The organism is Acidovorax sp. GW458-11-26-14-TSB4, from assembly GCF_059423865.1.
This window is the reverse complement of sequence record NZ_JBWKYR010000004.1, coordinates 169,068-269,352: the sequence shown is the minus strand read 5'-3', so window position 1 is coordinate 269,352 and position 100,285 is coordinate 169,068. Positions and strand designations below refer to the sequence as shown.

At 68.2% G+C, this 100,285-nt stretch carries 91 protein-coding genes and 1 tRNA gene; 25 read left to right on the top strand and 67 right to left on the bottom strand.

Features of this window, described 5'->3' with window-relative positions; genetic code table 11:
• A partial coding sequence (locus AC07X5_RS11780) for an Ig-like domain-containing protein (RefSeq protein ID WP_494770293.1) occupies window positions 1-2,882 on the top strand: 2,882 nt, incomplete at its 5' end.
• 124 nt (window positions 2,883-3,006) lie between these two features.
• A complete protein-coding gene (locus tag AC07X5_RS11775) occupies window positions 3,007-3,438 on the top strand; it encodes a hypothetical protein (RefSeq protein ID WP_409956098.1) in 432 nt (143 codons plus the stop codon).
• 18 nt (window positions 3,439-3,456) lie between these two features.
• Here AC07X5_RS11775 and AC07X5_RS11770 read toward each other — a convergent pair whose 3' ends face one another.
• From AC07X5_RS11770 to AC07X5_RS11660, 23 genes are all read right to left on the bottom strand, one after another.
• Window positions 3,457-3,951 (bottom strand): hypothetical protein, encoded by a 495-nt coding sequence (locus tag AC07X5_RS11770; protein ID WP_494770292.1) that lies wholly within the window; start codon window positions 3,949-3,951, stop codon window positions 3,457-3,459.
• Between the two features lie 117 nt (window positions 3,952-4,068).
• Complete coding sequence (locus AC07X5_RS11765) at window positions 4,069-6,000, bottom strand: YhgE/Pip domain-containing protein (protein ID WP_494770291.1); 1,932 nt, start codon at window positions 5,998-6,000, stop codon at window positions 4,069-4,071.
• Between the two features lie 290 nt (window positions 6,001-6,290).
• Window positions 6,291-6,680 (bottom strand): DUF5329 family protein, encoded by a 390-nt coding sequence (locus AC07X5_RS11760; protein ID WP_494770290.1) that lies wholly within the window; start codon window positions 6,678-6,680, stop codon window positions 6,291-6,293.
• A gap of 130 nt (window positions 6,681-6,810) precedes the next feature.
• Window positions 6,811-7,185 (bottom strand): hypothetical protein, encoded by a 375-nt coding sequence (locus tag AC07X5_RS11755; protein WP_494770289.1) that lies wholly within the window; start codon window positions 7,183-7,185, stop codon window positions 6,811-6,813.
• A 47-nt stretch (window positions 7,186-7,232) separates the two neighbouring features.
• A complete protein-coding gene (locus tag AC07X5_RS11750) occupies window positions 7,233-8,438 on the bottom strand; it encodes an amino acid ABC transporter substrate-binding protein (RefSeq protein WP_494770288.1) in 1,206 nt (401 codons plus the stop codon).
• A 32-nt stretch (window positions 8,439-8,470) separates the two neighbouring features.
• Window positions 8,471-9,277, bottom strand: coding sequence for a nuclear transport factor 2 family protein (locus AC07X5_RS11745; protein ID WP_409956092.1), 807 nt, complete (start codon window positions 9,275-9,277; stop codon window positions 8,471-8,473).
• Window positions 9,274-9,642: a MoaF-related domain-containing protein gene (locus tag AC07X5_RS11740; protein WP_409956091.1), complete on the bottom strand. Its 369-nt coding sequence runs from the start codon at window positions 9,640-9,642 to the stop codon at window positions 9,274-9,276. The genes AC07X5_RS11745 and AC07X5_RS11740 overlap by 4 nt, the downstream gene beginning before the upstream one ends.
• A gap of 109 nt (window positions 9,643-9,751) precedes the next feature.
• Window positions 9,752-10,135, bottom strand: a complete 384-nt coding sequence (locus AC07X5_RS11735) for a hypothetical protein (RefSeq protein WP_409956090.1) — start codon at window positions 10,133-10,135, stop codon at window positions 9,752-9,754.
• A 15-nt stretch (window positions 10,136-10,150) separates the two neighbouring features.
• The gene (locus tag AC07X5_RS11730) at window positions 10,151-10,303 is read right to left on the bottom strand and encodes a phospholipase D-like domain-containing protein (protein WP_409956089.1); all 153 of its coding nucleotides are present in this window, start codon (window positions 10,301-10,303) and stop codon (window positions 10,151-10,153) included.
• Between the two features lie 161 nt (window positions 10,304-10,464).
• Window positions 10,465-11,229 carry a helix-turn-helix domain-containing protein gene (locus AC07X5_RS11725; protein ID WP_494770287.1) on the bottom strand — a complete coding sequence of 255 codons (765 nt, stop codon included), beginning with the start codon at window positions 11,227-11,229 and terminating at the stop codon, window positions 10,465-10,467.
• 461 nt (window positions 11,230-11,690) lie between these two features.
• Entirely contained in the window at window positions 11,691-12,134 is a 444-nt protein-coding gene (locus AC07X5_RS11720; RefSeq protein WP_409956087.1) for a hypothetical protein, read from the bottom strand.
• Between the two features lie 7 nt (window positions 12,135-12,141).
• Window positions 12,142-13,533, bottom strand: coding sequence for a 30S ribosomal protein S12 methylthiotransferase RimO (gene rimO, locus AC07X5_RS11715; RefSeq protein ID WP_494770286.1), 1,392 nt, complete (start codon window positions 13,531-13,533; stop codon window positions 12,142-12,144).
• Between the two features lie 251 nt (window positions 13,534-13,784).
• Window positions 13,785-14,786, bottom strand: a complete 1,002-nt coding sequence (locus AC07X5_RS11710; protein WP_494770285.1) for an AraC family transcriptional regulator — start codon at window positions 14,784-14,786, stop codon at window positions 13,785-13,787.
• A 23-nt stretch (window positions 14,787-14,809) separates the two neighbouring features.
• On the bottom strand, window positions 14,810-15,628 hold the full coding sequence (locus AC07X5_RS11705; protein WP_494770284.1) for an oxidoreductase: 819 nt from the start codon (window positions 15,626-15,628) through the stop codon (window positions 14,810-14,812).
• Window positions 15,629-15,883: 255 nt separating this feature from the next.
• Window positions 15,884-16,300, bottom strand: coding sequence for a hypothetical protein (locus tag AC07X5_RS11700; RefSeq protein WP_494770283.1), 417 nt, complete (start codon window positions 16,298-16,300; stop codon window positions 15,884-15,886).
• 173 nt (window positions 16,301-16,473) lie between these two features.
• Complete coding sequence (locus tag AC07X5_RS11695) at window positions 16,474-18,669, bottom strand: DNA/RNA non-specific endonuclease (RefSeq protein WP_494770282.1); 2,196 nt, start codon at window positions 18,667-18,669, stop codon at window positions 16,474-16,476.
• A gap of 231 nt (window positions 18,670-18,900) precedes the next feature.
• Window positions 18,901-21,003: a site-2 protease family protein gene (locus AC07X5_RS11690; protein ID WP_494770281.1), complete on the bottom strand. Its 2,103-nt coding sequence runs from the start codon at window positions 21,001-21,003 to the stop codon at window positions 18,901-18,903.
• A complete protein-coding gene (locus AC07X5_RS11685) occupies window positions 21,000-22,373 on the bottom strand; it encodes an efflux RND transporter periplasmic adaptor subunit (RefSeq protein ID WP_409956080.1) in 1,374 nt (457 codons plus the stop codon). Before AC07X5_RS11685 ends, AC07X5_RS11690 begins: the two co-directional genes overlap by 4 nt.
• Window positions 22,374-22,386: 13 nt before the next feature.
• Window positions 22,387-23,268, bottom strand: coding sequence for an efflux RND transporter periplasmic adaptor subunit (locus tag AC07X5_RS11680; protein WP_494770280.1), 882 nt, complete (start codon window positions 23,266-23,268; stop codon window positions 22,387-22,389).
• Window positions 23,268-24,851, bottom strand: coding sequence for a TolC family protein (locus AC07X5_RS11675; protein ID WP_494770279.1), 1,584 nt, complete (start codon window positions 24,849-24,851; stop codon window positions 23,268-23,270). The genes AC07X5_RS11680 and AC07X5_RS11675 overlap by 1 nt, the downstream gene beginning before the upstream one ends.
• Before the next feature lie 14 nt (window positions 24,852-24,865).
• Window positions 24,866-32,131, bottom strand: a complete 7,266-nt coding sequence (locus tag AC07X5_RS11670; protein ID WP_494770278.1) for an Ig-like domain-containing protein — start codon at window positions 32,129-32,131, stop codon at window positions 24,866-24,868.
• 271 nt (window positions 32,132-32,402) lie between these two features.
• On the bottom strand, window positions 32,403-32,969 hold the full coding sequence (gene phaR, locus AC07X5_RS11665) for a polyhydroxyalkanoate synthesis repressor PhaR (RefSeq protein ID WP_494770277.1): 567 nt from the start codon (window positions 32,967-32,969) through the stop codon (window positions 32,403-32,405).
• Window positions 32,970-33,195: 226 nt separating this feature from the next.
• Window positions 33,196-33,843, bottom strand: a complete 648-nt coding sequence (locus AC07X5_RS11660) for a hypothetical protein (protein WP_409964235.1) — start codon at window positions 33,841-33,843, stop codon at window positions 33,196-33,198.
• A gap of 438 nt (window positions 33,844-34,281) precedes the next feature.
• Between AC07X5_RS11660 and AC07X5_RS11655 the strand changes: the two genes are divergently transcribed.
• The 3 genes from AC07X5_RS11655 (at window position 34,282) to AC07X5_RS11645 (ending at window position 37,787) form a co-directional block, all read left to right on the top strand.
• Window positions 34,282-34,434 carry a hypothetical protein gene (locus tag AC07X5_RS11655; protein ID WP_409964236.1) on the top strand — a complete coding sequence of 51 codons (153 nt, stop codon included), beginning with the start codon at window positions 34,282-34,284 and terminating at the stop codon, window positions 34,432-34,434.
• A 364-nt stretch (window positions 34,435-34,798) separates the two neighbouring features.
• Window positions 34,799-37,081 (top strand): diguanylate cyclase domain-containing protein, encoded by a 2,283-nt coding sequence (locus tag AC07X5_RS11650; protein WP_494770276.1) that lies wholly within the window; start codon window positions 34,799-34,801, stop codon window positions 37,079-37,081.
• Between the two features lie 151 nt (window positions 37,082-37,232).
• Window positions 37,233-37,787, top strand: a complete 555-nt coding sequence (locus AC07X5_RS11645; RefSeq protein WP_409964238.1) for a type 1 glutamine amidotransferase domain-containing protein — start codon at window positions 37,233-37,235, stop codon at window positions 37,785-37,787.
• A 14-nt stretch (window positions 37,788-37,801) separates the two neighbouring features.
• Here AC07X5_RS11645 and AC07X5_RS11640 read toward each other — a convergent pair whose 3' ends face one another.
• From AC07X5_RS11640 to AC07X5_RS11625, 4 genes are all read right to left on the bottom strand, one after another.
• Window positions 37,802-38,872: an SDR family oxidoreductase gene (locus AC07X5_RS11640; protein WP_494770275.1), complete on the bottom strand. Its 1,071-nt coding sequence runs from the start codon at window positions 38,870-38,872 to the stop codon at window positions 37,802-37,804.
• A gap of 174 nt (window positions 38,873-39,046) precedes the next feature.
• Window positions 39,047-39,958: a glutaminase gene (locus AC07X5_RS11635; protein ID WP_494770274.1), complete on the bottom strand. Its 912-nt coding sequence runs from the start codon at window positions 39,956-39,958 to the stop codon at window positions 39,047-39,049.
• Window positions 39,959-39,990: 32 nt separating this feature from the next.
• A complete protein-coding gene (locus AC07X5_RS11630) occupies window positions 39,991-42,183 on the bottom strand; it encodes a response regulator (RefSeq protein WP_494770273.1) in 2,193 nt (730 codons plus the stop codon).
• Window positions 42,184-42,307: 124 nt separating this feature from the next.
• Window positions 42,308-42,691, bottom strand: coding sequence for a response regulator (locus AC07X5_RS11625; RefSeq protein ID WP_409964242.1), 384 nt, complete (start codon window positions 42,689-42,691; stop codon window positions 42,308-42,310).
• A 141-nt stretch (window positions 42,692-42,832) separates the two neighbouring features.
• Between AC07X5_RS11625 and AC07X5_RS11620 the strand changes: the two genes are divergently transcribed.
• Both AC07X5_RS11620 and AC07X5_RS11615 read left to right on the top strand, forming a co-directional pair.
• Window positions 42,833-43,129, top strand: a complete 297-nt coding sequence (locus AC07X5_RS11620; RefSeq protein ID WP_409964243.1) for a hypothetical protein — start codon at window positions 42,833-42,835, stop codon at window positions 43,127-43,129.
• A 106-nt stretch (window positions 43,130-43,235) separates the two neighbouring features.
• Entirely contained in the window at window positions 43,236-43,448 is a 213-nt protein-coding gene (locus AC07X5_RS11615; protein ID WP_494770272.1) for a hypothetical protein, read from the top strand.
• 39 nt (window positions 43,449-43,487) lie between these two features.
• Here the strand turns inward: AC07X5_RS11615 and AC07X5_RS11610 are convergent, their stop codons facing one another.
• The 7 genes from AC07X5_RS11610 to AC07X5_RS11580 all read right to left on the bottom strand — a co-directional run bounded on the left by AC07X5_RS11610 (window position 43,488) and on the right by AC07X5_RS11580 (window position 47,602).
• Complete coding sequence (locus AC07X5_RS11610; RefSeq protein ID WP_409964245.1) at window positions 43,488-43,634, bottom strand: hypothetical protein; 147 nt, start codon at window positions 43,632-43,634, stop codon at window positions 43,488-43,490.
• A 198-nt stretch (window positions 43,635-43,832) separates the two neighbouring features.
• Window positions 43,833-44,105: a hypothetical protein gene (locus AC07X5_RS11605; protein WP_409964246.1), complete on the bottom strand. Its 273-nt coding sequence runs from the start codon at window positions 44,103-44,105 to the stop codon at window positions 43,833-43,835.
• Window positions 44,106-44,294: 189 nt separating this feature from the next.
• Complete coding sequence (locus tag AC07X5_RS11600; protein ID WP_494770271.1) at window positions 44,295-44,876, bottom strand: hypothetical protein; 582 nt, start codon at window positions 44,874-44,876, stop codon at window positions 44,295-44,297.
• 193 nt (window positions 44,877-45,069) lie between these two features.
• Window positions 45,070-45,231, bottom strand: a complete 162-nt coding sequence (locus tag AC07X5_RS11595) for a hypothetical protein (protein ID WP_409964248.1) — start codon at window positions 45,229-45,231, stop codon at window positions 45,070-45,072.
• A gap of 204 nt (window positions 45,232-45,435) precedes the next feature.
• On the bottom strand, window positions 45,436-45,654 hold the full coding sequence (locus AC07X5_RS11590; protein ID WP_494770270.1) for a hypothetical protein: 219 nt from the start codon (window positions 45,652-45,654) through the stop codon (window positions 45,436-45,438).
• Window positions 45,655-45,705: 51 nt separating this feature from the next.
• The gene (locus AC07X5_RS11585; RefSeq protein ID WP_494770269.1) at window positions 45,706-46,182 is read right to left on the bottom strand and encodes an MFS transporter; all 477 of its coding nucleotides are present in this window, start codon (window positions 46,180-46,182) and stop codon (window positions 45,706-45,708) included.
• Window positions 46,183-46,405: 223 nt separating this feature from the next.
• Window positions 46,406-47,602 carry an MFS transporter gene (locus AC07X5_RS11580; RefSeq protein ID WP_494770268.1) on the bottom strand — a complete coding sequence of 399 codons (1,197 nt, stop codon included), beginning with the start codon at window positions 47,600-47,602 and terminating at the stop codon, window positions 46,406-46,408.
• A 139-nt stretch (window positions 47,603-47,741) separates the two neighbouring features.
• On the opposite strand from AC07X5_RS11580, the gene AC07X5_RS11575 reads away from it, so the two are divergent.
• Window positions 47,742-48,200 carry a winged helix-turn-helix transcriptional regulator gene (locus AC07X5_RS11575; protein WP_494770267.1) on the top strand — a complete coding sequence of 153 codons (459 nt, stop codon included), beginning with the start codon at window positions 47,742-47,744 and terminating at the stop codon, window positions 48,198-48,200.
• A 136-nt stretch (window positions 48,201-48,336) separates the two neighbouring features.
• Here AC07X5_RS11575 and AC07X5_RS11570 read toward each other — a convergent pair whose 3' ends face one another.
• Window positions 48,337-49,212, bottom strand: coding sequence for a LysR family transcriptional regulator (locus AC07X5_RS11570; protein WP_494770266.1), 876 nt, complete (start codon window positions 49,210-49,212; stop codon window positions 48,337-48,339).
• A gap of 102 nt (window positions 49,213-49,314) precedes the next feature.
• Here AC07X5_RS11570 and AC07X5_RS11565 point away from each other — a divergent pair, with 102 nt between their 5' ends.
• Window positions 49,315-50,313 carry an NAD(P)H-quinone oxidoreductase gene (locus tag AC07X5_RS11565; RefSeq protein ID WP_494770265.1) on the top strand — a complete coding sequence of 333 codons (999 nt, stop codon included), beginning with the start codon at window positions 49,315-49,317 and terminating at the stop codon, window positions 50,311-50,313.
• 22 nt (window positions 50,314-50,335) lie between these two features.
• On the opposite strand, the gene AC07X5_RS11560 is transcribed toward AC07X5_RS11565, so the two are convergent.
• The 6 genes from AC07X5_RS11560 to AC07X5_RS11535 are packed head-to-tail and all read right to left on the bottom strand — an operon-like array spanning window position 50,336 to window position 56,224.
• Complete coding sequence (locus AC07X5_RS11560; RefSeq protein WP_494770264.1) at window positions 50,336-51,103, bottom strand: SDR family oxidoreductase; 768 nt, start codon at window positions 51,101-51,103, stop codon at window positions 50,336-50,338.
• Window positions 51,104-51,124: 21 nt separating this feature from the next.
• Entirely contained in the window at window positions 51,125-52,129 is a 1,005-nt protein-coding gene (locus AC07X5_RS11555) for an ABC transporter substrate-binding protein (protein WP_494770263.1), read from the bottom strand.
• 5 nt (window positions 52,130-52,134) lie between these two features.
• The gene (locus tag AC07X5_RS11550) at window positions 52,135-52,905 is read right to left on the bottom strand and encodes an ABC transporter permease (RefSeq protein ID WP_494770262.1); all 771 of its coding nucleotides are present in this window, start codon (window positions 52,903-52,905) and stop codon (window positions 52,135-52,137) included.
• Window positions 52,902-53,648 (bottom strand): ABC transporter ATP-binding protein, encoded by a 747-nt coding sequence (locus AC07X5_RS11545; protein ID WP_494770261.1) that lies wholly within the window; start codon window positions 53,646-53,648, stop codon window positions 52,902-52,904. Before AC07X5_RS11545 ends, AC07X5_RS11550 begins: the two co-directional genes overlap by 4 nt.
• Window positions 53,649-53,657: 9 nt before the next feature.
• Complete coding sequence (locus AC07X5_RS11540; RefSeq protein WP_494770260.1) at window positions 53,658-55,139, bottom strand: acyl-CoA reductase; 1,482 nt, start codon at window positions 55,137-55,139, stop codon at window positions 53,658-53,660.
• Window positions 55,136-56,224 carry a LuxE/PaaK family acyltransferase gene (locus tag AC07X5_RS11535; RefSeq protein ID WP_494770259.1) on the bottom strand — a complete coding sequence of 363 codons (1,089 nt, stop codon included), beginning with the start codon at window positions 56,222-56,224 and terminating at the stop codon, window positions 55,136-55,138. Before AC07X5_RS11535 ends, AC07X5_RS11540 begins: the two co-directional genes overlap by 4 nt.
• A 353-nt stretch (window positions 56,225-56,577) precedes the next feature.
• On the opposite strand from AC07X5_RS11535, the gene AC07X5_RS11530 reads away from it, so the two are divergent.
• The gene (locus AC07X5_RS11530; RefSeq protein WP_409964259.1) at window positions 56,578-56,946 is read left to right on the top strand and encodes a YciI family protein; all 369 of its coding nucleotides are present in this window, start codon (window positions 56,578-56,580) and stop codon (window positions 56,944-56,946) included.
• Between the two features lie 52 nt (window positions 56,947-56,998).
• On the opposite strand, the gene AC07X5_RS11525 is transcribed toward AC07X5_RS11530, so the two are convergent.
• On the bottom strand, window positions 56,999-58,144 hold the full coding sequence (locus AC07X5_RS11525; RefSeq protein WP_494770258.1) for a metallophosphoesterase: 1,146 nt from the start codon (window positions 58,142-58,144) through the stop codon (window positions 56,999-57,001).
• On the opposite strand from AC07X5_RS11525, the gene AC07X5_RS11520 reads away from it, so the two are divergent.
• Window positions 58,095-58,916, top strand: coding sequence for a DUF4124 domain-containing protein (locus AC07X5_RS11520; RefSeq protein ID WP_494770257.1), 822 nt, complete (start codon window positions 58,095-58,097; stop codon window positions 58,914-58,916). The genes AC07X5_RS11525 and AC07X5_RS11520 overlap by 50 nt on opposite strands.
• 163 nt (window positions 58,917-59,079) lie before the next feature.
• On the opposite strand, the gene AC07X5_RS11515 is transcribed toward AC07X5_RS11520, so the two are convergent.
• Window positions 59,080-59,547, bottom strand: a complete 468-nt coding sequence (locus AC07X5_RS11515) for an Lrp/AsnC family transcriptional regulator (RefSeq protein ID WP_494770256.1) — start codon at window positions 59,545-59,547, stop codon at window positions 59,080-59,082.
• Window positions 59,548-59,717: 170 nt separating this feature from the next.
• Here AC07X5_RS11515 and AC07X5_RS11510 point away from each other — a divergent pair, with 170 nt between their 5' ends.
• The gene (locus AC07X5_RS11510; protein WP_494770255.1) at window positions 59,718-60,812 is read left to right on the top strand and encodes a saccharopine dehydrogenase family protein; all 1,095 of its coding nucleotides are present in this window, start codon (window positions 59,718-59,720) and stop codon (window positions 60,810-60,812) included.
• Between the two features lie 94 nt (window positions 60,813-60,906).
• Here AC07X5_RS11510 and AC07X5_RS11505 read toward each other — a convergent pair whose 3' ends face one another.
• Entirely contained in the window at window positions 60,907-61,557 is a 651-nt protein-coding gene (locus tag AC07X5_RS11505; protein WP_494770254.1) for a GntR family transcriptional regulator, read from the bottom strand.
• Between the two features lie 45 nt (window positions 61,558-61,602).
• Here AC07X5_RS11505 and AC07X5_RS11500 point away from each other — a divergent pair, with 45 nt between their 5' ends.
• Both AC07X5_RS11500 and AC07X5_RS11495 read left to right on the top strand, forming a co-directional pair.
• Window positions 61,603-63,195: a gamma-glutamyltransferase family protein gene (locus AC07X5_RS11500; protein ID WP_494770253.1), complete on the top strand. Its 1,593-nt coding sequence runs from the start codon at window positions 61,603-61,605 to the stop codon at window positions 63,193-63,195.
• A gap of 80 nt (window positions 63,196-63,275) precedes the next feature.
• Window positions 63,276-64,235 carry a Bug family tripartite tricarboxylate transporter substrate binding protein gene (locus tag AC07X5_RS11495; RefSeq protein ID WP_494770252.1) on the top strand — a complete coding sequence of 320 codons (960 nt, stop codon included), beginning with the start codon at window positions 63,276-63,278 and terminating at the stop codon, window positions 64,233-64,235.
• Between the two features lie 146 nt (window positions 64,236-64,381).
• Here AC07X5_RS11495 and AC07X5_RS11490 read toward each other — a convergent pair.
• The 4 genes from AC07X5_RS11490 to AC07X5_RS11475 all read right to left on the bottom strand — a co-directional run bounded on the left by AC07X5_RS11490 (window position 64,382) and on the right by AC07X5_RS11475 (window position 67,188).
• A tRNA-Val gene (locus AC07X5_RS11490) sits at window positions 64,382-64,458 on the bottom strand.
• Between the two features lie 103 nt (window positions 64,459-64,561).
• Complete coding sequence (locus AC07X5_RS11485) at window positions 64,562-65,236, bottom strand: RraA family protein (RefSeq protein WP_494770251.1); 675 nt, start codon at window positions 65,234-65,236, stop codon at window positions 64,562-64,564.
• A 37-nt stretch (window positions 65,237-65,273) separates the two neighbouring features.
• Window positions 65,274-66,260, bottom strand: coding sequence for a Bug family tripartite tricarboxylate transporter substrate binding protein (locus AC07X5_RS11480; RefSeq protein WP_494770250.1), 987 nt, complete (start codon window positions 66,258-66,260; stop codon window positions 65,274-65,276).
• 49 nt (window positions 66,261-66,309) lie between these two features.
• Window positions 66,310-67,188 carry an NAD(P)-dependent oxidoreductase gene (locus tag AC07X5_RS11475; RefSeq protein ID WP_494770249.1) on the bottom strand — a complete coding sequence of 293 codons (879 nt, stop codon included), beginning with the start codon at window positions 67,186-67,188 and terminating at the stop codon, window positions 66,310-66,312.
• A gap of 193 nt (window positions 67,189-67,381) precedes the next feature.
• Between AC07X5_RS11475 and AC07X5_RS11470 the strand changes: the two genes are divergently transcribed.
• The gene (locus AC07X5_RS11470; protein ID WP_409959403.1) at window positions 67,382-68,044 is read left to right on the top strand and encodes a GntR family transcriptional regulator; all 663 of its coding nucleotides are present in this window, start codon (window positions 67,382-67,384) and stop codon (window positions 68,042-68,044) included.
• Between the two features lie 10 nt (window positions 68,045-68,054).
• Here AC07X5_RS11470 and AC07X5_RS11465 read toward each other — a convergent pair whose 3' ends face one another.
• The gene (locus AC07X5_RS11465) at window positions 68,055-70,283 is read right to left on the bottom strand and encodes a RelA/SpoT family protein (protein ID WP_409959401.1); all 2,229 of its coding nucleotides are present in this window, start codon (window positions 70,281-70,283) and stop codon (window positions 68,055-68,057) included.
• Window positions 70,280-71,254, bottom strand: a complete 975-nt coding sequence (locus AC07X5_RS11460; protein WP_494770248.1) for an alpha/beta fold hydrolase — start codon at window positions 71,252-71,254, stop codon at window positions 70,280-70,282. Before AC07X5_RS11460 ends, AC07X5_RS11465 begins: the two co-directional genes overlap by 4 nt.
• 117 nt (window positions 71,255-71,371) lie before the next feature.
• Here AC07X5_RS11460 and AC07X5_RS11455 point away from each other — a divergent pair, with 117 nt between their 5' ends.
• Window positions 71,372-72,154, top strand: coding sequence for a 3-hydroxybutyrate dehydrogenase (locus AC07X5_RS11455; RefSeq protein ID WP_494770247.1), 783 nt, complete (start codon window positions 71,372-71,374; stop codon window positions 72,152-72,154).
• 47 nt (window positions 72,155-72,201) lie between these two features.
• Here AC07X5_RS11455 and AC07X5_RS11450 read toward each other — a convergent pair whose 3' ends face one another.
• Window positions 72,202-72,714 carry a hypothetical protein gene (locus tag AC07X5_RS11450; RefSeq protein WP_494770246.1) on the bottom strand — a complete coding sequence of 171 codons (513 nt, stop codon included), beginning with the start codon at window positions 72,712-72,714 and terminating at the stop codon, window positions 72,202-72,204.
• A 253-nt stretch (window positions 72,715-72,967) separates the two neighbouring features.
• On the opposite strand from AC07X5_RS11450, the gene AC07X5_RS11445 reads away from it, so the two are divergent.
• Complete coding sequence (locus AC07X5_RS11445) at window positions 72,968-76,162, top strand: WD40 repeat domain-containing protein (RefSeq protein WP_494770245.1); 3,195 nt, start codon at window positions 72,968-72,970, stop codon at window positions 76,160-76,162.
• 49 nt (window positions 76,163-76,211) lie between these two features.
• Here the strand turns inward: AC07X5_RS11445 and AC07X5_RS11440 are convergent, their stop codons facing one another.
• The 6 genes from AC07X5_RS11440 to modA all read right to left on the bottom strand — a co-directional run bounded on the left by AC07X5_RS11440 (window position 76,212) and on the right by modA (window position 81,833).
• Window positions 76,212-76,592: a response regulator gene (locus tag AC07X5_RS11440; RefSeq protein WP_494770244.1), complete on the bottom strand. Its 381-nt coding sequence runs from the start codon at window positions 76,590-76,592 to the stop codon at window positions 76,212-76,214.
• 155 nt (window positions 76,593-76,747) lie between these two features.
• Window positions 76,748-77,578 (bottom strand): transglutaminase-like domain-containing protein, encoded by an 831-nt coding sequence (locus AC07X5_RS11435; RefSeq protein WP_494770243.1) that lies wholly within the window; start codon window positions 77,576-77,578, stop codon window positions 76,748-76,750.
• Between the two features lie 90 nt (window positions 77,579-77,668).
• On the bottom strand, window positions 77,669-79,387 hold the full coding sequence (locus tag AC07X5_RS11430; RefSeq protein ID WP_494770242.1) for a RecQ family ATP-dependent DNA helicase: 1,719 nt from the start codon (window positions 79,385-79,387) through the stop codon (window positions 77,669-77,671).
• A 286-nt stretch (window positions 79,388-79,673) separates the two neighbouring features.
• Entirely contained in the window at window positions 79,674-80,372 is a 699-nt protein-coding gene (locus AC07X5_RS11425) for a sulfate/molybdate ABC transporter ATP-binding protein (RefSeq protein WP_494770241.1), read from the bottom strand.
• 9 nt (window positions 80,373-80,381) lie between these two features.
• Window positions 80,382-81,035, bottom strand: a complete 654-nt coding sequence (gene modB, locus AC07X5_RS11420; protein WP_409959381.1) for a molybdate ABC transporter permease subunit — start codon at window positions 81,033-81,035, stop codon at window positions 80,382-80,384.
• An 18-nt stretch (window positions 81,036-81,053) separates the two neighbouring features.
• The gene (gene modA, locus AC07X5_RS11415) at window positions 81,054-81,833 is read right to left on the bottom strand and encodes a molybdate ABC transporter substrate-binding protein (RefSeq protein WP_494770240.1); all 780 of its coding nucleotides are present in this window, start codon (window positions 81,831-81,833) and stop codon (window positions 81,054-81,056) included.
• A 1,064-nt stretch (window positions 81,834-82,897) separates the two neighbouring features.
• Here modA and AC07X5_RS11410 point away from each other — a divergent pair.
• The gene (locus AC07X5_RS11410; RefSeq protein ID WP_494770239.1) at window positions 82,898-83,536 is read left to right on the top strand and encodes a LysE family translocator; all 639 of its coding nucleotides are present in this window, start codon (window positions 82,898-82,900) and stop codon (window positions 83,534-83,536) included.
• A 300-nt stretch (window positions 83,537-83,836) separates the two neighbouring features.
• Here AC07X5_RS11410 and AC07X5_RS11405 read toward each other — a convergent pair whose 3' ends face one another.
• Window positions 83,837-84,592, bottom strand: coding sequence for an SDR family oxidoreductase (locus tag AC07X5_RS11405; RefSeq protein WP_494770238.1), 756 nt, complete (start codon window positions 84,590-84,592; stop codon window positions 83,837-83,839).
• Window positions 84,593-84,715: 123 nt separating this feature from the next.
• Here AC07X5_RS11405 and AC07X5_RS11400 point away from each other — a divergent pair, with 123 nt between their 5' ends.
• Together AC07X5_RS11400 and AC07X5_RS11395 are read left to right on the top strand one after the other, a co-directional pair.
• Window positions 84,716-85,645, top strand: coding sequence for an AraC family transcriptional regulator (locus AC07X5_RS11400; protein ID WP_494770237.1), 930 nt, complete (start codon window positions 84,716-84,718; stop codon window positions 85,643-85,645).
• 112 nt (window positions 85,646-85,757) lie between these two features.
• Window positions 85,758-86,186, top strand: coding sequence for a hypothetical protein (locus tag AC07X5_RS11395; RefSeq protein WP_409955144.1), 429 nt, complete (start codon window positions 85,758-85,760; stop codon window positions 86,184-86,186).
• A 132-nt stretch (window positions 86,187-86,318) separates the two neighbouring features.
• Here AC07X5_RS11395 and AC07X5_RS11390 read toward each other — a convergent pair whose 3' ends face one another.
• The 3 genes from AC07X5_RS11390 to AC07X5_RS11380 form a co-directional block, all read right to left on the bottom strand.
• Window positions 86,319-87,557, bottom strand: a complete 1,239-nt coding sequence (locus AC07X5_RS11390) for a type II toxin-antitoxin system HipA family toxin (RefSeq protein ID WP_494770236.1) — start codon at window positions 87,555-87,557, stop codon at window positions 86,319-86,321.
• The gene (locus AC07X5_RS11385) at window positions 87,541-87,813 is read right to left on the bottom strand and encodes a helix-turn-helix domain-containing protein (protein ID WP_409955141.1); all 273 of its coding nucleotides are present in this window, start codon (window positions 87,811-87,813) and stop codon (window positions 87,541-87,543) included. The genes AC07X5_RS11390 and AC07X5_RS11385 overlap by 17 nt, the downstream gene beginning before the upstream one ends.
• 202 nt (window positions 87,814-88,015) lie before the next feature.
• Window positions 88,016-88,915, bottom strand: a complete 900-nt coding sequence (locus tag AC07X5_RS11380; RefSeq protein WP_409955139.1) for an AraC family transcriptional regulator — start codon at window positions 88,913-88,915, stop codon at window positions 88,016-88,018.
• A gap of 132 nt (window positions 88,916-89,047) precedes the next feature.
• Between AC07X5_RS11380 and AC07X5_RS11375 the strand changes: the two genes are divergently transcribed.
• On the top strand, window positions 89,048-89,824 hold the full coding sequence (locus AC07X5_RS11375; RefSeq protein WP_494770235.1) for an SDR family NAD(P)-dependent oxidoreductase: 777 nt from the start codon (window positions 89,048-89,050) through the stop codon (window positions 89,822-89,824).
• Window positions 89,825-89,857: 33 nt separating this feature from the next.
• Here the strand turns inward: AC07X5_RS11375 and AC07X5_RS11370 are convergent, their stop codons facing one another.
• Entirely contained in the window at window positions 89,858-90,574 is a 717-nt protein-coding gene (locus AC07X5_RS11370) for an SIMPL domain-containing protein (RefSeq protein WP_494770234.1), read from the bottom strand.
• Between the two features lie 194 nt (window positions 90,575-90,768).
• Between AC07X5_RS11370 and ompR the strand changes: the two genes are divergently transcribed.
• Together ompR and AC07X5_RS11360 are read left to right on the top strand one after the other, a co-directional pair.
• Complete coding sequence (gene ompR / locus AC07X5_RS11365; protein WP_409955135.1) at window positions 90,769-91,500, top strand: osmolarity response regulator transcription factor OmpR; 732 nt, start codon at window positions 90,769-90,771, stop codon at window positions 91,498-91,500.
• Window positions 91,501-91,512: 12 nt separating this feature from the next.
• Window positions 91,513-93,045: a sensor histidine kinase family protein gene (locus AC07X5_RS11360; RefSeq protein WP_494770233.1), complete on the top strand. Its 1,533-nt coding sequence runs from the start codon at window positions 91,513-91,515 to the stop codon at window positions 93,043-93,045.
• 88 nt (window positions 93,046-93,133) lie between these two features.
• Here the strand turns inward: AC07X5_RS11360 and AC07X5_RS11355 are convergent, their stop codons facing one another.
• Genes AC07X5_RS11355 through AC07X5_RS11345 form a run of 3 tightly spaced genes read right to left on the bottom strand, consistent with a single transcriptional unit; the run spans window position 93,134 to window position 97,389 of the window.
• On the bottom strand, window positions 93,134-94,816 hold the full coding sequence (locus tag AC07X5_RS11355) for an AMP-binding protein (protein ID WP_494770232.1): 1,683 nt from the start codon (window positions 94,814-94,816) through the stop codon (window positions 93,134-93,136).
• Between the two features lie 31 nt (window positions 94,817-94,847).
• Entirely contained in the window at window positions 94,848-95,288 is a 441-nt protein-coding gene (locus AC07X5_RS11350) for a nuclear transport factor 2 family protein (protein WP_494770231.1), read from the bottom strand.
• Window positions 95,289-95,319: 31 nt separating this feature from the next.
• Window positions 95,320-97,389 (bottom strand): oxidoreductase, encoded by a 2,070-nt coding sequence (locus tag AC07X5_RS11345; RefSeq protein ID WP_494770230.1) that lies wholly within the window; start codon window positions 97,387-97,389, stop codon window positions 95,320-95,322.
• 145 nt (window positions 97,390-97,534) lie between these two features.
• Between AC07X5_RS11345 and AC07X5_RS11340 the strand changes: the two genes are divergently transcribed.
• On the top strand, window positions 97,535-98,089 hold the full coding sequence (locus AC07X5_RS11340; RefSeq protein WP_409958545.1) for a PadR family transcriptional regulator: 555 nt from the start codon (window positions 97,535-97,537) through the stop codon (window positions 98,087-98,089).
• Window positions 98,090-98,105: 16 nt separating this feature from the next.
• Complete coding sequence (locus tag AC07X5_RS11335; RefSeq protein ID WP_494770229.1) at window positions 98,106-98,747, top strand: hypothetical protein; 642 nt, start codon at window positions 98,106-98,108, stop codon at window positions 98,745-98,747.
• Window positions 98,748-98,762: 15 nt separating this feature from the next.
• On the opposite strand, the gene AC07X5_RS11330 is transcribed toward AC07X5_RS11335, so the two are convergent.
• Together AC07X5_RS11330 and gcvA are read right to left on the bottom strand one after the other, a co-directional pair.
• Window positions 98,763-99,227: a hypothetical protein gene (locus AC07X5_RS11330; RefSeq protein ID WP_494770228.1), complete on the bottom strand. Its 465-nt coding sequence runs from the start codon at window positions 99,225-99,227 to the stop codon at window positions 98,763-98,765.
• Window positions 99,228-99,275: 48 nt separating this feature from the next.
• Window positions 99,276-100,187: a transcriptional regulator GcvA gene (gene gcvA / locus AC07X5_RS11325; RefSeq protein WP_494770227.1), complete on the bottom strand. Its 912-nt coding sequence runs from the start codon at window positions 100,185-100,187 to the stop codon at window positions 99,276-99,278.
• Window positions 100,188-100,285: the final 98 nt, after the last annotated feature.

The following is a 100,285-nucleotide window of genomic DNA, read 5'->3' as shown; positions in this document are numbered from 1 at the left end:
ACGGCACCTACAAGGCGGGCGACACCGTCAGCCTGCAGGTCAATTTCAGCGAAGCCGTCACCGTCACGGGCACGCCCCAGCTCACGCTGGAAACCGGTGCCATCGACCAGGTGGTGAACTACGCCAGCGGCAGCGGCACCAGTGCCCTGACCTTCACGTACACCGTGCAGGCCGGTGACACCACGGCCGACCTGGACTACCTGGGCACGATGGCATTGGCATTGAACGGCGGCACCATCAAGGACGCGGCGGGCAACGCCAGCACGCTTACGCTGGCGGCGCCCGGCGCGACCAGCTCGCTGGGCAACAACAAGGCCATCGTGATCGACGGCGTGTCCCCCCAGATCACCAGCGTCAACTCCAGCACAGCCAACGGCACCTACAAGGCGGGCGACACCGTCAGCCTGCAGGTCAATTTCAGCGAAGCCGTCACCGTCACGGGCACGCCCCAACTCACGCTGGAAACCGGTGCCATCGACCAGGTGGTGAACTATGCCAGCGGCAGCGGCACCAGTGCCCTGACCTTCACATACACCGTGCAGGCCGGGGACACCACGGCAGACCTGGACTACCTGGGCACGGCGGCGCTGGCGCTGAATGGTGGCACCATCAAGGATGCGGCGGGTAACGCCAGCACGCTTACGCTGGCAGCGCCCGGCGCGGCCAACTCGCTGGGTAACAACCAGGCCCTGGCCATAGACGGAGTGGTACCGGTGCTGTCCTCCAGCACGCCGCTGGACAATGCCGCCGGCTTCAGTACCACCGCCAACCTCATGCTGAACTTCTCCGAAAACGTGGTGGCAGGGGAAGGCCTGGTGCTGCTCAAGAACAGCGCCGGCACGCTGATCGAGCAGTTCGATGTCACATCCGGCGAGGGCAGCCTGAACGGCAGCCTGAGCATCACCGGCGCTGCGGTCACCATCGACCCCCATGCCGACCTGGCCTACGGTACCAGCTACTACCTGCAGGTCGGGAGCCTGGCCTTCCAGGACGGCGCTGGCAACGCCTTTGCCGGCATCTCCGATGCCGAAGGCCTGAACTTCACCACGGTGGCCGCCCCAGCCCCCGCGCCCGCCCCGGACCCAGCGCCACCTGCGCCGTCACCGGCACCGACCGTGGTGGACGGAACCCCCGTACAGACCAGCACCGTGCAAAACGCGGATGGCTCCACCACGACCACGCAGAGCATTGCACCGGTCACCAGCGGCCGGCCCGAGAATGCAGGCACGCCCAACCCGCAGTTGGCCGACATACCGCTGGCCACCAGCAATGGTGAGACCCTGCTGCAGATAGGCCTGCCCACCGGGGCGGGCGCCACATCGCAAGGCTCCGAGCAGGCCACCAGCCCTGCGGCGCTGCGCCTGCAGCTTGTCACCGCCGCAGGGGCCGCTGGAGCGGGCGGGCTGGTGGACGCCATCGACTACTACCTGGCCACCGTGCCCAATGCGGGCCAGGTCGTCGTGCGCACTATCACCCTGGCGACCACCCCGGGCATCGCACCGGGCCAGCCCATCGCCATCACCGGTGCCGACGGCACCGGCGAAGGCAGCACCGCGCACCCTGACCGCCAGGAAGCCGTGGTGATCGACGCGCGCGGACTGCCTCTGGGCTCCGTGATCCAGCTGGACAAGGTGGAGTTCGCTCTCATCATCGGAGCCGTCAGGGTCATCGGCGGAGCAGGCCAGAACATCGCCAGCGGCGATGGATCGGCCCAGTGGATCGTGCTGGGCCCCGATGACGATGTGATCCATGGCGGCGCCGGCAACGACGTGGTGGGCAGCGAGGCCGGCGACGACCAGGTATACGGCGATGCAGGCGACGACATCGTGTTTGGCAGCGCCGGCAATGACCTGCTCTCCGGCGGCACGGGCAGCGACAAGCTCAACGGCGGCACCGGCTTCGACGTGGCGATCCAGGAGGGGGCGCGCACCGACTACACCGTGACCCTGGAGGGCGCAGGCATCAAGCTGACCCATACCGCCTCGGGTGTCTCGGAATGGCTGGTGGATGTGGAGCAGGTGCGCTTTGCCACCGGGCCCAGCCTCACGGTGGCGCACAGCGCGGCCGAGGAAGCCGGGGCCTACCTGTTCCAGAAGTGGCTGGGCCGCGATCTCACGCAGAGCGAAGGGGCCATCATCCAGACGCTTGCGGGCCAGAGCGCCGAGCAGGTGGCCACCCTCTTTGCCCAGGTGTTCCCGACCCAGGCTGCAGGCAAGACGGCTGCGCAACTTCTGGAGGGCATGGCCAGCGCAGGGGCCATCCGCGTGGATGCCGTGCGCGATGTCATCGTGAACGGCGATGCCGGCAACAACACCGTCAGCCCCGCATTGGGCCTGGCGCGGTTTGTGGATGGCGGTGCAGGCATCGACACCGTGGTCATCCCGGCCACGCTGGCCCAGACCTTCGTGCAGGCCAACGGCGCGGGCAATTTCACGTTGCAGCGCCTGACCGATGGGGCGATGCTGGGCGTCACAAATGTGGAGCGGTTCAGCTTCAGCGACACCAAGCTGGCGCTGGACCTCTCCGGCAATGCCGGCCAGGCAGCCAAGCTGCTGGGCGCGCTGGCCGGACCGGGGGCCCTTTCCAACAAGGGCCTGGTGGGTGAGGTGATCCGCCTGCTGGACGCTGGCGCCACCAGCCAAACCGTTGCGGGCCTGGGCCTGCAGCTGTTGGGGGCGAGCACCCCCACGCAGATTGCGCAGACGCTGTGGACCAGTGTGGTGGGCCGCGCGGGCACGGACGGTGAGCTCAAGCTGCTTACCGACCTGATGGCCGGGGGCACCGGTGCTGCCGAACTGGTGGTGATGGCGGCCAATCTGGACCTCAATGCAGCCCGCATCGATCTGGTGGGGTTGGCGGCCAAGGGGATTGAGTTCGCCTGAGCGGCGGGTTCCCGTCGGGGCCCTGCGGCCGGGTGTACGCCTTGGCGCCATCTGCCCTGGGCGCACGGGGGCCCGGGGCCCGTTGAATTCTTGCGGGCGTCACAATACCAGCGGACAATCCAGCATGGACTTGTCTGCCGATCTCCGAGCACTCCTTCCCCGCTGGCGGATCGACGGCGCTGACATGCTGCCGCCCAGCGATCCCGCGCACATCGAGGCCGTGTTTTCACGGCTGGGCCAACCCGCCACCGCCGAAGTGCTCACCCTGTACACCACCCTGGGCGGCATGGCGACCATGGACGGCGAGTTCTGGCGCTTGTGGTCGCTCGGCGAGGTCGAACGTGCCAACCAGGGCCCGCCCTCCGAATGGGGTGTGCAGTTTGCCGACTTCCTGACCCACAGCCACGTTTTTCGGCTCCGCACCACAGACAGCGGCCAGTCGGAAGTATTTGCCGACTCCCTGCAGCTTGGTAGCCCGCCCGTGCGCGTGGCGGCTTCGCTCAGCGAGTTTTTTGCCCTTTACCTGCAGCGCCCGGAACAGGTGCTGCAGCGCTGACCTGGTGGGGCCGCCCAGTCACACCGTGCCGGCCATGGTCAGCAACTGGCGCACCTGGCCCGGCAACGGTGCGCATTCGCCGCGCCCGAACCAGGGCCCCCAGCCCCCCAGTATCTTGCGCGAGAACCAGCCGCCCTCAGTGCGGTAGGCCTTGACCGATGCAGCCACGGTGCCGGTTCTGCGGTCCAGGTAGTCCGTCTGCTCCACGCGGATGGGGATCATCAGCCGGCCGGCCACCGTGCCATGGCCCTTGTGGACCTGGCGCAGGTCGCGCGCATGGGCCACCCGGAAGTGGATCTGCCAGGCGTTCTCGGGCCGGCACAGCGCCTCGAACTGCCGGGCGCCGGCAATCTCGTCGGCCATGGGCGCCAAGAACAGCAGGGGTGCGGCCACCAGCCACGCCGCCACCCTCGCTCCGATGGGCACCGGGATCCGCTTCACCAGCTTGAACGCCAACGTCGACACGACGCCCGCCCAGAACAGGACGACCAGCAGGAACAGAAGGGCAGACATGGGTTCGTGCAGCGAGCGAGAGAGCGGATGAGGGCCGGACGAATCTAACACCAGCCCCCATCACCTGCCTGCCCTCCCGTCGCCCCAGCGGCCCCGGCCAGCGCGCGCCAGCGTGGCTCAGATATCCATGGCCGGTTTGTGCTCTTCCGGCGGCACGAAGCGCCATTGCCCCACCAGCAGCGAGAACACGAAGGCCCCGGCCGCGAACAAGGCCAGCACGGCCAGGGCCGTGCCCCACTCGCCGCCCAGGGCGCCGAAGGCGCTGGCGCGCACGGCCTTGATGGACCAGGTGAAGGGCAGCCAGGGGCTGATGTCGCGGTAGAAGGCGCTGGTCAGCTCCACCGGCAGCACGCCGCCGGCGGACGACAGTTGCAGCACCATGAGGATCAGCGCAATGGCCTTGCCCACGTCACCAAAGGCACGCACCAGCGCCAGGATGACGAGCATGAAGGTCAGCGAGGTGACCGCCATGGACAGCGCCAGCCCGCCCATGTCCACGGCCTTGAGCCCCAGCATCAGCCACACCATGAGCAGCACGCAGGCCGCCTGCAGCAGGTTCACGCTCCACAGCACCCAGAGCTTGCCCAGCAGCAGCGACACGCGCGAATAGCCCGCCGCCTCCTCGGGCAGGCGGCGCAGGTGGAAGATGAAGGCCGTCATCACCGCGCCCAGCCACAGCGCGATGGGGATGAAGTTGGGTGCCAGGCCCGTGCCATTGTTCTTCACCGGTGCATCGATCTCGATCTGCGGCTTGACCGAGATCGCCAGGCCGCTGGCCGTGCCCTCGAGACCAGGGCCGCCCGAGGGCAGCGAGGCTTCGAGCGTATCCAGTCCCAGCACCAGTTGCGAAGACCCGTCCTTCACCTTCAGCAGGCCCGTGCGCAGCTCGCTGGCAGCACCCGCCAGCGCCTTGCTGCCGTCCACCAACTGGTCCACTTTCGCATCGGGCGGCACCTTGGCGGCCAGGGTCGAAGCGCCGGCCGCGTAGGCGCCAAAGCCGTCGGCCATCTGGGCCACGCCCTGGGACAAGGCCCCTGCCCCTTCGGCCAGCTTCGCCTGGCCCTGGCTGGCCTGCTGCAGGCCGCCGTGCAGCTGGGTGGCACCATCGGCCAGTTGCCCCGCGGCGCCAGACACCTTGTCGCCGCCGAAGAGCAGGGATTTGGATTCGTCGCGCAACTGCCCCGCCCCATCGGCCAGGCGCTGGGCGCCGTCTTCAAGCTGCGGCAGGGCCCGGCGCAGTTCCTCCTGGCCGCTGGCCAACTGCGTGGCGCCGGCCTTCAAGGCCTGCAGGTCCGCCGCCTCGGGCTTTTTCGCATCGAGCGTGCGCGCGCCCGTGCCCAATTGCTTCATGCCGTCGCCCAACTGCGCCACGCCGCTCGACAGGTCTGCCGCGCCCTTGGCCAATTGGGCCGAGCCGCCCTCGGCCTTGCCCATGCCGCTGTGCAGCGCCACCGCCCCGGCGCGCAGGCGGGCCACGCCATCGTGCAGGCGCTGCAGGCTGTCGGCCGCCGAGGAGCTGGCACCCAGCACCACCTCCCAGCGCTTTTCGTTGAGCGATTCGTTGACCTGGTGGCCCAGCTCCTCGGCAAAGCGCTTGGCAAAGCCCGCACCCGCGTAGTTGTTACCCTCCGAGGCGAACACCACCAGCTTGCCCGCGCCCGGCGATCCCGCAGCCATGGCCCCGGCGCTGAAGTCGGCGGGAATGACCAGCGCAAACAGGCTCTTGCCCTGGCGCACGGCACGCCGGGCCGCGTCCGGGTCGCCCTCTTCGTAGAAGCCGAACTGCTGCTTGTCCTTGAGCGTCTGCGCCAGGTCCATGCCCAGGTTCACCGCCTGGCCATTGGCCATGGCGCCACGGTCCAGGTTGACGATGGCGGCCGGCAGGTTGCCGGTGTGGCTGGTGGGGTCCCACACCGATTCGAGGTAGATGAAGGCGTAGAACGCCGGGATCACCACCACGCCCAGCAGGGACCAGCGCAGCTTGGGAAAGCTGCGCAGCAGCCGCGCCTCGAGCATCGAGACGCGCAATGCGTTGCTGAACAGGCGCATGGGCGGCGGGTCGGCTTGTGTCGTGTTGTTGTGTTTTTCGGGACAAGGCGAACAGGCCCTTGCGGCGGTGCGCCACAGGCCCGGCGGATGCCCTGCCGCCATGCCCGGAGTGTGCCCTGAACCGCGCGTATCCGCAGGGATTGCCGGCCCGGCGGCACCGCGCAAATGTGTAAAGATTTATGTAGCCTGCGGCCACGCAATGGTCCTGGGGCCCGTGGCCCGCCGCACCATGACAGGGCGCCGCCTTATGGACTGCGGTGCGGCTGGCCGGGCGCGTGGGCCCGGTGCACTTACCTGGCGGCAGAGGGGGCGGCCGGGCCGCCCGCGGCGCGGATCTTCTCCAGTTGCTTGCCGAACCACTGGGCACTGGGCTGGACCGTGCCGCTGCAGCGCACCTGGTAGGCCTGGCCCGAGGCACTGCTCGACGAGGCAGCCAGCTCGATGAACTTTTCTGCGCTGGGCAGGGTGGACCGTTTTTCGATGTACTCCAGCTTGCGCAGCAAGTGCGTCCTGGCCTGCGCGGCCCCATGCCAGGAGCCATTGCGCTGGAATTCGCAGCCCGAGGTCTGGAGCGCGGCCAGCAAGGCGTCGATCTCTCCGCGCACCGGCGCGGCTGCGGGTGCCGCGGCAGAGATGCCGGCCACCAGGCCGAACCAAAGACCGATCAGAGTGCGCAGCATGTATCTCGCCGTTCCGGGAAAAGAAAGAGGGTGGCGCCCGCCCGGCGCCAGGATGGGTGGGTGGACTCGCGCCGCCTGCAGCAGCAGGCAGCCCGTGGTGGGCCCATTGTGCCCGGACTGCGCGCCCCGCTCAGTTCTTCTCGCCGGAGGTGATCTGCCCGGCCTTGACTGCGCCCTTCGTCTCGGCCTTCACCTCGGCGCGGTTGCGGCCATCGGTGCTGGGCTTGACCTTGCCATCGACCGGGTGCGCCTCGCCCCCACGCGCGATGTCGCCACGCTCCCTGGCTGCCGCGGTTTCGGCCTTGCGGTCGGCACGTGTCTTGGCGGAGTCGAGCTTGGGTTGCTGGTTGGTGCTTTCGCCGCGCGGGATGGCACCGGCGGCATTGGCGGCATTGGCTTCGGATTTCACCTGCTCGCGCGACTCGGTCTGGGCCTGGGCTGTGCTGAAGGCAAGCGCCAGGGCGGCAGCGCCCAGGAGGGTGGTGGTGGTGGGGTTGATCTTCATGGGTTTCTTCTGTGGTGGTGCCAAAAAGTTGCAGCGAAAAGTGCTGGCTAGGGCGTGCGCGCGGCGGCATACGGGTAGACCAGCGGGCCCGAGGCCAGCTCGGGTGGCCAGACCACGGCCTGCCCTGCCCCGCCCTGGAATTCGCCCAGCGCATGGCCCGCAATGCCCTGGAACTGGACCTGCAGCACGCGCGGCACGGCCCACTCCCCGCCGGGGCCGAAGCGCACCGGTCCCATGACCGTGTCGAAGGTCGCGGCACGCGCATGGGCGCCCAGTCGCGCATCGTCCAGGCCCTGGGTGGCCTGCACGGCCTGCTCCAGCACCTGCATCTGCGCGTAGGCCAGCGGCGCGGTGTAGTGGCCGAGCAGGTCGACCCCGGCATCGGCCGCGCGGCCCTGGTAGCTGGCGAGAAAGTCCTGCACGCCCGGGAACATCAGCGCCGGGCTGGGCGCCCAGTACTCGTAGTTGACGAAGCCGTTGAGCAGGGGGCCCAGCGCGGTCTTCACCGCCGTGGCCTGCGGCCCGATCATCGAGGCGCCGACCATCTTCGGCCGGTAGGCGTGGGCATGCACGGCCCGCACCAGCGCGATGGAATCCTGCAGGTACGAGCAGATGAACAGCAGGTCGCACCCGCTCGCGGCCACCGCGTCCATCACCGGGGTGAAGTCCTCCGTGGCCAGCGGGTAGACCGCCTCGTGCACTACCTCGAAGCCGAAGCGCGCGGCGTTCTGCCGGGCGCCCACGATGGGGTTCCTCGCAAACACGGCGTCGGCGGACAGCAGGGCCACCGTGCGTGGCCGCGGCACCTGCTGCGCAGCCAGGGCGAAGAAGCCCTCGGTCAGCGCCGCATTGGGGTCCGGCCCCGTGGGGATCATCGCGAAGTAGTTCGCATAGCCGAGGGCGCTGTTCACCCCCAGGCCCTGCAGCCCGATGAAGAAGCGCTGGCGCTCCATCACCAGCGGCATGGCCGGGGCGATGCTGTTGGTGCCGTAGCCGCCGATCACCAGGTCCACCCGGTCTTCGTCGAGCAGGCGCTGGTACAAGGCGGGCACGGCAGCGGCGTCGGCATGGTCGTCATGGCAGACCAGCTCCACCGGACGGCCCAGCAGGCCGCCGCGGCGGTTCACATCCTCCAGCCAGATCGCGTGCGCCAACTGCGCCGAGCGCGCGTTCGCCGCCACCGGGCCGGTCAGCGACAGGCAGTACCCGATGCGAATGGGGCCGGTCTTGGCGACTTTGGGGCTTGCGGGCATCAGAAAGACTCCTCGGGTCGGGTTGGGGGCAATCAGTGCGAGGGGTCGAGAAAGACGAACAGCGTCTTTATCCTTCCGCCCTGGAAATGGGCCACGTCCGTACCGGTGACGGCGATGCCGCCGCCTGGCAGGCTGCCCTGCCAGCGCAGGCGTCCGGTACCGTGGTGGCCCACGGCCGGCCCGACGCCGGTGAAGCGGAAATCCGGTGGCAGGTTGGCGAGCAATGCCGACACGGCCTGGCCGATGGCTGCGTGCCCCGTGACCGAGCCATGGGGTTCATGGAGCACGGCATCGGCAGCGTAAAGTGCCTGGATTGCCACCATGCGCCGCGCGGCATCGCGCTCGCTGAACACGCGCGCCAGGTTGCCCTGCATGAGCGCGTCGTAGTCCACCGCGGCGTCTTCGGGTGCTTCAAGCGTCTGGTTGGTGGCCGCCTGCACCGCGGACTCGTCGGCCGAGAACATGGCCACGCCCGCCGTGCCGGCGCCGGGCGGGATTTCGTCCTGCAGCACGTCCCAGTGCTCGGCCAGCCGTCCGTCCTCGATGCGGAAGATGTCCACCACGACCTGCGGCTTGGGCGCCCAGCCGCGGATGCGCCCGTGGATGGCGACGTACGCCCCTTCGGCGATCACCATGCCGGGTTCGTAGTACACCTCTGGCGGCAACTGCGCCACCAGCGCGGCCAGTGCCTCGCGCCCCTGCGGTATGCCGGGGTTGTGCTGCACGTAGCCCGGCGCATACAGCCGCTCGACCACCGAGGCATCCCGGCGCTGGAACAGGGCCGTCATGGCTTCGAGCACCAGGGCCCGGTTCGGGTTGCTGTCTGCGCGCCCCGTCATTGCGCGGCCCCCGTGCCCTGGCCCACCATGCGGATGGGCGCCTGCATCTTCAGGAAGCGGCCATCGGGCAGCGTGGCGTAGGAGTGAAGCACCATTTGCACAAAATCCTCCAGGTGCACCACGGTGGCGCGGCTCGCCTCCTGCCAGCTGACCAGGAATACCCCGGGGCGCACCGTGGTCACGTCGAAACGGACCGTTTCGGTTCGCGCAAACGGCCCGTCGGCAATATCGAAGCGCATTTCGCGGCCGGGCAGCGTTTTCAATCGAACCGAGAATTCATCGAACGCTGCATCGAATACCAGTCCTGCTGGATATTCGGTGGCAGTCGATATGTCCCCGGCCCCTTCAATAATCGAATTCGTCAATGGCAACCTTTCAACAATCGTTGCCGCAACTATCCCCGAGGGGGCATGGGCCGGCAATGGCCAAATTTGCGCTTCGCTGTCTGAAATTGCGGTGCTTGCATCGGGGTATTCACCCGCAAGAATGCACGGGGATGCAACAGCAGGCCCCACCGTCGCCACAGCGTGGCCTGCATGGCCTTTCGATGCTGCGGCGTGCCTTCTGGAACTCCGCGCGCAGCAGGTGGCGGCTGTTGTCCAGCAGCGCGCCACCCGGCAGCTGCGCCGCCTCCACATCGCCCCAGGCCTTGGCGGGCGAATCGGCCAAGGCCTGGGCCTGGCCGTACACCATGCCCACCCGGCCTGCGGCCAGCTCCGCGGTGGGCGGCAGGCGCCCCTGCCGGTCGGCCCCGGTGGCGGGATCTGGGGCAGCCACCCCGTCCACCCGCTGGTCGAACGCCTGGCGCAGTTGCTCTGCGGGGGCCGGCGGGCGCTGCACCGAGCCGAGCGTGCGCACCTGCGCCGCGCTCCACTACCCGTCGAACAGGCTGGCCATCTGCGGGACCACCGGGCCGGCGATGAGCACGTCGCAGTCGAAGAAGTTGTACTGCGCACTGCGCAAAAAGTACTCGTCACCCACGTTGCGGCCACCGGCAACGGCCAGCGCACTGTCGGCGCTGAACATCTTGTTCAGGCGGCGAACCGCTGGCCCACGCAGCCGCGCGCGGGAAATGGGTGGAACAGGCGCACCTCCACCTGGGGATGGGCGCCCAGGCCATGCAGCCGCAGCAGGCGGGCAGGCAAGTGCACAAGCAGCTTCATCCATCCAGTTTGACGGCAGGCCATCTACGACTTTCGCTCGCGCCGCCAGGTGGCCGGCGCCGTGCCGGCGATGCGCCGGAAGGTCTTGCCGAAATGCACCGCATCGGCAAAGCCGGTGGCCTCCGCAATGGCGTCGAGCGATGCCTGAGTACCCAGCAGCAGGGACTGCGCGCGGCGGATGCGTGCCTCCAGTTGCCAGCGGTACGGGGCAAGCCCGGTGGAGGCCTTGAACGCGCGGCTGAAGTGCCATTGCGACAGCCCCACCAGGCTGGCCAGCTCGCCCAGGGTCACATGGTCCGGCAGGCTGGTCTCCAGGTAGTCCAGCACCCGCCGCAGCTGCCAGGGAGCCAGGCGCGCGGTCGCCGGCGAGGCAACTTCGGCCGGTTTCAAAAAGAGCTGTGCGGCCAGCACCGCAGTGAGCCCGTCGCCATAGAGCTGCATGGAGGGGTCGGGGTCATCCACCACCTCGGCCAACAGCCGCACGATGCCCCAGATGCGGTCGTCGACAAACCGCAGCCGGGGGACCTCGGCCGCGCAAGCGTCGAGCCGTGAGGACAGGCGCTCGCTGAGCGCGCCAAAGTCGAACTCCAGCGTGGCGTCCTTCACATAGTGCGCATGGGCGCTGAAACCCCACACCTGCAAGCCGGCGGGCGCATACAGCATCTGCCTGCGCTGGTAGGCAATGGGGCATGGCGTGCTTTCATGCAGGCGCGGCTCGGCATGCGCGCCGGTTTCTTCCAGCACCACGCTCAGGCGCGCCTGGCCACTGCCGGGCAACGGGTGAATCACCCTGCCGTCGCAATGAAACTCCGTGACGCAGAGGGAAACACCATTCCACTGCCGCTGCAGCGGCGATACGTCCAGAATATTTTCAGGCAGCACATGGGAACCATCGACCCTGGCATTCATATGAAATCAGAAATTCCCTGCATATTCACCCTCGGCACGGAGGGTGATGATGAACACCCCCGAGCTTAGGGATGTACGCGGGACCTGACCAGGGCCTGCTAACACTTTTTTCGGGGATCGCGTTGATCGAGTCCCGCAATGGCGCCATCGTGGCCAGCCCGGCCTACCTGGCCGCGCGGGGCACGCCCCAGGTCTTGCAGGACCTGGTGGCGCACGACTGCGTGACGTTTCGCGACCCCAGTGCCCGCGCCACCTGGCGCCTGGCCGATGCAGCCGGCAGCGCCGAGGAGGTGCTGGTCACCGGCCGCTGCAGTCGGTGGTGGACCCGGACAGGGCCCGCCTCAGCACTCGTACGGTTCGATCCTGAAGACCTGCGGCACACCCGCCTGGCGGCAGCCCTGCACGCAGCGGTACACGGGCCAGTGGCGGTCGCCGCAAACCTTCTTGTTGCCGGGCACCCGGCGGTAGGTGGTGCCGGCCAGCACCGTGCTGCCATCGGCACGGCAGGCAAAGCCGGAGACCATGTCCGGGGCCAGCTGGCACTGGCTGTCGAAGGGAACCACCACGCCCGGTGCGGCAGCCTGGGCCGCGGCAAGCGGCTGCTTTGCCGCGGGCCGAAGCGGGTTCACCCACAGCATCAGCTTGCCGTATTCACAGCCCCCATCGTTGACGGTGACTTCATGGGTGGCGGAGCGGCCCGTCCAGTCTTCGGAGCAGCCGGCATGCCCTGCCCCGCTCAGCAGCAGGGCAGCCGCCAGGACCAGGCATGCGCGCAGCATCCGCATCGGAGGGTCAGATCGGCTGGGCGATCAAGTCATGCCCGCGCACGCCCACGATGCGGGCGCGCGTGAACTCGCCCACCTTCATGGTCTTGCTGATCTTCTCGGGCGGCAGCAGTTGCACCGTGCCGTCGATCTCGGGCGCATCGGCATACGTGCGTCCCACGCCGCCCTTGCGGCCCAGGCCGGGGGCCGAATCGACCAGCACCTGCATGGTGGCGCCCACGCGGCGCTGCAGGCGGGCGATGGAGACCTCTTCGGCCACGGCCATGAAGCGGGCGCGGCGTTCCTCGCGCACTTCCATGGGCAGCATGCCGGGCAGCTCGTTGGCGGCGGCGCCGTTCACGTCGCTGTAGGCAAAGCAGCCCGCGCGGTCGATCTGCGCCTCGCGCACGAAATCCAGCAAGTGCTCAAACTCCGCCTCCGTTTCGCCGGGGAAGCCAGCGATGAAGGTGCTGCGGATGACCAGCTCGGGGCAGACCTCGCGCCAGCGCTGGATGCGCTCCAGGTTGCGCTCGCCGCTGGCGGGGCGCTTCATGCGCTTCAGGACATCGGGGTGGCTGTGCTGCAGCGGCACATCCAGATAAGGCAGCACGCGGCCCGTGGCCATCAGCGGCAGCACATCGTCCACGCTCGGGTAGGGGTACACGTAGTGCAGGCGCACCCAGGCGCCATAGGGCTCGGCAATCTCGCCCAGGGTCTGCACCAGCTCCAGCATGCGCGTCTTCACGGGCTTGCCGTCCCAGAAGCCGGTGCGGTACTTCACGTCCACGCCGTAGGCAGACGTGTCCTGGCTGATCACCAAGAGCTCCTTCACGCCGCCTTCGAACAAGGCCTTGGCCTCGCTCAGCACGTCGCCGATGGGGCGCGACACCAGGTCGCCGCGCATCGAGGGGATGATGCAGAAGGTGCAGCGGTGGTTGCAGCCCTCGCTGATCTTGAGGTAGGCATAGTGCTTGGGCGTGAGCTTGATGCCCGCCACGCCGAAGCCCCCGGGCACCAGGTCGATGAAGGGATCGTGCGGCTTGGGCAGGTTCAGGTGGACGGCATCCATCACCTCCTGCGTGGCATGCGGGCCGGTCACGGCCAGCACGCTTGGGTGCATCTGGCGCACCATGTTGCCGCCGTCTTCACCGGCACGCGCGCCCAGGCAACCGGTGACGATGACACGGCCGTTCTCGGCCAGCGCCTCGCCAATGGTGTCCAGGCTTTCCTTCACGGCATCGTCGATGAAGCCGCAGGTGTTGACGATGACGAGATCCGCCCCCTGGAAGGTCTTGGAGGTCTCGTAACCCTCGGCGCTCAACTGCGTCAGGATCAGTTCGGAATCCGTGAGGGCCTTGGGGCAGCCAAGGCTCACAAAGCCGACTTTGGGTGTTTTCGTGGGGGACAGTACTTCGCTCATATCCCCGTATTGTCCCAGTTCCGGGGGAAAACGGCTATTTCAGGGGTTCTGGGGTCGCTGTGGAAGACCTGGCGGATGGACTGTGACCGCATATTTTGATGCAGGCCGGGAATCGACCCGAAGCCGAATGCCTCTGAACCTTGGAATTCGGACAGGCGGACTCAGGCTGGAAGCGGGTATTCGCAGGTGTACGGCCGGCACCCGCTATCGACCCCTTGCAGACCTTCGCTGTTGCATAGACCGGCCGTTCGTCAGCTGGCCGTTCCGTGTCGCAACCCATCGGGTGTGCAGCCGGTCCAGCCGTGGAAGGCCCTGAAGAACGAGTTCGGGTCCTCGAAGCCGAGCAGGAACGAAATCTCGCTGTTCGACAGCGTCGTCTGCGACAAATAGTGGCGCGCCAGTGCCTCACGGATTTGATTGACCAGCGACTGAAACGTCTCACCGTCTTCTCCCAGCCGACGCTGCAGCGTTCGCTTGCTCATCGCAAGGCGGCCGGCGACAGCGTCCATCGATGCCTGCCCGCTGGGCAGCGCCTCCAGCAGCAGGGCGCGCACACGTTCGCTCGTGGACGCCGTCGCGTCGAGTTCCATCAGGCGGCGGCGAAGATCGGGCTCGAAGACTTGCCAGATCCCGTCGTTGGCGGTCAGGAACGGCAGTTCGGCGTCGGAAGCTGAGAAGGTGATGCTGGCCGCCTTGCCTTTTCGGATCGGCGCGCCGAAGTAGCGTTCGTAAGCAAGCCGCGGTTCCGGGGTGGTGGGCATGGTCACCTGAACGGCCCGGATGGGTTCGCGCGTCGCCATTTGCACCAGGCGCACGAAAAACGCCAGTTCACTGGTCACCACGGCCAGCGGTGGCGTGACTCTGGCGTCCAGCCAGCGCGGGCACAGCGTCAAGGCCCCACGCTCGTCGACCGACACGTCCAGCGCCATCGGCGCCACCAACCTCTTGTAGTGAGACAGGCGTTGTGTGGCCAGCCGCAGATTCGGGCTGCACAGCGCTGCGAAGATCGGCGGCGAGAAGATCTCGGGCGTGATCGCGTCGACCAGCCGCAGCGGGAACAGGGGGTCGCCCACGGCTGCTTCTAGGCTGCGCCAGAAGTTGAAGTATTCAGCCGTGCCCAGCCCGACCTGCGGGCGCGCCAACAGATCTTCCGGCAAGCCGGCGCGGCGCATCACGTCGGCCGGCTTCACGCCCAGATCCTTGAGCAAGGTGCGCCAGCCGGCCTCCACGGGGAAGGTCTTGGCTTGTGTCATGCCTGTCTCCTTGGGGAATGCGCTCAGGCGACCTGGCTCATGATGGCCTTGTCGAAGACCCGATCGCCGAAGAACTTGCGAAGCAGGATCATCGGGCGCGCCAGCTTGCCGACGGCGTAGCGCGTGCGCGGCTTCCTGGCTGCGATGGCTTCGACGATGGCGTCCACCACCACCGAGGGCGGCGAGGCCGCGCCGGGTTTGCCATAGGAATCGCGTGTGCCCTTGGCCATGCCCTGAGCAAGCGCCTTGTACGGGCCCTGACCGGAACGCTTCAACATGGGGTTGAGCAAGACATTGCCGAACTCGGTCGCAATGATGCCGGGTTCGATGATGACCACGTCGATGCCGAAAGGTGCCAGCTCGATGCGAAGGCAGTCGCTCCAGCCCTCGATGGCATGCTTCGTCGCGTGATACCAGGCGCCCAGCGGGGTGTAGATCTTGCCGCCCATCGACGACAGGTTGACGATCTTGCCCGCACCCTTCTTTCGCATGGCCGGCAGCAGCAGTTGTGTCAGACGCGCCATGCCGAAAAGGTTGACTTCGAACTGGTAGCGCGCGTCGGCCATGCTGGTCTCTTCGACCGAGCCGTACATGCCGAAGCCGGCGTTGTTGATGAGCACGTCCACGCCGCCGTGGCCAGCGGTGATGGTCTGGACCGCCGCGACGATGTCGTCGTCCTGCGTGATGTCCATCTTCAATGCGATCGCGCCCATGGCTTGGAGGTCTTGCATCTGATCGAGTCGGCGTGCGGCAACGTAGACCGTATGCCCATCGCGCAGCAAGCGCTTGGCGGTTTCCTTACCCATGCCCGACGATGCGCCGGTGACAAGAATGGTGCTCATAGGGTTCCTCTGTTCGGTGGTGGTGCCCGTTGCGGTGGTGAACAGGCGGTGAACAGAAGTCTAGGCAGCGCGACACGGCTTGAGACTAGCAGAACGCGCCATAACACCAACCATCGGCGCCACGCTATTCACCCCAGTCGCGCCCACCTCCTGCGCGCAGGGCGAGGGCTCAAGGACTGCGTGTGGCCGAGAAAAGGGATATGGAGGGGGCTCTTCAGGGACATGAAGGCGTTTTCACGGCTGCCGCGAGCCCAGCTACCCACTCACCTCCACCCGCACGACATGCCCGCGCTCGATGAAACAGGTGAAATGGCGCCGCGCCGTGCCGTCCTGCAGGCATTCAAACGACAGATCCCAGGGCTTCAGTTCGTCGCCATCGGCCGGAATGGACAGGGCCACCCAGGCGAAGGCCTCGCGCCAGTCGGCCGGAAACGGCCGGCGCACCCAGTCCTCGTACTCGCCCACCAAAAGGTCCTCTGCCTTGTGGAAGGCTGCCTCGGGGTAGTGGACATAGCGCTCGAAGAACGCCACCTGCGCAGGCACCGGTTCCGCCTCGCCGGGGGCTTCGATGGCCAGGGTGAGGGGCCGGCCGCCGAGCTCGGTTTCGCCTTCCCAATAGGCGCCTGACTTGGTGCGCATGAGCAGCAGGTCGCCCAGCACAGGGTGTGCCATCCGGCGGCTGGCGCGGTCCGACAAGAAAAGGCGCTGAAGAAAACCCATGGCTTGCCTGTGCGATTCAATCCTGCATGGCGTCAGATGCTAGCAGGCCTGCCCCTGGCTGCCCAGCGGTCGCTGTCGAGCGGCAGGCAGCCATGCCCGCCACCGAAATCAGGCAGGTTGCAGGCTCAGGCCTGTGCCTGGTCCGCCGCCAGCACCTGCGGGTCGAACACCACGCCGGCCAGCACCTGGATCTGGGCGAGGGTGGCGCGTTGCGCCTTGAACTCGGGCAGCTCCAGCCCCTCGTAGGTGAGGCCATAGGCCTTCACCGCCGGCGTCTGGTCGAACACGTAGCCGTAGGCCTGCAGCGGTGCGTCGTTGCGCCGCGATGCGCGCACCACCACCACCTTCCAGAAGCGGGCCGGCACCTTCACCCCGGCCGTGCCCAGGCCCTGGGCGCCCAGCATGCCCTGGAACACGGGCCCGGCGAACAGCACCGCCTTGCCGCCACCGGCCTCGATCTGCTTGGCCAGTTCCACCTCGAAATGGCCCCAGATGCCGGTGGTGCCGGGCGCATACACGTTCTGGCCACTGCCGTCGCGCGGGCGCTCCTGGTTGAAGGCCTCGTGCTGCGGCGTGCAGTTGGTCCAGTGGTAGGTGTCCGAGTTGGCGTACTCCGTCTCCAGCCCCGGCGCACCCCAGCAGTTGTCCTCGCGGCGCACAACGTGGCCCCGGTCCACGCGCCGGGCGGGCTGGTAGATGTCCTGGTTGTAGAGCTGGCAGTCGGGTGGCACGCGCGGGTCGGGGCGCCAGTTCTCGCCGCCCAGGGCGGCGCGCGGGCGCGTGTCCTGGCGGGCGATGTCGCGGTAGTCCACGTTCGACGCGGTCCACTGGCACATCATGGCCTTCTTGTTCATGGCCAGCGAATAGTGGTGGTAGCGCAGCTCCAGCGGCTGGGCCGTGTCGCCCGCCTCGCTGAGGTCGAGCTCGGGCACGTCGGCATACTCGGCGTGGAACGCCTGGTAATCGGCGATGGAATACATCTGGGCCAGCAGGTCGGCATCGACGACCTGGGGCGGCGCGATGCTGCGGCCCAGAAAGCGGCGGTCGTAGCCTTTGCGCTCGGCGTAGCCGGGGTCGAAGACCAGCGTTTTCTCGGCAGCGGCAGGGGCCGGCGGTGCGGCAGCAGCCACCACGGCCACCACGGGCGCTGGCGCGGGCGCCGCCCCGGCAGCAGGCCGCACGCCCCCCGGCACCTCGCCGTAGTACTGGTGGATGGTGACCGGGCCGCTGAAGTTGAACTGGACGGGGCCCATGGGCATCGCTCCGGTAAGGGGGGTGGAAAGGGATGCGCTTTCCAGGTAGGCTGCGGGCTGCTGCACCGGGTCGCTCGTGGACGCGAGCAGCGCCTGCAGCAGCGGCTGCTCGGCCACGGACACCTGCGCCGCACGCAGCCGCTCGACGATGAAGCTCACGCGCGTGCCTTCGTTGGCCACCCAGGCGATCTCGGTCTCATCGCCGTCCTCCTGCCACACGCCGCCGCGCTGCGTCATGATCTCGCCGGCCGCGTTGAGCCGGGGCACGGCCGAGTGGTGCAGGCCCACCAGTTCCCAGTCCGTGTTGAACACCGGCGACCCGGAGGAGCCGCGGTCGGTGTCGGCCTCGTACTGCAGGTAGCCGCTGTCCAGGATGTCCACCAGCTTGTTGTCGGAGATGGCGAACTGGCGCTCGCCCCCGCCCGGGTGCTGCACCAGGTTGACGGGCTGGCCGGTCAGCACCTTGCCGGTGGCCTCCACCAGGCGCAGAAAGCCCAGTTCGGACAGCAGCTCGTTCTCCAGCCCGCGCTCCTTCACCGCGACGAGCGCGAAGTCGAGTCTGGCGTCGGAGAAGAAGAAGCGCTCCGGGTCCAGCTCATAGTGCTTGCCGGGCCGCACGCCCTTGTCGTCGCGCACATGGTGGAAATTGGCGGCGAAACCCGCCGCATCGCCCCGCACCTGGAAGACATGGTGGTTGGTGAGCAGCAGGCAGGGGTGCACCAGGAAGCCCGTGGCCACGCCCTGCGGCTCATACCCGCGGCCAGGCAGGGTCACGATGCGCGCGACCGGCGCGGCGGCCTTGCCCGCCTGCACGCTGGGGGCGAAGGGAACCGGGTCCCAGGTGCCGTTGATGGTGCGCTCGGTGAAGCGGCTGGTGCCGGAGAGCTTGCGCGCCTCGCGGGCAGTCCATTCCACCTGCCGCTTGGGCGTGTCGGCCGCGCCGATGCCTTTGTCGCGAATGCGCCGCAGGCCCTCCTCGCGCTGCGCCGTGCGCTCGGCCCAGCGCTTGGCGGATTGCCGCCACAGCGCGTGCCGCGCCTCCAGAATGCGCCCCATGATCGACGACATACCCCCTCCTTGCGCACGGCATCCGCCACGCACCGTTGGTTGAACCGCGCCAGGCGGTTGGCGTTGCACCAGGGCGATTTCTAGCGCAGGAATGTGACAAAGGCATGTTTTATTTGGCAGGCCATGCCTTCAGCCCGGTCTTGCGGACACCACGGGGCCTCCGTTCCGGCGCGATGCAGGGCCTGCCCCTCCACCTGCGCAGACCGTCCTGCGCCGGCCACCGGGCGCTGGTCAGAACCCGCTCTCGCGCACCGCCACCGCAGCCAGGCGCTTCAAGGTGCGCAGCAGCACGCTCTGCGCCTCGGCCTCGATGCTCACATGCCCGCGCGCCTCCCGGGCCTGGGGCAGGGGCTGTGCCAGGCGCAGCCGCACGCGGTACAGGGCCTCCACCGGGGTGGTGGCCGACTGCCCTTCGGTCTGCGTGGCGATGGGCCCGCCGTAGCGGGCGGCCAGCATGGCGTGGGGCAGGCGGGCGGTGCGGGTGGTGTCGATGCTGACGACCGTGGCGTCCACGCTGTTCCACTGCTGGTGCAGGCGAAAGCGCGCGTGCGCGCCGGGCACGATGCGCTCGACCTCGCGCTGCTCCACATAGGCGTCCACCACCCAGCTCGAAGGGTCGAGCAGCACGCCCAGTTGCGTCTTGGTGCCCACCCAGGTGCCGGGCTGCACGGCGGGGTCCACATCGGCCCACTGGCCGGCGAAGTCCGCGGCGATCTGCAGGCGGCCGGTCTCTTCCAGCACGGCCTCGGCTTCGGCCAGTTGCTCCTGCAGCCGGCCGGTGGCGGTCTTTTGCTGCTCCATGCCGCGCTCGTCCGCGACCAGGCCGGTCAGGCGCTGCTGCAGCGCTTGCACCAGGGCATCGGTGCGCACTTCGCGCGCGGCCAGGTCGGGCGCCTCGAACTGGGCCAGCGGGGCGCCCTGCCCCACCGCCCCGCCGGGCGCAACGCGCGTGACGCGCGCCGCAAACGGGGCGAACACCAGCTGCTGGCGCTCGGCGCGGGCCACGCCGGAGGCCTCGACCTGGGTCGGCCACGGAACGGCCAGCGCGACCAGCAGCGCGGCCGGTAGCATCCACAGCACAAAGCGCCTGCCCGGGCGCACCTCGGACCAGCGCTGGCGCCAGACGGTGATTTCAGACCAGAGGGGACGCACGATGAACCACACCACTTCCACGGCAAACAAGAAAATGCCCAGCACCTTGAAGAACATCAGGTACACGGCGACGGCGATGCCCAGGAACACCACCAGCCGGTAGACCCAGGTGAACACCGCAAAACCCACCAGCGCACGGCGCTGGCGCGCGGTCACGGGCTCCGGGTCGGGCTCGTCCCAGCCCAGCAGGGTGCGGCGCAGCCAGGCGCGCGCGATGGCGCCCGAGCGCTCGTGCAGGTTGGGGTAGTCGAGGAGGTCCGAGGCGATGAAATAGCCGTCGAAGCGCATGAACGGGCTGGCGTTCAGGGCCAGCGACAGCACCCAGCCGGTGGTCGCCAGGTAGAGCATGGCCTGGCGCAGCGGGCCGTCGTCCAGCAGCGCCCAGGCCAGCGTGGCCAGGCCCGCCAGCGCCATCTCCACCGCAATGCCGGCCGACGAGATCGCCAGCCGCTGGCGCGGCGTGCGCAGCTTCCAGGACTCGCTGGTGTCGGTGTAGAGCATGGGCCACAGCACCACCAGCGCCACGCCCATGTGCGCCACGCGCACCCCGTGGTGCGTGGCCACGAAGGCATGGCCCAGCTCGTGCAGGGTCTTGGAGACGGCCAGCGCGATCAGGAAGCCCAGGATGCCGCTGGGCGAGAGGATGTCCATCACGCCATGGGTGAAGCTGTCCCACTGCCGCGCCACCATCACGATGCCGAGCAGCGAGGCCAGCACGATGGCCGCGATGCCCGGCCCCGAGCACAGCGGCCGCACAAAGGGCAGCAGCGCCGCCAGCCAGCGCTCGGGCCGTACCAGGGGAATGCGGATGAACAGGTAGTGGTGCAGCCACCAGCGCCAGTGCAGCCAGCCCGGCCCGCCGGCCTTGGCCGCCAGCCGGGCCAGCGCCTGGTCCGAGGGGCGCACCAGCTGGTGCTGTGCCAGGAAGCGGCCGAAGTCCTCCACCAGTTCCCGGTCGGCATACAGGGGGGTGTTCTCGGCAATGTCGCGGGCGATGGCATCGGGGTCGCCCGGCCAGCGCACCAGGCACTCGAACTCCAGCCAGCCGATGCGAAAGAAGCGGTTGGTCACCGGGTCCTGGATGGACCAGGCCGGGGCGCCGTCCCTGTCGGGCGCCGCCTCGTGCAGGCGCAGGTCCTCGCGCAGGGGCAGGCCGCGCAGCGCCGCGTCGGGGCTGTTCACCAGCCGGTCCATTCGCGCACCGAGGCCAGGGGCCGGCGCAGCAGGTAGTAGCCCAGGAAGACGCGGCTGCCATAGATCTTGGCCGTGCCGCGCAGGCCGATGCGGGCCTGCTGGGTGCGGCCCGGGTCCTCGTCGAACACGGCGCGCAGGCGGTAGCTGGCCACGCCTTCGGGCGTGACGATGGCCTGGTAGCTGGTTTCGGACACCTTGGCGTCGAACGGGGCCAGCGGCATCACCGTGAGGAACAGCTTCACCGTGGCCCCGGGCTCCAGCGCAATCGCGTCCGCCGCGGGCAGGTTGATCATCACCCCGGGCTTGGCCGGGTTGGCCAGCAGCATGATGCGCTCGCCCGTGGTCACCGGGCGCCCGAGCCATTCGTCCGCGTCGGCAAACACCGCCACGCCCGCGCGCGGGGCCACGATGTCCACGCGCGCCAGCTGGGCGCGTATGGCCTCGAGCTCGGCGCGCTTTTCATTCGCGCGGCCGGTCAGCAGCGCCAGGTCCGACTTGCTCTGGAAGCTGTCGAAGGCCTTCTGCGTGGCCACCTGCAGCTCCGCATCGGCCACCGCCACGGACTTCTGCGCCACTTCGAGCCGGTTGCGCAAGGTGGTGTCGTCCAGCGAGAACAGCACCTCCCCGGCCCTCACGTTCTGGTTGGGCCGCACGTGGATGGCCTTGACCACGCCCTCGATGGGCGCCGTGACGGCCTGGGCGTCGAGCGAGATCACCTCGGCCGGCGCCAGCGAAGAGTGGCGCACGGGGATGAAGAGCAGCGCCACCACGGCCGCCAGCAGCGCATACCGGCGCGTTCGCCCCAGGCCGCTCCAGCGGCTGCGCCACGACGAGCGCGGCTTGCCCGCCAGCATTTCCCAGCAATAGCCCCAGGTGGCGGCCAGCCGCGCCAGCGCCTGCGCCACGGGTGCGGGGGGTGCGGCGTCGAGCAGGAAGACGGCCCACCCCAGGCGCTCGCCCGAGCGCCGGGCAATCGGCTGCACCCACACCCCGGCGGGCCACCATTCCTGCCAGCCATCGAGCAGCCCGGCCGGCATGCCCCTGGCGGGGCCGGGCTGGGCGATCCAGGCCGGCCCGTCGCCCTCGCACTGGGCACGCAGCCAGGGCCAGGCCCGGCGCAGCCAGATCAGGTAGGGGCTGTCCTCGGCCGGGCGCGCCAGCCCCGACACCGTGAGCAGCGTGGCACCTGCGCTGTCGCCGCCAAACAGCAGGGCCTGGCGGAAACCGAGCAGGCCGTAGCTGTCGTTGGCGATGCCAAAGCCCAGCTCGCTGACCGTGTTGGCAGCGCGCGCGCGGGCTTCGAGGGCGGTGACGATATCGGCCAGGCGCGGCTGGACCTGCGCTGCAGGGGCGCTCATGGGGTCATCGCATTCACGGCAGGTCTTTGAAGCGGGCCACGCCGGTCATACCGCCCAGCAGCTCGGGGTTCTTGCCGGCGATGCTGCCTTCCAGCTCCACCGTCTGCGCCACGGCATCCACGCGCGCGTTGATCGCCGTGACCTTGGCCTGGTAGGTCTTGCCGGTCTCGTCGATGCTGACCTCGAACGGGGCACCCTCGCGCAGCGTGCGCAGGATCCGGGAGGGCGCGTTCAGGCGCACCTTGAGCGGGCCCTCGCTCACCATCTCCAGCAGCGGCGCACCGGCATTCACGCCCTGGAAGGGCTTGACGTGCAGGCGCACGATGCGGCCTGCGAACGGCGCCACCACGGTGCACTGCGCAATCTGCGCGCGCGACAGGCGGATGGCGGCATTCGCCTTGTCGCTGGCGGCGGCGGCCAGTTGCACTTCGGACTGGCCGGCGGCTTCGAGCTCATGCAGGCGGCTCTTCACGTCCAGCGTTTCCTTGGCGGCCGCATGCTCGGCCTGCGCCATCTGCAGGCGGGCCGAGGGCTCGCTGCAATCGAAGGTCACCAAGGCCGCGCCCTTGGGAACGCTTTTGCCCAGCGAGGCATTCAGGGACGAGATGCGCCCGACGATCTGCGAGACCAGCGTGGTCTCCAGCTCAGGCGCCAGCAGTACGCGGATGGCACCGGTGCCGGCATCGACAACCGCTGGCGCCGCGCCCGGCGCGGCAGGCCGCGCTGCGGCGGGCTGCACCGACAGGCTGGCCGGCTTGAGCTGCAGCGCGCCCTCCCCGGCCGGGGCCGGCCGGGCGGCGGGGGCCTGCGCCCACGCGCCGGTCGCCGTGGCCAACAGCAGCATCAGCACGGCGGCAGCGCTGCGCGGTCCGCGCGGTGCGAAACGAGCCGCCATCACTGGCCTCCCGCGCCGGGGGCCGTGGCCGTGCCGGTCTTGAATACCTGCGCCTGCCAGCCGCTGGTCGTGGTCTCCATGGCGCGGGCCAGCGACTGCACGTCGTGGCTGGCGATGGCCTGGGGCAGCACATCCAGGCCGACCGAGTTGTACAGGCGGCCCCACGCAGCCTGCGCATTGGAGTACGTGGCGTAGCGCTGGTACTCGGCCAGCAGCGCACGGGCCTCGGCGCGGATCACTTCCAGGCGCGAGTCGAACTGGGTCTTCGCGGCCTTTTGCGAGAAGCTCAGCAGGCGGCTGTCCACGGCCAGGCTCTCCTCGGAGAACTTGAGCTCCGACAGCGCCAGGTCATAGCGCTGCACGCCCACGCGCACCTGCGTCAGCACCGCCATCGACAGCGCCATGCGGCGCAGGTCGTCGGTTTCGTTCTGGGCCTTGTGGGCACGCTCCAGCGCCGGCAGCTGGGCCAGCTTGAGCACGTTCCAGGACAGGCGCACGCCCACGTCCACCCAGTTGCTGTTGTAGTTGTACTTGTTGGAGTCGTAGCTCGGGCCGGCATCCACGCTCAGGTTGGGCCACAGCAGCAGCTTGGCGGCCTTGATGTCGTTCTCGGTCACGCGCTTGCGGTAGGACTCCTCCAGCAGCTCGGGGCGCTTTTCGAGCGCCATGCGCTCCAGGGCCTCGATGTTGGTGGGCGTCGGGGGCAGCGCGATCTCCTGCTCGTCAGCCAGCGTGTACGCCGTGCCGGGCGGGATGGACATCAGCGCCGTCAGCTCGGCGCGCGCCAGCTCCAGCTCCTGGCGCCGCAGGGTCAGCAGGTTCACCGCGTCCAGCAGCGCGCGCTGGTAGGCCAGCACCTGGCTCTGCGGCATCAGGCCTTCCTTTTCCACCTGCCGGGCCTGCGCCAGCGCCGTGTTCACCCGGGCCAGCAGCGCGTCCACGCGGCCGATCAGCTTCTGCGCGCCCAGGGCGCGCCAGTAGCTGTTGCGCACGTCCTGCAGCACGTTCTGCGCGACCTTGCGGCGGCGCTCCTCGGCCATGAGGAACTGGTCGGCCTTTTGCTGGGCGCGGTAGTACGAGACGCCGAAGTCCAGCACGTTCCACGAGAAGGTCAGGTTGGCCAGGGTGCGGTCACGCTCCTGCGAGGTGGAGGGGCGCAGCGACTCGATGCGGTCCTGGATGCCGATGGAGCTGCCGCCCGAATCGTTGTTGCGCGAGGCGTAGCCCGCACCCGCCACCAGGCGGGGCAGCATTTCATAGGTCGCAGAGTCCGCCAGGTTCTTGGCCAGCGCGTTCTCCATGAGCTTCAGGCGGTAGTCCAGGTTGTACTTGAGCGCCCGGGCCGATGCCTCGTGGAAGGTGATGGGTGCGGTCACCGGCTCCTGGCCGGCATAGATCGCCTTGCGGTCTGACGTGACGCGCGCCTCGATCTCGTTCTGGGTCAGCGACACGGGCGTGACGGAACCGCAGGCCGCCAGCAGCACCGGCAGGCAGGAAAGGGTCGCCAGCCGCAGCGGCGAAGCGAACATGCGCAGGCGGGGTTTCTGGGTGTGGGACATGGACAGCGACAACAGATGGTTCATGGTGGGTGGTGAATTCAGGAAGCGGTGGAACCGGGGCTTGCAGAGCGCGCGGCACCAGGCACCGCGCCGGGCACGGAACCAGGCAGGCGGGTTCCGGCGCTTCGCAGCTGGTCGGAAAACGATGGCGCGCCGGCGGCACGCGGCGCCGCCGTGGCTGCTGGCGCAGCAGCGGGCTGCGGCGTCGCCGCGTCGCCCTGGCGGCCCTGCGTGCCCTGTGCGCCTTCTGCATTGGCCTCTGGCGCGGGCTTGCCGTCGGTGGACTGCTGGGGCTCCTGCCCCGGCATCTGCGGCACGATCTGCTCGCCCAGTGCCTCGAACCATTCGGGCGTGGGAATGCGCCCGTCGCTGCCCAGCGAGATGCGGCCCAGGCGGCCTTCCACGATGTCGCCCAGCAGCTCGCCGCGCGCCTGCGACTCGCGCACGGCCGTCTGCACAAACAGGGCCGGGTCCATGCCCAGGCCCATGCCGATGGTCTGGCTCTGGATGCCGCCATGCTTCACGGCGCCCGGGTTGCTGAAAAACAGCGGGTCGGACAGCTCGCGCTCGGCCTGGGCCTCATGGACGCCCGGCGTGACGTACACGATAGGGTGCATGGGCACGGACAGGCGCACCACGTTCGTGAACACGCTGCCGTCGAAGAACACGCTGGCCTCGCGCGCCTGCTCGCCCACCAGGGGGTTGAGCGGCTGCAGGCTGATTGGCGGCACGGGCGCGGGCGGCTCCACCACGGTGGGTTGCTGCGGCGCGACCTCCGGCGCCGGGGGCGCGGGTGGCAGGGGCGGTGGCGGCGGGGCCACCGGTGGCGGAGGCGATACCGGCGGTGGTGGCGATACCGGCGGCGGCGGAGCGACCGGCGGCGGGGGCGACACGGGCGGCGGCGGTGCAACCGGTGGTGGCGGCTCCACCGGCGGCGGTGGGGCCACGGGCGGCGGGGGCTCGACCGGGGGTGGTGGCGCCACCGGCGGCGGCGGCGACACGGGCGGCGGCCCCACCGGGGGTGGCGGTGCCACGGGCGGTGGCGGCGGTGGCGTTGGCGTGCCGGTGTTGGTGATCGTGATGCTCACCGTCGCCGTGCTCTTGTCGCCGTCCTTGTCGGTCACCGTGTAGGTGAAGGCATCGGTGCCGAAGTAACCGGGGGCAGGCGTGTACACGTAGGTGCCGTCGGCGTTCACCACCACCGTGCCGTGCGATGGGTTGGCCGTCTTGGTCCAGACGTTGCCGCCATCGGCGGACGGGGTGTCGTTGCCGGCCAGGTTGCCGGACAGCGGCGTGTCCTTGCGCGTCTCGCCGCTGTCGTTCACTGCTACCGGCAGGCTGTTGCCGGCGGTCACCGTGATCGTCACCGTGGCCGTGCTCTTGTCGCCGTCCTTGTCGGTAAGGGTGTAGGTGAACGTGTCCGTGCCCACGTAGCCCGCCGTCGGGGTGTAGGTGTAGCTACCGTCCGGGCGCACCACCACCGTGCCGTGCTGCGGGTCGGTGGCCTTGGTCCAGACATTGCCGCCATCGGCCGACGGGGTGTCGTTGCCGGCCAGGTTGCCGGACAGCGGTGTGTCCTTGCGCGTCGCACCGGTGTCGGCATTGGCCACGGGCAGGCTGTTGCTGCCGCCCACCGTGACGGTCACTGTGGCCGTGCTCTTGTCACCATTCTGGTCGGTGAGGGTGTAGGTGAAGCTGTCGGTGCCGGTGAATCCCGTGGCGGGCGTGTAGGCATAGGTGCCGTTGGCGTTCACCACCACCGTGCCGTTCTGCGGATCGGTGGCCTTGCTCCAGACGTTGCCGCCGTCGCCGCTGGGCTTGTCGTTGCTGGCCAGGTTGCCGTTCAGCGCCGTGTTGCGGGGGGTCGTGGCGCTGTCGGCGTTGGCCACCGGCAGGTCGTTGACGGGCCGCACCGTGATCGTCACGGTGGCCGTGCTGGTGTCGCCGGTCCGGTCGGTGAGGGTGTAGGTGAAGCTGTCCGTGCCGCTGTAGTCGGCGGCGGGCGTGTAGGTGAACGTTCCATCCGCATTCACGACCACGGTGCCATGCTGCGGGTCCGAGGCCTTGGACCAGACGTTGCCGCCATCGGTGCTGGGCGTGTCATTGCCTGCGAGCGAGCCGGAATAGGACGAGTCCTCATCCAGCGTGACGCTGTCGGCCCGCGCCACCGGCACGGCAGGTGCCGGGCCTGGCGGCGGTGCCGCAGGGCGGTCGTCGTCGAAGGTGACGCCGGGCACCGGTCCCGGGCCATTGCCCTCGCCCGGGTCGGCCACGTCGCCATCGCCGTTGTTGTCGATGCGGCCCGTGCCGTCGTCGATGATGGTGTCGTTGGCCGTGCTGCTCTTGGCCGCGTTGCTGGCAAAGCTGGCCTTGAGGGCGAAGGTCTCGGCCCCCTCGTACGGTGCATCCTGCTCGCTGGTGATGTCCACGCGCACCAGCACCGTGCCCGTGCCGCCCGCAGGCACCACGGGCTGGCCGCCGGCCGTACCGGTGTAGGGGATCCAGGTCGTGCCGTCGGTGGAGTACTGCACATTGGTGAAGCCCGTCACCGTGGCATGCCCTGCCCCGGCGCCCGTGCCCTGCACCTGCAGCACCACGGCATCGCCGGCCTTGCCGGTCACATCGACCTTGAAGGTGGCGTAGGTCGATGCCTCGTTGAAGGTGCCGCCGCTGGTCACCAGCACCGTGCGGTCGTCGTTCTTGGTGGCGGTGGTGTCCTTGGTGCCATCGGGTTTGTAGATGTCGCCCGTGCCATCGTCCTTGATCGTGGCCTGGCCGACCACCGCCGTGCCCGTGAGGGGGGTGACGGTGAGCTTGAAGAACTCGTCGCCTTCGAACGGCACATCGTCGGTGATGGGCGTGCGCACCAGCAGCTTGCCATCGGCCGCCGTGATGGTCACGTTGGAGCCCGCGGTGTAGTTGGTCCAGCTCGCGCCACCGTCGGTGGAGACCTGCAGGTTCGTGGCCGTTCCGCTGCCGTAGTCGGTGCCACCGCCCGTGGCCGCCGTGCCGCCCCCGGTGCGCGGGCCGTTGGACAGCGCCAGGCCCACCTGCTGGCCGGCAACGCCCTGCACGGTGAACACACCGGTGCCCGAAGCCTCGTTGACCACGATGTCGTCCACCGCCAGCGCACGGTCGTCGTCGAAGGCCACGCCGGGCACGGGGCCCGGGCCGGTGCCCTCGCCCGCGTCGGCCACGTCGCCGTCGCCATTGCCATCGATGCGGCCCGTGCCGTCGTCGATGATGGTGTCGTTGGCCGTGCTGCTCTTGGCCGCATTGGTGGCGTAGCTGGCCTTCAATGCAAAGGTCTCGGCACCTTCGTACGGCGCATCCTGCTCGCTGGTGATGTTCACGCGCACCAGCACCGTGCCCGTGCCGCCCGCGGGCACCACAGGCTGGCCGCCGGCCGCACCGGTGTAGGTGATCCAGGTCGTGCCATCCGTGGAGTACTGGACATTGGTGAAACCCGTGACCGTGGCATGGCCGGCGCCCGTGCCGGTGCTTTCGATGGCGAGCACCACGGCATCGCCGGCCTTGCCGGTCACGTCGACCTTGAAGGTGGCGTAGGTCGATGCTTCGTTGAAGGTGCCGCCGCTGGTCACCAGGATCGTGCGGTCATCGTTCTTCGCAGTCGTGGTATCGGGGGTGCCATCGTTGTTGAAGATGGTGCCCGTGCCATCGTCCTTGATCGTGGCCTGCCCCACCACGGCCGTGCCCGTCACTGGCGTGGCGGTCAGCCTGAAGAATTCATCACCCTCGAACGGTACATCGTTGGTGATCGGAGTGCGCACCAGCAGCTTGCCATCGGCCGCGGTGATGGTCACGTTGGAGCCCGCGGTGTAGTTGGTCCAGTTCGCGCCGCCATCGGTGGAGACCTGCAGCCCGCTGCCGGTGGCAGCGCTGTAGTCCGTGCCACCGCCCGTGGCCGCCGTGCCGGTGGTGCGGGGGCCGTCGCTCAATGCCAGGCTCACCTGCTGGCCGGTGACACCCTGCACCGTGAATACGCCGTTGGCCGAGGCCTCGTTGACCACGATGTCGTTGATGCTCAGGGCGCGGTCGTCATCGAAGGTCACGCCGGGCTCCGGGCCCGGGCCGGTGCCCTCGCCCGGGTCGGCCACGTCGCCATCGCCATTGCCGTCGATGCGGCCCGTGCCGTCGTCGACGATGGTGTCATTGGCCGTGCTGCTCTTGGCCGCATTGGTGGCGTAGCTGGCCTTGAGGGCGAAAGTCTCCGCGCCTTCATAGGTCGCGTCCTGCTCGCTGGTGATGTTCACGCGCACCAGCACCGTGCCCGTGCCGCCCGCAGGCACCACAGGCTGGCCGCCGGCCGCACCGGTGTAGGTGATCCAGGTCGTGCCATCCGTGGAGTACTGGACATTGGTGAAACCCGTGACCGTGGCATGGCCGGCACCCGTGCCGGTGCTTTCGATGGCGAGCACCACTGCATCGCCGGCCTTGCCGGTCACGTCGACCTTGAAGGTGGCGTAGGTCGATGCCTCGTTGAACGTACCGCCGCTGGTCACCAGGATGCTGCGGTCATCGTCCTTGGTGGCCGTGGTGTCCTTGGTGCCGTCGGGTTTGTAGATGTCGCCCGTGCCGTCGTCGCGGATGGTGGCTTGGCCGACCACGGCTGAGCCGCTGGTGGGCGTGGCGGTGAGCTTGAAGAACTCGTCGCCCTCGAAGGTGGTGTCGTTGGCGATCGGGGTGCGCACCAGCAGCTTGCCGTCGGCCGCGGTGATGGTCACGTTGGAGCCCGCGGTGTAGTTGGCCCAGTTGGCGCCGCCATCGGTGGAGACCTGCAGGCCGCTGCCGGTGGCAGCGCTGTAGTCGGTGCCGCCGCCCGTGGCCGCCGTGCCGCCTCCGGTGCGCGGGCCGTTGGACAGCGCCAGGCTCACCTGCTGGCCGGCGACACCCGTCACCGTGAACACGCCCGTGCCCGAGGCTTCGTTGACCACGATGTCGTCCACCGCCAGGGGGCCGGCCACGCTCACGGTGGAGGTGGCGGCGTTCGAGGCCTTGCCCGACGAGTCCGTGACCTGGAAGGTGAACACCCGGTCGCCCGGCGTGGAGGCGTTGCCCTGCGTGTTCTGGTACTGGATTGCGCCGATCACCGCTTCGGTCTGGGCGCGCGTCATCGCCGTGCCGTCGGACTTCGCCACGGTGAAGGTGCCGCCGGTGTAGGTCACATTGACCTGCACCCCGCCCACGGTGATGTTGTTCTGCGCCGTCACGCCCGTGCCGTTCGCACTCAGGCTGGTGGCGCCGAACAGCAGTTTCTCGGAGGTGCCGTTCTGGATGCCGCTGGTGACCGCCACGGTGAGCTTGCCGATGCGGTCGGAATCGTCATAGACGACCGTGTTGCGCGGCGTGTTGACGGGCGCTGCATTGTTGTTGGCCGAGGCGTCCAGCGCGACGGCGGCGCCGGCGACGCTGGTCACGGCATCGTTCACCGTTCCCGTGGTCGGATCGTCGCCGCTGCGCAGGTCCAGCACCGGCGCATTGACGTCGTCGTTGTCGATGTTGGTGACATCGATAACCGCCGTGCGGCCGGTGTAGGCCACGGTGTTGGTGCTGCTGGTGGTGGTGGCCGTGAGCTTGTAGGTCTGGTCGCCGTCGATGATGGCATCGTCGATGGAGGTCACCGTGACCTTTTGCGGGGTGTTCCAGTTGGCGCTGGTGAAGGTCAGGGTGGTGGTGGTGAGCGTGCCCTCGGTGGTGTCCCGGCCCGTGAGCGTGACGGTGACGGTTTCGCCCACTTCCGGAGCGGCTTCGAGCTGCAGGTAGAAATCCTGGCTGGTCGTGCCGTTCTCGTGGGTGACCAGGGGGCCCGGCAGCGGGTTGCCCGCGCCGTCGACGATCTGCACACCCGGAGTGCGGGCGTTCTGGAAGGTCGGGCCCATGCTGAAATCGAGCCCGTAGTACGCCACGCCGGTGGCTGCCATGTCACCGACCTTGATGGTGGTGCTGGTCAGCTCGGTATAGCGCACGCGGGCGCGGATGTCGTCGGAGATGATGGTGACGCCATTGAGTTGCTGCGTCGTGGTCGAACCAGGCATCACCGTGTAGTTGCCCCCCACCGTGGTGAGAAAGCGCGTCACACCCCCGCCCTGGTCCGAGACGGTCAGCTTCGTGCCGTTGGACACGGTGTAGGCGCCGATGCCTTCGAAATCGGTGAACTGCCGGCCTGTGGCCGCACCGCCGGAGGCATCCAGGTCATAGGTATTGACCACCACGTTGCGCAGGGTCACCTCGGTGCCGTTGGGATTGGTCGTCGCGTTGTACGAGCCGCCCAGGATGAAGGTCACCTTGAACGTGGCATAGCCACCGGCGGTGGCGATGTTCAGGTTGGGCTGGAACGAGCCGGCGCCGTTCACCGTCGTGGCATTGCCCGTGGAGCCGCCGTAGGGGTTGGCGGTGGAGTCGAACAGCGAAACCGTGGCATTGCTCATGCCGGTCAGCTCGATGATGGCGTCGATCTGCTGCCCGCTGACCGTCACCACGTTGCTGTACAGGTACTTGGTGCCGACGGTGTTGCCCGACGCATTGTCGGTGCCGCCGGTCAGGCGCGTCGCGCTGTTGAAGGTGAGCAGGAACTCCGAGCCGTCCACCGTGGAGAACGAGCTGGTGGCCGCCTCGGCATCCACCAGGCGGTCGCCGATCTTCAGCTGCAGATGGTCGTCGTCGGAGCCGTAGTCGGCACCCTCGTGCGTGCCGTACACCCGGCCCATGAAGCGCTGGCCCTCGTCGCCCGGCGTGTCGCCGGCGCCGTTCAGGCGCGCGTCCATGGCATGGCCGATCTCCTCGACCAGCACGCCGGCCACCGCGGCCGCGCTGGGCCGGCTGGCCAGCCATTGCGCATTGAGCAGGATGGTGGGCTTGCCCTCTGGCCCCTGGGGGACGAAGGCCGCAAACCGGCCCTCCAGCCCCGGGTTGTCGCTGACCTGCAGCTGCACGCCATAGCGGCCGGCCAGGATGTCCTGGCGCAGGGCTTCGGCGGCGGCCAGCCCCTCGGCGCTGGCCTGGGCCTTGCCGCCGTTGAACAGGGCCAGCAGGTCCGCCGCCGAGGTATTGGCCACATAGCTGCGCACGCTGTCCTGGGCCTGCGCCACCGCCTCGGGGGGGATGACCGGGGCGCTGGCCTGCGCCGGAGCCTGGGCCGCTTCCTGCCGCTGGACGTCCGGCGCTTGCGGCGCGGAGCTGTCACGGGCTGTTACAGGAGTCTGCGGTGTGGCCGGCGCTTTGTGGTGGAAGTCATCCGACACATGATCGGCTGCCGCCACAGCGCCCGCGCCGTCGAACAGCAAGCGGGGTTCCAGGGCAAGGGCTCGGCTGCGGGGACGAAACGGTGACGAGGTGTGGGGCATATCGTTAGGTTTAGCTATGGCCCCAGCGAAGGGCGATAGTTCAATCCTAACCACACTTACCAATTTTTACCGTGATGCCGGTGTAAAAAGCTTATTTTTTACAATGATTGACGATGTGCCTTGGCCCGGTTCAAGGCGCACGCATCCAGGCCCCGGGCCTGGCACCCGGGGACACGGTGGTGTAGGCCGCGGTGGGGGCCTGCCTCCTGCCTCAGCGCTTGAGCCCGAACGCCCCCAGCATCTGCTCCGTCTGCTTTTGCATCTGCTCCTGCATCTGCGTGAGCATGGTCTGCGACTGCTCGACGTAGTTGCCCATCATGCCCTTGAGCATGGGCGACTGCAGGCTCATGAACTGCGCCCACATCTCGGGCGTGACGCTTTGCGACTGCTCGGCCAGCTTGGCCTGCACGTCGGTGAAGGCCTGGACGTTCTTCTCCAGGTAGGCCCCCATGAAGCCCTGCATGGCATGGCCGTAGAAGCGGATGATGTTGGCCAGCACGGCCTCGGTGAACATGGGTGCGCCGCCGGCCTCTTCCTCCAGGATGATCTGCAGCAGGATGCTGCGCGTGAGGTCCTCGCCCGTCTTGGCATCGCGCACCACCACGTTGTGGTGGGCCATCACCAGCTCGCGCACCTCGGCCAGCGTGATGTAGGTGGAGGTGTCGGTGTCGTACAGGCGGCGGTTGGGGTACTTCTTGATCACGCGCGATGCAGACTTGCCGCCGGCAGAAGCGGGTGCGGATGCGGCGGCAGCGGGGGCGCTCTTCTTGTCGGACACTACGGACTCCTCGGGCGCACGGGCCCATCATGTGTGTGGTATTGCAGTGCAACAGATTCTAGGCAGTGCCAGCCGCGCCACCGGCAAAGGATTACCCTGATGGGCAACGGGCCAGCCGGCCGGCCAAGTCGCGCAGTTGACAGCGCCCACCCGCATGGCCTGCCAGGACGAAAAAAAGGGGCGCGCACCGGGTGCCGCCCCTGGGAACTGCGCTGCCAAGTGCAGCTCAGTGGTAGACGTAGGTCGCGCTGTAAGGCAGGGCCAGGCCCGAAACGCTGAGCGTCATGGCGATGGAACCCTTGCCCTCGATGACGTTGAAGGTGCAGGCCTTGAGCGTCCAGTTGCCGGCCAGCACAGCCTGCTGCTGGCTCTGCGTGATGGGCAGGCGCAGCGATGCGTCGCTGCAGAACTCCTGCTGGCTCATCGGCCGCACGACGTTGACCAGGGTGACAGGGTTCTGCGCCGTGGCCACCGCCGTCACGCGCACGTCCAGCAGGTGGCCGGTAGATCCGGTACCGGTGAAGGGCGGGCTCGTCACCACGCCGCCATAGCTGACCAGCGAGAACGACGGATGGGTCAGGCTGACCTGGGTGAAGAGGTCGCGACCGATGGCCAGCTGGGGCAGCAGCAGCATGTTGCCGGTGCTCACGAACTGGATGTCCTCCCCCACCACGGCGGGGTCGTTGGCCTTGAGCAGGCCGGTATCCAACAACTTGATCACCACATTGAAATACTTGGCGTTGTCGATCTGCAGCACAGGCAGGCGCAACGTGCCGTTGGCGCCGTCGAACACCGCCGGATCCGCTGCCTGGGCGCCTGCCATGGCGCTCACGAGAAACGCCGCAACCGCGAGGTTTTTGGGGTTCGGTTTCACGTCTGATCTCTCCTGGGGGCCCTTGCGGGACCTGTAACCGTTAACGTACATCGTAACCAACTGAGCCGGGCAACAAAACTGTTGCGGCGACTTTAGGGCGTGGCGCATGCACCACACCTCAATGGGTGTATTGTCCGCCACGCTGCCTGATGCTGCTGGTGACCAAGGGCACATCCCCGTGCAGATCGCGCCTCATTTTTCAGCACAAAAAACCCGAATTCACCTCACTGGAGTGCTCAATCCATCAGTTTTCAAGCCATAGGAATCTTCAACTAATCGAATAAACCCGCACCCAGGTCCTGCTTGGGTGGCGAGCCGCGCGGCAACGGCAGCCCTTCGGCCGCCGGCCACAGGTCGGGGCATTGGCTGGCAGACACAGGCCCCGCACAGCGCTACGGTGGACGCATGAGCCCACACACCCTCTTACAGGAGTCCGCCATGCCCGCACCCGCACCCCAGCCCCTGCCGCCCATCGACACGCCACCGCTCGAGCAGCCGCCCGCGCCGGTCTGGGCGCCCGAGCCGCCCCAGGGCGACCCGCCGCCCGGCCCGGCCGAGGCGCCGGTGCAAGACCCGCCGCCGCATTTCTGAGCGCGCGCTCATGCTGCAGGCCTTGCGGGAATTGCGCGCCAGGGGCGCACATGCACTTGCCTAGCATGGCCCGCCCCGGCGGGTAACCCCCCGCTTGGGTGGTGCCCACGGCATTGACATCGTGGCGCCCTGCCCTCGCCTGGTGGCCGGATGCCTGGATGCGCACGTGGCGGGCGACGGCAGGCTGCATCGGTCGTATATTCGCAGGGGGATGGGCCCCCGTGAACCAGCGCCGTCGGCGCTGTCCAGGCAGCCAGCCGTTGCAAGCGCGCCTTGTGCGACAGGCATGCATGGTTGAAAGGCAAGGTCCGGCAAGGTGATTTCTCCACAACCCGGCCCCAAAGGGGCGGCCAAGGACAGTTCCGTGCTGCGGCTCGAACCGTGGCGGGTGTTCCTTTTCGTGTTCGCGGCCGCAGGGGTGGCTCTGGCCGTCCAGCTGTACACGCTGCGCCAGACGATCCGCGAGGCCGAGGTGGACCGCCTGCAGGACGTGACCCGCTACGTCTCGGAAAACCTCACGCGCCAGCTGCATGGCCTGAACGAGGCGCTCACGCGCATCAGTGACGACTACCGCGCGCTGGCGTTCACCTTCTCCAGTGCCGATGCCTCGCGCCAGCTGCATCTGCTGACCGACGTGATCCAGGCTGTGCGCGGCCTGGCCGTCTACGACGCCAACGGCAATGCGGTGGCTTCGGACTCCACGAGCGACGTGGGCAAGGACTTCTACCGCGAGGACTTCTTCGAGGGCGTGCGCAGCAAGCCCGACCCCGAAGTGCTGTACCTGTCGCGCCCCTCGGAGGCCGAGGACGACGCGGTGGCACTCAGGCTGTCGCGCGCGATCTTCGATGCCCAGGGCCAGTTCTCGGGCGTGGTGAGCGCCACGCTGGACGAGGAGTTCTTTGCCTTCATCGTGCGCTCGGCGCTGTTTGCGCCGGACATGCGGGCCACCATTGCGCACGCCGATGGCGAGGTGTTCGTGACCGTGCCGCAGTCGCCCGAGCTGCGCATGGCCAACCTCGCCCGGCCGGGCTCCGCCTTCGAGGCCCACTTCCGCCAGCGCAAGCCCCTCACGGTGTACGAGGGCATCGTGCCGGCCACCGGCCGCAACCGGCTGGTGGTGCTGGCCAGCGTCAAGCCGGCCTACCTGGGGCTGAACAACAACATGGTGCTGGCCATCAGCCGCGAGCGCTCCGACGTCTATGCGCCCTGGTACGGGCAGGTGCGGCTGTACACCGCGCTGTACTGCACCGTGCTCATCGCCGCCACCGGCCTGCGGCTGATGGAGCGGCGCCGCCGGCGCCGGCTGATGGCCAAGGAGGCCGCCTCGCAGGAGGCGCTGCGGCTGTCGGCCGCGCGGCTGGAGCGCGCGCTGGACGGCGCCCAGCTCGGCCTGTGGGAGCTGCAGGTGGACAGCCGCCAGCTGCGCATCGACGCCCGCGGCGCCCGCATGCTGGGCTATGGCGACACGGAAGTCACCCGCCCCGTCGAGGAGTGGACGGCCACCCTGCACCCGGCCGACCAGGCGGCCAACGTGGCAGCCTTTGCCGAGCACCTGCGCGGCGACAGCCCCGCGTATGAGAACGGGTTCCGCGTCGCCGTGGGGGAGCGCTACGTCTGGCTCTTCAGCCGTGGCAAGGTGACCGAGCGCCGTGCGGACGGCACGCCGCTGCGCATGATCGGCACCTTCATGGACATCAGCGCGCGCAAGGCCAGCGAGGTGGCCCTGGCCGACGCGGCGCTGCTGCAGAAAAAGTCCGGCGAGATCGCGGGCGTGGGCGGCTGGACGCGCGACCTGGCCACCGGGCGATCGCAATGGACCGATGAGGTCTACCGCATCCACGACCTGCTGCCAGGTGCAGAGGCACCGGACCTGGCCCAGACCCTGGGTTTCTACACCGAGGCATCACGCCCGCGCATCGCGGCGGCGGTGGAGCGGTGCATTGCCGACGGCACGCCTTGGGACCTGGAGCTGCAGATCGTCTCCGCCCAGGGGCGGCAGCGCTGGGTGCGCACGCAGGGCGAGGCGATCCGCGAGAACGGCGCCATCGTGCGGCTGGCCGGGGCCTTCCAGGACATCACGGCGCGCAAGCAGGCGGCGCTGGAGCTGGAACGCCTGAACGCCGCGCTCTCCGAGCTGTCCTACCAGGATGCGCTCACCGGCCTGGGCAACCGCCGCCTGTTCGACGACACCCTGCGCAGCGAATGGGCCCGCCATGCGCGCCAGGGCACGGTGCTGTCGCTGCTGATGATCGACATCGACTACTTCAAGCGCTACAACGACCACCACGGCCATCTGGGCGGCGACGGCTGCCTCAGGCAGGTGTCCACCATCCTGCGCGACACGCTCAAGCGCACGCACGAGCGCGCCATGCGCTACGGCGGCGAGGAATTCGCCATCCTGCTGCCCGAGACCACACTCGACGGCGCCCGCCTAGTGGCGCAGCGCCTGCTCGATGCGGTGCAGGCCGCGCGCATTCCGCATGGCGCCTCCACCGTCAGGCCCTGGGTCACGCTGAGCATCGGGGTGGCCAGCGTCGCGCCCCTGCTGGACACCGAACCCGCCACGCTCACGCACCTGGCGGACATGGCGCTCTACCAGGCCAAGGCCAATGGCCGCGCCGGTTACGCCACGCACGAGGACGTGTGAGGCCAGGCAGGGCATGGCAGGCCGGCGGGCGCGCTGGGCTCCCCGTCCTACGGCCTTGCTGGGCTTTTCGACGACATGGCACGGCATGCGCCGCCCGCAAAGTCGGCGCTTGGCCGGGCAATGTCGCCCGGGCCTTATTCAAGGACCGCCCATGCCAAGCAACACCCCTCTCACCGGAAAGACCGTCGCCATCCTCGTTACCGATGGCTTTGAACAGGCCGAGCTCACAGGCCCCCAGCAGGCACTGGAAGCAGCCGGCGCCAAGACCTCCATCATCTCGCCCAAGGCCGGCCAGGTGCAGGGCTACCAGCATGTCGACAAAGCCGACCGCGTTGCCGTGGACCAGCTCCTGACCGATGCCAGCCCCGACGCCTTCGACGCCGTGCTGCTGCCCGGCGGCGTGCACAACGCCGATGCACTGCGCACCGAGGACAAGGCCCGGGCCTTCGTGCAGCGCATTGCGCAGCAGGGCAAGCCCATCGCCGTCATCTGCCACGGCGCCTGGCTGCTGGTGGACGCGGGCCTGGTGCAGGGCCGCACCCTCACCAGCTGGCCCAGCCTGCAGGTGGACCTGCGCAACGCGGGCGCGACCTGGGTGGATGAGGAGGTGCACGTGGACGGCCAGCTCGTGAGCAGCCGCAAGCCCGACGACATCCCGGCCTTCAACGAAAGCTTCAAGAAGCTGCTGGCCGCGCAGGCCGCCTGATCCACCGAGGGCGCTCAGGCACGTCGGCGTGCCGGCGCGGGGCCCGCGCTGCGCCGTTGGTGGACCCGGCTGCCGGCCCAGAGCCCCACGGCCAACCCCGCCAGCGCTGCCAGCCCGGTGGCGAGCACGGCGTCCTCCCTGGCGCGCGCTGCAGCCGCCTGCCTGCCGCCATCGATGGCCGTGCCCCGCGAGGGCTGGAACAGGTTGCCGTCGGACTGCGCTGCCGGCCTGGCGCTGCCCAAGGCCCAGCGGGTCACCCGCTCCATGGCGGCAGCAACCCACTGCGGCGCCAGGGCATGCGCGAGCCGGCCCGGCAAGGCCCCGGCGCCCAGCCAGGTCACCGCCCGGGGGTTGTCCACCAGCGCGACGATGGCACCTGCCACGCGGCGCGGGTCCACCAGCGGAATGCGCGGGTTGATGTTGCTGCCGGTGTAGTTGGCGCCGTGCGACAGGCCCGGCGAATCCACGAAGGTGGGCGCCACGTCGCAGACATGCACCCCGGGCAGGTCGGACACCTCGGCGCGCAGCGCCTCGGACAGCCCGCGCAAACCGAACTTGCTGGCCGTGTAGGCGGCCGCATAGGGCGCGGGAATCCAGCCGCCGACGGAGATCATGTTGACCAGCATGCCGCGCCCGCGCTCGCGGAAGTGGCGCAGCGCCACATGGGCGCCATGCATGTGGCCGAGGAGGTTGGACTCCACCACGCGCCGGTGCGAGGCCAGGGGCGTTTCGTCGAAGCGGCCGATCGCGCCGACACCCACGCCGTTCACCCAGACATCGATGCGACCGTGGTGCCGCAGCGCCGTCTGCGCCAGGCGCTCCACGGCCTCGGCGTCGGTCACGTCCGTGGGCACGCCCAGCGCCGCGGCCGCACCTGCCGTGCGGCACGACATGGCCACCGGGGCCAGGGTGTCCTGGTCGCGCGCCGCCAGCACCAGCCGGGCACCCCGCTCGGCAAACGCAAGCGCCGTGGCGTGCCCGATGCCGCTGGACGCGCCGGTGATGACGACCACGAGGCCGGGGTCGGTGCCAGCGCCCGGCGTACCGGGTGGCTGCAATGCGTTCGGATCTTCTGGGTGGGACATGGCGTTCCTTGTGCTCAGGGGATGGGGTTTGCGATCAGGCCACCCGGTTGTAGTGCGCAAGCGGGAACGGGCGTGTAGGACCGAATGCCATGCGCCAAGATGCCGGCTCCAGGCGGGGCGGCTGAGGGCCTGTCAACACTAATTTCGGGGATCGCGTTGCCCGAAGGGAAGGCCCTAGAACACCGACAGCCCGGTCCGGGCCGTGAACAGCTCCAGCGCGCGCATGCCCAGGAGGGAGTTGCCTGTTCTGTCCAGCGCCGGCGACCAGACGCACAGGCTCAGGCGGTCCGGCACCACCGCCACGATGCCGCCCCCTACCCCGCTCTTGCACGGCAGGCCGATGCGGAACGCGAACTCGCCGGCCGCATCGTAGGTGCCGCAGGTCAGCATGAGCGCATTGATGCGGCGCGTCTGCCGCTCGGTCAGCAGGGGCTCGCCGCCGAAGGGGTGGCGGCCGTCGCGGCACAGGTAGCCGGTGGCGCGCGCCAGCTGCAGGCAGCTCATGCGCACCGCGCAGTGGTGGAAATAGGCATCCAGCACGGTGGCAACATCGTTGTCGATCTTGCCGAAGCTTTTCATGAAGTTGGCCAGCGCGATGTTGCGAAAGCCGGTGTCAGCCTCCGAGGCCGCCACTTCCTCGTCGAAGTGCACCGGCTCGCTGCACAGGCCGGACAGCAGCTGCAGCATGGCGGCCTTGGCGTCGCCCTGGCTCACCAGGCGGTCGGTGACGGCGATCGCGCCGGCATTGATAAAGGGGTTGCGCGGCGTACCCTGCTCGGCTTCGAGCTGCACCAGGGAGTTGAACGGGTTGCCCGAGGGCTCGCGGCCGATCCGCTCCCAGAGCTGGTCCCCGAGCGCGCCCATGCCCAGGGTCAGCGCGAAGAGCTTGGAGATGCTCTGTATGGAAAACGGCACGGCGCCATCGCCGGCGCATGCCTCCTGGCCATCGCAGGTGCGCAGCGCGATGCCGAACTGCGCGGCCGGCACCCGCGCCAGCGCCGGGATGTAGTCGGCCACCTGGCCCTGTGCACCGAGCTGCGGGCGCAATGCCTGGACGATGTCTTCGAGGATGGGCTGGAACTGCATGCGCCGATTATCGGCCCGGGATCGGCCCAGGCTCACCGGCGCTCGGCGCCGCCATCCAGAAGGGCACGCACCCGGCGTGTCATGTCGTCCACCTCGAAGGGCTTGGTCATGATCTCCATGCCGGGCGAGGCAAAGGGCTGCGAGGCCGATATGGTCTCGGCGTAGCCCGTCATGAACAGGATCTTCAGGTCCGGCCGCTCGGCGCTGGCGGCCTCGGCCACCTGGCGGCCGTTGAGCCCCGGCAGCCCGACGTCGGTGATGAGCAGGTCGATGCGGCGCTCTCGCGCGCGCAGCTGGTCCAGCCCCGAAAGGCCGTCGTGCGCCTCCAGCACTTCGTAGCCCAGGTCGCGCAGCACCTCGGCCACCAGCTCGCGCACCAGGGTTTCGTCTTCCACCACGAGGATGACCTCGCCCCGGGACACAGCCGTGGCGGCGGGTGCGGGCAGCGCCTGCGCAGGGCTGTCCCCGGCATGGAGATGGGCCGGCAGGTAGATGCGGACGGTGGTGCCCTGGCCATACTCGCTGAAGATGCGCGCATGGCCTTCGGACTGGCGGGCGAAGCCATAGATCATCGACAGCCCCAGGCCCGAGCCCTCGCCCACGGCCTTGGTGGTGAAGAAGGGCTCGAAGGCGTGGGCCAGGGTCTCGGCCGTCATACCGGTGCCCGTGTCGGTGACCGAGATGCACACGTAAGGACCGGGCTGCACGCCGTGCAGGGCCGCCGCGTAGGCCGCATCGAGTTCGGCGTTGTGCGTCCCGATGACCAGGCGGCCCCCGTCCGGCATGGCATCCCGGGCGTTGATGGCCAGGTTGAGGATGGCGTTTTCGAGCTGGTTCTCGTCGCACAGCGTGGTCCACAGCCCGGGCGCGAGCTGCAGGGCCAGCTCCACCTTCTCGCCGACGGTCTGGCGCAGCAGGTCCTGCATGGACAGCACCAGGGGATTGGCGCGCACCACCTTGGGGCTGAGCGGCTGGCGCCGCGAGAACGCCAGCAGCCGGTGCGTGAGGCCGGCCGCACGCGAGGTGGAGGCCAGGGCCCGCATGACATAGGTGTCCAGGTCGGCCACGGCGCCCTGCCCGATGCGCTTGCGCAGCAGCTGCAGGTTGCCCATGATGCCCTGCAGCAGGTTGTTGAAGTCGTGCGCGATGCCGCCGGTGAGCTGGCCCACGGCCTCCATCTTCTGCGCTTGGCGCAGCGCCTCCTCGTGCAGGCGCAGCTGCTCGGTGCGCTCGGCCACCTGCGACTCCAGGGTGGCGTTGAGCGTCTGCAGCGCGGCCTCGGCCTTGCGGCGCTCCTCGATCTCGCGCTGGGCCGCCTCGAACAGGCGGGCGTTGTCGATGGCGATGGCCGCCTCGGCCGCCAGCAGCGCCACCGAGCGTTCGGAGCGCTCGGTGAACACCGCCGCCTGGGAGTGGCCGAAGAACAGCCCGCCGATCACCTCGCTGGCACGGTTGACCACCGGCACCGCCAGGTAGCTGGTCACGGCCAGGTGGCCGTTGGGCATGCCGTGGTAGGGCGCGCTTTTTCCGTAGCGCGGATCCTGGGTGATGTCATCCGAGCGCACGATGCCCTCGCCCGCGAAGGTGGTGCCGAACACCGCCGTGTTGCGCGGCATGGGAAACTTCTCGAACGCCGCACGCGGCGCGCCCGACAGGGTGTACAGGGTATAGCTCTCGCCGGCTTCGTTCACCAGGTTGTAGAAGAAGGCGCCGAACTGCGCGCCGGTGACCTCCATGCCGGCATCGGTCACGGCCTGCACCACCTTGGCCAGGTCGTTCTCGCGCGCCAGCGTGGCACCGGCGCGGTTGAGCACCTCCAGCGTGCGCTTTTCCTCGCGCAGCGCGTCCTCGGACACCTTCCACTGCGTGCGGTCGCGCAGCACCTTCACAAAGGCCACGGGCGCGGCGGCGGGGTCGGTCACCGGCGTGAGCTCGCCCACGGCCCAGAAGCGCGAACCGTCTGCACGCATGCGCCAGCCCTCATGGCCGCCCCGGCCCTTGGACAGGGCATCGGCCATTTCCTCGGTCACGCGCGCCTGGGGGTTGGTCTCTTCGGGAAAGATGCGCAGCAGCGTCTGGCCACGCATCTGCTCCTCGGTCCAGCCCAGCAACCGCACGGCGCCGGGGTTCCAGCTGAGCACGGCGCCACGGCTATCCAGCGCGATGATGGCCGTATCGGTGGCGCTGTTGATGACGGTGGATAACGCGGCTGCGCTCAGTTGCATGGGGATGTGTCTCTGGTGAACACGTTCTTGCAGGCGGGGATCGGGAAAGGGGCCACTGTAACTGCTCAGCCTGGTTTGAACCACCGGGTGTTCATGGGGTCGGCCGGGCCCATGCGCACCGCCGTCAGCCGGCCTCGGGGTCCGGCAGGCCCATGCAGTGCTCGAAGAACATGTCGAGCTCGGTGGATTTGTCGAACACCCCATCGGCGCCCTGGGCCAGGCAGCGGCGGCGCATGTCGGGCGTGGCATAGTTGGACAGCACGAAGACATGCTGGCCGGGGTTGCGCTGGCGCACGGCCTGCAATACCTCCAGGCCCGAGCCGGCGGCCAGGAACAGGTCCACCACCATCAGGTGCCATTGGCCGCGCCAGCGCTCCATCGCCTCCCGGGCGCCGCTGGCGGTGGCCGCAATGGCGACAACGCGCGCATTGGCCAACTCCTCCAATGCCGGGACCAGGGTCTCACTGATCATTTTGTTGTCTTCGACAAGGATGGTGATGAAAGGCATCGTGGACCGTGCCGGTTACACCGGATACAAGGAAGCTGCCTACAATCTAAGCGCACAGCCGAATCCGGCGTGTAGGCAATCACCCCGCGTGCAGGGGGTGCTACACGATTGTGTGATTTTTTTCACCACAGAGCCTGAAACATGTCCAGCGACACGAAAACGCCCCAGGCACCTGAAATCGCCGATGTCCTGAACCAGAACGCCGAGGCGGCCGAACAGATCAAGGCCACAGCCAGCGAACTGAACGTGGTCCACGCGGTGCTGTCCACCCAGATTCCGCCCGAGGCGCTGGAAGGCGACCTGCAGGCCGCCGTGGAGCGCACGGACGAGTTGGAGCAGCAGCTCAGCGAGACGGCGCAAGCGCTCGAAAAGTCCAACGACCTGCTGCGTGAGATCGGGGCCCGGCAAGGGGAAGCCACGGCAGCCCCCAAGAAGTAGGTAGCGGGCGCTGTCCGCTGCAGGGCGCTGGGTCCGGCGGTGGCATCGTCCTACAGCGGCGCAGCCGGCGCCTGCGCACACTGGGCTTTTGTGCATCGGAGGCACCATGGTCACACACCCATCCCAACCCGGGGGCAAGCCCAGGCCAGACCCTGAGCGCCCCTCCCCCGCGTTCACCGAGACCGATGCAGTGGCAGGCAAGCGCAAACCCGCGGATGCGGCGCCCGAGCGCGGCGACACCGCCCCTTCGGCACCGGCCCCCAATCCGCCGCAATCGGACGTGGACCCAGAGACACCGGCCAGCATCAACGCGCCATGACGGGGCGCCACATCCAGGCCGGGCACCAGCGGCTGGTGATCACAGGGGCGTCAGCGCCTCCGGCAGGCACGACTCATCGTGCCCCACCAGGCGGATCCACATGCCGGTCTTGCGGATGATGATGTAGTCGACGGTGACGACACGGCCTTTGTAGAGAAATTTGGAGCCGGGTTTGTACAGGACCATGGAGCAGGGAGAGGGCAAGTTGCAGGCAGGATGCAGCTGCAGGAATCAGACCTCCGATGGTGCCCGCGCACGCAGCATCGGGTTGTGACAGGCGCGAAAAACCCACTGCTCCGATGGGCTGCTACTTGACGTGCGGCAGCGCGCACTCTCCCCGGCGGTGACCCCCAAGGCGCGAAGCGCCCCAGGGAGTGTGTCACTTCAGTGTTCGCCAAGGGCCATGCCCTGCCCGGGCGCATGCGCGCGCGGTGCCGATGGCGATGCCGACGTCGCAGACATGGACTCCGTGGCCACCACGGGCAGGCGGCTCAGCAGGCTGGCCTTGATCTCCGGACCGGCCATCTTGAAAGCTACTACGGCCGCCACCACCAGCACCGCAACGGTGGCGGCCAGGCCGAACACGCGCGAATCACCCGCGCCGTCTGCGCCCTGCAGCATGCCGTAGTGGCCCGATGTATTGCTCATGGTTTTCATGGGTTTGCTCCTGGCTGTGTTTATGCAGTGAAGTTAACGGCCAGCGGGCGCCCGGGCTGTCGGACAAAAACCATTCCTGGGTGTGGAAAAACCCGCAGCCCCCACGGACCCGTCCAAGCTCTCAATGGCATGAAAAAAGCCGCCTGTAACGGCGGCTTGATGGGTTCTGTTGGGCGTAGACGGAGCTGCTTACATGCGGTTCCAGGGCCACTCACCGCATTTGGATTGTGACACCGTCACATTCGCCAGCCGGCGCATGGAGGTGTCGTCGTAGATGTAGCTCAGGCGCACACCGGCCTGCAGGTCGGGCGCCACGTGCGCATCGCGGCACAGCGTCCCCAGAAGCTCGCGCTCCACCACGGCCTCGAAGTCCGGCCGCACGCCCGCGGGGCTGACCAGGAACTTCACCGTCACATGCCGGCCCGCGTGCGTGGCCGAGGTGGACAGGATGCGCTCGTCGCGCCGTTCGCGGGCGTCGGAGTTGTACTCCTCGGCCAGGCGCCTGGCCCGCGCCTCGGCGCTCATCCGCGGAGTGCGCTCCCCCGGCACACGGGCCATGAGAAAGTTCTCGTCGCACACGCGCAGCGCGATCTGGATGCCCGTGGGTGTGGGCTTGTTGGTGGCGCTGTCGACGCAGCGGTCGTACTGCGCCCGGGCCCGCGGGCCCAGTTCATCGCGCGAACGCAGCGGATAGTCCTGCGCCAGGGCGGCCGTGAACGACAACAGCGCGGCGCCCAGTGCAAGGCCGCGCAGCAAAGGCTCAAAAGTCATGGTGATCTTCGGGATGGCCCCGCCCGTTGTGATGGATAGATCTGGGGTGGAGAGTATGCCCCCAGGCCCTGGCTGCGGGCAAGGCAGCTTGCGCCCGGTTGCAGGCACACATCAGGCAAGGGCCTGAACGCGCCAGGGTTCCGGCGCCCGCTGCCGCACCACGCGAAAGAAAGCAGCCGATGGGCCGGCCCGCTCAGCCTGCGGCCAGCGACACCACGGCCACCAGCAGCATCACGGCCGCTGCGGCCAGCCACATCACGCGCGGGCTGTACTGGCCGAATTCCAGATCCCCGTCGTCCGCAATGCCGGCATCGGCAAAAGACATCTGGCGTTGGAAGGACTTGGTGTTCGGCATGCTCGTGTGCTCCGGTGTGGATGTGTACAAGTAGATGTGTACAAAGGTAGCTGGGCAATCCAGCCGTCCGTGTCAGACAAGTGCCCATCCTCGCAGCAGATCGGGCCCACCGCATTTTTGAAACCCGCCGGAACGTGACATACCGCACGCAAGGCCCTGCCGCAGGCCATCCGCGCACTATCTGGATGCCGCCTGGAACAGGCCCTAGCCGAACTGCTTGCCGCTGTGCTGGCAGACCCAGCCGCGCGCATGGGCGAGTGCCTCGTCCTCGGTGTCGAAAGCCACGTCAGGCGACACGTTGAGCACCTCGCCGCCCGACAGTTCCACGGACACCACGGCCCATTGATCGTTGCGCTGCAGGGTCACCCAGCAGCTGTCGGAGTCACTGCAGCGCAGGCGGTGCTCCGTGGTCACCATGGCCATCGGCATGTCCTCGTGTTCAGGCAGGCACCGCCCACGGGTGCCTGCGCTCGTTCAATCACTGTAGGGCACCCGGCACGGGCCGTCCGTCAGCCAATGCCGACAATTGCAGCGCATGGTGGCACAGCAAGCCTCCGGGTTGCGAGGGTCGCCCAGCATGCCGCCAAGCACCGGCCCGGCGATGAACCCCGCGCCGAACATGGCGTTGAACAGCCCGAAGCGCCGCGCCCGCTGGTCCAGCAGGCTGGGCGCACAGGCCAGCAGCAGGTACCTGGCGCAGGACCCGGCCATCGACAGCAGCAGCACGGGCCGGCGCCCGAGCCGGTCGCTCAGCACACCGAGCACGGGCGCGCACACCAGCTGCATGGCCGCATAGAGCGCGGCCATCACGCCGATGACCGGGGCCACATGGGAGGTATGGGTGACCTGCTGCACCAACGCAGGCAGGATGGGAAACACGAGGCCGATGCCCATGGCATCGAGCGCGACGCACAGGTAGATGGCGGCGAGGGGGCGGTTGCGGAGATTCATGGCGGTCAGGCGTTCCGGTGAGTGCGGGCACGGTGAGGCGCTCGCAACAACAAGGTCCGACGGATGTCGGGGGAAACGCTGGCCGGATCACCCCCTGCGGGGGCCGATGGCGTGTGCGCGGACGATTGCAGGGGGAAGTCTCCACCCGGGACTGCAAACGGCCGTTTTTCGCGGTGTGGGTGCGGATTGCCGCCCGGTTGCCGCCAACGCGCGGGCCAGCGCCTCACGCACGGCACGCACCTGGGGCCCGCGGGCAGGCGCGGCCGCCGGGCCGTGTCACCCACCAGAAGCCCAGTGCGCCCACACTCACCGCGGCCCCCAGCCGGCACACACCCTGCCAGCCCGCATGGGCATAGGTCACCGTGGTCGCCACCGCCCCCAGGCCGCTGCCCACTGCATAGAACAGCATGTACAGCCCCACCAGGCGGCCATGCGCCTCGGGGCGCGAACGCAGCACCAGGCTCTGGTTGGTGACGTGCAGGGCCTGGCCGCCCAGGTCCAGCAGCACAATGCCCAGCAGCAGGGCCCACAGCGACTGGTGCAGCAGCGACAGCGGCCACCACGCCAGCAGCAGCAGTGCCAATGCGGCGACGCTGGTACGCTGGCCATGCCCCTGGTCGGCCCAGCGCCCGGCGCGGGCCGCAGCCAGCGCCCCCACGGCGCCCACCAGGCCGAAGGCGCCGATGGCCGTGTGCGAGTACGCAAAAGGCGGGGCGCTGAGCGGCAGCACCAGCGCGCTCCAGAAGATGTTGAAGGCCGCGAACATCAGCAGCGCCAGCATGCCGCGCACCTGCAGCACCCGGTCCTCGCGCAGCAGCACCCACATCGACATCAGCAGTTGCCGGTAGCCCAGGCCCGCCGATGGGCCGGGCGGCAGCACCGGCAACCGGCGCCACAGCGGCCATGCCAGCGCCAGCATGAGCAGCGCGGCGCAGAGGTACACACCGCGCCAGCCGGCCACATCGCTCACGCCGCCCGCAAAGACACGGGCCAGCAGCAGGCCCGCGAACACGCCGGATTGCGCAGCCCCCACCACCCGGCCCTGCTCATGGGGCGCCGCCGCGCTGGCGGCATAGGCAATCAGCCCCTGGGTCATGGCGGTGCCGCACAGGCCCACGCCCAGCATGCCGGCCAGCAGCAGCGGCGTGGACCGCGCCGCGCCCACGGTGGCCAGCGCCGCCACCAGCGCCAGCAGTTGCACCGCCATCAGGCGCCGTCGCTCCACACGGTCGCCCAGCGGCACCAGCAGCAGCAAGGCCAGCGCACAGCCGACCTGCGTGGCCAGCACCACGCCGCCAATGGCCGCATGGCCGATGCCGAACTCCGCAGCCAGCGTATCCAGCAAAGGCTGCGCGTAGTAGACGTTGGCCACGGCGAGGCCGCTGGCCAGGGCGAACAGGCCCACCAGGGAGCTCGGCATGGCGGGTCGGGGCAAGGCAGAGGAAGAACAAGGCATGGCAAAACCAATCCAGTTGCAAAACAAAACCAGATGGATGGTAGCCAATCAGGTTTTAAAATGCAACCACACTCGCAATTCCCGCAACGCCCAGGAACCACGCATGCCACGCCATGAGCCCGCACCCGCAGCAGCTACCGCCGAACCCTGCCCCGTGGCCCGCAGCCTGAACGCCATCGGCGACCGCTGGTCGCTGCTGATCGTGCGCGACGCCTTCGACGGCCTGCGCCGCTTTGGCGACTTCCAGCGCAACCTGGGCGTGGCGCGCAACATCCTGGCCGACCGCCTGCGCCGGCTGGTGGATGCCGGCATCCTGCAGACCCAGCCCGCGTCGGACGGCAGCGCCTACCAGGAGTACGTGCTGACCCCGCGCGGGGAAACGCTGTTCCCGGTGGTGCTGGCCTTGCGGCAGTGGGGCGAGCAGCATCTGTTCGAGCGCGGTGAACGGCACTCGGTGCTGGTGGAACGGCGCACCGGCAAGCCCGTGCCCTTCATGGCGCCGCGGGCGCGCGATGGCTCGGTGCTGGCGCCGGACGCGACCGAGGTGAAGAAGGTGGCCTAGTGTCCTGAGTTGGAAGCTAGGCGCAAAGCACAGCCATGCCGGGTGGCATGGCGCGCATTTGCAAGGACGCATGGCGGCGATTGTCGGGAGATTTGTTCAACGAATTTCGAACTCGGGACACTAGGGTTGGACTTCGTCAGACAGCCGCGTCCTCCAGCGTCTGGACCAAAAACTCCGCCGTAGCCCGCACCCTGGCCGTGCGCTGCAGGTCGGGGTGCATCACCAGCCAGACCTCGTGGTCGTTCGCGCGGCGGCGCTGCGGCCAGATGCGCAGCAGGCCCTCGCGCTCGCCCAGGTGCACCGGCATCTCGCCCAGGCCGATGCCGGCCGCCACCGCCTTGCGCACCAGCAGGCCCGAGTTGACGGCCATGGCAATGCGGACCTGGCGCGCCGGCACCTCCACCGCCGTGGGGTAGGGCCGCTGCGCCAGAGTGGGGCCGTAGGCCACCAGGTGGTGACCGCGCAGTTCGTCGTCGGGCACGGGCGTGCCAAAGCGCTCCAGATACGCCGCGCTGGCGAACAGGCCCACGGGCCACGACACGACGCGGCGCACCACCAGGTCGGGCGATTCGGGGCGCACGTTGCGAAACGCGATGTCGGCCTGGCGGCGGCTGAGGTTCAGCACCTGGGTAGAGACCTCCAGGTCCACGCGGATGCCTGGCCAGCGCTGCTGCAGGCGATCGATGGCGGGCAGCAGGAAGTCGATGGCGATGGAATCGGAGCAGGTCACGCGCACCAGTCCCGCATGGCTCTCGTCCTGCCCCTCGATGCGGGTGCGCAGGTCCAGCGCCGCCGCCTCCATGCGCCGCGCGGCGCCCAGCGCCGCCTCGCCCGCAGCGGTGAGCTGGTAGCCGCCCTTGGCGCGCAGGAACAGCGTGGTGCCCAACTCGGCCTCCAGTGCCTGCAGGCGCCGGCCCACCGTGGCCTGGTCCACGCCCAGGCTGCGGGCGGCGGCACGCAGTGAAGGATTGCGGGTCAAGGCCAGAAAGATGCGCGTGTCGTCCCAGTTCATGCGATGCAATTTTGCATCACTGCAGCGCAAAAACGCTGCATTTCACAAGCACCATTCCACCCTAAGCTCAGGCCCATCAACGGATTGAAAGCAAGGAACCCCATGCAAGCCATCGTCTTCGACGAGTTCGGCGGCCCCGAAGTGCTCGTGGCCCGCGACATCGCCCGCCCCGAGGTGCGCCCCCATGACCTGCTGGTGCACAACGCCGCCATCGGTGTGAACCGCGCCGACCTCTCGCACCGCAAGGGCGCCTATGGGCGGGCCTACTTCGGCGACTCGGACCTGATGGGCCTGGAGATCGCCGGCACCGTGGCCGAGGTGGGGCCCGAGGTGCAGGGCTTTGCCGTGGGCGACCGCGTGATGGGCATCGTGGGGGGCGGCGCGTATGCCGAGTATTCGCGCATTGACCACCGCATGGCCATGCGCGTGCCAGACAACCTCTCGCTCACCGAGGCCGGCGCCATCGCCGAGGTGTTCGTCACCGCGCACGAGGCCCTGTTCCACCTGGCGCGGCTGCAGCCTGGCGAATCAGTGCTCATCCACGCGGCCGCAGGCGGCGTGGGCTCGGCCGCGGTGCAACTGGCCCACGCCGCCGGGGCGCGCGTGTTCACCACCGCCAGCGCCGACAAGCGCGACGCGGTGCTCGGCTTCGGGGCCGACGTGTTCATCGACTACCGCAGCCAGGACTTCCAGGCCGTGGTCGCGGAGCACACGGGCGGCAAGGGCGTGGACGTAGTGATCGACTTCATTGGCGGCCCCTACCTGGAACGCAACGTGCGCTCGCTCGCCGTGGGCGGGCGCATGACGGTGGTGGGCCTGCTCGGCGGCGCCGGCGAAGCCGCGCAACTGCCCATCGATGTGCTGTTGTACCGCCACCTGCAGATCTATGGCACGGTGATGAAATCGCGCCCGCCCGAAGTCAAGCAGGCCATGACGCAGCGCTTTGCCCAGCGCTGGCTGGGCGCGCTGGCCGACGGCACGCTGCGCCCGGTGATCGACAGCACCTACCCGCTGGCGGATGCGGCCGGCGCACACCGGCGCATGGAGACGGGGTTGAGCGTGGGGAAGATTCTGCTGCGGCCAGATTCACACCGCCCATGACAGCCCATCCCACCCCAGGCGCCTACCGCATCACCAAGCCACCATCGACGAACAGCACCTGCCCGGTCATGAACCCGCTCCAGTCCGAGGCCAGGAACAGCACAGGCCCGGCCACATCCTCGGGCCGGGCGATGCGCCGCAGCGGCGTGGCCGCCATCAGCGATTCGCGGAACGACTCCTGCGTGGACTCGCTGGCCTGCGTGGGGTAGACGAGCCCGGGGGCCACGCAGTTCACGCGGATGCCCAGGGGCCCCAGCTCGGTGGCCAGGTTGCGGCTGAAGGCCACCAGCGAGGCCTTGGCCGTGGTGTAGTCGTGGTAGGCCACCACCGGGTGCTCGACCAGGTTGCTCACGATGTTGACGATGGCGCCCTGCGCGCGCTGGCGCATCTGCGGCAGCACGGCGCGGCAGACGTTGAAGGCACCACCCACCGCACCGTCGAACTGCGCCTGGTAGTCGCTCCACTGCAGGTCGTCGAACAGCGTGCGGTGGCGCGGATCGAAGGCGTAGGGTTTGAAGGCGTTGTTCACCACGATGTCGATGGGGCCGAGCTCGCGCGCCACGGCATCGACCATGGCCTGTACCGCAGGGGCAGAGCCCACATCGGCCTTGGCGGCCCAGGCATCGCCGCCAGCGGCCTGGCAGGCCGCCACCGTGGCGGCAGCAGCCGCATCGTTGGAGAGGTGGTTGATGGCCACCGTCGCACCCTCCCGCGCGAACGCGGTTGCGATGGCGGCCCCGATGCCGCGGCTGGCGCCCGTGACCAGCACCACCTTGCCCTGGAACTTCATGTTCAGCTCCTTGGAATGTGCTTACGGCAGCAGGCTGGTATCCACCACGTCCGCCACCTTGATCTGGCGCTGCACCAGGCCCAGCGCGCGGTAGGCGTCGGCTCCCTTTTGCAGGGAGTCGAGGTTGAAGGCGCCCAGCCTGGCGCCCGCAGCGGAGGGCATCGACGATGCATTGCGCAGGCGGATCACCTCCAGGTTGATGTCGCGCTGCGTGCCGTCGATGGCGTGCTTGACGGCCAGGGTCGCGGCCTCCTCGGGGTTGGCGATCATCCAGGCGGCGCTGTCGCGGTAGCCCTTGAGGAAGGCCTTGAAGAGTTCCTTGCGTTGCGGGTAGGTTTCCTGCTTCACCACGAACAGGTCGCTCGACACGTTGAGGTAGTCGCGCACCTGCATCACATTGACCTCGCCCAGGCCCTTGCGCTGCCCCACCACGAGGCCGGTGTCGGTGGCGGCGGTCGCATCGACCTGCCCCTGCAGCAGCGGCGCGAAGTTGAGCAGGCCGGTGACGACGATGGTCACGTCCGACTCCTTGAGCCCCGCCTGGTGCAGCATCACCAACAGGTTCTGGCGCGTGCCGCTGGCCAGGCTGTACACGCCGATCTTCTTGCCCTTCAAGTCCGCCGGCTTGTGGATGTTGGCGGACTTGAGCGAGACCACGTTGAACACGTTCTGCGGGTAGATGTCGTAGATGGCAGTGAGCTTCTCGCCCTTGTCCAGCGCCGTGAAGAAGGAGCCGGGGTCGGTGAACGCCACGTCGGCCTGGCCTGCGAGCAGGTTGCGGATGGCATCGCCCCCGCCCGCGCCGGGCACATAGCCCAGCTCCACGCCCTGGGCCTTGAAGAAGCCCTTGTCCGGCTCGGCGAGCAGGTTGGTGATTTCGCTGATCGGCTTGCTCCAGCCGCCGACGGTGATCTTGCCCTTGGACTGTGCAGACGCCAGGCCGGCAAAGGGCATGGCCGCGAGGCCAGCGGAGGCGCCGAGCACGGTGCGGCGGGAGAGGGGCATGGATTGTGTGAAGCGGTTCATGGATTTCAAGGGTTGTCGGTATAAGGGGTCAGCAGCCAGCGCTCCAGCCACAGCGTGGCCTGGTAGAGCACGAGCCCGATCAGGGCGATGAGGAAGAGCGCGGCGAACATCAGGGCGGTGTCCATCATTCCCTGCGAGGCGATGACCACCGCACCCAGCCCGTGGCTGGCGCCGATGAATTCACCGACCACGGCGCCGACCAAGGCCAGCACCACGGCCATGCGCAGGCCTGCCAGGATGAACGGCAGCGCCACCGGCAGCTTGAGCCGCAGCAGCGTCTGCCCGCGCGTGGCGCCCAGCATGCGAAACAGCTGCAGGCGCGACGGGTCCACATGCTTGAGGCCGGTCAGCGTGTTCTCCATCAGCGGAAAGAAACAGATCAGCGCCGTGATCAGCGCCGTGGGCACGATGCCAAAGCCGAACCACAGCACGAACAGCGGCGCCAGCGCGAGCTTGGGCACCACCTGGCTCACCACCACATAGGGCCTGAGCACGCGTTCGAGCAACACCGATTCGGCCAGCGCCACCCCCATCAGCAGGCCGGCCGCACCGCCGCCCACCAGCCCCAGCAGCAGTGCGGACAGCGTGGCCCGCACGTGCGGCCAGAAGTAGCCGGTGGCCACGCCGTTCCACAGCGCAGCGGCCACGGCCGAAGGTGCGGGCAGCACCAGGGCCGACAGCCCCGAGCGGCGCACGGTGAACTCCCATGCCGACAGCAGCACGAGCAGCAGCGCAGCGGCCATCAGCCGGGCCTGCAAGGCTGTCGTAGGCTTCATGCGGCGACCCCGTCCATGCTTGTGCGCACGCACCCGCACAGGCGGTTGAACGGCAGCTCATCGCGCATGGCCTGGGTGCGCGGACCCGGCAGGTCGACACGGATGTCGTCGACAATGCGGCCGGCATGCATCACGGCGATGCGGTCGCCCAGGTACACCGCCTCGTGGAGGTCGTGCGTGACAAACAGCACCGTGGTGCCGCGCTGGCGGCAGGTGCGCAGCAGGTCGTCCTGCAGCTCGGCACGGGTGATGGCGTCGAGCGCGGCAAAGGGCTCGTCGAGCAGCAGCAGCGCGGGCTCCAGCACCAGCGCGCGCGCCAGCGCCACGCGGCTTTGCTGCCCGCCGGAGAGTTGGCGCGGGTAGTGCTGCGCATGCGCGGCCAGGCCCAGCTGGTCCAGCAGCGCCCTCGCCCGCTCCACATCGCCCGCAGCCGGGCGGCGCTGCAGCGACACGGGCAGCAGCACGTTGTCGATGGCGCGCTTCCAGTCGAGCAGGGTCGGCGCCTGGAACATGAAGCCCAGTTGCGGCCCCGGTGCCCGCAGCGCCTGCCCCTGCAGCAGCACGCGGCCCGACTGCGGCCGCAGCAGGCCGGCGGCCAGTTGCAGCAGCGTGGTCTTGCCACAGCCGCTGCGGCCCACCAGGCAGTGGATCTCACCGGCCTGCATGTGCCAGTCGATGCCATCCACCACGGGCGGTCGGCCCGGGTAGGTAAAGACCAGCTGCTCCATCGAAAGAAAACTCATGGCCGGCCTTCAGTCTGCATAGGGCGCAAAGGGCTCGGCAGCCAGCTCGGCGGACTGCTCGATCTCGACCATGCGCACCAGGTCGAGCAGGTTGAAGCGGCCATCGTGGTGCCAGCCCGCCTCGGGCGCGCTCATGGCACCGATGGCACTGATGCGGGTGACGCCCACCGCGCCCAGCAGCCCGGCCAGGCGGTACAGCTCGGCCGGCGCAGCGGCGATGCCGGCGGTCTGCAAAAACCGGCTGTGCGGCGCCACCAGGGGCACCACATCGTCCAGCGCATCCACGGCCACGACCTGGATGGTGCGCTGCGTGGCGGTGGGCGCCAGGGGCTGCGGCGTGTCGTTGTAGGCCACGCTCCACGCGGCCGAGGGCGCGCCGATCAGTTGGTCCGCCGCTTCCTGACCGGAGGGAGAAGACAGCGCCTTCCACTCCACGGCCTGCTGCCATCTGGCGACGGCTGCGGAATCCTCCACGGACAGCGGTCGGCGCGGAAAGCGCCGGTGCAGGTTGGCCAGCTCGCCCGCCAGGTGGTCGGCAAAGGCGCGCGGCGACACCACCCCGCCGCGCTGCACATAGAACACATGCGGCGAGTAACAGCCCTGCTGGTCGTAGCGCATCACATCCCATGCAGCCAGCCGCGCCAGGGTGGGTGCCTTGTGCGCATCCAGCGCCGATGCGCTGACCACGCCAAAGCCCAGTTTGTGCCCGTGGGGCAAAAAGCGCGTGGTGACTGGCAAGCGCCGCCGGATGGCGTCCAGCGCCTCATTGCCGCCATAGGCCAGCACCGTGTCGGCCTGGGCGTAGAGCGCTGAAGCGCCCTCCTCCCCTGCGCCGCGCCACCAGACGACGGCAAGGCAATCGGCAATCGGTGGGTGCACCTCGGCCAGCAGGCGCGCGAACCAGCCCGCGAACAGCGGCTCGGCACTGGGCAGCTTGCCGATGTTGCCGGCCTTGACCAGGAGGCCGCAGACCATGCTCCACAGCGCCAGCGCGGGCACGTTGCCAGCCCAGTTGTGCACCAGCAGGTCCGGGCCGAAGGCGCGCACCGCGCCACCCTTGGGCGTGGGCTGAAAGCCGTCGAGCAGCTTGGGGTTGGCAAAATCCTCGGCCACGAAGCGGTGCAGTTGCGCCGAACGAAAGGTCTTGAAAAAGCCCGTGAGCCCCAGCCGCACCATCTCGCGGTCATAGCCGCTGACCACGGGCAGGTACGCCTCTGCCTGCTGGCGGTAGGGGTCGCTGCGGTCCAGCAGGCGGGCGATGGCCTGGTCGATCACTGCAATGATGTCCGACACGGCCATGGTCTTGAGGTGCAGGGCGCTGGCCCCCCGCACACGCGCCGCCAGCGCATCCATCTGCGCAGCCGACAGCACGGGCACCGCGACTTCCAGCGACTCGCTGCCCTGCGCAAAGTGCAGCACCTGCCAGTCGACCTCGGCAGCAGGGAGCCCTGGCAGATAGCCTGCCTGGATGCGATGGGGCTTGCTCGTCATGCCGCCGTGGCCCGCACGAACTCCTCGACCGCGAGCGAGCAGCCCTTGGCCTCCACCCCCTCGGCACGGCCCAGCAGCAGGAAACCGCCCTCGGCGGGCAGGCCCACGTCTTCCGTCAGGATGGTGGTGACCGAGTTGAAATTGGCCAGATCGCAGTGCACCAGGATGCCGCGCTCCCCCGCAGGCACCGTGCGGCCCGTGACCGGATCGACCAGGCGCGAACGGATCCAGTGCGGCCCCGACTTGACCGATGGCACGGCGGCATTGCCGTCGTCGTAGAACTGCGTGCTCAGCTCCGTCATGCCATACATGTTGATGCAGTCCGTGCGCGCCACGCCCAGCGCCTGCGACAGCTCGCTGTAGAAGGCATCGAGCGGCAGCTCGCGCGACTGGCCCTTGTAGCCGCCCGTGTCCAGGATGCGGCTGCCCGGCGGCAGGCGAAAGCTTCGGCCCTGCGCGCGCAGCGCGTCGATCACATGCACGAAGCTGAAGCTCGCGCCCAGCAGCGCATAGGGCTCGCCGCTGCGCTCCGCCGCCTCCAAGGCCGCCCAGAGCCCGTCGAGGTCCATGCCCTGCGGCGTGACGAAGGTCTGGCTGGCGGCCGTTCCAAAAGCCGATTTGGCCAGGTCCAGGTAGTGCGCCAGCGAGGAGTTGGGCATGGCCACCTCGTCCGGGAACAGAATGCCCATGGGCATGCGCTCTGCGCTGCCGCGCATGAAGCGCCGCGCGAAATTGCGGGCCATCGACAGGTCGTACACGTCGAGCAGCGGGTGGAAATGCTGCCCGCGCGTGCTGCCGCCGCGCGTGGTACCGCTGGTCATGAAGATGCGGTCGGTGGCGGCCGGCGGCTCGCAGCGCAGCGGCAGGGCCTTGAAGGCGTCGATGGGCACGGCGGGAATGTCGCTCCAGGTCTTCACATGGCGTGCCGTGATGCCCCGCAGCCGGCAGAAACTCTGGAACGGTGCATTGGCCACGAACTGGTGCGCGAACAGGCGCAGCGCCATCTGGTCGAACTGCGCGTCCGTGCAGCCGTCCATGGCGATGAATTCGAGCAGGTCCGCCACCAGCGGGGTAGCCTTGTACATGAGCGAGCATCCTTGGGTTGTTCTTTGACAGGATGCTCCGAGGCCACCTGCTCCATGGCACGGGGCCGCGCATGCATCGCGGCGCGCCCGTGCAAGGGGGTGACAGCTCTTCTTCCGCCGGAATTACCCGGTTCAAGTTCTCGGGTGTGGATCTCAGCACTTGCGTGCACCCCGGAGCGTTGCAGCGATTTTACCCTGCCGTCGGAAACCGGGTGCCGGTACCAGGCGGGCGTATGCTGGCACGCCAAGCAAATCTTTTTTCTGAACTTGTCGATTCCCGGCCGCCCGCTTCGTCGTGAAGGAAGCAGCATCCGCTGCTGCACCACCCCACCAACAACCCAAAGGACCGCAGCATGAAGTACCTTGGCCTTGCCTACTTCACCCCCGAAAAATTCGCCGCCATGGCGCCCGCCGACGTGCAGGCCCTCGTGGGCCAGTGCCCCGCCCTGGATGAGAAGATGCGCGCCACCGGCAAGGTTCTGGTGTCGGCCTCGCTGGGCGACGCCGAAAACTGGGTCACCCTGCGTCCGCACGGCGGCAAGCCGCAGATCAGCGACGGCCCCTACACGGAGTCCAAGGAAATGGTGGGCGGCCTGTTCATCATCGAGGCAGACAGCCGTGAGGAGGCCGTGCGCCTGGCATCGATGCACCCCGCGGCCCAGTTGGGCGAGGCGGGGGGATGGGCGGTGGAACTGATCCCCATGGATTTCTACCTGGGGTGAGACGGGCCGGGCATCTGCCAGCGAACCTGCCAGCGGATCTGTGTCGCCAGCCTCAGGCCGCCACCAGCCTGATCAACGTGATCTCCGACGGTGCCCCCAGCCGCATCGGCGGTCCCCAGTAGCCGGTGCCGCGGCTCACGTAGACCCACATCGCCTGCAGCCGATGCAGGCCGGCAACGAACGGGTTCTGCAAGGGCACGAACAGGTTCCACGGCCAGAACTGCCCGCCGTGCGTGTGGCCCGACAGTTGCAGCGAGAAGCCCGCCTCTGCCGCCGCCGGCGCACTGCGCGGCTGGTGCGCCAGCAGCACGCGCGTGCGGGCTTCGGGCGGCGCACCGGCCAGGGCACGCTGCGGATCGCTGGCATGGCTGGCGTCGAAGTGCCCGGCCGTGAAATCGGTCACCCCGCCCAGCACCAAGGCATCGCCATCGCCCTGCCCCGCCGCCGGCCGCAGCACCGCATGCTCGTTGAGCAGCACGCGCAGGCCCAGGCGGCGCAGCTCGGCAATCCACGGCCCTGCGCCGGCGTAGTACTCGTGGTTGCCCGTCACCACAAAGCTGCCGTGGCGCGCCTGCAGATCGGCCAGCGGCGCAATGTGCTCGCGCAGCTCGGGCACGCTGCCGTCCACCAGGTCGCCCGTGATGGCGATGGCATCGGCCTTGAGTTCATTCACGCGGCTGACGATGCGCGCGATGTAGCCGCGCCGGATGGTGGGGCCCACATGCAGGTCGCTCAACTGAACGATGGTGAAGCCCTGCAGCGCCGCAGGCAGCCCGGCCAGGGGCACATCCACGCGCCGCACGCCCGCGGTGCGCCGCGCGTTCCAGAAGCCTAGCAGCGATGCCAGCGTGGACAGCACCACCACGGCTGCGGCGCTGTTGGCGCGTACTGCATCACCCTCCTGCATCCAGCCGCCGGCCCATGCCACGGCCAACCCCAGGTCGCGCAGCAGCGTCAGCACAAGGAGCGACGAGAACCAGCCCATGGCCAGCAAGCCCAGCCAGGTCCACAGAGGGCTGGCCGCGCTGCGACGGCCTGAGCGGTGCTGGAACGGCCTGGGCAATGCGATGGCAGAGACGAGCAACAGCGTTGCAAGCACGGGCCCGGCACCTGGCCATGGGGAAAGTGGCAGCACCAGGCGCAGGCCGATGTACAGGTGCAGGAGGGTGGTCAGGATGGTCAGCGGGCGCAGCGGCATGGAGGCAGGAGTGGCGCGGCGGTGCCGCAGACATCCGCAGATGCGGCCATGCACCGGAATATCCAGCCCCGTGGATACGGATGTGCCTTTTTCTCCCACCAATGCCTGGAGGGCGAGGACCGCTGGCGAACTTTGGGCACGGAATTGGCCGGCACCAAGGATTCGGCAGGCCTCAGCGCGAGCAGAACCAAGGTCCGCGCCATCGAACGGCTCCATTCAGGCTCCGGCTTCGCAAAATCAGGGGACAGCAGGTGCCCCCCCCCAGATGGGGGAGGCGCGCGCGTTCAGGCCTGAGCGCTGGGTAGCCGGTGCTACATTGCGCGCCAGGAGGAGAATCACCATGCGTTGGAAAACCATCGCCATAGCCTGCCTGGGCCTTGCAGCCCTGTCCGTGAACGCCCAGGTGCACCGCTGCAAGGATGTGGCCGGCAAGACTTTTTACAGCGACCGGCCCTGCGAGGTCGGCCAGACCGGACAGATGATCGAGCGCCAGCGCTCGCAAGGCGAGATCATGCAGGAACGGCAGTTGGCGGCCGAGGCCAATGACCGCAAGTACGAGCGTCGATCGGCCGAGCAGGGACTGCAGCCGCCACCCTTGCACGCACAACAGGCCGCCGCGCCCGCCATCCCTCAGGTGCACCCGTACCTGTGCCGCAAAGCCAGGGAGGAAATGGATTTGGCCGCCAGCCTGCGGACTTTGACACCTGCTCAAAAGCACATGCGCATGAATGAAGAACGGGTGAAGGTTGCAGCCGCGTGCGGCGCAATGTAACGCACAGCCAGAATTCGGGCGGCCCACAGGACTGCCCCGCTCTTGTCAAAGCCCTCGGATGAGGGCTTTGCTGTTTCCGGGGCCGGATGGACTTTGCAGGGCCAGTGGTTGCATTCCAGCCAGCCCGTGTTGAAGCGCCTTGCTGCGCTGCGCGTTGCAGTCCCTAACCCCCTCGATCGATTCGAAGGGCAAGAATGACCGAGGTGTTTGTCCGGGTCACTCCCTCGATCTCCCCGATCTGGTCCAGCAGCACGTCCAGCCGCGCCGTGTTGTCTGCCCGGAGCGTGGCCATGTAGTCGAACTCGCCGCTGACCGATGCGAGCTGCAGCAGCTCGGGAAACTTCGTCAGCTCCCGGATGACTTCCCTGCCGGCCTTGGGCTGCACCACGATCCCCACAAAGGCCTGCACGCCCCGCGCTACGGCCTCGCCGCCAAGGCGCACGGAGTAGCCGCCGATCAGGCCGTTTGCCTCAAGCCTTGCAATACGTGCCACGACCGTCGTTCTCGCTACGCCGAGCTTGCGTGCCAGGTTGGCAGTGCTTTCACGCGCGTTGGCCTGCAGCAGCGCGATGAGCTCCCGGTCGAATTTGTCGCGCAGCAGTGTTTCGGGAAGGTTTGTTGGGGCGTTCACGGTAACGGTGCAAGTCAAAAAAGGGATGCGATGACGATTCGACATTATCGCGATCTATTTCGACGAAAAACAATGGCATTTCGTCGAACTCATGCTTTTTTTCGTCACCGTGTTTCGGAACACTCGGGTGCATCGCCTCATCCCAAGCACCGTTCTGAAAGGAAACCCGCATGAAAGTAGCCCTCCTCGGCGCAGGCCACATCGGCCAGACCATTGCCCAACTGCTGCACACCAGTGGCGACTTTGAATTGACGGTCTTCGACCGCGACCAGGCGGCATTGCGTCGACTTGCCGACAAGGGCATCCGAACCACCTGCATCGACACATCCAGTCCGGTTGAACTCACGAATGCCCTGGACGGACACACCGCCGTGGTCAATGCGCTCCCGTACCACCTTGCCATTTCTGCGGCCCAGGCGGCCTTGCGTGCCCGTTGCCACTACTTCGACCTGACGGAAGACGTGGCGGCCACCAAGGAAATCAAGCGCCTTGCACAGGACGCTGAAACCGCGTTCATGCCCCAGTGCGGCCTGGCCCCGGGCTTCATCGGGATCGTGGCACACCACCTTGCCAGCGGCTTCGAGGCCCTTCACGACGTGAAGATGCGCGTGGGCGCCCTGCCGGCGTTTCCCACGAACGCGCTCAAATACAACCTGACGTGGAGCGTGGATGGCCTCATCAACGAGTACTGCCATCCGTGCGAGGCGATACACGACGGCCGCGTGATCTCGGCCCTGCCGCTGGAGGGCCTGGAGCACTTTTCGCTTGACGGGGTGGAGTACGAAGCCTTCAACACGTCGGGTGGCCTGGGCACCCTGTGCGAGACGTGGGACGGAAAGCTGCGCAATCTCGACTACAAGACGGTGCGCTACCCAGGGCATCGCGCGTTGATGCAATTTCTGCTGGACGAGCTGCAACTCAAGAGCGACCAGGACACGCTCAAGACCGTCCTTCGGCGCAGCATGCCCGCCACCATGCAGGACGTGGTGCTGGTTTTCGTCACCGTTTCAGGCACCAGGAACGGCTCGCTCGTGCAGGAGGTGTTCGCGCGCAAGATCTTTGCCGAGCGCGATGGCGCATACCCGTTGTCCGCCATCCAGATCACCACCGCTGCGGGGATCTGTGCGGCCCTGGACCTGTTTCGGGAACACAAGCTGCCCCAGCGCGGGTTCATCCGCCAGGAGCAGGTGGCTCTCCCGGACTTCCTGGCCAACCGCTTCGGCCGGGCCTACCAGCAGTACCGCCAGGTGGAATCGATAGGCTGAGCGGTAGCCGGGATACGCAGGCTGCGCCTGCGTCGGCAGACTTACAGCCCAGTCAATGATCCGTAAGACTGCATCCAATTCATCCCGATGGTGCTCAGGGACGCATGAGTTTCGCGAGCGTGCCCAGCGTGCTGCTGACGTGCTCGCGGACCACGGCCTCGATCAGCTCGGGCCGCTTGCGGCGCAGCGCGTCGATGATGAACCCGTGCTCCTCGCGGCTGGGCCGGGGCTTGTACGTCGATTGCAGCCATAGCCGCATATGGGGCTCGATGCACACGTGCAGCGCCGCAATCTGCGCCACCAGCCGCGGGCGGGCGCTCAGGCCGCACAAGTACAGGTGGAAGTCGCGGTGCTCGGTGACCCACGCCGAAAGGTCTTCGGCGCAGCGGTCCATGGCGTCCAGCCGCCGCTCGAGTTCATCGATGTCCGCAGGGCCGATGCGATGCAGAGCGGCTGTGGCTGCCAGGCCTTCCAGCACGGCACGCATTTCGAAGACCTCGACCGCCTCTTCATGGCTCAGGCCGCGCACCACCGCACCCCGGTTGGGGCGAATGGTCAGCAATTCTTGCGTTGCAAGGCGCCGGAACGCCTCGCGCACCGGCATGCGGCTCATGCCCAGTTGCGACGCAATCTCCTCGGGCACGATGCGGTCGCCCGCCTTGAGCTGCCCCATGCGGATTCCGTCCAGTAGGAAGCGATAGGCTTCTTCCTCGGCAGTGGCAGGGCTGGAAAAGGGCGTAAGCATGCTGGCCATTCACCTTAAATTGGATACACGAATATACTTTGAGGCATGCAAGCCTTTGACTGGTCGTTCCCCTACCCCTCGCAAAAGATGCCACTGCTCGCGGCCAATGCCGTGAGCGCCAGCCAGCCCCTGGCGGCACAGGCAGGCCTGAGCATGCTGTACCAGGGGGGTAACGCCATCGACAGCGCGCTGGCTTGCGCCATTGCGCTCACGGTGGTTGAACCCGTCATGAACGGCATAGGCGGCGACATGTTCGTGCTGGTCTGGCATGAAGGCAGGTTGCATGGTTTGAACTCCAGCGGGGGCGCACCCTCGCTCTGGACACCGCAGTATTTTGATCGGCATGAAAAGATGCCCGAGATGGGCTGGGATTCGGTGACTGTACCGGGCCAGGTTGCGGGGTGGAAGGCGCTGTCGGATCGCTTTGGCAAACTGCCCTTTGCGCGCCTGTTCGAACCGGCCATTCGGTATGCACAGGAAGGCTTCATGGTGTCGCCGCAAATTGCGCGGCAGTGGGCCAACCAGGTTCCCCGGTACATCGAGCAACCGGGCTTTCGCGATGCGTTCACCCTGGACGGGCGTGCCCCGCGCGCAGGCGAGCTCTGGCGCTTTCCGGCACAGGCCAGGACGCTCGAGCAGATTGCCGAGAGCGGCGGCGAGAGTTTCTACCGGGGAGAATTGGCCGAGAAAATCGAGGCATTCGCCAGGCAATGCGGCGGTGCGCTGCGCGCCACCGATCTCGCGGCGCACCGGGCCGAGTGGGTCGAGCCCATCGAGCAGTCGTTCCGCGGCTACACCTTGCACGAGATTCCGCCGAACGGCCAAGGGCTTGCCGCATTGATTGCCCTGGGAATCCTGGACCACTTCGACCTGGCCAGCATGGGTGTGGACAGTGCCGACTACTACCACGTTGGCCTGGAGGCGATGAAGCTGGCCTTCGCCGACCTCAAGAAGTATGGTGCGGACGCCCCTGCCATGTCGCCCGTCTCTGCGGCGCACCTGCTCGACGCTGCATACCTGGCGGAGCGCGCCAAGCTCATCCACATGAAGCGCGCGGCCGATCCCGGCCCGGGCATGCCCAAGACCGGTGGAACCGTCTATCTTGCGTCGGCGGATGCGGCCGGCACCATGGTCTCCTACATCCAGTCGAACTACCATGGCTTCGGCTCCGGCGTGGTCGTTCCAGGCACCGGCATCAGCTTGCACAACCGCGGCGAAGACTTCAGCCTGGTGCCGGGCCACCCGAATATCGTCGCCCCAGGCAAGCGCCCACTGCACACCATCATCCCGGGGTTCATCACGCGCGATGGCTCGCCTGTGATGGCGATGGGCGTCATGGGCGGGTCGATGCAGGCACAGGGGCATGTGCAGATGGTGACGCGGCTTGCCAGCTTCGGACAGAACCCCCAGGCCATGAGCGATGCTCCGCGGTTTCGCGTGGAGCCAGGCCCAACGGTCACGCTGGAATCGCATGTCCCTGGCGATGTGCCGGACGCCCTGCGCGCCCGCGGACACCAGGTCAGCGTCGCGCAGCGCCACAGCCTGGACTTCGGTTCAGCCCAGTTGATCCACAAGGCCGAGCATGGGTACATCGCGGCATCCGACTCGCGCCGGGACGGACAGGCCGTTGGCTTTTAGCCTGAGCGGCCAAGGCGCATCACCCCTGCATTCCCCTCCCCTTCCACTGCAACAGAGAAAAAAGCCAGGAGACACCCACAATGAAGCGACGAATCTTTTCCGCAGCAGCCGCAGCCTCGGCACTCTCACTTGGTTTGCCAGCATTGGCGCAAGACAAAACACTGAAGCTCATTGTGGGGTTCGCGCCCGGCGGCTCATCCGACCAATTGACACGAATCCTGGCCGACAAACTGCGTTCCTCGCTGGGCCAAAACGTCGTCGTGGAGAACAAGCCGGGCGCCTCGGGACGGGTGTCCATGGCGGAGCTCAAGCGCCTGCCGCCGGATGGGCAAACCCTGGTCATGGCCACCAGCGGCACGCTGGTCGTGGCTCCCTGGCTGTATCCCAATCTGCCGTACGATGCGGTGAAGGACTTCACGCCCATCGCGCGCGCCGCGAGCTTCGACTTCGCGCTCACCATCGGCCCCGCAGGCCCGCAACGTGATATCAAGCATGTGCTGGCCTGGATGAAGGCCAATCCTGACAAAGCGAACTTCGCCACCTCGGGAGCCGGCACACTGGGCCACTTCACGGGCGTGCTGCTTTCGCAGACCGCCGGCGTCCCTCTCACGCACATACCGTACAAAGGCGGCGCACCTGCGGCGCAAGACCTGGTGGCCGGGCTCCTCCCCATGATGGTGGACACGGCCTCCGAAACCCTGGAGCACCACAAGGCCGGCAGGGTAAAGATTGTCGCGGTGACGGGACAAGAGCGCTCCAGCGCCTTGCCCGACGTGCCCACCTTGAAGGAGGCGGGCGTCAACATGACGGCCGATGGGTACTTCGGCCTGTACGGTCCTGCAGGGATGCAACCGGCCGTCGTGCAGCGCATCGAACGGGCCGTGGCCGAGGCGCTTCGCTCCCAGGATGCGCGGGACAGGATTTCCGCGCTCGGGCTGGTGCCCGACTACCTGGATTCAGCCGGGCTCAAGAAGCTCCAGGCCGAGCAGCTCAAGCGCTGGGAACAACCCGTGAAGGCCTCTGGTTTCAAGCCGGACTGACCCGCTGCCGCCCAGGGCGCCACCCAAACAAAAAAAGGCCCCTCGGGGCCATTCTTGTTTGCATACTTTGATCCGCATGGAGAAACAAAAATGCCCACTTGCGAGTGGGCATTTCTTGCTGCAAGCCCTGGTCAAGCTTGCAATTTTGGTAGGCGCGATTGGACTCGAACCAACGACCCCCACCATGTCAAGGTGGTGCTCTAACCAGCTGAGCTACGCGCCTGTGTTGTTCTGTTCGAGACCACGATTATATACACAAAAATCGGGGCGTCCGGCAAAGTTGCCACAAAAGATCCAAAAGAGTGAGCCCACCCGCTGCCGTGCCATCAGGCCTCGATGGCGCAGTTGGCGCGCTTGAGGGCTGCATCGATCCATGCGGTGTCCTGCGTGCCGCCCGCGATTTCGGCCACCATCACGGCTTCGATCCTTTGCTTCTCGTGCGCGGCGGCCAGCAGCTGTTCGGCCTGATCGTAGGGCACGCACAGCAGACCATCATCGTCGCCGATGACCAGGTCGCCAGGCTCGATGACCATGCCGTCGATGGCGATGGGCACGTTGATCTCACCGGGGCCGTCCTTGTAGGGGCCGCGGTGGGTGACGCCGGCGGCGAACACAGGGAAGCTGTCCTTGCGGATCACGGCACTGTCGCGGATGGCGCCGTTGATGACGATGCCGCCAAAGCCCTTGAGCTTGGCCTCGCCCACCATGATCTCGCCGATGAGCGCGTTGGTGAGGTCACCGCCCGCGTCCACCACGATCACATCGCCAGGCTGGGCGAGCTTCAGGGCCTTGTGGATCAGCAGGTTGTCGCCCGGGCGGGTCTTGATGGTGAAGGCGGGGCCGGCCATGGCGGTGCCATCGTGCATGGGCCGCAGGCGGGCGCCGCCGGCCGTCATGCGCGACATGCAGTCGCTGACGTTGGCCACCGGCACGTCGAGGAATTGCCGGGCCAGTTCCAGGCCCACGGCGCGTTGTCGTTTCAAAATTTGGCAGCCGATCATGGTGCGTCTCTCAAGAACAGGAATGAAAAGGAATCGTTCAGTCGAGCGTGGTGCCCGAGCTTTTGACGATGGGAGCCAGGCGCGCGCGGTCGCTGGCATACAGCTTGGCCATATCGTCCGGCGTGCCGGTGATGAGCTCGGCGCCGGAGTCGGCGATCTTCCTGGCCGTTTCGGGTGCGTTCACCACCTTGTTGATGGCCTCGTTGAGCTGTTTGACGATGGCGTCGGGCGTGCCGGCCGGGGCCATCACGCCCCACACGCTGGCCAGTTCCACGCCCTTGATGCCGGACTCGGTGTAGGTGGGCACGTCGGGCAGCAGCTTGGAGCGGCGCGCCGTGGTCACGCCGATGGCGCGCACCTTGCCCGACTGGATGTGCGACAGCAGCGTGGGGATGGAGCCCATGTACATGTCAATGCGCCCGCCCAGCAGGTCGGGCATGGCCTGCGCCATGCCGCGGAACGGCACGTGTGTGAACTTCACGCCGGAGCTTTTCTGCCAGGCCTCGCTGATGATGTGCGAGATGGTGCCAGTGCCCGGCGTGGCAAAGCTCAGGCGCCCGGGGTCCTTCTTGGCGGCCTGGATGATGTCGTCCAGCGTCTTGTAGGGCGAGTCGGCATTCACCACCAGCACGGCCGGGCCGGCGGCCACCAGGGCCACGGCACGCAGGTCCTTGTCGGGGTTGTAGGTGAGCTTGGAGTACAGCAGCGGGTTGAGCACCACGTTGTCGGTCTGCGCCATCACCAGGGTCAGGCCGTCGGCGGGGGCCTTGGCCGTCTGGTCCAGCGCCAGGTTGCCGCCGGCGCCGGGCTTGTTCTCCACCACGATGGCCCAGCCGTAGGCGTCGGTGAGCTTGGTGCCGACCAGCCGGGTGAGGTTGTCGGTGCCCCCACCCGCCGGGAACGGCACGATGAACTTGATGGGCCGTTGCGGGTAGTTGCCCTGGGCATGGGCCGGGGCGATGGCCGTGGCGGCCGTGATGGCAAGCAGGCCGCCAAGGGCCAGGGTGCGTCGGGTCAGCGTCATTGCAGATGTCTCCTAAGGGGTTGTGTCGGGTGGCGCAGGGGTGCGTGGATCAAGGACGGCCTGCCAGCACGTGGCTGCCCAGCCAGGCGATGGCTTCGTCGGTGGAGGTGCCGGTGAAGGGCTCCTGCGCATGCGCCTGGGCCGTGGCGGCGAACAGCGCTTCGACGGCGGGCGAGACGATGGGTGCCAGGCCATTGCGGGCCATCTGCTGCTGGGCCTCGGCCACCTCGCTCTGGCGGCGTGCCGAGTGCGGGATGTGGGTGCGCACCATGGATTCCATCAGCGTGCGCAAAGGGGTCTCGTCGATGTCCTGCAGCACGGCATACAGCGGCTCGCGCAGGCCCATCCGCTCGGCGGTGACCAGGCATTCCACCGCCAGGGCTTCCATGCCCTTGGTGTAGATGCTGCGCAGGAGCTTGAGCGCGGCGGCATCGCCCGGCTGTTCGCCCACCGCGCGGACCGATCCGCCGAAGGGTAGGAACAATTCCTGTACAAAACCGGCCTTGCCACCCGCCACGAGCAGCGGCGTTTTCTTACCGCCCAGGTTCACGGCGCCGGTGATGGCCACGTCCACGAAGTGCACCGCCCTGCCCTGTGCGCCGCGCCGGGCCAATTCGCCGCATGCGCGCATCTCCTGCGGGTCGGCCGTGGTCATGTCCACATACACCGCGCCCTCTTTCAGGTGCGGCAGGCTGGCCTCGAACAGGCTGCGCGCCACGGTGCCGAACACCGCGCTCAGCACCACATCAGCCCCCGCCAGCCAGGCACCGGGCGCGGTGTGCACCTGCCCGCCGGCGGCATGCACCGCCTGCATCACTGCCGCATTCGGCTGCAGGTCGCACAGACCGAGCAGGCTGTGCCCCTGCTCCAGCAAGGCTTCCATGTAGCAGGCGCCGACCATTCCACCACCCAGGATTGCGAATTTCATAAAAGTACAAATTTAAAACATTGACGGCAGTTTACGAATCCAACCTGCCAATCAATCACAGGGATTTCCCGTATCTCAGCTCTAATTTGCACTTTATTTGTATTTTTAGCAGCCGCCGACCCAAGCAATCCGTTGCCAGGGCTGTCCCCTAGAATCAGCACACCCATCCACACCCCATCCTGGTGCAAAAACAGTGCAAAACGTGAAAGACAAGGCGTATGAGGTTCTGCGCCAGCGGCTCATCGGCGGCCACTACCGCCCGGGCGAGCAGCTCAAGGAGGAGCCCATCGCACGCGACCTGGGCCTGAGCCGCACACCGGTGCGCAACGCGCTGCACCGACTGGTGGAAGACGGCCTGGCCACGGATGGCGCTGGCCAGGGCATCCGCGTGTCGGAGTGGAGCGACTGGGATGTGGAAGAGACCTTCCAACTGCGCATGCTGCTGGAGCCATACGCCTCCTTCCTCGCGGCCACGCGCGGGGCCGAAGGGCTGGCCGACGAGCTGGAGGCCAGCAACCAGCGCATGGAGGCCGGCATTGCAGCGGGCCCGGACGGCATTGGCGAGGTGCAGTCGGCCAACCGGGATTTTCACCACGCGCTGATCGAGGCCTCGGGGTCGCCGCGCCTCAAATCCATGATGGCGACCATGATCGACATGCCGATCATCAAGCGCTCGTTCTACATCTACACGCCTGAAGAGCTGGTGCAGAGCGTGCACCACCACCGCGACCTGGTGATCGCCGTGCGCGCCCGAGATGGCGAGCTGGCGCGCCAGGTGATGCAACTGCACCTGCGCATGTCGTACCACCGGTTCATGAAGCACCGGGGCGAGTACCGGCAGGCCCCGGCACCGTAGCGGTGGCTTTTTACCGCCGCCGTGCCGAGCGCACCCCCTGCACCCCCGCCACGATGCCCAGCACCTTGTTGAGCCGGCCCGAGTCGGCCACTTCCACCGTGAAGGTCATCCACGCCGTGCCCTTGACGGACTGGGTCTGCACGCCGATGACGTTGGTTTTCTCGCGCGCGAAGACCTCGGAAATATCGCGCAGCAGGCCCTGGCGGTCGGCGGCTTCCACGGCCACGTCCACGGGGTAGACGGCGGGCTTGTCGGCCGCCGATGCCTTGGGCAGGCCCCAGTCCACGTCGATCACGCGCTCGCCGTTTCGCGCGGCCATTTCGCGGAAGTTGCTGCAGTCCGAGCGGTGCACGCTCACGCCCTTGCCGCGCGTGACAAAGCCGCGGATGTCGTCTGGCGGCGCGGGCTTGCAGCACTTGGCCAGCTGGGTCATGAGCGAATCGATGCCCACCACCAGCACGCCGCCCTTGGGGCTCGATGATTCATTGCCACGCGGCTTTTTCAGCAGCAGGTAGTCGTCGCTGCTCGGCGGCGGCTCGGCCGGGCGCAGCACGGTCTCGATGTTGCGCAGCGAGAACTCGTCCTTGCCCACCACCTCGAACAGCGCGTCGGCCGACTTGAACCCGAGCTGCACGGCCAGGTCGTCGAGCTTGACGGCCGTCTTGCCCTCACGCTGCAGCAGGCGCTCCACGGCCTCGCGGCCGCGGGCCACGGTTTCGTGCGTGGCCTGGGCGTTGAACCAGGCGCGCACCTTGGCCTTGGCGCGGTGGCTGGTGAGGTAGCCCAGCTCGGCATTGAGCCAGTCGCGCGAGGGCCGGCCCTCCTTCACGGTGACGATCTCCACCGTCTGGCCATTCTGCAGCGCGGTGTTCAGCGGCACCATGACGCCGTCGACCTTGGCGCCGCGGCAGCGGTGGCCCAGGTTGGTGTGCACGCTGTAGGCAAAGTCCACCGGGGTGGCACCCTGGGGCAGGTCCACCACGGCGGCCTCGGGCGTCAGCACGTAGATGCGGTCTTCGAACAGGCCATTGCTCTTTTGCGCGGCGCCGGCCAGGTCGCGCTCCCACGCCAGCAGCTGGCGCAGCACGGCGATCTTGGCGTCGTACTCGCCCGTGGCGGACACACCCACATAGCCCTTGGCGCCTGCCTCCTTGTAGGCCCAGTGCGCGGCCACGCCGTGCTCGGCATGCTCGTGCATGGCCTGGGTGCGGATCTGGATCTCGATGGGCTTGCCGTTGTGGTCGTCGCGCACGATGGTGTGCAGCGATTGGTAGCCGTTGGCCTTGGGCTTGGCGATGTAGTCGTCGAACTCCTCGACGATGGGCGCAAAGCGCTGGTGCACCCAGCTCAGCGCGGCATAGCAGTCCTTCACCGTGGGCACCACCACGCGCAGCGCGCGGATGTCGTACACCTGGTCGAAGTTGAGCGACTTGCCGCGCATCTTCTTGACGATGCTGTAGATGTGCTTGGGCCGGCCCTGCACGCTGGCGCTGATGCTGCGCGCGCGCAGGTCCGATTCGAGCCGCGCGCGCAGTTGCTCCATGTAGACCTCGCGCTCGCCGCGCTTTTCGTCGAGCAGGCGTGCCACCTCCTTGTAGGTGTCGGGCTCCAGGAAGCGGAAGGACAGGTCTTCCAGCTCCCACTTCACCTGCCAGATGCCCAGGCGGTTGGCCAGTTGTGCAAACACCTGCAGCGACTCGCGCGCCAGGCTGGGCGACATGGGCAGCTTGGTGGCCGCGTGAAAGCGCAGCGTCTGCAGCCGCGAGGCCAGGCGCAGCATGACCACGCGCAGGTCGCGCGAGAAGGCCAGCAGCATCTTGCGCACGTTCTCGGTCTGCAGGGCGGGGTCGTCCAGCGCCTGGGCACCGCGCGCCTGCTGTTGCACGCGCACGAGCTTGGTGGTCTCCACCGCCAGCGCAGCGAAGTTGGCGCCAAAGGCCTTGGTGATGACCTCTTCGGGCTTGTTCAGGTGCACGCACGAGTACACCAGGTAGCTGGCGGCCTGCATGGCCTCGGACCCGCCAATGCTCTTGAGGATGGCGGCCACGGCATCGGCGTGGGCCAGGGTGTTCTCGCCGGAGTCCAGCGCTTCGCTGGCGATCAGCGGCTCGGCAAAGGCACGGGCCCGGGCCAGGGCGTTCACCTGTTCGGGCAAGGTATGGGCCGTGGCCGCAATCAGCTGGGGCACGGCCTCGGCCGTGTTCAGCGGCGGGCCGGGGGGCGGGGCAAGCGTCTTCATGCGGTGGGGGCACCCTCTCCCGCCAGAAGGAAGTCACGCACGGCAGCCACCTGGTCAGGCGCCACCAGGGTGGGCGCATGGCCCACACCGGCAAACTCCACCAGTTGCGCACGCGGGCCGCGCGCGGCCATGGCCTGCGCCGTCTCGTGCGAGAGCAGGTCCGACTGCGCGCCGCGCAGCAGCAGCGTACGTGCCTTGATCTGGTCGTACAACTGCCACAAAAAGGCCTCGCCTGCGGCGGCAGTCTCTTGGGTCACGGTGCGAAACGGCACGGCAATGGCCGGGTCGTAGTGCAGGGTGACCCCGCCTTCGGGCAGGGGGCGCACCATGGCGCGCGACAGCTCCAGCCACTGGGCCGGCGTGTGCGGGCCAAAGCTGGTGGAGATGGCCCACATGGCATCGGCCGCCTGCTGCAGCGATTCGAACTTGGCCAGGAAACCCAGGTACTGGCCGATGCGCTGCAGCGCCTGCCACTGGATCACCGGGCCCACGTCGTTGAGCACCAGCCGGCGCACCGGCGCGGGCAACGGCAGGTCGGGCTGGCCGGTGATGCCCATGCCGATCAGCCCGCCCATGCTGGTGCCCACCCAGTCCAGGGTGGCGATGGGCGCCTGCTGGTGCAACTGGGCCAGCAGGGCCACCATGTCGGCACCGTACTGGGGAATCTGGTAGCCCATGGGGTCTGCCAGCCAGTCGCTCTGGCCGCGGCCCACCACGTCGGGGCAGACCACGCGGGCATGGCGACTCAGCTCGCGGGCCAGCACGTCGAAATCGCGCCCCTGGCGCGACAGGCCGTGCACACAGACGATGACGTGCGGGTGGCCCGGGTTGCCCGTGGCGTTCCACTCCCAATACGCCATGCGGTGCTGCGGGCCTGTGACAGGCCTGGCGGCAGCAGGGTCTTGACCGGCAGGCACCGCAGCGGCCCCGGGGCCAGGGCACAGTACGTAGTTCAGCGTAGGTTCTATCATGGGTGGGAAATCCGGTAGCGGCACTTGATAATGCCCGCGTTCAATCCAACGCCAGCCAGGCCACCTGGCCCCGGCGTTGCCTTCATCCTAATTCATATTTCATTCGGAGTACCTTACATGCTCAAAGGCAAAACCGCCCTCGTCACCGGCTCCACCAGCGGCATCGGCCTGGGTATCGCCAAGGCCCTAGCCCGCCAGGGCGCCAACGTGGTGCTCAACGGTTTCGGCGACGTGGACAGCCCCCGCGCCGAAGTGCTGGCCGCCGGCAAGGAAGCCGGCGCCCAGGTGGCCTACCACGGCGCCGACATGAGCCGCGTGGCCGACATCGAGGACATGATGAAGTACAGCGCCAGCCAGTTCGGCCGCGTGGACATCCTGGTCAACAACGCGGGTATCCAGCACGTCGCCAATGTGGAGGACTTTCCGGTCGAGAAGTGGGACGCGGTGATCGCCATCAACCTGAGCAGCGCCTTCCACGCCTCGCGCCTGGCCCTGCCCGCCATGAAGGCCGCCAACTGGGGCCGCATCATCAACGTGGCCTCGGTGCACGGCCTGGTCGGCTCGGCCCAAAAAGCCGCCTACGTGGCCGCCAAGCACGGCATCGTGGGCCTGACCAAGGTGACCGCGCTGGAGAACGCCACCACCGGCGTGACCTGCAACGCCATCTGCCCCGGCTGGGTGCTGACCCCCCTGGTGCAAAAACAGGTGGACGCCAAGGCCGCCGAGCACGGCCTGTCGAACGAAGACGCCAAGAAGCTGCTGCTGGGCGAAAAAGAGCCGTCCATGCAGTTCACCACCCCCGAAGAACTGGGCGAACTGGCCGTGTTCTTCTGCTCCCCCGCCGCCAACAACGTGCGCGGCGTGGCGTGGAACATGGATGGGGGTTGGGCTGCGCAGTAAGGGGGTCTGCCCCCCGTGAGCGCCGGCCATCCACGGAAGCGCTCGCTTCAAAAGGTGACGTACATCCCGCGTCCCGCGTGGACGACCTGCTGCAACCCGCGCTTGAAAGTACCCAGTGCACCGTCGTTCGCATGTCCCATCACCTGTAGGGACATGGCGGCACATTGCCGATCCTGGAAATAGCTGCCCATCCGCCCTGGATCAAAAGTCTGGCCGCCTTCTTGCAGCGCAGCTCCGAGCAAAGCCTGCCGCTGCGCCTCGGTCAGTTGCAGGCCCAGGCCACCCCACTCTTCGCCGATCCCGAAGTCCGCCTTCAGGTCGTAGTAACGGGTGAGCGCAAAGTCAGCGAGCTCCTGCACATCGCCGGCTTCGAGCTGCGCGCGCCAGTCGGGCGAAAGAGGTTCGCCTTCGTACGGGTCTTTGAGCAATTCCCAGTGGGTGTCGATGAACGCCTGCAGGGCCGAGGTATCGCCCTGTGCCAGCGCGTGGCGAAGCGTTGGCGCCAACTGGACCTCGAATGCGTGCCCATCGAATGCAAACGCCTTGTGGGAAAAACTCACAGCGACAACTCCTGACGTGAAACAGAACGGACGGCTGCCATCTTGGATGGCGCCAATCCGGAACAAATCGACGGATGGGCACTTCATTGTGACGAAAGGCCGCGTCCGCCCGCTATTGCCGCCTACATTGGCTGGGCTGCGGGCGTGAACAGCACACCCGTGCCGCGCCCACTGCGGGCCGCTGCCAGCGCCAGGCCCCGCCACACCATTCATTGCCTCAACGACCCTCGGGCGCACCCCGCCCGTCCCGCCCATGCCCACCCTGCGCTTCGTACCCCTGGCCGACGTGGCCCACCTGCTCCCCGCCGACGGCCCGATGGCCGAGCAACTGCAGTCCGAGCCCGACACCCTGGCCGACGCCACCGTGGCCTGGGTCAGCGGTGACCTGCAGTTGCCCGCGCTGGACCTGGACGCGCCCCTGCAGCCCGGCAGCGCGCTGCGCGCCCTGGCCCAGGCCACCTCCGGTCTGCCGGGGCCGCCGCCCGGGCATCTGGTCCTGGTGCTCATCGACGGCAACCTGCAGATCGACGGCGCGCTGAGCGGTGGCGACGCCTACGGCAGCAGCCACCTCACCGTGCTGGGCAATACGCAGCTGCAGCATGCCGTGGTGGAAGGGCTGCAACTGCATGTGCAGGGCACGCTACGGGTCGATGGCCTGCTGTGGGGCCACGGCGAGCCTGGCGAGTTGCATGTGGGCGGCGACCTGGTGGCGCGCGTGGCGGTGTTCAGCGAAGACTACGCGGTACACATCCATGGCGATGAAGAAGTGGAGTTTCTGCTCGACGAGGTGCGCGGCGTACCGAACCTGGTGGAGTTCTCGAACGAGGCCGCAGGGCTGGTGTTTGCCCCGGGCTTCTACAACGGCATCGACGATGGCGAAGACGGCTTGGCCGACCTGCTGGACCGCGACCGCGTGGTGGCCGCCGTGCGCGCGGGCCATAGCCCCGTGCGCAGCAGCAGCGATATCCACGCCGACCTGCCCCTGGCCAACGACCTGTTTGCCGACGAGGCCATCAGCGCAGCGAACATCCAGGCCCTGGTGAACTCGGCGGTGCTGGAGGACGATGAGCAGACCGCCGAAGGCTGGTTCGCGCAGACCCATTTCTCGCTGTGCCGCCGCCATGTGGACGCTGAAGGGACGCAGCACGACGACCGGATGTTCATCACGGTGTGGAAGACCTGGGAGTTTTACTTGGCCGCATCGCCTGCAGCCCCAGCCCGGCCCACCCGGCGTGCGCCCAACCCTGCGAGTGCCAAGCTTTCGTTGCTGTACCGCGAGTACACCGATGGCGAACCCGGCGATTGGGCCACGCTGGACAAGCACGCCGACGAGGAGGTGCACGAGGCCTGCGAAGCCGCATGGCGCGGCGTGCTCGACTATGTGCGCCGCGCCGTGTGCCAGGCGCGCGCGGGCTACCCGCTGCACCAGCGCTTGAAGGCCGAGCTGACCGCCGCGCGCATCGAGCGCCTGACCCTGCTGCCCGTGTTCACCGAGCAGTACAACGACTGGTGGGACGCCGACAAGCGCGGCACCTGGTTCGACGATGTGTGGCTGGGTGCACGCCAGCCCTGCATGCGGGATGGGGAGTTCTGGTGCCGCGCGCTCGATGTGAGCTGGGAGAACGGCGAGGACGGGCCGGGCGACGCGGAGCACGACGCCCACGGCAACTACCAGATCGACATCGACCGCCCAGGCGAAGGCCGGGAGCCGGTGGAGTTCACCTACAGCCAGCGGCAAAGCGAACACCGGCCGCCACTGCCGCGCGGCGCGGCCGACCATTGTGCGCGGCTGCTGCGCCTGGTGGGCATGGCGGAGGCATCGTTGCTGGAGGCGCACGACCAGCAGTTGGCCGAGCGGGCCCAGCAGCAGGCCCAAGAGGCCGAGGCCCGGCGCATCGAGGCCACGGTGCAGCTGCTGGCCACGCCGCCAGGGGCCCAGGGGTTACCGGACGCAGCCGTGTTCCCGCCTGAACTGCTGCAGCTGTCCGGGGAGTGGCAGGCCGGCGGCCAGGCCTATGTGGCGGCCATCCGCGCCCACCAGCACGCGGCGCAGGCAGCAGCCGCCGCCGCCGAAGCGGCCGGCTACCAGCCACCACGATGGGATGACGATGCCGGGCAGGACGACCCGAACAGCACGCTGCCCGGCGACCCGCGCGAGGCCAGCGCCGCCACGGTGCTGCAGCTGGCCCGGGTGGTCAGCCGCCATGCGGACGAGGCGCTCACCGAGCGGTTTCGCCAGCGCTTTGCATTTGCGCCCGATGCCTATGCCGCCCTGGCTTCGGAACAGGGCCAGGCCATCGGCCCGGTGTTCCAGCTGGCGGACGGTGCCGGCCTGGTGGCGCGCATCGGTGCCGACTACAGCCCCGGCGTGCACTGGGTGCAGTTAAAGGGCCCGGCGCTCACGCCACTGCCTGCGTTCAAGGGCTTGGGGCGCTCGCACGACGGGCGCTGCTATGCGCAGAGCGATGGCACGCACATCACCACGCACCAGGGCTTTGGCGGGCCCCAGATCGCGCAACTGCCGCTGCCGCAGGGCAACGAGGGGCTACCCGCAACGCTGGGCCTGGCCGCAGGCGCGCTGGGCCAGCGCTGCGACGAGATCATCCCCTTCAACGATGGCCAGCGCGCGCTGCTGCGCAACCCCACGGGCGTGTACCTGCTCACACCCGGCGGCGTGCAGCGCATCCACCCGCAGGAGTTCGAGGACGACGGCCCGTACAGCTGGCCCAAGAACCAGCTGCAGGAGGGGGCGGAGAACGGTGCCGACGCCAATGATGATGGCGAGGACGAAGGCGAGGACCGGGATGGCGAAGAGGGCGAGGACGAGAACACCACCCCGCGCCAGCTGGCGCTGGACATGCTGCACATGGCGCTGTCGCCCGACGAGCGGCACATTGCCCTGGGCGACCAGGACAGCATGCACATCCTGCTCGACGCGCAGGGCCGGGTGCTGCGCACGCTGGTGACCGAGTCCTACCCGCACCACACCCGCTTCTCGCACGACGGCGCACTGCTGTGGGCCAACTCCTGCCATTTCTACAACGGCAGCACCGTGGCCAGCCGCGTGGCCGATGCACAGGACAGCGAGGGCACGCTGATCGACACCGAATGCCGCGTCTACGCATCGGCCACGCTGCCGGGCATGGTGATCCTGGGCGACGCCTATGGCTACCTGCACGCCCGGAGCGATAGCGGACAACTGCTGTGGCGCCACCACATCGGAGGCACCGTCAGCGCGCTGGAGGCATCGCCCGACGGCCTCCTGCTGCTGGCAGGCACCTGCAGCGGCTACCTGGTGCTGCTGCAGCGCGCGGAGGTGGACGCCCAGTTGGACGCGAAGGCAGGCACGGGGGTAGGCGCAGACCCCTACGCCATCGGCTCGTCGCCCTATGTGGAGCTGCGCCGCTGGATCTTCTGGGGCAGCGAGGCCGCGCCGCTGCGCTGGTAAGGCCCATGCACGGTGGGGGTTGGCGGACAGCCCCGCCAACCCAGCACCATCAGACCACCACCTCGGGCAGCTGCGTGCAGTGCTCGAAGAAGGCCTGCAGCTCGGTCACCTTGTCGAACACCGCATCCGCCCCCAGAGCCAGGCAGCGCGCGCGCATCTCGGGCGTGGCATGGTTGGTCAGCACCAGCACATGCTGGTCCGACGAGCGCGGGCCCACGGCCTGCAGCACGTCCAGGCCCGAGCCCTGGCCCAGGTGCAGGTCCACCACCAGCAGGTGCCACTTGCCGCGCCAGCGCGCCAGCGCTTGCGTCGCGCCCAGCGAAGTTTTGGCAATGGCCACCACCTGCGCGTTGGCAGCCTCCTCCAGCGCCGGGACCAGGGTGTCGCAAATGGGTTTGTTGTCTTCTACAAGAAGGGTGACGAGAGGCATCTTCAATGGGGGATGCGGCGCCTGGCACAGGCACTGCACATACATCAGGTTGGGGTAGCAGGTGCCGCCATCGCCATGTGGCAGGTGTAGCGGGTGCGGCAGGTTCGCGCCCGGCGGGCAGGCGCTGCCGGGCCGGCGGGGCTGTCTGGCCGATGTCAGGCCCGCAGGGGAAAGGTCAGCGGAGCCTCCATCGCAATCTCTTCGACGCGCACGTTCATCAGCGTGATTTCGAGCGGGCCGTAGTACGACAGGAACGCGACATCGGCCGCATCCCTCCCATAGGCTACCACGATGCGCCCGCCCCTTGCATGGGCCTGGGTTCCGTCGAAAGCATACCAGCGGTCCCCCACGAAGGCCTCGAACCAGGCATGCATGTCCATGGGGTCGAGCGCGTGCAGGTAGCCCACGACGTAGCGGGCAGGGATGTCCAGGGCCCGGCACAGGCCAATGGCGACATGCGAGAAATCCCGGCACACGCCTGCGCCATCGTTCAGGGTGTCCAGCGCGTCGGTGGTGCCGCTGCTGACGTTGTAGCGGTACTCCAGGTTGCGGTGCACCCAGCTGCGGATGGCCTCGACCTGGCCATAGCCCGGAGAGGCATCGCCCACGATCTCGCGCGCCTTGTCCTGCATCTTGTCGGACGGGCAGTAGCGGCTTTGCAGCAGGTACTTGAGCGCGTCGTAGGGCAGGTCCTCCACCGGCACGGCGGCGGCGCTGGCATCCACCGCGATGTGCGTGTCGGTGATCATGATCATGTCGACCTCGATGCGCATCTGCCCCTGCGGAATCTTCAGCCGCTGGCAAAGGTTGCCATGGTCGTCCACATACTCCGTCATCGGCACGACGGGCGTCAGCTCGTAGCGCTCCTGCACCATCCACTGCGAGTCGCCACTGCGCGGGCGCAGCATGGCCACCACGGCACAGTCCATGTCGGCGAACAGTGTCATGCGGCAGGTGGCGTGCAACTTGACGAAGGTTTGGTTCATGCGGGGGAGTCTAGGGGCTGGCAGCGAATGCCATGCCCGCCAATGCCCCTCGAATCCGCTCCCCGCCACCGCGCCGCCTGGCCCGTGGGCCTACGCCGCCAGTGCCACCGGGGCAGAGCGCCGCGCCGCGCGCACGAACTCCGGCAGAAAGGTGCGCCGCGCCCCGTTCGGGAACTGCACCGTCACCGAATGCGCATTGGCCTCGACCACCTGGCCGGCGCCATAGCGTTTGGCACGCACGGCATCGCCATCGGTGAAGGCCGGCCGCGCGCTCGCCGGCTGCGGCCGCACCTCGATGGGCTGCTCGGGCGTGGCCACGGCCGGCGCCAGGCGCGACAGCTCGGCCATGCGCAGGCAGTTATCGCAGCGGCCGCAGCCATCGGCGGCGGCCCCCTCATCGCCCAGCGCCGACAGTACCGCCTGCCAGCGGCAACGGCCGCTCTGGGAGTAGGCCACCATGGCTTCCAGCGTGGCGCTGTCCTGTTCGCGGCGGCGGCGGTAGGCCGCCAGCAGGGGCTCCAGCGCCGCGTCGTCCAGTTCGCGGGCCAGGGTGAAGCGGCCGGCCCGGTCCCGCCGCACCACCTTCTGGCTGCGCAGCAGGTTCAGCGCCACCAGCACCTTGGCGCGCGGCCGTGCGGCGGCCTCGACAATGGCATCGGCCGTCCAGCCGCCAGCGGGCGCGGTGTGCAGCAGCGTGGCATGCACGGCCTGCAGGTCGGCCAGCATGGGGTAGCGGCCCGAGGCGAAGAACTGCTGCAGCGCACGGTCCTGCCGCACGTAGAGCAGCGTGCACCGCGAGTCCCCGCCATCGCGCCCTGCGCGGCCGGCCTCTTGGTAGTAGGCGTCCACGCTCGCGGGCATCTGGTAGTGCAGCACGAAGCGGATGTCCGGCTTGTCGATGCCCAGGCCGAACGCATTGGTGGCCACCATCACGCGCACCCGGCCGTCCATGAAGGCGTCCTGCGCTTCGGCGCGCTGGGCGGCGGGCAGGCGCCCGTGGTACAGGCCCACGCTTTCACCGGCGGCGGCCAGCTTGCCGTGCAGTTCTTCGGCATTTTTCACGGTGGCGGTGTAGACAATGGCCGGGCCCTGGCTGGCCGCCACCAGCTCCAGCGCACGCGGCAGGCGGTCGGCGGCACGGCCCAGTTGCTCCACGGCCAACTGCAGGTTGGGCCGGTAGGCCCCGGTCTGCACCACATTCCCGGCGGCAATGCCGAATTGGACCACGATCTCCTTCATCACCGCTGGCTTGGCGGTGGCCGTGAGTGCCAGCACCGTGGGCCGGCCCAGCGCGCGCACGGCCGGGGCGATCTCCAGGAAGGCGGGGCGGAAGTCGTGGCCCCACTGGGCGATGCAGTGCGCCTCGTCCACCACCAGAAGGCTCACGCTGTGCCGCGCCAGCGCTGCAATGAGCGCCGGGTCGGCCATCTGCTCGGGCGTGGTCAGCACGATGCGTGCGCTGCCGCACTCGATGGCCTGGCGCGCCGCGGCCAGCTCGTCGCTGCCGATGGCGCTGTTGACCTGCACCGCGGCCACGCCCAGGTCGCGCAGCGCGTCGCACTGGTCCTTCATCAGCGCCACCAGGGGCGAAACCACCACGGTGGTGCCCGGCAACAGTAGCGCCGGCAACTGGTAGCACAGCGACTTGCCGGCGCCCGTGGGCATCACAGCCAATGTGCTGGAGCCTTGCAGCACGCGCTGCACGACATCCGACTGGCCGGGCCGCAGGCGCTTGAAGCCAAAGACCTTGCGCAGGGTCTTGTCGATGGCGGTCTTGTCGGTGGCTTTCGGGCCAGAAAGCTCCAGCAATGGCGGGGCAGAGGGTGAACGGACAGTGGGTCGGCGAACTAAAGTACTCATATCGGGCCCGCGCCCGGCGGTGCTGGCGCGGCGTGTGATGGATGAGGCCGATTGTGGAAAGCCCCGCCTGCACCCCGCGCCGGAATGCCGCGCACACGCTTGTAAGACAGCATGCGCTGCCAGCCCCATCGCCCCAAGGCTTTACCGCGTTGCAGGGCAGTTGCCCACCGAGGCCAGCAGGCCCTTGCGGCCCTCGTACCCGCTGTCGTGCCGCTGGAAGTCGCGGCCGTGGCGCTCACGCAGCAGCAGGGCTCTTCATGGCTGCAGAAGCCACCACCCGACCCTGGTCAAGGTGCACCACCGACTGGGCCAGGGCTTCCACATCGCTCGGGTCGTGCGTGACGAGCAAGGTGGGCACCTGCACGCGCTCCAGCATCTCGGCCAGTTCCTGGCGCAGGCGAATGCGCAGTTGCGTATCGAGCGCCGACAGCGGCTCGTCCAGCAGCAGCAAATGGGGCTGCGGCGCCAGGGCGCGGGCCAGGGCCACACGCTGGCGCTGCCCTCCGGACAGATGGCGGGGCCAGGCGTCGCGCAGCGCCTCCAGATCGAACTGGCGCACCAGCGCATCGATGCGCTCGCGCCCGGCAGCGCCCGGCTTTTGGCCCAGCCGGCACAGCCCGAACGCCAGGTTCTGCGCCACCGTCATGTGGGGGAACAGGGCGTAGTCCTGGAACACCAGGCCCACGCGGCGCTCGCGCGCCGGCAGGTCGATGCTGCGCGCGGTATCCAGCAGGGCCGTACCGGCCACGCGCACATGGCCTGTCACATGCGGCGCCAGGCCCGCAATGGCCATCAGCACGGTGGACTTGCCGGAGCCCGAGGCCCCGATCAGCGCGGTGCGCGCGGTGGTCGAGCCAAAGCGCACGTCGAGCTCGAAGCTGCGCCCCGGAGATTCGAGCCGGGTCTGCACCTGGACGTCGAGGATGGGGTCCATGTCAGTCAATCAATGTTTCGCCTGCAGCATGCGGCCGGAGACGACCAGCACGACGATGCACACCACTGAGATCACCAGCGTGAGCCACAGCGCCTGCGCGTCGTTGCCGGCCTGCACGGCGTCGTAGATGGCGATGGAGAGGGTTTGCGTCTTGCCCGGCAGGTTGCCGGCGATCATCAGCGTGGCGCCGAACTCCCCCATGGCCCGCGCGAAGGACAGCATCAGCCCTGCGGTGATGCCGCGGATGGCCAGCGGCAAGGTCACGCGCAGGAACACCTCGAACTCCCCTGCGCCCAGGGTACGCGCCGCATGCAGGATGCGCGTGTCCACGTCCTCGAAGGCCGCACGCGCGGCCTTGTAGATCAGCGGCAGCGACACCAGGGACGCGGCGATCACGGCGCCCTGCCAGGTGAACATCAGGTTGATGCCGAACCAGCGGTCCAGGTACTGGCCCAGCACGCCGTTGCGCCCGATCACCACGATGAGGTAGTAGCCCAGCACCGTGGGCGGCAGCACCATGGGCAGCATCAGCAGGGCATCGACGACATTCTTGCCCGCAAAGCGGCGCTGCGACATCCACCAGCCCAGGGCGATGCCCACCACGCCCGCCACGAGCGTGGCGAGCAGCGCGATCTTGAGGGTGAGCCAGAGAGGGGTCAGCAAGGCAGCGCAGCCTCCGCGTCAGGGCTTGGAAAAGCCGAAGCTGTCCAGGATCTGCTGGCCCGCGTCGCTGCGCACGAAGGCGATGAAGTCCTTGCCCACGGCAGCGTTCTTGCTGGCGGCGACCTGGGCGATGGGGTAGCTCACCGGCGTGGTGGTGGGCACGGTCAGCGCGATGCGGGTCTTGTCCTTTTCGATCAGCGCATCGGTGCGGTAGACGAAACCCGCGTCCACTTCACCGCGGGCGACGTAGTTGAGCACCTGGCGCACGCTCTCGCCATAGATCCACTTGGGCTCCAGCGTTGCGGTCAGGCCGGCCTCCTGCACCGAGGCCATGGTGTAGCGGCCCACGGGCACGGAGCTGGGTGTGCCGGTGGAGATGCGCTTGTACGCCGCACTGCCCAAGTCGGCCAGCTTCTGCGGGGTGGCGGCTGCAGCGGCGGTCGAGGGCACGATCAGCACCAGCGTGTTGCGCGCGAAGTCGGCGCGCGTGCCTTCGGCCAGCAGCCTGGCCTTGGCGGCACGGTCCATGGTCTCCTGGTCGGCCGAGGCGAACACATCCACCGGTGCGCCCTGCTGGATCTGCGCGAGCAGCGGGCCCGATGCGGCGAAGTTGAAGGTGACCTTGGTGCCGGGGCGGGTCTTCTCGAAGGCCTGGCCCACGGCCTGGAAGGCGTTGGTGAGGCTGGCCGCGGCAGAGACGGTGACCTCCTGCGCGTGCGATGCCATGGCGCTGACGGTCAGCGTTGCAAGCAGGGTGGCTTTTGCAAGCCAGCGGGAAGAGGTCGTCGTATGGGTCATCTCGGGTTCTTTCGATTCGCTATTCTAGAAAGTAATAGCGAAATCATAACAAGACGTTTCTGTTTCCCTCGCTTGGCTACGGGCATCCGACCCGCGCGATGGGAGTTCACCCGGAGGGCGTCAAGCGCTGCTGAAGTGCCGCATGCCTGTTCGATGGGCGGGAGCCGGGTCTCGGCCCGGCGGCCGAGGTACCTTTCTTTGCGTCGCCAAAGAAACGTACCCCAAAGAAAGGCGACCCCGCTGCCCGTGTCCCCACTCACCTGGCGGCGAGTGGGGCAGCCTGCGATGCTCGGTCCTGGGGTGCACCGCGGAACTCGCTGCGTTCTTCGAACTCCGCTCAAACAACCGCGGTGAGTCAGTTCACGATGCGCGTGTCCTTCGGCACGCGCTCACCCCAGGCCCTGCGCTTCTCGGCACGGTCAGAAGGGGCGAGGAGCGGGCTCCACACGGGCCATTGCTTCGCTCGGCCTGTGGTCCTTCGCTGCGCTCGGCTCACCAGAGTGATCGCGCCCATTTCGTCGGCAGCGCGCAGCGCGAACCGACACCCGGCGCAGCTGCGAAGCAGCAGCCGGGTTTGTCCCCGCTCCCCACCCCTGCTGGCTGCGCCGAGAAGCGCAGGAGCTGGGGTGGGTGCATGTGCCGAAGGACACATGCACTTCGTCTTCTGGCTCGTCGATGCTGTTTGAGCGGAGTTCGAAGAACGAAGCGAGTTCATCGACGTCCACCCCAGATCCGAGCATCGCAGGTTGCCCGCAGCGAAGCGGAGGGACGCAGACTGGGGGCCGCCTTCTCTTTGGTGACTTTCTCTTGGCGGCCCAAGAGAAAGTTACTGCGCCGCCGGGCGCACATCCCGGCCTCCGCCCTCAAAACAAGAACAGAAGCAACCACCGACAACAAACAAAAAAAGATAAGCCACACACCGAAGCATCCACCACCCCACACGCCGCATGATCCACGCACCACAGACCCCCATCACCCCACGGCAGCAAACCAGCGCCGATTCAAAGAAAATCACGCTACGGCCAACCCCGGCGGCCAAAGCACGAACGAAAGCCCCCCTCCCCATGACCCTCACCCACTGGCTCCTCTTCTGCGGCGTCTCCCTCCTGATGTGCTTCACCCCCGGCCCCGCCGTGCTGCTGGCCGTAGCCAACTCGATGGACGTCGGCGCCAAACGCACTGCCTTCAGTTCGGTGGGCAGCTCGGCCGGCATCTACGTGGTATCGGGCCTGGCGATGATCGGCATGGGCGCCATCCTCAGCATGTCGGCCAACGCCTTCCTGGTGATGAAGGTGGTCGGCGCGATGTACCTGGTCTGGCTGGGCGTCAAGCGCTGGCGCAGCAAGGATGCGCTGATCAGCAGCGATGCCGGCCAGGCCCCCACCGACCGGCGCGAGCGCAAGAACTGGCAGTTGGTGGCGCAGGGCATGGGCGTGTCGCTCACCAACCCCAAAGCCATTTTGTTCTTCTCGGCCCTGTTCCCGCAGTTCATCGTGCCGGGTGAATCGCTGTTCACCCAGTACCTGCTGCTGACCACGACCTTCGCCGTGTGCGCGCTGATCTCGCACGCCTTCTACGTGGCGCTGATCTCCCTGGTCAAGCGCCATGTGGTGGCGCGCGCCCGGCTGTTCAACCGCATCGTGGGCGGCACCTTCATTGCGCTGGGGCTGGGTTTGCTGAACACACGGCACAAACTGGGCTGACTGACGGGCACCACGCCGACGGCGTGCCGCCACCGGAAGCGCCGGCCTCCATCGACAGCCACAGCACGCAGCGCGTGCCGGCCGGTGAACTGGCCCAGGACAGCCACGCGCCCAGCGCCTCGGCCCGGCGCAGCTGGTGCTTGGGGCCGCGCCCGCGCGCCTGCAGCGCAGTGCCCACGGCAAAGCCGCGGCCGTGGTCAAGCACGCGCACCTCGACGCCGCCGTCCAGCGCCTCGCATCTTGGAACGCACCTTGAGCTTGGCGTAGATGCGCCGCACGAAAGTGAGCACGGTGCCTTGGCTACGCACCCGCCAAAGCCACCGCATCCGCCCCCGCCGGCAGGCGCATCGGAGCCGACTCGTCGGTCACCGCACGCCACACCGCCTCGGCCACGTCCTGCGCATGGGTGACGGGCGTGCTCGTGTCGCGCACCGCGGCAAACACCCGGTCGCGGAACTCCGCATAGGCCGCGGGCACGCTGCCGACCATGCGCGGCAGCGCGTTCTGGCCAAAGCTGGTGCCCGGCGCGCGGCCGGGCAGCACCAGGCGGGCGCGCACGTTGAAGGGCGCCAGCTCCAGCGCCAGCGATTCGGTGAAGGCATTCACCGCCGCCTTGCTGCCGGTGTACACCGACAGCAAGGGCAGCGGCGCCAGAGTGACGCTGGAAGTGACGTTGACCACCACGCCCGCGCGGCGCTCGCGCATCTGCGGCAGCACGGCCTGGGTCATGGCAATGGTGCCCAGGGTATTGGCCTCGAACACTTCGCGCGCATGGGCCAGCGTGGTGCCTTCAAGCGGAGCCAGCACGCCGATGCCGGCATTGTTGACCAGCGCATCGATGGGCCCCGCTTCGGCGATGCAGCGGCGGATGCTGTCGGCATCGGCCACGTCGAGCGGCAGCACGCGCAGGCGGTCGGAGGCGGGCAGCAGATCGGTGCGCGGCGCGCGCATGGTGGCGATGACGCGCCAGCCCCGGGCCAGGAAGAAGCGGGCTGTCTCCAGGCCGAAGCCCGAGGAACAGCCGGTGATGAGAACGGTGGATGGGGGGGCAGACATGGGCAAAGGCTCCGTGGATAGATTAATGGATGGATGGATGGATGACGATGCCGGGATGGTAGGAGCGCCCGCCTGGATTGAATACACTCTTCAGTCCTTTATTTTGTTGAAAGAGTCCAGGCCATGGTCGATCCCCTGGCGGAAGTCGTCTCGCTGCTGCGGCCCGCGGCGCCGTTCTCCAAGCTGGTGCATGCCTCGGCCCCCTGGGCCGTGCGGCGCAGTGAGACGGGGCGGCCGTTCTACTTCGTGGTGCTGCAGGGCAGCTGCCACCTGACCATCGACGGGCCGTCGCGCAGCGACACCATCACCCTGCAGCAGGGCGACTTCGCGCTGATCCCGGCGGCACGCAGCTTTGCCACCAGCAGCCTGGACCGGGATCCACCACGCGAGGGCGAGGCCGTGGCCACCCCCATCGTGCCCATGCCGGGCGGTGCGCGCGTGGGCGACCCGGCCGGCGAAGTGGATGTGCGCATGCTGGTGGGCAACTGCGTGTTCGAGTCGCCCGACGCGGCCTTGCTGGTGCCGCTGCTGCCACAGTGGCTGCACGTGCGTGGCGAGCGGCGCCTGGCCACGCTCGTTGAACTGGTGGGCGACGAATCGCGCAGCGACCGGCCCGCGCGCGAGATCGTGATGGCCCGGCTGCTGGAGGTGCTGCTGATCGAGGCGCTGCGCTCTTCGGCCCGCACCATGGCTGCGCCCGGCCTGGTGCGCGGCCTGGCCGACCCCCAGCTGGCGCTGGCGCTGCGCCGCATGCACGCCCATCCCGGCGAGCCCTGGACCATGGGCCGGCTCGCGCAAGAGGCGGCCATGTCGCGCAGCGCCTTTTTCGGGCGCTTTCACCGCGCGGTGGGCATCGCGCCCATGGAATACCTGCTGGCCTGGCGCATGGCGCTGGCCCGGCAGATGCTGCGGCGCGGCGAGCACTCCATCGCCGCCATTGCCGAGCAGGTGGGCTACAGCTCGGTCAGCACCTTCGGCGTGGCCTTCACACGGCATGTGGGCATGCCGCCGGGGCGGTACGCGAAGGAGCAGGCGGCCGGCAGCGCTGCCTAGAGAGCGGCGCCGCCATGCTCGCATTCCCTGAGGTCCCGGCCTGGGCTGAATCCTAAAATGGCGCCACCTGCCGCACAGGCAGCCCATCCCCACCGCAGGGAGGAAAACACCGATGTCCGCATCCCTCTTTGCCGCCATGTTCTTCACGGTGGCCCTGCTCGTCACCACGGCCTACTTCATCATGGGCTCCATCCCGCTCTTGGTGCTCAAGCACGATACGCCGCTCGATGCGCGCTTCGTGCGCGGCTTCTTCAACCTGTACTACCGCGCGGCGCTGGTGACGGCCACGGCCACCGCGATCAGCTTTGCAGCGGCAGGCCGGCCGGGGATCGCCGCGGGTGCGGCCGCGCTGGCGGTGCTGGCCATCGTGCTGCGCCGCCAAGTCATCCCCAAGATGGATGCGCTGGGCGCGCAGATCCAGTCGTCCCCAGATTGCATGAGCGCCATCCCCGGCTTTCGCAAGACGCATGTCACGGCCATCGCGATCAATCTGGCGCAGCTGGTGGCGATCGTGTGGACGCTGATTGCGTTCAGCAAGTAAGAGCGGATAACAAAACTCAGCGAAGCGGTTCTGGCTAGGCGCTGCGCCGCAGGCAGTACGTTAGTACGACAAGGCGCAGCAACGACGCCAGAAGAGTTTTGTTAGCCGCTCTAAGTAAGTAACGCTGCGTTTTCAGCGCGCGTGCGCCAGGCCTTCGTCCCACGCCTGCGACATGTCCCGCCACAGCGACTTCGGCACCCGTGGGTCACCCCTGGCCTCTTGCAGGGTGGTGCGCATGGCATCGGCAATGCGTGCGAGCACCAGGGCGGGTTGGGTCACGCCGCAGACCTTGCGGCCAAACTCCAGCAACTCTTCGGTGGTCGGGTAGGTCTTGGTGCGGTGCCTGCCGGAAAACAGCTTGAGCGCCAGTGTCCTGTCTTCCAGCTCAGGCCCGCCTGCGTACTGGGTGTAGCGGTAGATGGAGGTGGTCACCACATCGAACATGGGCGCCAGCCAGGCCTCGGTGGCTGAGCGGTACAACAACCCGAAGTTCTTCAGGTGCGCATCGCCGTTGCGCACCATCACCGAAAACGCCACCTGCTCGTAGAAGCGGTGCAGGTTGTCGCTGTGCAGCTGCAACTGCCGCAGCAGCTCGGCAACGCGCTGGTAGCTGCCCTGGTATTTGCGGTCCGACAGCACGTCGCGCACGCGCAGACCCGCCAGCGCCGCGATGTCCTCGAAGCCCAGCCGCTCCACCTGCCCATCGCCCCGCACCACCAGATCGAAGCGGTCGAGCACCAGCATCTGGCCATCGTCGGACAAGGCGAAAGATGGCACGCCGATGCCGGCCTGCCTGGCAGCGCTCAGGCACAGAAACTCGTTGGCGGCCAGGCCCAGGTAAGCGGGGCTGGCGGCCTTCACGATGAGCGAAGGAATGGGCACCGTCGGGCGGTCGGGCACCATGATCTTGGGCTGCATGCCGGCAATGCCGGCCCCCGTACTCAGGTAGGCCGCCACCAGTTCGCCGAAGACCGCAGGTGTGTACCGCGTGCCCAGCAACTCGCTCTTGCTCAATGTACGGGGCATGGCCGCTGCGGCCTGCCCCGGCAGGCCAAAGCCCAGCCGGCCGATGCCATTGCGCCCCACCAATGCCAGCATGTGCATGGGCGTCATCGGCTGCTTGGGGAACAGCTCGCGGATACGCATGAACAGGTCGCCTTCGGGCAGGTTCTGGTCCATGACAGGGAACAGGTCGCCGTCCTGCCAGGTAAGTTGCTGTGCGGGTGGCATCAGCAGGGCCACGGCCGGCTGGCCCGGGTCCGGCGCGAGATAGCGAAACTCATACGTGGAGGTCTTGAGCAACTGGCCCGCGTTGAGGCGATCACCAATCGAGACATCCAGCAGGCGGATCTTTTCAGGGAGCATCGCCATCGTCGTCCATGAAACGGCGCGATACCTCGTGCGCAGAAGGCAGGCCCGCGCTCTCGATGCGCATCGCCAGGCCCAGGGCCCCCAGAACGGCCAGGAGGGAAGACACGGTGGTGTCCTCGCCCGCCTCCAGTCGGTAGACCACCTCGCGCACCTTGCCCGCCTTGTTGGCCAATGCAGACTTGCTCATGCCCAAGGCCTCCCGGCGCTCGCGCAATTGCGCGCCCAACTCGTCTGGCAGCCTGATTTTGTCAGTCATGGCTTGCATATTATTCATAAATTACGTTATTTGCTAGTCATGACTTGCAATGCTGGCGTTTCGGGTGCACAACCTCAAGACCGAGGCTGGGCGCAGGAAGAAGATTGAAACCTTTGTCGCGATGCTGGCGCGGGGAGAGACGATCTATCCGCAGCGTGCAAAGCAGGCTGCAAAGCCGCCCTGATGCCGGCAGGCAGCTCTTTCACGCCGCCTCGCGCGCCCTGCCCCGCGCCGCCTGGGTGTCGCGCACCGGCGGCAGGCCGAACAGGCGCCCATACTCACGCGTGAACTGCGGCACGCTTTCATAGCCCACCGCAAAAGCGGCCGTGCTGGCGCTCGCACCCTCGGACAGCATGAGCCGGCGCGCCTCGATCAGGCGCAGCTGTTTCTGGAACTGCAGGGGCGAGAGGGATGTGACGGCCCGAAAGTGCTGGTGGAAGGACGAGGGGCTCATGTCCGCCAGCGCGGCGAGGCTTTCCACGGGCAGGGGCTGGGCGAAATCCTTGCGCAGCACGGCCACGGCGCGCGCCACGCGCTGGGCATGGCTGCCGGGCCAGCCCAGGCGGCGGATGGCGGCACCGTGGCGGCCGGCCAGCAGCCAGTAGTGCAGCTCGCGCACCAGCGGGGCGTGCAGCAGGGGCACGGCCTCGGGCCGCTCCAGCAGGCGCATCAGGCGCAGGGCCACGTCTGCCACCTCGTCGTCGGTGGGGTCCACGCGCACGGGGGCGTGGTCGCCCAGGGGCGCGGCACCCATCTGGGCCGAGAGGTCGGCGATCACCGGCAGGTTCAGCTCCAGCGCGATCGACAGGTAGGGCGCGGCCGCGCTGGCGCGCGTGATCTGGCTCACCGTGGGCACGTCGGCAGTGATCAGCAGCGATTCCCCTTCCGAGAAATCGAAGGCCTGCGCCCCCATGGTCACCTGCTTGCTGCCCTGCAGCACCAGGCAGACCAGCGGGTGCGATATGGCATGCATCAGCCCGCTGGGCTCGGTGGCACGCACCACCGTCATCCCCGGGATGGGGGTGGGCGTGACACCTGGCTGACGGGCATGGGCGTCGGTGTAGCGGCTCACGGCCTGGAACAGCGGAGAGGGAAACGTCATGTGCCTAGCGTAACGCTTTGTAGGAGCTTTGGCACTGGTTTTGGAGAATCAGGCAAGAATTGAGGGGGTTTCGGCAACACCGCCAGGGGCTCTGGCCAGACACTGGATTCCGTCACCCACAGGAGCCCAACCATGACATCCACCACCACCGCAACCTCCACCATCACCCTCATCACCGGCGCCAGCCGGGGGCTGGGCCGCAACACCGCGCTGAGCATCGCCCGCACCGGCGGCGACGTGGTCGTCACTTACCGCAGCAAGGCCGGCGAAGCCCAGGCCGTGGTTGCCGAAATCACCGCCCTGGGCCGCAAGGCCGTGGCCCTGCAGCTGGACACGGGCGACGTGCCCAGCTTCACAGGTTTCACCGAGCGCCTGCGCGCCGCGCTGCAGGCCACCTGGGGCCGCGCCACCATCGACCACCTGGTCAACAATGCCGGCCACGGCGACTACGCCAGCTTCGCCGACACCACCGAGGCACAGTTCGACCGCCTGGTCGATGTGCACTTCAAAGGGGTGTTCTTCCTCACGCAGGCCCTGCTGCCGCTGGTGGCCGACGGCGGGCGCATCGTGAACTTCTCCACCGGGCTCACGCGCATGACGCTGCCGGGCTACGCCGCCTACGCAGCCGCCAAGGGCGCCGTGGAGGTGCTCACCCGCTACCTGGCCAAGGAACTGGGCGCGCGCGGCATCGCGGTGAATACCGTGGCGCCCGGCGCCATCGAAACCGACTTCGGCGGTGGCGCGGTGCGCGACAACCCCGCGCTGAACAAGCACCTGGCCGATGTCACGGCCCTGGGCCGCGTGGGCCTGCCCGACGACATCGGGCCCATGGTGGCCAGCCTGCTGGACGCGAGCAACCGCTGGGTCACGGCCCAGCGCATCGAGGTATCTGGCGGTCAGGCGCTCTGAACACAAGGCGGCAGCAAGCCGCCCTGCCCTGCCTCAGCGCATCTGCACGGACCCGGACACGGTGACGACCACCTGCGCCTTGCCCGCCTCCACCGGCACGGCCGAGTCAGAGAAGGACGAGGCCTTGGCCTCCATGGCCATCATGCGCGGGCGCGGGCCGGGCGACATTTCATTGCTGTTCACCGCGACTTCGCGCAGGCTGTAGTTGGCAAAGCCGAAGCCCTTGGCCAGTTCGGCCGCGCGGGCCTTGAACTGCTCGATGGCCTGGGTCTGGGCCTCGCCCTCGACCTTGGCACGGGCCTCGCGCGACAGGGCAAACGCCACCTGGCTGATGGCCATGGTCTGCACCTTGCCGGCCGTGGTGGTGATGCGCGAGAAGTCGCGCCCCTCCAGCACCAGCTCGGCGCGGCCCTGCCAGCCGTTGATCTTGCCGTCCTTGGCATAGCGCGGGTACAGGCCGAAGGGGCCCGTGCGCACGTCGAGCTGGCCAGGCTGGGCATTGCGCTTGGCCTCGGCCAAGGCACCGTCCAGCGCCTGCTTGAGCTGGGCCTGCACGGCGCTGGCGTCGGCGCCCTCCTTGCTGGTGGAGAGGGTGACCACCAGCAGGTCCTGCTGCGCCTCCACGGTGCCCGTGGCCGACAGCTGCACCACGTTGCGCAGCTCTGGCGGCGCGGTGTTCTGGGCCAGGGCGGCACCAGTGCAGCAGGCCAGCAAGGCGGCGGTGGCAATCAGGCGGGTGGAGATCTTCATAGGGGAAAAGCTTTCGTCAAACATTGGTGGCGCCACGATAACCGCTGGCGCACACCCCGCGGTGAAGCCCATGCGCCAAGTGTGCGAAGCTCCGCAAAACTTGTAACAGTTGGTCAAACATACCCCCAAAAACCGAACTTTGCGGCTGCAAGTGGTCAGAATCGGCTCTGTTACAAATTGGACTTGGGATCAACATGGCCACAACAACCAACCGCACCGACAAGATTCTCGTCGTGGACGACGACGCACGCATCCGTGACCTGCTGCGCCGCTATCTCACGCAGGAAGGCTTCGAGGTGATGGTCGCCGAAGACGGCAAGGCGCTGAACCGCCTGCTGCTGCGCGAAACGGTGGACCTCATCGTGCTCGACCTGATGATGCCCGGCGAAGACGGCCTGTCCATCTGCCGCCGCCTGCGCGCCGCCAACGACCGCACCCCCATCATCATGCTCACCGCCAAGGGCGAGGACGTGGACCGCATCGTGGGCCTGGAAGTGGGTGCCGACGACTACCTGGGCAAGCCCTTCAACCCGCGCGAGCTGCTGGCCCGCGTGCACGCCGTGCTGCGCCGCCGCCCTGCGCAGGAGGCGCCGGGTGCCCCCTCGGGCGACAACGAGGTGGTCAACTTCGGCCCCTTCACCTTCGACCTGGGCACCCGCGCCCTGCAGCGCAACGGCGAAGAACTGCCCCTGACCACCGGCGAATTCGCCATGCTCAAGGCCCTCGTGCGCCACCCGCGCCAGCCGCTGTCGCGCGAAAAACTGGCCCTGCTGGCCCGGGGCCGCGAGTTCGAGCCCTTCGACCGCAGCCTGGACGTGCAGGTCTCGCGCCTGCGCAAGCTGGTCGAGGTGGACGCCGCCGCGCCGCGCTACATCCAGACCGTGTGGGGCGTGGGCTATGTGTTCGTGCCGGACGGCACGAGCTGATAATCGAGGGATATGTCCATTTCCGGCGCAAAGGCGCGGCCTGTACCGCGCGCTTCCCCACCCGAGCCCGCGCCGACAGACGCCACCAGCCCCGCCCCGCTCGAGGCGGTTCGGCTGGCGCGCGAGCAAAAGGCGCGCGTGGGGCTCAACCTCTTCTGGCGCACCTTCTTCCTGCTGGCCCTGCTGCTGGTGGGCAGCATCCTGGCGTGGCTGCAGACGCTGCGCGCGCTCGAGTTCGAGCCGCGCACGCTGCACACGGCGCAGCAGATCGCCTCGCTGGTGAACCTGAGCCGCGCGGCGCTGGTGCACTCGGATGCCATCGCGCGCGTCTCGCTCATCAAGACCATGGCCGACCAGGAGGGTGTTCGCATCCTGCCGCGCGAGCCCAAGGACCAGTTCGCGCTGCTCGACGGCACGGCGCTGGGCAACCGCCTCACCGACGAGCTCACCCAGCGCCTGGGGCCCGACACCATCGTGGCCCAGAGCGTGAATGGCGAGCCCGGCCTGTGGGTGGGCTTCAACATCAACGGCGACCCCAACTGGCTGCTGATGGACCGTTCGCGCTTCAGCCCCGCGGGCGGGCGCACCTGGCTGATCTGGCTCATCACCGCGGGCGCGCTGTCGCTGGCGGGGGCGGCGGCGATCGCACGGCTGATCAACCGGCCGCTCAAGCAGCTGTCGTACGCCGCCAACCGCGTGCGCGACGGCGATTTTGCCGCCAGCCACCTCGATGAAGAGGTGGTCACCAGCGAGATCCGCGAGGTGAACATCGGCTTCAACCGCATGGCGCAAAAGCTGGCCAAGCTCGAGCAGGACCGCGCGGTGATGCTGGCCGGCATCTCGCACGACCTGCGCACCCCGCTGGCGCGCCTGCGCCTGGAAACCGAGATGAGCGTGAACGACGACGTGGCGCGCGAGCACATGGTGGCCGACATCGTGCAGCTCGACGCCACCATCGACAAGTTCCTCGACTATGCGCGGCCCGACCACGTGACGCTCACGCCGGTCAACCTGCATGCCGTGGTCTCGTCCTGCGTGTACGCGGTGCAGGACCACCGCGAACTGCAGATCAGCATGACCATCCCCGAGGACCTGAACGTGCTGGCCGACGAGGTGGAACTGGCGCGCGTGATCTCCAACCTGCTGGAGAACGCACGCCGCTACGGCAAGGGCGACGACACCGGCGTGGCGAACGTGGACATCGCCGCCAAGGGCCGCGAGAACTGGGTGCTGGTGAAGATCCGCGACCACGGAGTGGGTGTGCCGCCCGAGCAGCTGTCCAACCTGACCAAGCCCTTCTTCCGCGGCGACTCGGCACGCACCGCCGCCGCCGGCGCGGGGCTGGGCCTGTCCATCGTGGACAAGACGGTGCAACGCATGGGCGGCATCTTCGCGCTGGCCAACAGCAGCACTGGCGGCCTGGTGGCCCACATCCAGCTGCAGCGCGCCAGCGAACTGCCCGACGGCATGGACCCCAAGCAGCGCCTGCAGCGCCCGGCCGTCAAGCGGCAGCTGCCGCGCCGGCGGGCGGAAGACAAGGTATAGAACGCCTGCTTTTGCGCACTGGAAAAAGAGGACCGCGCCGTTCAGGCCCGGTCCTTTTTTTGGCTGCGCCAACCTGCGCCAAGGCCCGTCAGGCCGCCTCGCGCAGCGACGCCCGCAATATCTTGCCCACCGGCGACTTGGGCAACTGCTCGCGGAAGATGATCTGCCGCGGCACCTTGTAGGCCGTGAGCTGGGTGCGGCAATGGCGCTCCACGTCTTCGGCCGTCAGCGCCGGGTTGCGCGGCACGACGAAGGCGCGCACGGCCTCGCCGGTGCCGGCGTCCTGCACGCCGATGACGGCAGCCTCGGCGATGTCGGGGTGTGCAGCCAGCACGTCTTCCACCTCGTTGGGGTAGACGTTGAAGCCCGAGACCAGGATCATGTCCTTCTTGCGGTCCACGATGCGGATGAAGCCGCCCTCTTCCAGCTGTGCGATGTCGCCCGTGTGCAGCCAGCCATCCCGGATCGCGCTGGCGCTGTCTTCCTGCGCATGCAGGTAGCCGGCCACGACCTGCGGTCCCTGCACCAGCAGCTCGCCGCGCTGGCCCTGGGGCACGTCGCGCCCCAGGTCATCGACCACGCGCACCCGGCAGCCCGGCATGGGCACCCCCACGGTGCCCAGGCGCGGCGTGGCCGAGGGCGGGTTGCACGAGACGATGCAAGACGTCTCCGTCATGCCATAGCCTTCGATGATGGGACAGACCAGCGCCTGCCAGGCCTGCGCGGTCGACGTGCGCAAGGCCGTGCCGCCCGAGAACGCATAGCGCAGCCTGGGTGGCCTGGACTGGAACCAGGGCTCGGCCAGCAGGCCGGCGAACAGCGTGTCCACCCCGGCGGTCCAGTGCACCTCGAAGTGCTCGAAAGTCTTTTGCAGGTTGGCCATGGGGCGCGGGTTGGGCACCAGCAGATTGCGCGCCCCCACCTGGAAGAACACCAGAAAGTTCACCATGAAGGCGAACACGTGGTACATGGGCAGCATGGTGAGCATGGTCTCGCCGCGCTTGGGCCCATCGTAGGCGTCGAGAAAGTCGCGCGTGATGCGCAAGGTTGCCAAAATATTGCTGTGCGTGATCACCGCGCCCTTGCTGCGCCCGGTGGTGCCGCCCGTGTACTGGTACACCGCCACGGAGTGGCTGCGGTGCTCGATGGGTACCAGTGCCTGGCCCTGTGCCAGCGCGTCGACCATGCGCGGCAGCGTTGCCGCAGCGGGTTCGGCAGGCCCGGCCATCTTGGCGCGGATGGCCGACGCCACGGGTTCGTCGAAAAAGTCCCACAGGCTGGCCGTGAGCACGGGCAGGCCCGGCGCCTGGGCCACAGGCTGCGCCACCGGCAGGAACAGGTCGCACACCAGCAGCAGGCGCGCGCCGCTGTCTTCGAGCTGCAGGCGCAGCTCGCGGCCGGTGTACAGCGGGTTCACATTGGTCACGATGAGACCGGCCTTCCACGCGCCGAACACTGCGATGGGATAGTGCAGGCAGTTGGGCAGTTGCAGCGCGAGCACCTCGCCCGCCTGCAGGCCCTGCTCGCGCACCAGCCAGGCGGCAAAGGCGTCCGACAAGGCATCGATCTCCCTAAAGCTGCGCACCACATTCGCCCCCGTGGGCAGCACCAGGGTGAACGCGGGCTGGTCCCCGTGGGCGGCCGCGGCCTGCGTGGCCAGTTGCGCGGCATTGGCGGGCAACGCCGCCAGGTCGAGCTGGTAGTTGCGCAGGGCTGGCGGGTACGTACTCTCCCAGGGCGTGGACGTTGGCGGCGCGGTCGTGGCGGTCATGGGTTTTGTCTCCGGTCTCTTGTTCTTGTGCTCAGGCCTTGGCTTTGAACGCTGGCAGCTTGTCGCCCAAACGCGCACCCATCTCGGCACCGAGCGCCTGCAGCCCGCTCAGGGGGCGCACCATGACTTCGAACTCCGTGATCTGCCCCTGCTCGTTGAAGCGCACCAGATCGATCCCCTTGAGTTGCTTGTCGCCCACGCGCGCGCTGAACTCCAGCACGATGTTCAGGCCGTCGTCGGTGGCCAGTTGGCGGTGGTAGGTGAAGTCTTCGAACACCTGGATCACGGTGGACAGGGCCAGCATCAGCGCCGGGGCCGAGCTGTAGGCCGTGTTGGCCATGGGCGAGCGGAACACGGCGTCGGGGTGCACGATGGACAGCAGGTTCGACAGGTCGCGGCTGGCCACCATGTGGTGCCAGGTCTCCAGCGAACGGGCGGCGGCGGGGTGGATGTTCTTCGGGGCTTCGGTCATGGCATGTCTCCTGGGGGTTGTCGAGAATCAATCAGATGCGGGCGGCGAGCGTCGTGCCCTGCAGGATGGCGCGCTTGGCGTCGAGCTCGGCGGCCACGTCGGCACCGCCGATGAGGTGGGCGCTCTGGCCCTCAGCCACCAGCGCGTCGTACAGCGCGCGCAGCGGCTCCTGGCCGGCGCAGACCACGATGTGGTCGACATCGAGCACCTGGGGTGCGCCGCCATCGATGGTGATGTGCAGGCCCGCGTCGTCCACGCGCTCATAGGCCACGCCCGAGCTCATGCCCACGTTGCGCGCCTTCAATGAGGTGCGGTGGATCCAGCCCGTGGTCTTGCCCAGCTGGTCGCCCACCTTGCTGCTCTTGCGCTGCAGCAGGTGCACCTGGCGCGCGGGTGCCTCCACCTGGGCCGGGCGCAGGCCACCGGCCTGCGCATACGCGGGGTCGATGCCCCACTCCGCATTGAACTTGGCGGGTGCCAGCGCGCCGCTCTCGCCCTCGTGCGTAAGGTACTCGCCCACGTCGAAGCCGATGCCGCCGGCACCGATGATGGCGACTCGCCTGCCCACGGGCTTCTTGTCGCGCAGCACGTCCAGGTAGCTCAGCACCTTGGGGTGGCCGATGCCCTCGATGTCGGGCGTGCGCGGCTGTATGCCCGTGGCCACCACCACCTCGTCATAGCCCTGGCCCGCCAGGTCGTTCGCCTCCACGCGGGTGGAAAGGCGCACATCCACGCCATGCAGCTCCAGTTGGCGGCGGTAGTAGCGCAGGGTTTCGTAGAACTCCTCCTTGCCCGGCACCTGCTTGGCGATGTTGAGCTGGCCGCCGATCTCGGCCGCCGCATCGAACAGCACCACCGCATGGCCGCGCTGCGCGGCCGTGACGGCAAAGCTCAGCCCGGCCGGGCCGGCGCCGACCACGGCAATGCGCTTCTTGGCGACCACCGGGGCAATGACCAGTTCCGTCTCATGGCAGGCACGGGGGTTGACCAGGCAGCTCGTGATCTTGCCGCCGAAGGTGTGGTCCAGGCAGGCCTGGTTGCAGGCGATGCAGGTGTTGATCTCGTCGGCCCGGCCCTGGCGCGCCTTGCGGACGAAGTCGGCATCGGCCAGCAGCGGCCGCGCCATCGAGACCATGTCGGCCACGCCCTCGGCCAGCAGGCGCTCGGCCACCTCGGGCGTGTTGATGCGGTTGGAGGTGATCAGCGGTATGCCCACCTGCCCCATCACCTGCTTCGTCACCCACGCATAGGCCGCGCGCGGCACCTTGGTGGCTATTGTGGGGATGCGCGCCTCGTGCCAGCCGATGCCGGTATTGAGGATGGTGGCGCCCGCCGCCTCGATGGCCTGGGCCAGCTGTATCACCTCGGCCAGCGTGGAACCACCCTCCACCAGGTCGAGCATGGACAGGCGGTAGATGATGATGAAGTTCGGCCCCACGCGCTCACGCGTGCGCCGCACGATCTCCACCGGAAAGCGCATGCGGTTGGCATAGCTGCCGCCCCATGCATCGTCGCGCTGGTTGCTGCGCGCGGCGATGAACTCGTTGATCAAATAGCCCTCGGAGCCCATGACCTCCACGCCGTCATACCCCGCATGCTGGGCCAGCGCGGCGCAGCGCGCGAAGTCCTCGATGGTCTGCTCCACCTCGTCGGCCGTGAGCGCGTGCGGCACATGGGGGTTGATGGGCGCACGCAGCGCGCTCGGGGCCACCAGGTCGCGGTGGTAGGCATAGCGGCCGAAGTGCAGGATCTGCATCGCGATCTTGCCGCCCTCGGCATGCACGGCCTCGGTTACCTTGCGGTGCTGCTCGGCCTCGTGCTCGTTGACCAGCATGGCCCCGCCCTGCATGGGCCGGCCGCGCTCGTTGGGCGCAATGCCGCCGGTCACGATCAGCCCCACCTCGCCGCGCGCCCGCTCGGCATAGAACGCGGCCATGCGCTCGAAGCCGCGCTCCACCTCCTCCAGCCCCACGTGCATGGAGCCCATGAGCACGCGGTTCTTGAGGGTGGTGAAGCCCAGGTCCAGCGGGGCATGCAGATGCGGATAGGGGCTACCGCCACCGGCAAGGGGAGCCGGGGCAGGTTTCAGGACGGCGCTCATCGTGGGTCTCCTTGTGTTTATACAACCAGTTGCACAAATATAGCGAGCATCCTGCCTTTATGCAACTGGTTGCAGAAACAATGGAGAGCGCTCCCGATTCAGGCAAGATGGCGGATTCCGCACTTTCCGCCGTTCCTGCTGTCCGATGTCCCTGCCCCATGCCCTTCTCACCGCCCTGGTCGAGCACCCCTGCTCGGGCTCGGAGCTTGCCGAGCGCTTCGACAAGTCCATCGGCTACTTCTGGCACGCCACGCACCAGCAGATCTACCGCGAGCTGGCGCGGCTGGAGGAAGCACTCTGGATCGAGGCCCTGCCGGCCGAGACCGGCCGCGGCCGCAAGCGCCAGTTCCGCCTGCTGCCCGCGGGCCGCAAGGAGCTGCGCCGCTGGATCGCCGAGCAGAACGACCCCACGCCCCTGCGCGACGAGCTCATGGTGCGCCTGCGCGCCGAGGCCGCCGTCGGCCCCACGGGGCTGGAGAAGGAAATCGCCCGCCTGCAGGCCATGCACCAGGACAAGCTGGCCGTCTACCAGCGCATCGAGCAGCGCGACTTCATCGGCAAGGAACCGAGCCGCGAGCGCCGCCTGCAGCACCTGGTGCTCAAGGCCGGCATCCTGCAGGAAGAGCTGTCGCTGGCGATTGCGAAAGAGGCGCTGGAGATCCTCCGCGATGCCACGACCACCCCACCAACCAAAAGATGAAAGGACACGATTGCCCATGCCCCACCCCGACATGGAATGGATGAATCTCTTTGGCCTGTGCTACACCGATGAGGCGGTCACCGACTTTCTCTCAAAACAGCCACCCCACAAGGCCGACAAGCCCAGCGATGGCAGCCAGTATGTGGTGTGCGAGCAAGGCGGCTTCGACCTGCTGTTCGACACCCGCCATGTGCAAGCATCCTCCACCAGCAAGCGGCAGGACCGCAGGCTCTCGGGCATCTTCTTCTACAACGACGGGGTGGACAAGCACCAGCGCTACCCGGGTCCGCTGCCGCTGGGCTTTGACTTTGCCGATGGCCGGCCGGGCCTGCTGCACAAGCACACGCCCGAGCGCACCTGGGTCATCGGCGAAGGCCGCGTTCCCGTGGACCACCCCGAGCCCGACCATGACCGCTGGGACTTCGCGCCCCTGCAGGTCAGTGCGCACTACGGGGACGATGGCGTTGAGATCCTCTACTTCGTGGTGAGCCAGCCCAGCGGCAAGCCTGAATGGAAACCAGCAGAGACTTGGCAGTCCCTCGCGCTGTTGCCCGACCGCAAGGCCGACGCCATCAAGCTGTACCGCGAGAAGCACAACGTGGGCGTCGCTGAAGCCAAGCGGGCGGTGGAGCAGCACGCGGCGCAGGCCGCGCGCTAGGGACTATCCCCCGGCTCAGGCAAACACCTGTGAGACCACCACCTGCCGGATACGCTGCTCGTCCGAGGTGAAGCACAGCAGCACCCGCTTGTCCTCCAGCAACCAGCGGTCGTTCTTCAGGCTGCCCTTACTGGTCCATTCGGGTTCGCCCAAGCGGGCCCTCGCCTGCGCGCGGGTCCATGCCATGTCGATGCCCAGGGGCATGCCCTCCATGGCGCCTCCCGGTTCGGCAGGGTGGATGAAAAAGCTGGCCAGCACCAGCTCCCCTTTGGCAAAGCGCTCGGCCTGCGGCAGCTCGCTGGCCCGGGTGAAGAAGAGCTCGATCTGCGGCTGCGCAATGACCTCCACGTTCGTGCCACGCTCGTCACGGGGCGGCCTTGCGATGGGTTGCCCAATGCCCAGAGACTGCAGGTAACTCACCACGGCCGGGGCGTTTTCGGACTGTCCCAGCAGGTCCAGTGCATTCTTGAAAATATCCATGAGGGTCTCTCCGTTTCCTGAATGGTTGCGTTGGATCGAGGGGTGGAGTCATCGCCGCGCCTCTTCGTCCAGCCAGTCCCGGAACGCTACGAGCCGCGGCAGGCTCGCGCATTCGGCCCGGTAGACCACGTAGTAGGCCAGGGGCGATGCAAAGGCGATGCCCGGGAACAGCCGCACCAGGCGCCCGGCGGCCACGTCGTCGTGCGCCATCACGCTGCGCGCCAGGGCAATACCCTGGCTGTCGATGGCCGCCTGCAGCACCGCGGCGGAGTTGTTGATCTTGAGGCCCCGCCGGGGCGCCCGGCCGGCCACGCCCGCGTGGCGCAGCCAGCCGTCCCAGGTGGGGAAGCCCGAGGACCCGTCCATCGACAGGTCGTGCACCAGCGTGTGCTCCAGCAGGTCGGCGGGCTTGCGCGGGCGGGTGCGCTGTCGCGCCAGGGCCGGCGCGCACACCGGGTACACATCTTCGGCCATGAACGGCTGCGCCACCAGGCCGGGCCAGTGGCCCGCGCCATAGCGCACGCCCACGTCGATGCGCTGGGCCACGAAGTCCACAGGCTTGAGGCTGGTGTCCAGGCGCACGTCGGTATCGGGCCAGGCGGCATGGAAGCGCTCCAGGCGCGGCAGCAGCCATTTGGCCGCGAACGAGGGGCTCACGGTCACCGTGAGCACGCCGCTGGCCGAGCCTTCCTTGAGCCGCTCCAGCCCGAGAGACAGGCGGTCGAAGCCTGCACGGATGTCGGTGAGCGCGCGCTCGGCCGCATCGGTCGCGGTCAACCGGGCCCGGCCGCTGCTGCTGCGGTGGAACAGCGGCGTGCCCAGCCAGTCCTCCAACGCACGCACGAGCTGGCCGACCGCGGCGGGCGTGACGTGCAGCTCCTCGGCCGCGGCCGAAAAGCTCTGGTGGCGCGCGCTGGCTTCAAAGGCACGCAGGGCGTTCAGGTGCACGGGCAGCTTCATACTCGGTTGGGATAGTTTTTCTTTCTGGTCGCGACACTTTATCCCGTTTGCCGCCAGATGCAGCGGCCGGAACAATCACGCTCCATCGAACAGATCTT

Coding starts and splice junctions, on each gene's coding strand:
- AC07X5_RS11775 (WP_409956098.1), top strand. CDS start 3,007: ATGGACTTGTCTGCCGATCTCCGAGCACTCCTTCCCCGCTGGCGGATC.
- AC07X5_RS11770 (WP_494770292.1), bottom strand. CDS start 3,951: ATGTCTGCCCTTCTGTTCCTGCTGGTCGTCCTGTTCTGGGCGGGCGTC.
- AC07X5_RS11765 (WP_494770291.1), bottom strand. CDS start 6,000: ATGCGCCTGTTCAGCAACGCATTGCGCGTCTCGATGCTCGAGGCGCGG.
- AC07X5_RS11760 (WP_494770290.1), bottom strand. CDS start 6,680: ATGCTGCGCACTCTGATCGGTCTTTGGTTCGGCCTGGTGGCCGGCATC.
- AC07X5_RS11755 (WP_494770289.1), bottom strand. CDS start 7,185: ATGAAGATCAACCCCACCACCACCACCCTCCTGGGCGCTGCCGCCCTG.
- AC07X5_RS11750 (WP_494770288.1), bottom strand. CDS start 8,438: ATGCCCGCAAGCCCCAAAGTCGCCAAGACCGGCCCCATTCGCATCGGG.
- AC07X5_RS11745 (WP_409956092.1), bottom strand. CDS start 9,277: ATGACGGGGCGCGCAGACAGCAACCCGAACCGGGCCCTGGTGCTCGAA.
- AC07X5_RS11730 (WP_409956089.1), bottom strand. CDS start 10,303: ATGTTCAGCGCCGACAGTGCGCTGGCCGTTGCCGGTGGCCGCAACGTG.
- AC07X5_RS11720 (WP_409956087.1), bottom strand. CDS start 12,134: ATGCGGATGCTGCGCGCATGCCTGGTCCTGGCGGCTGCCCTGCTGCTG.
- rimO (WP_494770286.1), bottom strand. CDS start 13,533: ATGAGCGAAGTACTGTCCCCCACGAAAACACCCAAAGTCGGCTTTGTG.
- AC07X5_RS11710 (WP_494770285.1), bottom strand. CDS start 14,786: ATGACACAAGCCAAGACCTTCCCCGTGGAGGCCGGCTGGCGCACCTTG.
- AC07X5_RS11705 (WP_494770284.1), bottom strand. CDS start 15,628: ATGAGCACCATTCTTGTCACCGGCGCATCGTCGGGCATGGGTAAGGAA.
- AC07X5_RS11700 (WP_494770283.1), bottom strand. CDS start 16,300: ATGGCACACCCTGTGCTGGGCGACCTGCTGCTCATGCGCACCAAGTCA.
- AC07X5_RS11695 (WP_494770282.1), bottom strand. CDS start 18,669: ATGTCGTCGATCATGGGGCGCATTCTGGAGGCGCGGCACGCGCTGTGG.
- AC07X5_RS11685 (WP_409956080.1), bottom strand. CDS start 22,373: ATGAGCGCCCCTGCAGCGCAGGTCCAGCCGCGCCTGGCCGATATCGTC.
- AC07X5_RS11680 (WP_494770280.1), bottom strand. CDS start 23,268: ATGGCGGCTCGTTTCGCACCGCGCGGACCGCGCAGCGCTGCCGCCGTG.
- AC07X5_RS11675 (WP_494770279.1), bottom strand. CDS start 24,851: ATGAACCATCTGTTGTCGCTGTCCATGTCCCACACCCAGAAACCCCGC.
- AC07X5_RS11655 (WP_409964236.1), top strand. CDS start 34,282: ATGCCCGCACCCGCACCCCAGCCCCTGCCGCCCATCGACACGCCACCG.
- AC07X5_RS11645 (WP_409964238.1), top strand. CDS start 37,233: ATGCCAAGCAACACCCCTCTCACCGGAAAGACCGTCGCCATCCTCGTT.
- AC07X5_RS11640 (WP_494770275.1), bottom strand. CDS start 38,872: ATGTCCCACCCAGAAGATCCGAACGCATTGCAGCCACCCGGTACGCCG.
- AC07X5_RS11635 (WP_494770274.1), bottom strand. CDS start 39,958: ATGCAGTTCCAGCCCATCCTCGAAGACATCGTCCAGGCATTGCGCCCG.
- AC07X5_RS11630 (WP_494770273.1), bottom strand. CDS start 42,183: ATGCAACTGAGCGCAGCCGCGTTATCCACCGTCATCAACAGCGCCACC.
- AC07X5_RS11625 (WP_409964242.1), bottom strand. CDS start 42,691: ATGCCTTTCATCACCATCCTTGTCGAAGACAACAAAATGATCAGTGAG.
- AC07X5_RS11620 (WP_409964243.1), top strand. CDS start 42,833: ATGTCCAGCGACACGAAAACGCCCCAGGCACCTGAAATCGCCGATGTC.
- AC07X5_RS11615 (WP_494770272.1), top strand. CDS start 43,236: ATGGTCACACACCCATCCCAACCCGGGGGCAAGCCCAGGCCAGACCCT.
- AC07X5_RS11610 (WP_409964245.1), bottom strand. CDS start 43,634: ATGGTCCTGTACAAACCCGGCTCCAAATTTCTCTACAAAGGCCGTGTC.
- AC07X5_RS11605 (WP_409964246.1), bottom strand. CDS start 44,105: ATGAAAACCATGAGCAATACATCGGGCCACTACGGCATGCTGCAGGGC.
- AC07X5_RS11600 (WP_494770271.1), bottom strand. CDS start 44,876: ATGACTTTTGAGCCTTTGCTGCGCGGCCTTGCACTGGGCGCCGCGCTG.
- AC07X5_RS11595 (WP_409964248.1), bottom strand. CDS start 45,231: ATGCCGAACACCAAGTCCTTCCAACGCCAGATGTCTTTTGCCGATGCC.
- AC07X5_RS11590 (WP_494770270.1), bottom strand. CDS start 45,654: ATGGCCATGGTGACCACGGAGCACCGCCTGCGCTGCAGTGACTCCGAC.
- AC07X5_RS11585 (WP_494770269.1), bottom strand. CDS start 46,182: ATGAATCTCCGCAACCGCCCCCTCGCCGCCATCTACCTGTGCGTCGCG.
- AC07X5_RS11580 (WP_494770268.1), bottom strand. CDS start 47,602: ATGCCGAGCTCCCTGGTGGGCCTGTTCGCCCTGGCCAGCGGCCTCGCC.
- AC07X5_RS11575 (WP_494770267.1), top strand. CDS start 47,742: ATGCCACGCCATGAGCCCGCACCCGCAGCAGCTACCGCCGAACCCTGC.
- AC07X5_RS11570 (WP_494770266.1), bottom strand. CDS start 49,212: ATGAACTGGGACGACACGCGCATCTTTCTGGCCTTGACCCGCAATCCT.
- AC07X5_RS11565 (WP_494770265.1), top strand. CDS start 49,315: ATGCAAGCCATCGTCTTCGACGAGTTCGGCGGCCCCGAAGTGCTCGTG.
- AC07X5_RS11560 (WP_494770264.1), bottom strand. CDS start 51,103: ATGAAGTTCCAGGGCAAGGTGGTGCTGGTCACGGGCGCCAGCCGCGGC.
- AC07X5_RS11555 (WP_494770263.1), bottom strand. CDS start 52,129: ATGAACCGCTTCACACAATCCATGCCCCTCTCCCGCCGCACCGTGCTC.
- AC07X5_RS11550 (WP_494770262.1), bottom strand. CDS start 52,905: ATGAAGCCTACGACAGCCTTGCAGGCCCGGCTGATGGCCGCTGCGCTG.
- AC07X5_RS11545 (WP_494770261.1), bottom strand. CDS start 53,648: ATGAGTTTTCTTTCGATGGAGCAGCTGGTCTTTACCTACCCGGGCCGA.
- AC07X5_RS11540 (WP_494770260.1), bottom strand. CDS start 55,139: ATGACGAGCAAGCCCCATCGCATCCAGGCAGGCTATCTGCCAGGGCTC.
- AC07X5_RS11535 (WP_494770259.1), bottom strand. CDS start 56,224: ATGTACAAGGCTACCCCGCTGGTGGCGGACCTGCTCGAATTCATCGCC.
- AC07X5_RS11530 (WP_409964259.1), top strand. CDS start 56,578: ATGAAGTACCTTGGCCTTGCCTACTTCACCCCCGAAAAATTCGCCGCC.
- AC07X5_RS11520 (WP_494770257.1), top strand. CDS start 58,095: ATGTACAGGTGCAGGAGGGTGGTCAGGATGGTCAGCGGGCGCAGCGGC.
- AC07X5_RS11525 (WP_494770258.1), bottom strand. CDS start 58,144: ATGCCGCTGCGCCCGCTGACCATCCTGACCACCCTCCTGCACCTGTAC.
- AC07X5_RS11510 (WP_494770255.1), top strand. CDS start 59,718: ATGAAAGTAGCCCTCCTCGGCGCAGGCCACATCGGCCAGACCATTGCC.
- AC07X5_RS11505 (WP_494770254.1), bottom strand. CDS start 61,557: ATGCTTACGCCCTTTTCCAGCCCTGCCACTGCCGAGGAAGAAGCCTAT.
- AC07X5_RS11500 (WP_494770253.1), top strand. CDS start 61,603: ATGCAAGCCTTTGACTGGTCGTTCCCCTACCCCTCGCAAAAGATGCCA.
- AC07X5_RS11495 (WP_494770252.1), top strand. CDS start 63,276: ATGAAGCGACGAATCTTTTCCGCAGCAGCCGCAGCCTCGGCACTCTCA.
- AC07X5_RS11485 (WP_494770251.1), bottom strand. CDS start 65,236: ATGATCGGCTGCCAAATTTTGAAACGACAACGCGCCGTGGGCCTGGAA.
- AC07X5_RS11480 (WP_494770250.1), bottom strand. CDS start 66,260: ATGACGCTGACCCGACGCACCCTGGCCCTTGGCGGCCTGCTTGCCATC.
- AC07X5_RS11475 (WP_494770249.1), bottom strand. CDS start 67,188: ATGAAATTCGCAATCCTGGGTGGTGGAATGGTCGGCGCCTGCTACATG.
- AC07X5_RS11465 (WP_409959401.1), bottom strand. CDS start 70,283: ATGAAGACGCTTGCCCCGCCCCCCGGCCCGCCGCTGAACACGGCCGAG.
- AC07X5_RS11460 (WP_494770248.1), bottom strand. CDS start 71,254: ATGATAGAACCTACGCTGAACTACGTACTGTGCCCTGGCCCCGGGGCC.
- AC07X5_RS11455 (WP_494770247.1), top strand. CDS start 71,372: ATGCTCAAAGGCAAAACCGCCCTCGTCACCGGCTCCACCAGCGGCATC.
- AC07X5_RS11445 (WP_494770245.1), top strand. CDS start 72,968: ATGCCCACCCTGCGCTTCGTACCCCTGGCCGACGTGGCCCACCTGCTC.
- AC07X5_RS11440 (WP_494770244.1), bottom strand. CDS start 76,592: ATGCCTCTCGTCACCCTTCTTGTAGAAGACAACAAACCCATTTGCGAC.
- AC07X5_RS11435 (WP_494770243.1), bottom strand. CDS start 77,578: ATGAACCAAACCTTCGTCAAGTTGCACGCCACCTGCCGCATGACACTG.
- AC07X5_RS11425 (WP_494770241.1), bottom strand. CDS start 80,372: ATGGACCCCATCCTCGACGTCCAGGTGCAGACCCGGCTCGAATCTCCG.
- modA (WP_494770240.1), bottom strand. CDS start 81,833: ATGACCCATACGACGACCTCTTCCCGCTGGCTTGCAAAAGCCACCCTG.
- AC07X5_RS11410 (WP_494770239.1), top strand. CDS start 82,898: ATGACCCTCACCCACTGGCTCCTCTTCTGCGGCGTCTCCCTCCTGATG.
- AC07X5_RS11405 (WP_494770238.1), bottom strand. CDS start 84,592: ATGTCTGCCCCCCCATCCACCGTTCTCATCACCGGCTGTTCCTCGGGC.
- AC07X5_RS11400 (WP_494770237.1), top strand. CDS start 84,716: ATGGTCGATCCCCTGGCGGAAGTCGTCTCGCTGCTGCGGCCCGCGGCG.
- AC07X5_RS11395 (WP_409955144.1), top strand. CDS start 85,758: ATGTCCGCATCCCTCTTTGCCGCCATGTTCTTCACGGTGGCCCTGCTC.
- AC07X5_RS11390 (WP_494770236.1), bottom strand. CDS start 87,557: ATGGCGATGCTCCCTGAAAAGATCCGCCTGCTGGATGTCTCGATTGGT.
- AC07X5_RS11385 (WP_409955141.1), bottom strand. CDS start 87,813: ATGACTGACAAAATCAGGCTGCCAGACGAGTTGGGCGCGCAATTGCGC.
- AC07X5_RS11380 (WP_409955139.1), bottom strand. CDS start 88,915: ATGACGTTTCCCTCTCCGCTGTTCCAGGCCGTGAGCCGCTACACCGAC.
- AC07X5_RS11375 (WP_494770235.1), top strand. CDS start 89,048: ATGACATCCACCACCACCGCAACCTCCACCATCACCCTCATCACCGGC.
- AC07X5_RS11370 (WP_494770234.1), bottom strand. CDS start 90,574: ATGAAGATCTCCACCCGCCTGATTGCCACCGCCGCCTTGCTGGCCTGC.
- ompR (WP_409955135.1), top strand. CDS start 90,769: ATGGCCACAACAACCAACCGCACCGACAAGATTCTCGTCGTGGACGAC.
- AC07X5_RS11360 (WP_494770233.1), top strand. CDS start 91,513: ATGTCCATTTCCGGCGCAAAGGCGCGGCCTGTACCGCGCGCTTCCCCA.
- AC07X5_RS11355 (WP_494770232.1), bottom strand. CDS start 94,816: ATGACCGCCACGACCGCGCCGCCAACGTCCACGCCCTGGGAGAGTACG.
- AC07X5_RS11350 (WP_494770231.1), bottom strand. CDS start 95,288: ATGACCGAAGCCCCGAAGAACATCCACCCCGCCGCCGCCCGTTCGCTG.
- AC07X5_RS11345 (WP_494770230.1), bottom strand. CDS start 97,389: ATGAGCGCCGTCCTGAAACCTGCCCCGGCTCCCCTTGCCGGTGGCGGT.
- AC07X5_RS11340 (WP_409958545.1), top strand. CDS start 97,535: ATGTCCCTGCCCCATGCCCTTCTCACCGCCCTGGTCGAGCACCCCTGC.
- AC07X5_RS11335 (WP_494770229.1), top strand. CDS start 98,106: ATGCCCCACCCCGACATGGAATGGATGAATCTCTTTGGCCTGTGCTAC.
- AC07X5_RS11330 (WP_494770228.1), bottom strand. CDS start 99,227: ATGGATATTTTCAAGAATGCACTGGACCTGCTGGGACAGTCCGAAAAC.
- gcvA (WP_494770227.1), bottom strand. CDS start 100,187: ATGAAGCTGCCCGTGCACCTGAACGCCCTGCGTGCCTTTGAAGCCAGC.